This is a genomic window from Zoogloea sp. JDB1 (assembly GCF_056724025.1).
On sequence record NZ_CM161496.1, the window covers coordinates 2,613,447 to 2,728,108 of the forward strand.

Consider the following 114,662-nt stretch of genomic DNA (forward strand, 5'->3'; position numbering starts at 1 on the left):
ATGGCAACGCGCTTTCCGCAAAACTGCGCGGAGAACTCGCCGCGAAGGCGGCTGAACTGACCGCCCAGGGCACCCAGCCCTGTCTCGCGGTGATCCTGGTGGGCGGCGATCCCGCTTCCGCCGTGTACGTCCGCAACAAGGTGGCCGGCTGCGAGAAGGCCGGCATCAAGTCCCTCAAGTTCGAATACCCGCAGGATGCCGCTCCGGCTGATGTGCTCGGCAAGATCGCCGAGCTCAACGCCGATCCGTCGGTGCATGGCATCCTGGTGCAGCTGCCGCTGCCCAAGCATTTCGACGAGAAGGCCGTTCTAGAGGCCATTTCCGTCGAGAAGGACGTGGATGGTTTTCACGCCGAGAACGTCGGCCGCCTGTCCCAGGGCCAGGAGGCCTTTGTGCCGTGTACGCCGAATGGCGTGATGGAAATGCTGAAGAGCATCGATGTGCCGCTGCGCGGTGCCGAGGCCGTGGTGATCGGCCGCTCCAACATCGTTGGCAAGCCGATGGCGATGCTTCTCACCGCTGTCGGCGCCACTGTCACGGTGTGCCACTCGGGCACCCGCGACCTCAACTTCCACACCCGCCGCGCCGACATCCTGGTGGCCGCCATCGGCAAGCCGAAGTTCGTCACCGGCGACATGGTCAAGCCCGGTGCGGTCGTCATCGACGTGGGCATCAACCGTTTGCCGGACGGCAAGCTGTGTGGCGACGTGGATTTCGAATCCGCCAAGGACGTGGCCGGCGCGATCACCCCGGTGCCCGGTGGCGTCGGCCCCATGACCATCACCATGCTGCTCGCCAATACCGTCGAGTCGGCGACCCGTGCAGCCCGGAAGGCCTGAACAATGAGCGAGCAACAACCCGTCATCGGCATCGTCATGGGCTCCAATTCCGATTGGCCCACCATGCAGGCCGCCGCCAAGGTTCTGAAGGATTTCGGCGTGCCCTTCGAGGCCCGCGTGGTCTCGGCCCACCGCACCCCCGACCTGATGTTCGAATACGCGGAGCAGGCCCGCGAGCGCGGCCTGCGGGCGATCATCGCCGGCGCCGGTGGCGCCGCCCACCTGCCGGGCATGATCGCCGCCAAGACGACGTTGCCAGTGCTGGGCGTGCCGGTGCAGTCGAAGGCGCTGTCGGGCAAGGACTCGCTGCTGTCCATCGTGCAGATGCCGAAGGGCATTCCGGTCGCCACCTTCGCCATCGGCGAGGCGGGGGCCGCCAACGCGGGCCTGTTCGCGGTGGCGCTGCTGGCCGGTACCGACGCGGTGCTGGCCGACAAGCTCGAAGCCTTCCGCGCCGAACAGACCGCCAGCGTGCTGGCGATGACCCTCGACCCGGTCTGATTTCGCAGGATTGAAACGATGATTCTTCCGCCCGCCACCCTCGGCATGCTCGGCGGCGGCCAGCTCGGCCGCTTCTTTGTCGCTGCGGCCCACGAGATGGGCTACAAGGTGTGGGTCCTCGACCCCGATCCCCACAGCCCGGCCGGCCTGATCGCCGACCGCCACCTGCAGGCCGGTTACGACGATTTCGCTGCCCTCGACCAGCTCGCCGAGGCCTGTGCCGCGGTGACCACCGAGTTCGAGAACGTGCCAGCGGCGACCCTCGACTACCTGGCCAAGTTCGTGCCGGTTCGTCCCGGCGCGGCGGCGGTGGCGGTGTGCCAGAACCGCATCGCGGAAAAATCCTTCCTGCGCGACAACGGACTGCCCCATGGCCCATTCGCGGTGATCCAGGCGGAAGCCGATATCGCTGTGGCGGACGCCGGCCTCTATCCGGCGATCCTCAAGGTCGCGCGCTTCGGCTACGACGGCAAGGGCCAGGCCCGCGTCGCCAATGCCGCCGAGGCGCTGGCCGCGTTCCGTCAGTTCAAGGGTGAGCCCTGCGTGCTGGAACGCATGCTGAGCCTCGACTATGAAGTGTCGGTGGTGCTGGCCCGCGACGAGGACGGCAAGGTCAAATGCTTCCCGACCGTCGAGAACCAGCACAGCCGCGGCATTCTCGACGTGTCCATCGCGCCGGCACGGACTTCTGCCTGCCAGCGGGATTCGGCCCAGGAATACGCCGAGCGCATCGCCGAGCGGCTGGGCTTCATCGGCACGTTGGCGGTGGAGTTCTTCGTGTCCCGCGGCGAGCTTTACGTAAACGAAATGGCGCCGCGCCCGCACAACAGCGGCCACCACACCATCGACGCCTGCGTCACCAGCCAGTACGAGCAGCAGGTCCGTGCCCTTTGCGGTCTGCCCCTCGGCGAGGCGCGCCAGCACAGCGCATCGGTGATGGTGAACCTGCTCGGCGAGCTGTGGTACGAAGGCGGTTCGCCGCAAGGCCGCTACCGGGAGCCGGACTGGTCCCTGCTGCACGCCGTGCCCGGCCTGCGTCTGCATCTGTATGCCAAACACCAGGCCCGCCACGGCCGCAAGATGGGCCACTTCACGGTGGTCGGCGACGACCCCGTCGAGGTGCTGGCCAAGGCCATGGCAGCCCGTGCGGCCATCGGCATCCGCGACGAGTAAGCAGCGATGGCGATGGGCGATGATATCCGGCGCGCAGTCGAACTGCTGCGCCAGGGCGAACTGGTCGCACTGCCGACCGAGACGGTCTATGGCCTCGGTGCCGACGCGCTGAACCCCGATGCGGCCGCGCGGATCTTCGCTGCCAAGGGACGTCCGGCCGACCATCCGCTGATCGTCCATCTACCCGACGCGGAACAGCTCACGATCTGGGCGCGCGACATCCCGAAAGAAGCGATCGCGCTGGCACGCGCCTTCTGGCCGGGGCCGTTGACCCTGATCCTGAAGAAGGAAGAGGGCGTGCCCGACGTGGTCACCGGCGGACAGGACACCGTCGGCCTGCGGGTGCCCAACCATCCGGTGGCGCTGGAGTTGCTGCGGGCCTTCGGCTCCGGCATCGCCGCGCCGTCGGCCAACCGTTTCGGACGGATCAGTCCGACCACCGCCGAACATGTGCGTCAGGAACTGGGCGATCGCGTCGCCATGATCCTCGACGGCGGTGCCTGCGAGGTGGGTCTGGAATCTACCATCCTCGACCTGTCGCGGGACGTGCCGGTGATCCTGCGTCCGGGTGCCATCGGCGTGGACGACATTGCCCGCGTCATCGGGCGCCGCCCGCGCCTGCGCGGCGAGGAAGCGCAGCCCGACGCGGCGCCGCGCGTGTCCGGTGCCCTCGCAGCCCACTATGCGCCGCGGACGCCGCTGGAACTGGTGCCGGCGGAGAGCATTTCCGCCCGCCTGCAGGCCGGCGACGCAGTGCTGGCACGCAGGCCTGCACCGGCCGATCTACCGGTCGGCGTGATCTGGATCGCAGCGCCCGCCGACTCGGCTGGCTACGGCCACGATCTGTATGCAGCGCTGCGCAGCCTCGACGAATCCCCGGCCGTCCGCATCCTTGTCGAAGCCTTGCCGGACGAGGCGGCGTGGGGGGCGGTGATCGATCGCCTCGGGCGTGCCGCGGTGGGCTCCGGCGAAGACGACGAGACCTGAACGCACGCGAAGCATTTGCATCTGCGCTCAAGTTCGCTATAATGCGCGCTTCGCGTGGGCCGATAGCTCAGCTGGGAGAGCGCCGCGTTCGCAATGCGGAGGTCGTGAGTTCGATCCTCATTCGGTCCACCAAAGTTTCAAGAATGCCAACAGCACACGGATTGCTGGCGTTTTTATAAGCAGCTCCCCGTGGAGGGGTTCCCGAGCGGTCAAAGGGATCAGACTGTAAATCTGACGGCACTGCCTTCGAAGGTTCGAATCCTTCCCCCTCCACCACAAGAATTCGTGAAAAGGCCCGAGTGAAAGCTTGGGCCTTTTTTACATTTTGCGTGCGCAGCTGACCGGTAGTGAAATGCAGGGTGCCCATTGAGTTCGCTCGGGGTGTCGGTGCCTTCCGGTTTTCACTTCTTTTTTGTAAAGGTCACCCATGTATCCAGTCCAAGATGTCGATGCACTCCTGCTCTTGTCCATGCTGCTTGCCACCAAACGGAGGCCGGCCGACATGGTCGAGATCGTCGCGGCTGCGGATCTGCTCGATGGTGGTGTTGGTTCCGAGGCGCGCTGGGCCGAGGCCTTCCGCCGCTTCGCGACTCACGACCTGATCGTCGAGGTGGATGGCCGTTACACGCTGACGGAGGCGGGTCTGCAGCTCGTGCATCGTCTGCCGAAGAAGGCCGACACCGCCGAGCGGATCTTCCTGCTGCGGGAAAAGCTCTCCGAATACGAGCCGGCGGAGAAGACCCCGTCCATCGTCATGCAGGAGGAGCAGGTCGCCGAGGCCGTGCGCGCCCACCAGGCGTCCAAGTCGGTCGGCGGCAAGAACCTGCTGATGCCGAAGGCCAAGCCCGCCGAAGAGGACGCGGCGCCCCGCCGCCGGCCGGGCGGCTGGCGCCGGGGCTGACCCGGTGCAGCTTGCCAACGGACGCTGGCGCGGGCTGGCCTTCGTCGATATCGAGACCAATGGTGGTGCGGCTACCGAAGAGGGGATCACCGAGGTCGGGATCGTCGAGGTGGATGAGGACGGCGTGCGGGAGTGGTCGCAGCTGATCCGCCCGTCCAGCCGCATCCCGGAGTTCATCACCCGCCTGACCGGCATCAGCAACGAGATGGTGGCGGATGCGCCGCGCTTTGCCGAGGTGGCCGCGGAAATCCATGCGCGTCTCGACGGGCGCCTGTTCATTGCCCACAACGCGCGCTTCGATCACGGTTATCTGCGCAACGCCTTCGAGCGGGCCGGGCTGGCGCTGCGGCCGCCGGTGCTGTGCACCGTCAAGCTGTCGCGGGCTTTGTATCCGGAGCACAAGCGCCACGGCCTCGACAGCCTGATCGAGCGGCACGGCCTGCGGGTCGGCGAGCGCCATCGGGCGCTGGCCGATGCCCAGCTGATCTGGCAGTTCTGGCAGCACATCCACGGGCATTTCGACGAAGGGCGGATCGACGCCGAGATCGCGCGGCTGACCGGCCGGCCGTCGGTGCCGCCGCAGCTGGACGAGTCCGTCCTTGACGAGCTGCCTGAGCGGCCCGGTGTGTATCTCTTTTTCGGCGAGAACGACCTGCCGCTGTATGTGGGCAAGAGCAAGGACATCCGCACGCGGGTGCTGTCCCACTTCAGCGCCGACCGTCGCAACGCCAAGGAGATGGCCCTGTCCCAGCAGTTGCGGCGCATCGAGTGGATAGAGACGGCGGGCGAGATCGAGGCGCTGCTGCTTGAGGCTTCGCTGGTGAAGAGTCGCCAGCCTCTCCATAACCGCCGCCTTCGCCGCCAGTCCGACCTGTGCGCATGGCGGCTGGTGGGTGATGGCGAGGGCGGTCGGCGCCCCGAACTGGTGTACGCGCGTGATCTGGCGGAGAACTGGGGTGATGACCTGTTCGGTTTTTTCGGCAGCCGCGCAACGGCGCTGCGCACGCTGCGCGGCCTGGCCGAAGAACACAAGCTGTGCCAGGTCTGCCTCGGCCTCGAGAAGCAGCCGCCCGGTCAGCCCTGTTTCGGCTACCAGCTGAAGCGCTGCCGCGGCGTCTGCGTTGGGGGCGAAAGCCAGGCGATGCACACCGCCCGCCTGATGATGGCCTTGCAGAAACTGAAGGTAGAGGCCTGGCCGCATCCCGGCCCGGTGGGTATCCGCGAGGGCACGGCGGTGCACGTGGTGGACAACTGGTGCTATCTGGGCACGGCGAAGGACGAGGCGGCGGTGTTCGCGCTGCTGGAAACCGCCCGGCCGGCTTTCGACGGCGACGTGTTCAAGATCCTGCAGAAGGCGCTCAAGCGCGCCCGCATCGTGCAGTTACCGTCGGCCTGACGGCACGGGTGCCGGCACAGCGGCCGGCACGGCCTCGGCGATCGGTTCTCAGCGCGGTCGGAGGCTGGCCGGAATGGGCTTGGGTGCGAGTTTCTCGGCGGCGACTTCGAGGGCGTACAGCGTGCCGCCGGTGGCCAGCCAGGCATTGACCCAGTCGGGCTTGGGGCCATCGCCGGACCAGGTGAGGGCGCGGTTGGAGGGATGCATGAAGCGCACCTGCGGCACTGCTACTTCAGGTTGAGCCGGCGGGGTGGCCTCCACAAAAGAGATTTCCGCCTGTGCAGCCTCTTTCGCTTTTTGCGCTTCGGCCTGTGCCTTGGCTTCCGCGGCTTCGCGGCGGGCTTTTTCGGCGGCCTGCTTGCGCTCCCTGGCGGCGACCGCGGCGCGGGCCTTTTCTTCCGCTTCGGCCGCGGCCTTTGCGGCGGCTTCCGCTGCCAGGCGGGCGACTTCTTCCTCGGCGGCCCGTGCAGCGCGTTCAGCCTCTTCGGCTTGGCGCCGGGCGGCTTCCTGTTCTTCCTGTTCCCGCTTGAGGATTGCGGCTTTGATCTGCTCCGCGAGTTCTTCGAGCTCGGGCAGCGAATACGACTTCAGTTCTGTCATGGAGGACGACGCGGCTTCTGCGGGGGCGGATCGGGTGCGGGTGGTCATGATTCGGCAAAAACGGGGCAGGCCACAGTGATCCTGCCAAGTTCAGCATTATGAAACATTTATCTGATCCATTAACGCGGATTTGCGGTTGTTGACGCCCTGTTCTCAGTCCAGCGTCTTGCGGAAAGTCTTCAGGCCGATGGTGAGCACCCCCGCCATGAAGGCGAGAATAGGCCAGATCTGCGCCCACAGCATGTTGATGTCGTTGCCTTTGAGAAGAATGCCACGCACCAGTATCAGGAAATGGGTCAGCGGCAGGACGTTGCCGATGGTCTGGGCCCATTCCGGCATGCCGCGGAAGGGGAACATGAAGCCGGACAGCAGCATCGACGGCAGAAAGAAGAAGAAGGTCATCTGCATCGCCTGCAACTGGTTGCGCGCAATGGAGCTGAAGGTGATGCCGAGGGTCAGATTGGCGCAGATGAAGACCAGCACCACGCCGTAGAGCAGCAGCAGGTTGCCGTACATCGGCACGTCGAAGATCCAGCGTGCGGCGAGCAGGATCAGCGTGACCTGGATCAGCCCGATCAGGATGTAGGGCACGATCTTGCCGGTCATCACCTCCAGCGGCGTAGCCGGAGTGGCGAGCAGGTTTTCGAAGGTGCCCCGTTCCCGTTCGCGGGTCATCGCCAGGCCGGTCATCAGCACCATGGTCATCGTCAGGATCACGCCCATCAGGCCGGGCACGATGTTGTAGGCGGTGACGCCTTCCGGGTTGTAGCGGCGGTGGATGCGCAGGTCCACGAGCTGACTGGCAGGTGGCTGCAGGCCGGGCAGGTCGGCGGCGAAGACTTCGGCGCCGAGCTTGTTGAGCACCGAGATGGCGCCGCCGGTGGCCATCGGGTCGGTAGCGTCGGCCTCGACGAGCAGCGTGGGCGGCTTGCCACGCACCAGGTCGCGGTTGAAGCCGGGCGGGAAGGTGACGACGAACTGTACTTCGCTGCGATCCAGCAGGGCGGTGGCCTGGCGTTCGTCTACGCTGCCGACGATGGCGAAGTAGTCGCTGTTGCGCATGGCGGCCACCCAGGCGCGGGAGAAGGGGCCGGGATCGGCCATCACCACCGCGGTGGGCAGGTGCTTGGGGTCGGAGTTGATCGCGAAGCCGAACAGCATCAACTGGATGATCGGGATGCCGACGATCATGCCGAAGGTCAGGCGGTCGCGGCGGAGCTGGATGAATTCCTTGATCAGGATGCCAAGCCAGCGGGAGAAGGAGAAGCGGGCCACGGTGTCAGTTCCCCAACGGGTCGGCGGTGTGTTGCATCAGGTGGATGAAGGCGTCTTCGAGGGACGGGGCGACCGGTGTGACGGCCAGGCCCGTTTCCTTCTGCATGGCCTCCAGGCTGGCGGCGAGCCGTGCTGCATCCGTGCCGCTAACGTGCAGGGCCGTGCCGAAGCTGGCCACCAGGTCCACGCCGGGTAGTTGGCGCAGGCGTTCGGCAAGCCCGTGGATGCCGTCGCCGGCGATCTCCCAGGTGTTGAGCTGGCAATTGGCGACGACCTCGTCGGCGGTACCGGAGGCCAGCAGGTTGCCGTAGGCGATATAGGCCAGGCGGTGGCAGCGCTCGGCCTCGTCCATGTAGTGGGTGGATACCAGGATGGTGATGCCGGCGGCGGACAGGCGGTGGATCTCTTCCCAGAAGTCGCGGCGGGCCTTCGGGTCGACGCCGGCGGTGGGTTCGTCGAGGAGCAGCAGGCGCGGCCGGTGGAGCAGGCAACTGGCCAGGGCCAGGCGCTGCTTCCAGCCGCCGGAGAGGGTGCCGGCGAGCTGCTTGCGGCGCCCACCGAGGCCCAGTTCGTCGATGGCCCGATCTACAGCCTCACGTCGGTCCGGCATGCCGAACATGCGGGCGACGAAGTCCAGGTTCTCGACGATGCTGAGGTCGTCCCACAGGGAGAACTTCTGGGTCATGTAGCCGACCTGGCGCTTGATGGCGGCGCTGTCCGTCAGCACGTCCAGGCCCAGGCAGGTGCCGCTGCCGCTGTCCGGCGTTAGCAGGCCGCACAGCATGCGGATCGAGGTGGTCTTGCCGCTGCCGTTGGGGCCGAGGAAACCGTAGATTTCGCCTTTGCGGACCTGCAGGCCGAGGTCGCGCACCACGTGCTTGTCGCCGAAATGCTTGTTGAGTCCGGCAACGTCGATGACCAGTTCGTCCATGTCAGTGTCCGGCCAGGCTGACGTCCACCGGTAGCCCAGGGCGCAGGCTGGCGGCCTGTTCGGCGGCGGGCGCGGCCTCGACGCGGAAGACCAGCTTTTCGCGGCTGCCGCGGCTGTAGATGACCGGCGGCGTGTATTCCGCCTGCGGCGCGATGAAGTCGATGGTGGCGCGAATCGGAGTCGGGCAGGCATCGCAGCGGGCTTCTACGGCCTGGCCGGGCTTCAGTGTGGCGACCGCGGTTTCCGGCACGAAGAAGCGCAGCCGGCGCCGGGTGTCCGGCAACAGGCTGGCCACCGGCGCGCCGGCCGGCACCCATTCTCCGGGGCGATAGTAGGTCTCGGCGATCTCGCCGACGGCCGGTGCGGTAACCGTCTTGCGCTCGACGGCCCAGCGCCGTTGGGCGGCCTGGGCGGCAGCGGCCTGCACATCTGCTTCGGCGCCGCGCAGTTCGGCCTGGCGCCCAAGGGCCAGGCGATAGGTTTCCAGCTGCTGGCGGGCCGTCTCGACGGCGGCGACGGCACGGTCCCGATTGGCGCGGGCCTCGTCCACGCGGGCCTGAGCGACGAAGCGCTGACGGAACAGGGCGTCCTGCTGGGCGAGCTGGGTGTCGGCCAGGCGCCGGGCGGCGACGGCGGAAGCCAGCTGGGCTTCGAGGGCGGCGATCTCCGGCGCCCGGCGCGGTGCCTTGAGGTTTTCCAGCTTTTCCTTCGCTGAGCCGCTGCGGGCCTCTGCCTCGGCGAGAGCCTGGTTGTCGGGATCGGCTGCGACGGCGAACAGCTGCTGCCCGGCATTCACGCGGCTGCCCCGCGGGCTGTCGAGGGATTTGAGGTAGCCGGCCTGGGGGGCGGCCAGGTACAGGTATTCGCCTTCCACGTAGCCCTGGAAGCCGGCGTCGGGGGCTTTGCCGCAGGCGGACAGGAGGATTGCGAGGAGCAGGGGGCTGCGGGTGAGCTTCATGGGGTGTCTCCTTCGTCCGGCCTGGGCAGGAGGGCCAGCAGTTGAGTGAGGCCGATGTCGATCTCCTGCTCCGACTCGGCGCTCTGGCGACCCAGGTTCATCATTGCCAGCCCGATCACTGCGGCATGGAAGACCAGCACCTGGGGGGCGTCCGGGCGGTAGCCCAGGCGGATCAGAACCTGGCCGAGGGCATTGCGCATGAAGGCGACGAGGCGAGCGAACTCGGGGCGGATGTCCGGGTCCCGGTCGCCCGAAGCCAGTAGGCCGAGCATCATCCTGACCCGCGGCAGGAAGCGCATGGCCGTCGCCAGCGCCAGCTTGGGGTCGGTGCCCGCAGCGCCGCCGAGCTGGCCGAGTTCCTGTTCGACGGAGTGCTCGGCGATTGCCAGCATCAGCCGGTCACGGGTCGGAAAGTAATAGGTTAGATGACTCTGGCTGACGCCGGCCGCTTTGGCGATGCGCGGCTGCGTCAGCGCGAACAGGCCTTCCCCACGCAGCAGGGCAAGGCCTGCGTCGAGGATGCGGCGGCGGATGCCGGTTGATGAGGGGTTGGAATCCTGCATTTGGTAAGGTTACCAAGTTCTTGGTAGGACTACCAAGCAAGCGCAAGCGCAAGCGCGGCATCGGTCTTTCGGGGGCTCTCCGCGTGCTGCCGTACGGGCAGGAATGTCTGGACACCCTGATTGACACCGGCGTGCTTAGAGACGAAGACGCTCGTGACCTACGGCGTCCCGAAGGCTGCTGTGGGGGCCTCAGTCATTACTGCATCGACGAAGCCGGTGCAGTACGCATAGTCCAATCCCGAAATGGATATGCTTGTTGACTAATAAAGTTCATTTGCATGAATATGTATGCATATGAAATCGCTTGAAGACGAACACCATGGCGAGTCAAGCATCGGTAGTTTCAATGGAGCCGCTTTCGGCTCGGATTCCCGGCGATCTGTATGTCTGGCTTGCTCAGCTGCAGATCGACGGGGCAACGACCAACAGCGACAAGTTGCGGGTCCTGCTCGGCCAGCTCAAACGTCAGCATGACGGCGCGCTCGACTACATGGCTGCGCATACCTGGGCGCGTGATCTGACGACGCGTCTGCGCGAGGGGCTGGTACGTCTCGAAAGCGAGATGGAAGCGCGCTCCGAAGTTGTGAGCCTGCTCCTGGAACACCTCACCGCCTTGCTGGCGCTTGTCATGAGCCAGTCCCCGGCTACAGAAGCGGATGCCAGAAAGTTCGAAGACGCACTTGTGCGCCGGGTCTTCGGGCTGGGCGAAACGCTGCTCCGGCAAGGGGTTACGCCTGAGGCCGCCGCCTATGACCCTGCGGTCGTCCGGCGCCACCTGGGCAAGACAGTCGAGTTAGTCACCAACCTCCAGCTTCTGAAAGGATTCACCGATGTCTGATTCCCTCAAAACCCGGGTCGGCCGGGTGATTGCCGGCGGCGCGCACGCGATTCTCGACAGGATCGAAGACAAGGCGCCCGAAGCGATGATGGAGCAGTCGATCCGCGATGCCGATGCGGTGATCGACGACGTGCGCCACGAACTCGGGGTGGTGTCCGCCAACCGTCATCTCTCCCAGCAGCGACATACCGGCCTCAACGCCCAGCACACGGCACTCACGGCGCAAAGTCACGAGGCGCTGGCCAGCGGGCGGGAAGACCTGGCGAAGGCCGCGGTGGCCCGCTTGCTGGATATCGAAGCCCAGTTGCCCGTACTTGAAGCCACCCTCGGCGACTATCTGCTGCAGGAGGGCGAACTGCAGGGCTACGTAGCCGCCTTGCTGGCCAAGAAGCGCGAGATGCAGGAAGCCCTATCCCAGTTCCGCAAGAGCCGGGCCGCGGGAAGCCCGGCGGTGCCCGTTGCCGCCGGTGCCGGGACTTCCGCCGCGAGGCGCATCGATGCCGTCACTGAAGCCTTCGACCGGGTCTTTGAACGCCAGACCGGTCTTGACGGGCTCACCCGCAGCGATGGTCTGGAGCAGGCCGTTCAGCTCCAGGCTCTGGATGAATTGGTGCGGGAAAACCGCATCGCCGAGCGGATCGCCCAACTGAAGGCGGGCAAGGCATGAGCCTGCTCAGTGCGCCCGAGACCCTGCCCTTCGGCGTCGGATTCGCGCTGATCGTCGGTATCGCGCTGCTCGAAGGCTTGGGCATGCTGCTGTCGATGAGCCCCAGCGATTGGTTGAACGACCTGCAGCCCGATATCGACGGCGACACCGGGTTGGATCGCGTGCTCGGCTGGCTGCACATCGGCAAGGTGCCGGCGCTCGTGGTGCTGCTGCTCTTCCTGGCCGGTTACGCGCTCTTCGGCTACAGCCTGCAGATGCTGGCCCATGGACTGCTCGGCGGTTATGTGCCGGCACTCCCGGCCGCCCTGCTGGCCATACCGGCAGGGCTGGCGACGGTGCGTGCCCTCGGCACCCTCATTGCCCACATCGTCCCGCGGGACGAAACGAGCGCCGTCAGCGAACAAAGTCTGCTCGGACGCACCGGCGTGGTGATCGGCGGCTCCGCACGGAAGGGCCTTGCCGCGCAGGCCCGGGTGCGGGACGCCCACGGCCGCAGCCACTACCTGATGGTGGAGCCAGACCTGGACGCTGACGTTTTTGCCGAAGGAGCTCAGGTACTTATCGTCAGCAAGACCGGCGCCTTCTACCGCTGCATCGCGAACCCCCATCCCGACCTGATCTAGGCGCCCACGGCGGCGCTCCCGAAGCAAATACAAGGAAAACCCATTCATGAGCAACCTGTTCGAACTGCTGATCCTCGCAGCCATCCTGCTTATCTCGTTACTCGCGGTCGGCATTGTCTTTGCCCGGCTGTACAAGCGCTCTACGAAGGAGACCGCCTTTGTCCGCACCGGCCTCGGCGGCCAGCGCGTCATCATGGACGGCGGGGCGATCGTGCTGCCGGTCTTCCATGAGCGGGTCCTGGTCAACATGAACACCCTCAAGCTCGAGGTCGTGCGGCGAGAGCGTGAAAGCCTGATCACCCGCGACCGGATGCGGGTGGACGTCACCGCGGCTTTCTTCGTGCGGGTCAAGCAGACGGAGGAGGCCGTCAGCATTGCGGCCCAGACCCTCGGCGCGCGGACCATGAGCCCGGACGAATTGAAGGCCTTGGTCGAGGATAAGTTCGTGGATTCCCTGCGTGCGACCGCGGCAACCATGACCATCCAGGAACTGCAGGACAAGCGGCGCGATTTCGTTCAGGCCGTCCAGAACGCGGTCGCCGAAGACCTGGAAAAGAACGGGCTGGAGCTTGAGTCGGTTTCGCTGACCAGTCTGGACCAGACAGACAAACAGTTCTTCAATCCGAACAACGCCTTCGATGCCGAAGGCCTCACCCGTCTGACCGAGCAGACGGAAGCTCGGCGCAAGCAGCGCAACGACGTCGAGCAGGACACCGAGGTGCAGGTTCGCACCAAGAACCTGGACGCGACCCGCCAGAAGCTCACCATCGAGAAGGACCAGGAATTCGCCACGCTCGCCCAGCAGCGCGAGATCGAGGTGAGCCGTGCCGAGCAGGTGGCGCTGATCGCCTCCCAGCAAGCCGAACGCAGCCGCGAGGCCGAAGCGGCCAAGATCGAGGCGGAGCGCCAGGTCAGCCAGAAGCGCATCGAAGCCGAACGCGAGATCAAGGCGGCGGAGATCGAGAAGAACCTCGTGATCCAGACCCGCGAGATCGAACTCGAGCGCCAGACCGAGATGCAGCGCGCCGAACAACGCAAACAGGTCGAGATCGCCCGCCAGGATACGCAGATTGCGATCGCCAACAAGTCCCGCGAGCAATCCGACGCCGACGCGGCGGCCAACTGCGCGCGGGCAGAGGCCGTCAAGGCCGAGGAAGCAGTGACCACCGCCCGTCAGGTCGCCGTTGCTGAACGGGACAAGGACATCCAACTGATCGAGGCGTCGAAGGAAGCGGAACAGAGCGCTATTGCGGTGAAGGTATCGGCATCGGCCGAGAAGGAGGCCGCCATGGACCGGGCTGAGGCGATCACGATCGAGGCCCGCGCCCGGCAAGCCGCCTCGCTGGCAGAAGCGGAAGGCAAGCGGGCGATCAACGAGGCGCTCAACACGCTGTCGGCGGCGCAGGTAGACCTGCAGGTTCGTACCCTGCTGTTGCAGCAGCTCCCGCAGATACTCGAACAGGCTGTGCGCCCGATGGAGAAGATCGACTCGATCCGCATCTTCCAGGTTGCTGGCATGCCCGGCGCGACGGGCACAGGTGCCAACGGCGCCGCATCAGCCCCGGGTGGCGCAACCTTCCCCGAGCAAGTGATGAATTCGGCGCTCCAGTATCAGATCGCCAAACCCATTGTCGACGCGGTGATGAAGGACGCGGGTCTCTCTAACGAAGGCATCACCGGCGTGGCCACCGCCTTGTCGTCCCTACTGAAGGCACCTGAAGTACAGGCCTGAGCCTTCGGCGTGATGCGTCCGCACTTTCATGCCAATGCGGTGCGCCGGGGAGTGGACGGAAAAATGCCCGGTTCGAGTGACCGGGCATTGCAATGGAGCCGGGAGGCCGCGAGGGCTTATTCCGGACGCATCTGCGGGAACAGGATCACGTCGCGGATTGCCGGGCTGTCGGTCAGCAGCATGATCAGGCGGTCGATGCCGATGCCGCAGCCGCCGGTCGGGGGCAGGCCGTACTCCAGTGCGCGGATGTAGTCGGCGTCGTAGTACATGGCTTCCTCGTCGCCGGCGTCCTTGGCCTTGGCCTGGGCCTGGAAGCGGGCGGCCTGGTCTTCGGGGTCGTTAAGCTCGGAGAAGCCATTGGCGATCTCGCGGCCGACGATGAACAGCTCGAAGCGCTCGGTGATGTCCGGGTTGCTGTCTGAGGCGCGGGCCAGGGGGCTGACTTCGACCGGGTAGTCGATGATGAAGGTCGGCTCCCAGGTCTCGGCTTCGGCGCAGGCTTCGAAGAGTTGCAGTTGCAGGCTGCCGAGGCCGCCCGGCTTGACCTTCTCGCCGAAGTCCTTGATTTTCTGCTTGAGCCACTCGGCGTCGCCCAGTTGGGCGTCGGTGAAGCCGGGGTGGTGCTTGCGGATCGCCTCGACGATGGTCAGGCGATGGAAGGGCTTGGACAGGTCCAGCTCGCGGCCCTGATAGGTGAACACCTCGGTGCCCAGGGCCTCGCGGGCGGCGTGGCGCAGAAGGCCTTCGGTGAAGTCCATGAGGCTGCGGTAGTCCGCGTAGGCCTCGTAGAACTCCATCATCGTGAATTCGGGGTTGTGGCGCGGCGACAGGCCTTCGTTGCGGAAGTTGCGGTTGACCTCGAAGACCTTCTCGAAGCCACCGACCACCAGGCGCTTGAGGTAGAGCTCCGGCGCGATGCGCAGGAACTGCTGCATGTCGAGGGCGTTGTGGTGGGTGACGAAGGGCTTGGCCGCGGCGCCGCCGGGGATGGGGTGCATCATCGGCGTCTCGACTTCGAGGAAGCCGTGGCCGGTCATGTAGTTGCGGATCGACTGGATCAGGCGGCTGCGGGCTACGAAGGTGTGGCGGGATTCCTCATTCATGATGAGGTCCACGTAGCGCTGGCGGTACTTGGTTTCCACGTCGGCCAGGCCGTGGAACTTGTCGGGCAGCGGGCGCAGGCTCTTGGTCAGCAGGCGCAGCTCGGACGACTTGATGGACAGCTCGCCGGTCTTGGTGCGGAAGAGCACGCCGACGGTGCCGACGATGTCGCCGATATCCCAGTGCTTGAACTCGGTGTATTCCTCTGCGCCGATGCCGTCGCGGGTGACGTAGAGCTGGATGCGCCCGGACAGGTCCTGAATGGTGATGAAGCTGGCCTTGCCCATCACGCGCTTGAGCATGATGCGGCCGGCGACCTTGACCTCGACCGGGATGGCTTCGAGTTCTTCGGCGGATTTCTCGCCATAGACCTCGTCGAGCTTGCCGGCGGTGTTTTCCCGGGAGAAGTCGTTCGGATACGCCTTGCCGGTGGCACGCCATTCGGCGAGTTTTTGCCGGCGCTCGGCGATCAGGTGGTTTTCATCCTGGGCGGGCGAGGAGGTCTGGTCGGACATGATGGGCTCTTCAAATCAACGAAATGGGCGCGGCGAGATGCGCGGAATGCCGCAAAGCCCTGAATTTTGACATATTCTGGCCCGCCCGTCGCGGCTGGGCTCAAGATGGGGGGGATTACAGGAAGATCTCGTCGATGTCGGACTGGATCTCGGCCTGACCGGCCGGGATGGTGAGGCGCAGTTTGCCGCTCATCACCAGCTCGTCGTAGCCATTGACCTGGTTGCGGCCGTGTTCTTTTGAGTAGTAAAGGGCTTCGTCGGCGCGGCCGAGGAGTTCGGCCGGCGACAGGCGTGGATCGATGCGCGCGAAGCCCACTGAGCAGGCCACGCGCCCGACACGCGGGAACTCGTGCTGGGCGACGGCTTCGCGAAAGCGGTCGAAGATGCCCTGCACGTTGTCTTCGGTGACATTGCGCAGCATCACCACGAACTCCTCGCCGCCGAAGCGGAACAGCTTGTCGTGGTTGCGGAAGCTCTGGCGCATCAGGTCTGCAATGCGCAGCAGCACTTCGTCGCCGAACAGGTGGCCGTAGTTGTCGTTGATGCTCTTGAAGTGGTCGATGTCGGCCACGGCGAGCCAGCATGGCTGGCTGACGGTGAGGCCGTACTCGCGGCGATCACTGGCATCGAGGCGGGCTTGTTCAGCCTGCTCGGCGGCGGCGATAAGGCGTTCGAAATCGTCGTCGAAGGTACGCCGGTTGAGGAGTCGCGTGAGGGTGTCGAGGTTGGCGTATTCCCAGCCGTGGTGCTGGTTGTCGAAGCAGCGCAGGAACAGGCCGAGGGCGGCGCAGTCGGCCTCGGTGGGTTCCTTGGGGCTATGGATCTCCAGCACCCAGCGGGCCTGGCCGAGGGCGCCGACGGCAAAGGCCAGGCGCCAGGTGTCGCCTTCGCGAACCGCAGCGTGGCCGAAATCGGCATGCAGGCAGCTGGACAGCAGCGGATCTACCGGCAGCCAGGACTGGCCGTCGCAGACGTCGTCCCAGTAGGTGGCGGTGCTGTCGGCGACGCAGTAGCCGAGCAGCCCTACGGTGAGCTCCGGCGGCGTGAAGCGCACGGCGAAGAGCAGGCCGTAGCTGCCTTCGAGAAAGCGCATGGCTGTCTCGGCAGTGTGGCGGTAGATCTCGCGCAGGTCCCGGATGCGCGAAAGGGCTTCGGCGCCGGCAAGCAGCGCGAGAGTGCGGGAGGGATCGGGCAGAGCCGCCGGGGGCTGGCGCATGAATGGGTCGGGTCTGGGTCTTGAGGGCCGATTAACGTCCGTCGCGGTGAATTCTGAAGCCCAAAACAGGCGGTGAGCGGGTGGTGCAGTGCTTATCGCACGTTTTTTTTCTTTGTAGCATGTTTTTGTCATTATGAGGCGGCGGATTGCTCCGCCGCCCCGCTCAGACGTTTCGTTGGATCAAGCCGATCGGCGGTGCCCAGTCGTCGCCAGGCTTCTTCTTGCGGGTGACCAGCGTGAGCTGGGCCGGCGCAAAAACGTTGGCGTTGTGGGTGACCGGTGTGGTGATCAGGTATTGGGCGCGGGTGGCGCGCAGGAAGGTACCGACGCGGTCGATGTTGGCGATGTCCAGGTGGGCGAAGGGTTCGTCGATGAACACGAAGCCGCCGGGGCGGGCTTCGTCCATCAACAGGGCGATCAACAGGATCAGTGATTTCATGACCTGCTGGCCGCCGGAGGCCTCGCCGTCGTTGAGGCCGACGGCGCCCTTGCGGTCGAAGTCGAAACGCACCTCGAGGCCGGCGGAGGCCAGCGCCCGGTCGTCGTTCTCGAGCATCGGTACCGGGCAGTCCACGTCCACGTTGGCGAGGTCGCCGAGGGCGCGCAGGTTCTTGCCGTACTGGCGGACCGTAATGCGCAGCTTGGCGATGTAGGCGGCGCGGGCATCGGAGGTGAGGCGGCGGGTCGTCGCGAAATAGGCTTCCCGCTCGGCGTAGTCCCGTTCGCGCTGCTGCAGATCGGTCTTCAGGCGGCCGGCCAGGGTCAACACCGTGTCGTCGGTGATCCAGTCGCCGTCGTTGAGGCGCTGGCGCAGGCGTTCGAGGTCGGCGCGTGCGCCGCGGGCATCGCCGTACTTGTCTACCAGCAGCGCGGTTTGCTGCGGCTCGCGCCAGTCGGCCGGCATGCCACGGCGCAGCTGGCGCAGGCGCTGGATGCGGCGGGCCTGTTCGCGGCGGCGGGGGGCTGCAGTCTCGGCGAGCTCCTGGGCCTTGCGGGCAAGGGCGGAGATCTCGCGCTTGCGGCGGTCGAGCTCGATGTCGATGCCGCGCAGGCGCTGGTCGATCTTGTCCACGTCGCCCTTGGCTTCGGCGCGGGCGGCGATGGCTGCGGTGAGGCGTGCCCTGGCACCGGGCAGTGCAGCTTCGGCCCGCTCAAAGGCTTCTGCGCGGGCGGCCAGCAGCTGGGCGGCTTCGATGCCGTGCAGGCGGGCGCGCAGGGCGTCGGCTTCTTCCTTGGCGGCATCCAGTTCGGGGCGCAGCTCTCGCAGGCGGGCGTCGATGCTGTGCATGTCGGCGTCGAGCTGCTTTAGGCGGGCGCTGCGGGCCAGCTCACCGAAATGGAATTCGGTCGGTTTGCCCAGGTGGCGGGCGCCGCGGCGTTCCCGGTGGTAGCCGTCGCGGGTGATCCACTCGGTCTCCTTGGGCAGGTGGCGGGCGGAGTCGGCGTCCTCGACGCGCTGGATGCGGTTGAGCAGGTCGGCCAGCCAGCGCGGCACGTCGTCGGCGAAGCGGATCACTTCGGCCAGCGAGCCATCGACGGCCGGCGGCGCGGTCTCCAGCTCCGGCACGATGAAGTGGCGGAAGCGTTCCTGCTCGCCCAGCGCCCAGGCGGCGTGGCGGTCCTGTTCCCGTTCGAGCAGGATCACGTTGCGGTAAGGGCGCAGTACGGCTTCGACGGCGCCCTGCCAGTCCGGGTCGGTGACCTCGATGATTTCGGACAGGGCCCGGTGGGCGATGCCGGCGTCGCCGAGGCGCTTGCGGAAGCGGCTGACCTCGCCGTCGGGCGGCGGGCCGCGATGCTCGCGGGTGGCACGCAGCTGGGTGGTCTTTTCCTCGAAGGCGGCGATGGCGGCCCGCTCCTGGCGCTGCAACGTGAGCAGGCGGGCATCGGCCTTGGCGTAGGCGGCCTCCAGGTCCACCGCGCCGTCGCCGGCTTCGCGGGCCAGGCGGGCGCGCAGGGCCGAGCGCTCGGCGAGCAGCTTGTCGAAGTCGCGGACTTCGTCGTGGGCGGTGAGGTGGGCCTTCTCGGCTTCCAGCTCGCGGCTGCGGGCGGCCTTGCGTTCCGTTTCGGCGGCGGCCTTCTCGGCTTCCACCTCGGCGGTGCGGGCCTTGTGGCCGGCCAGCTCCTCGTCGCCTTTCTGGAAGTCGAGGCGGCCGCGGGCGATGTCGGCGCGGGCCTGCTCGATGTCGCGCATCAGCTCGGCGGCTTCCAGGCGTGGCACGATCTCAGTGGAGAGGGCGCCGGCTTCGTCGTTGAGCTGCTTCCATTCAAGGAAGCGGTCGGCTTCCAGGCGCTTGGCTTCTGCCTGGGCGCGCAGGCGGTCGAGGTCGAGGCCGAGGGCTTCGAGCTCCTTCTCGGCGTTGCTCTGCTCCTCGCGGGCGGCGGCGTAGTTGTCGAGGACCTCCTTGTCGCCGAACACGTCGAAGACCAGTTCGAGCAGCGCCTTCGGCGAGTATTCGCACAGCTTGTCGGTGTCGCCCTGCTCCAGCGCCAGCACCTTGGCGATGGCCGGCGTCAGGCCGCCCCAGGCCAGGCGGCTCTGGTAGTCCCGGTAGCCGACCCATTCGATGGCCTTGTTCTCGTTGGCTTCCAGTGCCTCGATGGGCACGTCGCCGTCGGCGATGGCATAGTCGCGGGTCCAGTCGCCGCCGGCGCGGCGGATACGGCAGGCCAGGGTGACCTCGTCCTTCAGGCATGGGAAGAAGGGGCGCTTGCCGGTGCTGCCGGGCTTGTTGGCGACCACCGCGCGGATCCACGCGAAGCTGCGGTTGGCGCGGCGCACGTAGCGGCGGAAGTCGCGCTTGCCGGAGCAGCGCAGGCCGAACAGGGTGCGCAGGGCGTCGAGCAGGGTGGTCTTGCCGGAGCCGTTGGGGCCGACGATGGTGATGATCTGGGCGTCCAGCGGCAGGCTGAAGCGGCGCCAGTAGTCCCAGTGGACCAGTTCGAGTTGCTTGATGTGGAACATTAGTAGTCGTCCTCCGCGTCGGTTTCTTCGACATGGGCGACGTCATCGTCCGCAAAGGCCTCGAGGCTGGGCAGCGGGTGCCCGGCCTGGGCGAGCACCTCGCCGAGGGTGCCGTGCACGATGCGGTCGGCGAGGGTGCGGTAGTCGAGCAGCACGTCGAGTAGCGGACCTTCGTGGATCATGCCGGCCTTGCGTTCGATGAAGCCGAGCTGGGCCAGGCGGGACAGCAGCTTGCCCTGCACGTAGGTCTTGTGGCCCAGGGTGTTGGCAAAGTCGGCCAGCAGGGAGGCTTCGACGATGGGGCTGGAGACGGCGTCGCCACGCTCCACCGGCGCATCCTTGCTGAACATGTCGCCCTGGCCGTCGTCGCCGAGCTTCTGGCGATTCACCTGGCGTTCGCGTTTTGGCAGGATGATCAGCGCCCAGATGACCACCAGCAGCGCCAGCTGGTCGCGGGTCAGACCGATGTTGCTGGCGGCGTACTCGCGGGTGGCGCCGAACACCGGCTCGTGCATGTCCTCGGTGAGGGCGGTGGCGACGTGCTCGGCGTAGGGGTTATCGATGAGCTGCAGGCCGACGGCGGCGAGACGGGCGTCGAGTTCCACGCGGAAGGTCTCGTCCACCAGCGCGCGGCGCACCAGCGGATCGGTGCGCGGGAGGCTGCGGCTGGCCAGCAGGCGGGCGGTGAGGGTCCGGATCTGTTGTTCCATCAGGCTTGGTCGGAAAGGGATTCGGAGGATTCGGGGGGGGCAGCGTCGAGGACGGGCACCACTTCGGGGGCCGGCAGGCTGCCGTGGGCGCCGACCAGGCCGGCGGACATGGCGGCGATCTCGTCTTCGCCAACCTTTACGGTGGTGGCATCGAAGCGCACTTCGAGGGGCAGGCGCATGAACTCGCCGATCGGGCCGTCGGCCGGCGTTGCGCCGCCTTCGCCGCCGCCGTCGGCGAGCAGGGCCAGCAGGGACAAGCGGTAGGAGGCGGCCGGGAAACCGCCGCCAGTGACCACCTTGGCCAGGCTGGCTGGCGCCTGGTCGGGCTCGGCGAGACGCGCCAGGCGCTGGCTGAAGTGCTGCAGCAGGCGCAGGTCTTCCTGTTCCGGCTGGTTGCGGCTCGGTGCCTCCTCGGCCGTCGGCAGTGCGATGTCGGCTTCCATCTGGCGGGCCTCTTCCGACAGCGCCAGCTCGGCGCGGTCGAGCAGTTCGTGGCCGCCAGCCAGCAAGGTCAGTTCGGGTGCCGGGGCGAGGCAGCCGCCGGCTAGGCCGGCCAGTTTGCGGGCGTCCAGGCTGCGCAGCCAGGCGGCCACGTCGCTGGACGAGATGCCGGAGCCGCCGAGGGTCACGCGCTGGGCCTCGATCTTGTTCACCGCCCGCTGGAAGGCCGCATCCACGCGGGCCAGGCGCGACTGGGCGAGGCCGATGCGCTGGGCGATGCGGGCCAGATCGAAGGACACCTCGGGGTCGGCCAGCAGTTCGTGCAGGACTTCGGTGCCCTTCTCGATCCAGCGGGTGTTGGCGGACAGGCGGCGGCGGGCATCGGCGATGCGGAACTCGGAGCCGGATGCGATGGCCTCCTCGAAATGCCAGGCTAGGTCGTTGAGTTTGCCGAGCAGGTGGCCGAGGGCTTCCGGCGTGACGCTGCCCACGGCCTGCAGGCCGGCCAGCTGGGCAGTGAGGAAGCCCAGCTCCAGATCGTCTTCGGCACTGAAGCTGACCAGCATGCCGATCGCCGCCACGGCGTTGCGGCCGAGGTCGGACAGGGCATACAGGCTGTCGTCGCCGATCTCCAGGAGGCCGTTGCCGCGAAGGCGGCGCAATACCGTTTCGAGCTTGACGTGGTCGAGGAAGGAGAAGCGCTGGCGGAGTTGTTCCGGCTCCCAGCGCGGGGCGTCGGTTTCCTTGCCGATCTCGCGCAGCACCAGCAGGCGCATCAGCACTTCGGCCTCGCTACCGTGGAACAGCGTGCTGAAGGCGGACAGCAGCGGGCGGGCTTGGATTAGCGGGGCGAGTTCGGGGACGTCGTCGGCGGCGACGCCGGGGGCCAGCAGTTCTTCCAGGCGGACTTCGTTCATGCGGGGCTTAGTGGAACAGGGCGAGGGCGGCGACGCGGCGTTCGACTTCGTCGGCCATCCGTTTATAGGCCGGCGCATCGACGCCGCCGAAGCGGCGCTGGAACTCGTCCGCCATCATGGATTCGGGCAGGCCGTCGATCGGTGGCAGCAGGGACGCATCGCGCAGGCCGGCGGAGACCGCCGCGGCGAGACGCTCGGGGTCGCGAGCAGCGAGTTCGCCGAGGCGCGTGCCGGCCCGGTCGGCGGCCAGGTCGACGAAGGAGAAGCCGCTGCCGCCGCGGGAGTCGCTGACTTCCTTGTCGAGCCCGATGGCGTTGGCCAGCGGTTCGCCAGCCCACGCGGCGAGCGCGGCGGAGACGGTGAAATGCTGGGCGAGGTCCTCACGGCCGCGCAGCGTCAGCGTCACCGGGCGGGGGCGCGGCCACTGGCGGGCCTCGGGAATCAGCAGGGCGATGTCGTGGCCGGACAACTGGGCGGCGGTGACCAGCAGGATGTCCCGGTAAGCACTGCTGCGCTCGCCGGAGCGGGTGCGTTCGCCGGCTTCCTGCAGCAGTGGGCCGAGCACCGCGGCCAGCGGCGCGCTCGGCCGCGTGCCGAGGCTGTCGATGCGTGCCACCAGGCGCCGCTGGGCGTCGGCCAGGCCGTCGCGTCGGGCAGGATCGATGGCCAGCGCGCGGGCTGAGTCGAGCAGTTCGGGCTGCCAGGTGTAGGCGACGCGAACGCCATCCGGTGTGACGGAGACCCGGTCGATGCTGCGCGCCAGCAAGCTGAGATCGGACGCGTACTGGGTGCGTTTGAGGTAGTGCTCGAGCGCAGCCTGGAACAGGGCCGGGGGCACGGGCACGCGGCCGACGCGCACCTGTTCGAACTTGAGACCGTCGGTGCCGGCGCCGAGCTGGGTGCTGACGTTGAGGTAACGGCCGAGCGGGTTGCGTGGCAACTGGGCGGAGTAGCTGATCTCGGCGCCCCCCTGGTGCAACTCGACGCGGGTGTCGGCCTGGAGGCCGCGGCGGGCGGCGAGGGCGACCAGCGCTTCCAGGTCCGGCGCGGCAATTTTGATCTCGCGCCGCTCGTCGCGGGTCAGTCGGCGTGGATCGTTCTTGCGGAGGATCGCCTTGGCACGCATCAGTGCTGCGGGTGCGGGGGCGCTGCCGGTGGTGACCAGCGGCTTGTCTTCCACCACCTGGAATGCAAGAACGACAGCAGCCACCGCCAGCAGCACGATGGTGCCGCTCAGCCAGACAAGGATTCGCAGCATGGTAGCGGTTCGATCAGGAGAGGAATAAGAGCGCGGGGGCCGGTCAGCAGGCCCCCGCGGCGCGTTACACGCCTTGCTTCAGGCTGGCCTGGATGAAGCCGTCCAGGTCGCCGTCCAGCACGGCCTGGGTGTTGCCGACTTCATAGTTGGTGCGCAGATCCTTGATGCGGCTCTGATCGAGCACGTAGGAGCGGATCTGGTGGCCCCAGCCGATGTCGCTCTTGGCGTCCTCGAGCTTCTGCTGCTCGCTCTGGCGCTTGCGCAGCTCGGCCTCGTAGAGGCGCGCACGTAGCATCGACCAGGCTTCGTCCTTGTTGCGGTGCTGGGAACGGTCGTTCTGACACTGCACGACGATGCCCGTCGGGATGTGGGTCAGACGCACCGCGGAGTCGGTCTTGTTGATGTGCTGACCGCCGGCGCCGGAGGCGCGGTAGGTGTCGGTGCGCACGTCAGCCGGATTGATGTCGATCTCGATGGAGTCGTCCACCTCGGGGAAAACGAACACCGACGTGAAGCTGGTGTGGCGGCGCGCGTTGGAGTCGAAGGGGCTCTTGCGGACCAGGCGGTGGATGCCGGTTTCCGTGCGCAGGAAGCCGTAGGCGTATTCGCCGCCGACCTTGATCGTGCAGCTCTTGATGCCGGCCACTTCGCCTTCGGATTCTTCCAGCAGTTCGACCTGGAAGCCCTTGCGCTCGGCGTAGCGCAGGTACATGCGTTCGAGCATGCCTGCCCAGTCCTGGGCCTCGGTGCCACCGGCGCCGGCCTGGATTTCGATGAAGCAGGCGTTGCCGTCCATCGGATTGCTGAACATGCGGCGGAATTCGAGTTCGCCGACCCGGGCTTCGACGCTGGCTACGTCGGCCTCGACGGCCTGCATGGTGTCCTCGTCCTCTTCCATCGAGGCGAGCTCGAACAGGTCTTTGCCGTCGGCGATGCCTTGCTCGATTTCCTGCAGCGTCAGAACGACGCCTTCGAGAGTCTTCTTTTCCTTGCCGAGTTCCTGGGCGTGCTTGGCGTCGTTCCAGATGTCCGGATCTTCGAGTTGCTTGCTGACCTCGATCAGCTTCTCAGCCTTGGAGTCGTAGTCAAAGATACCTCCGAAGTTCGAGCTCCCGGGCCTTCAGGTCGGCGAGCTTGTTGGAGATGGCGTTGAGACGTTCTGCTTCCATGATCGGGGCCCTGGCTGGTGCGGGAAAACCGGGCATTATACCTTCACGCAGGGGGCGCTGCAGCTTGGCTGCCTGTGTGGGGTGCTCAACGCGATGGTGCGGGGAGCATGCCGGCGTCGGGCGAGGTGATGTTGCCGAAGCTGCGTGGAGAGGGCGTCGCCGAGAACTTTGCCTTGCAGGCCTGATACTTGTGGCGGCAGCGGTTGGAGCACAGGAACTCGGTGTTGTAATCGCCCTGCGGGCAGGCGAGCAGGCAGCGGGTGTTGGCCTTGATGCAGTCGGTGACGCTGCCGGCTGGTGGCGTAAAGGGGGAGCGGGCGTTCTTGTCCTCGTCGCTGTCTCTGACGTCCTTGCGCATCAGGCGAAAGGTGCCTTTGGATCTGTTGTTGTCTTTGGCGGAGGAAATCGTGTAACGCCCCTCGAACATGCTCGCTTGACAGCCGCCGGACATCCGTAGCGTGACGGAAGGGGGCAGGATGAGTCGCAGGGTGCATTGCCCATACCGGTTTTCGCCGGCCACGATGGGGGCTGATGTATTGAAGGGGGAGCCAGCGGAGACTGTGCCCGTGAGCCGCCCGCCCTGTTCCTTCAGCTGAATCGTGATCGGTATGGAGGCCTCGAAGCTCTCGGGGGTCAGCAGCCCCCCATATGTCTCGTCGAGTTCCGCCCACGCTGGGCTACAGGCCAGGCCAGCCAGAAGCAGGAAAGCTACGCGGTACAGCAAGGACAGAAGCATCGTCGGTCACGTCGCGGGTGGGGGCTGCGCGGTATGCGGCACCCACCACCCGCGGTGGGTGGTGGAGCCTCCTTGTGGGGCAGCCGTGGCGGATGATTCTAACCCGGCTCCGGAGCCCCGCAGGCACGGTATGTCATGCGCGTGCCTGCGGTGGCCTCAGAACAGCTCGTCCTGCCCGAGGTAGCGCCAGTGGCCAGGTGGCAGGTTGCCGAGCATCACGCGGCCGATGCGTACGCGCTTGAGGCCGACGACCTTCAGGCCGACCAACTCGCACATGCGGCGGATCTGGCGTTTTTTGCCTTCGCGCAGTACGAAGCGCAACTGGTCTTCGTTGAGCCAGTTGACCTTGGCCGGGCGCAGCGCTTCGCCGTCGAGGGACAGGCCGTGGTTGAGCAGCTTGAGGCCGTCTTCGGCGAGCTTGCCCTCGACGCGCACGTGGTATTCCTTCTCGATCGACGAGTCGTCGCCGATCAGTGCGCGGGCGATGCGCCCGTCCTGGGTGAACACCAGCAGGCCGATGGAGTCGATGTCGAGCCGCCCGGCAGGCGCGAGGCCGCGGTGGTGGGTGCGCAGGTAGCGGTTTTCGGACGGATCTTCGGCCCAGCGGTTCTCGGCGGTGATCAGTACGCTGGCCGGCTCGTAGCCGTCCTCGGCCTGGCCGGACACATAGCCGACAGGCTTGTTGAGGAGGATGGTGACGCGGCTGTCCTGGGCGGTCTGGCCACGGCGGTCGAGTTCGACCTTCTGGCCGGGCTTGACGCGGGAGCCGAGCTCGCTGACCACGCGGCCGTCTACGCGAACCCAGCCCTTCTCGATGTATTCGTCGGCTTCCCGGCGGGAGCACAGGCCCAGTTCGGTCATCCGCTTGGACAGGCGGATCGAGCCGTCGTCGCGCAACGGGGAAGGGGTGGGCGCCGGGCGCGGCTCGCCGCTCCACTGCTTGCGCTCGTGGCGCGGCGGACGAGCCTCCGCGGCCTTGCCGAACTCGCCACGCGGGCGACTGGCCGGTTGCGGTGCGCTGCCGTCGTTGCTGCTGTCGTCGCGACGCCGCGGCGGGCGGTCGCCAAAGGGCCGGGCCGGGCGCTCTTCGCCCCACCGCGGACGTTCACCGGTCGTACGTTCGGCGGACGAGCGTGCCGGCTTGTCGCCGAAGGGACGGGCAGGCCGGTCGCCGGCCGGGCGGGGGGAGCGATCGTCGCGGGGACGATCGCTACGCGGGCGTTCGTCGCGGAAGCGCTCGCCGCCCTGGCGCGGCGCATCCCCGTCGCGGGGCACGCGCGGGCTGCGGCGTTCGGGTTCCGCGTTGGCCTGTTCGGGGAAGGAGGCCTTGGCGCGGTTGCGGCCGGTGCTGCCGGCGACCGGCTTGCGCCAGTCCTTGTTGGGCTTGGGGCTGTCGGATGCCTGCGGGGCGGCTTCGGCGGCGCCGGCCGTGCGCGGCTTCAGTTTAAGTGTGCCATCGCGGGTGGGCAGCGGGGCGCGGCGGCGGAGCGTGTCGGTCATGATCAGGCCTTTCTGGCGGCGGAATGCAGTTGCTGGAGGTCGGCCTCTTCAAGATAGACCCACTGGCCTTCGGTCAGGCCGCTCAGCGGCCCCGCTCCGAGGTGGAGGCCACCGAAGCCGCTGCGATGGAGTTGTTCTACATGGTTGCCGGCAGCGGCGATCATGCGTTTGACGACGTGGTACTTGCCCAGATCGATGCTCATTTCCAGCGTCTTCTCGGCCAGCAGGTGCGCATGCAGGGCCGGCACCGGCTGGGGCTCGTCGATCAGATCGACGCCGTCGAGCAGGCGCTGCACGAGGGCATCCGTGCCGGCTTCGGCCAGTTCGGCCCGATAGACCTTTGGCACGTGCTTCTTCGGCGACGATAGATTGTGGATGAAGGCGCCGTCGTCGGAGAACAGCAGCAGCCCGGTGGTGTCCTGGTCTAGGCGCCCGACGCTCTGCACGTTGCGGGCCACCAGTTGCTGCGGCAGCAGGGAGTACACGCTGCGGTGGTGCTTGGGTTCGTGGGAGCACTCGTAGCCGGCCGGTTTGTACAGGGCGACGTAGGTCTTGTCGCGGAAAGTCCAGCTTTGGCCTTCGACTTCGAAGACGAGGCCAGCGGTGTCGATCTCGGCGCCGGGGTCGTCTACGACCTCGCCGTTGATACGGACTTCGCCGAGTTCCACCCACTGGCGGCACTGGCGGCGGCTGCCAAAGCCCTGGTTCTGGAGAATGCGTTCGAGTTTCACGGGAGTTGCGATAGGGCGAAATAACTTTTCATTGTCGTGCCAGGCGGCGGCGATGGCAACTGCACCATTGTGAGGGGGTGAATATTGATGTCATAATATGACGTATGAGAACCGTCGCCATCGTGTGGGAGTTAGGAAGTGATTTCGGGCATGTGGCCCGCGCCCTGGTCATGGCGGAGGGCTTGCGCGCGCGCGGCTTGCGGCCTGTTTTGGTTCTGCGCGATACATCCCGTGTCCTCGACATGTTCGGGCCTTTCGGCCTCGGCGGTGGGGGGGCAAGTTGCGCAGGGGACAGTGCGGCAATCGAATTCACTCAGGCACCCATGTGGCTGGCTCCGCGGAAGGGGCTACCCGATGCCCTCAATTTTACCGAGACCCTTTTCCTGTTTGGGTTCCTGAGTCCCGCAGGGTTGCTCTCCGTCGTTCAGGCCTGGCGCAATCTGTTCCGCCTGATCGCGCCCGACCTGCTGGTTTTCGACAGTGCCCCGACCGCAATGCTGGCAGCAAGAGGGCTTGGCATCCCGAGCCTCGTGACGGGCAACAGCTTTGCGGTTCCGCCGCAGGTCAGTCCGCTGCCACCCTATGAGCAAAGCAGCGGCGTCGCGGTGCCGGGGCCACGGGAACTTGAAACGGAGGCGCGCTGCGTGCGTAACGCGAACGAGGTGCTCATGGCGCTCGGCGCACCGCCGATCGAACATGTCTGTGAACTGTTTGCCGCAGAGGAGACGCTGATCGCCGGAACCCCGGAACTCGATGTATACGGCCGGGGAATGCCCGAACGGTTCATTGGGCCGATCGGAATTCTGGACAAGGGCTGCGCCCCGGTTTGGCCATCTGTGGGGCGCAGTCGGATCTTCGCCTACCTCAAAGCGCATTCGCCGAACCTAGATGACATGTTGGCAGCACTTGCCCGGCTTGATGCTGCGACGCTCGTCGTCGCTCCCGGCCTGTCTTCGCGCCAGATCCAGTCATTTACGCGTCCGAATCTCAGGTTTGCGCAGCACGCGTTGCGCATGGACTGCGTACGGGAAGAGTGCGATCTGGCAGTCGGGCACGGCGGAGCCGGCATGGTCGATCTGATACTTGGGGCGGGAAAACCCTTGGTACTCCTGCCGCTCCAGATGGAACAGGTCATGACCTCCCGACGCGTGGCCGAGGCAGGTTGCGGGGCATGGGTGACCGCTACGCAGTCTTCCGCGGCGTTCGACAGGGTCTTGTCCCATGTACTCGAAGGACCTGAATTTGCGCGGCAGGCGCGTGCCTATGCCGCACGCAATGCAACGTATTCCGAACGTGACGCGCTGGAACGATTTGTGACCGCCTGCGAGCGGTTGATCGTGCCGTCCTGAACTGATCTTGACTGATGATGGAGATGAAGTTGATGCAGAAGAATCGAGTTTTGAGCCCGTGGCTGACGATGCTTGCGGGGGTTGGTGTCTTCTGGGCCACGCCTTCCTACGGAGAGCTTGTGACAACGGGCCAAGCGACCTATTCGCTGGATAATGGGTGGCAGCAGCAGGGTGACACGATCCAGTCGTCCGACGGCAGATTTGCACTGTACCGTTCTGTGGACGAAGCGCTGGTACGGCTCCAGGCCGATGATTCGGGGTTTGTGGCCGGCGCAAGCACACGTGGCTACAATCCGGTAAGCGGTAGCGCCACGGTCGACTGGAATATGGTGCTGACGAATACTTCGGCGACTGCTCAGCATTACACCTATTCCTTTGTGATCAACGGCTCTTTCCTATCCGTCGTGATGGGGGGAAATGTGCAGGGGAATGGACAAGCCTCGTTTGGTGTGACGGTAAGCGGTGCGGGTATGGGGACGTTGTACTCGACCTATGCGAGTCTCGATGAGAGTGGGGCGCTTACTCATACTGGTGCCACCCTTGCCGGCGCGAATGCGAGTCCGATCACTACTTTCGAGGGAGTGGGCTTTTCGTACTCCTGGGATGCAACCACGGTCGTCCTTGATCTGGGCGTGCTGGCTCCCGCGCAGACGCTGGAACTCGACTACGAGTTGAGTTATGCGGCAAGTTCCGATTTCACCTCTAACGGCAATTATCTGGCTGACACTTTCAGCCTCTATGGCGGGGCGGCCCGTAGCGGCCTGATGGACCCGGGCGTCTTTAGCGGGACGCCTGGGACGATCGACGTCGTGGCGGCGACGGTAACGGCGGTGCCCGAGCCAACAAGTCTGGCACTGCTGGCGGCCGGGCTTCCGCTCTTGTGGGCGCGTCGTCGCCGCGTGATGCCCTTCTGACGGCTAACGGCCGAGCCAATGGGCTCGGCCGCTCCAGTCTTTTCAACATCGCAGGGGCATATAAAGCCGTTAGGGAGATGAACAAATCCCTTTTCTGCCTCTTTCAGGTATAAAGCTCGATTTTCGAGGGCATGCATTCCGGGATTTTCTCCCTCAGGACGCACCTCGGCCATGCATCGCCGGCATGCGCCTGTTGGCGAGCAGCAGATTGGCGAAGCCAAATAGCGAGAAGAGTTGCGCCTCGTTCTTTGCCAGCCCGCGATAGCGGGTCTTGTGATGCCGGAAGAGGTTCTTGATCACATGGAAGGGATGCTCCACCTTCGCTGGGATGCTCGCCTTGAGCTTCTCGAAGCGCTCCTGCAACCGACCACGCATCGGCGGGCAGGGCCTTGCGCACGCTGCACTTCATCGCCACCAGCTATTCAACGGTCTTGCCCTGGTTCTCGGGGCGTTTCTCCACGCCTTGATAACCCGCATCGCCGAACACGGTGTGCTCCTTGCCGCGCAGCAGGGCATGGGCCTGACTGATGATGATCTGGGCAGAAGAGGAGTTCGGCGGGGCAGAACTGGGGACAAGCGCCTTGTGCTGCTGGCCGATCGGCTCGGGGAACAGCCTTTGGCGAGTATCCCGGAGGCGCGTTGGGGTTTGGCGAAAATGTATGTGGAATATCGCTTCCTGGGCCGTGAGACGCTCGGCTGGCGTGAATTCATGCAGTCGCATCTGGTGGTGCAGCGCCTTCAGGACACAACGGAACTTGATTTCGAGGGCAAGACAACCCAGGGGCTGGGGCCCTTGAGTTATGAGGCCCAGTGCGGGATGTGCGTGCATCCGATCTACGCGGTGACGCTCGCCCGGGAACCCTTTGGGGTAATCGATGCGTGGATGTGGGCGCGCAGAGCCCGACGAAATCCGCGTGGCTTACGCGCTGCACGGCAAACGCCCGCCGCCCAGACCCAAGGTCAATCAGGTCCTGCGCGTGATCGCGATGCCCGGCGGCTTCATTGGGCGCAAGGGCGACGGCGGGCCCGGCGTAAAGAGTATCGGGATCGGCTGCAGAAGGTCCGCACGGTGATTCAAGCGCCACCCCTCATTGAGGCCGGGAAGGCAGGGAAAGATGTGTGGAACGCAATGTATTAATGCCTCTCCTGCTCGTTTCACATTAATCCCATTGTCTTCTTGTCGTCACATTCGTTAAAGATTGCTTCGCCATCCCCGTAATTGCAGTGCACAATCGCCGCAATTTCTTCGAAGACATCCCGTGATTTCGCCTCGATTTCCTACCTGCCCATCCGCCGGCGCCGTTCTTTTTCGTCCCGGTCTTGCCGGCCTGTCGGGGGGCAAGTGATGGGGATGGTCGTTCATGCTGCGCCGGCCGGTTTCCGCCAGTTTCGCGCCGATTTTCGCTTTACGGTTTCCCTGTTGGCCATCCTGCGTGCGGTTCAGCGCCATCGTGCTCTGTGCGCCGGTGGTGCCCGTCTTGAAGCGGAGGTGCCCGCTGTGCAGGTCGCCGTTTCCCTTGCCATCGAGAGGGCGCTGAAAGCCTGTCCGCCGGAAGGGAGTGCCTCCGAAGCAAGTGGTGACCAAGCGTTTGTCGAGACGCTGGCAGAGGTTTGGCAGCAGATGCTCGCCAGCCGGAACATGGGCTCCGACGAAATGCTGTTTCTGCGCCATTGCCGTCTGCTGGAGCGCGTGCTCGAACGTACCGGGCGCCTGGCGGACGAGTGGGCGGGACTGGATAGGGAGCGGGGTCGGCTGGTGAGTGCGTATTCCCGTCAGCTGCCGGCGCTGACCGAGGCGCTGGGGCGGATCCGCAGCTTGTGCTGCGGGATTGCGGCGATCGGGCATTGTTCGCCCTTCAAGCGCACGCGCCTGTTCTTCCAGTGCTCGTCGGCCGAGGCCTTGCTGGTGGCGGCCAATCAGCGCTATCGGGAAACGGCTCCGCCGATCGAGGCGTTGGTGGCACGGACGGCCGCCGAGCGGCTGGTGCATGTGGTGCGGGCCGAATTCTTGCGCGAGCGGGTCGACTACCCGGTGGATGACTTTTACAGATTGGCGACAGAGGCGATCGATACGGTGTTCGTGTGGATCGACCGGGTTGGTGACGAATTGATGGGCAACGCATGAACGGATGGGCGACAGCCAGGGCAGGCAAGGTGACGACGCGAATGGCATTGGTCCCAGCGACAGGGGGCGTGGATGGATCCCTGGCGGAGCGGGTGCTGGCGGCGCTTGAGGGCATGGTGATCCAGGCGCGGCTGAGCAGCCTGGAGGGCGAGCGCAGCCTGACCTTCGTCAGTGAAGGCGCAGAGGCTCTGTGCGGTTGGCCGGCGGAGGCGCTGATGCGGGATGGCGGGCTGTTCGAGCGACTCATCGTTGCCGAGGACAAGACACCGCTGATGGCCCATGTGCTGGAGGCGGCCCAGGCCGAGGGGCGTTATCGGGTGGACTACCGGATTACCCATCGCAACGGCAGCGTGCGCTGGGTCAGCGAGCAGGGCGCCGGGCGCTGCGGCGACGACGGGGTGCTGTACACCGAGGCGCAGATCAAGGACATCACCGACGAGGTCGCTGCCCAGCAGCAGCTTGCGGATGCCGAGCTGCGCTACCGCAGCATCTTCGATTCGGGCAGCGAAGGGCTGTTCCAGACCTCCAAGGACGGCGTGTACCTGGCGGCCAACCCGGCACTGGCGGCGATATACGGTTACGACTCGCCGGCCCAGCTGATCGCCGAGCTGCGCAGCGTAGGGCGGCAGCTCTACGTGGACCCGGAGCGGAGGGCCGCCTTCATTGCCCAGATGCAGGCCGACGGCGACGTGCGGGACTTCGTTTCCGCGGTGCGCCGGCGCGACGGCAGCATCGTGTGGATTTCCGAGAGCGCCCACAGCGTGCGCGATGTGGATGGCAACTTCCTGTACTACGAAGGTTCTGTGCGCGACATCACCGCCCAGCGGGAAGCCGAGAATCGCCTGCGCTACCAGGCCACCCGCGACCAGCTGACCGGGCTGCTGAACCGTCTGAGCTTTGCCGAGCGCTTCGAGGAAGCTGCACGGCGGGCCGACCGGCGTGGCGACAACCTGCTGGTGGCCTTCATCGACCTGGACAACTTCAAGGTCATCAACGATTCGCTGGGCCACCTGTTCGGCGACAAGCTGCTGCTGACGGTGGCTTACCGCTTGTCCCAGTGCTTGCGTTCGACCGACGTGCTGGCCCGCTACGGTGGCGACGAGTTCGTGCTGATGCTCGAGGACGACGCCCAGAGCGGCAACGTGGAGGCCGTGCTCGCGCGGGTGCAGGAGGCGATCTCCCGGCCGGTGATGCTTGGCGAGAAGGAGGTCACCGTGACCTCCAGCATCGGCGTGGCTCATTACCCGGAGGACGCCCGCAACTTGCCGCAGCTGCTGCAGCAGGCGGACGCCGCGATGTATGCGGCCAAGGCCGCCGGACGGGCGCGGGTGCACCGTTTCACGCCGGAGATCGGTGCCAATGCTACCGAGCGCCTGGCGCTGGAGATGGCACTGCGCAGCGCCATCGAGCGCAGCGAACTGTCCCTGGTCTATCAGCCGCGTCTCGGGCGTGATGGCGAGCTGCGCGCGATGGAGGCCCTGCTGCGCTGGAACAGCGCGGAATTCGGCCCCGTGTCGCCAGCGCGCTTCATCCGGATTGCCGAGGAGACCGGCCTGATCGTGCCGATCACCGACTTCGTGATCCGCAGCGTCGCCGCCCATCTGGACGGCTGGCAGCGCGCGGGGCTGGCCTGCCCGCGGGTGGCCATCAATTGCTCGGTGCAGTTGTTCCGCGACAGCGGCTTTGCGGCGCGCCTGTTCAGCGTCCTCGAACGTCATGCCCTGCCGCCCCAGTGCATCGAACTGGAGATCACCGAAACCCAGTTGATGGCCGACCCCCAGCGCATGATCAACACCCTTTCCGAGCTGAAGGCGCGCGGGCTGACAGTGGCGGTGGATGACTTCGGAACCGGCTATTCCAGCTTGGCCTACCTGAAGAGCCTGCCGATCGACGTGATCAAGATCGACAAATCCTTCGTCGATGGCCTGCAGCCGGAGTCGGAAGACCTGCAGTTCTCCCGCGCGATCATCAGCCTCGGTCACAGCCTGGGCCTGACCGTCGTTGCCGAGGGAGTCGAGACGGGCCTGCAGCACCAGCTTCTGCGCGATCTGGGGTGCGACGAGTTCCAGGGCTACCGCTTCGACCGGCCGCTGCCGGTGCCGTCGGTGCTCGGCAAGCTGCAGCGCATGAATGGCGGCTCCCTGTGGCCGTGGGCTGGCGAGGCCACACGCAGGGCCTGAGCCGATCTGCCGGCAGCGGGCCGGGGGCGCTCAGCGCCCGCGCAGGAACAGCTTGTCCAGCTCGGCCATGCTCAAGGCCGTCCAGGTCGGGCGGCCGTGGTTGCACTGGTCTGCGCGTTCGGTGGCTTCCATCTCGCGCAGCAGCGCGTTCATTTCCGGGATCGTCAGGCTGCGGTTGGCCCTCACGGCGCCGTGGCAGGCCATCGTCGCCAGTAGCTCGTTGCGGCGGGCGGTGACGACCTCGCTGGCCGGATAGTCGCGAAGCTCTGCCAGTAGCGCGCGGACCAACTCGCTGACCGGCGCCCGGGCGAGTAGCGCGGGTACGCTGCGCACGGCCAGTTCCTGCGGGCCGGCCGGGCCGATCTCGAAGCCCATGCGGGTCAGCAATTCGGCATGTTCCTCGGCACTCGCCATGTCCTTCGGGCCGACCCCGAACACCGCCGGGATCAGCAAACGCTGCACGCCGGGCGTGCCGTCGAGCAGGGTCTTCAGGCGTTCGTAGAGGATGCGCTCATGGGCGGCGTGCATGTCCACCAGGATCAGGCCGCTTTCGTTCTGGGCCAGGATGTACACTCCATGCAGTTGGGCCAGCGCGTAGCCGAGGGGCGGTGCAAGGTCGCCGGCCGGCAGCGGCGTACTGTCCCGTTCGATGGTCGCGCTTGGCTGGAAGGCGGCGGGCGACGGGCGGGATTCGTCCGGCCGGGGGCTCAGCGGGATGTCCGGGCGGGCCGAGGCGGCGAAATCATAATAAGCCCGTGACGCAGGCTCCATCGCCAGGCGGCTCTGGTAGGGCTGGGCCTGGATGCCGGGAGAGGGATAGCGGACGCCGCTCTGGACTGGCGAATCCGGCTGCTGGGGGGCGCCGTCCCCCGTGGCGGCCGCGCCGCCAGCGCCGGAGGCAGCCAAGGTCCGCGTCAGCGCGTGATAGACGAACTGGTGCACGGCCCGGGAGTCTCGGAAGCGCACCTCGATCTTGGCCGGGTGCACATTCACATCGACGCCGTAGGGGTCCAGTTCCAGGAACAGCACGTAGGCCGGATGGCGGCTGCCGTGGAGGATGTCGGCGTAGGCTTCGCGGATCGCGTGGGTGACCAGCTTGTCGCGTACGAAACGGCCATTCACGTAGAAGAACTGGGCGTCCCGGTTGCTGCGCGAATAGGCCGGCAGCGAGGCGTAGCCGCTGAGGCGCAGCAGGCCCGATTCGGCTTCGACGAGGCGTGCGGCGGCGAGAAAGTCGTCACCGAGCAGGGACCGTACGCGGGCCTCCTTGGTGCCGGACGGCAGCCGGTGGCTGACGCGGCCGTTGTGGGACAGCTGGAGCGCCACGTCCGGGCGGGCCAGCGCGACGCGCCGGAAGACGTCGTCGCAATGGGCGAACTCGGTGCCTTCGCTCTTCAGGAACTTGCGGCGCGCGGGGGTATTGAAATACAGGTCGGCCACGTCCACCACGCTGCCGTGGTTGAGGGCGGCGGGGGCCAGCTCACGGGGATCGGCGTCGATGCGCCAGGCGTGGGGGGCTCCGTCGGCGCGGCTGGTGATGCTCATCCGCGACACCGCGGCGATGGCCGCCAGCGCCTCACCGCGGAAGCCCATCGTGCCCACGTGTTCCAGGTCGTCGAGGCTACCGATCTTGCTGGTGGCGTGACGTTCGAGGGCCAGCGGCAGCTCGTCCTTGGGAATGCCGCAGCCGTCGTCGGCCACGCGGATGCGCCGCACGCCACCTTGTTCCAACTGCACCTCGACCACTGTGGAGCCCGCGTCCATGGCGTTTTCCAGTACCTCCTTGAGCACAGAGGCCGGCCGTTCGACGACTTCGCCGGCGGCGATCTGATTGATGAGATGGTCGGGGAGAAGCTGGATGGCCATGCTGCGGGTCGTGCTGCGACAAGAGGGGATGCATTGTAATGCGCGGCATTGACGACCACGAGGGGATCGATCGCCGTGAAAGCGAAGACACCCGCTGCCGGCGACACCGCCATCGTGCGCGGTGTGGCGGATGGGGGCTGTAACGAAGGTGAGCGGCGGCAGGCTGAAGAGCAGGCGGGGACGCATCGAGGGTTTCTCCTGTTTGCGTGTCGCTCTGTGAGTCGGGTGGCGGTGCAGTTTGCGACGGGAAAAGGCGCTCTATCTAATTGCTGAACTTGCACCCTGGTGGCGAGGGGGGGATGGCTTTGCGATTTGTCAACAAAGTGCGATAAATCAATGTGTAAATAGAAAAATGCTATTCATGCTTATGTCAGATGGTCGTAATTAAGGAGTACATATAAGAGACTGGTGAAATTCGATATCAGAACAAGAAAACATGGGAGAAAAAAATGAGCATTGCGAGCTCCTTGCGCGTCTCGACGCGTATCCAGGCCCTGGTCGGTCTGGCCTTGATCGGTCTGCTGGTGCTGTGTGCAACCGCTCTTTATGAACTCAAGTCGAGCATGCTTGAGGAGCGGCAGGACAAGCTGAAGAGCCAGGTCGACAGTGCATTGAGCGTGGTCAAGTATTTCCACGCCCAGGCACGAGACGGGAAAATATCCGACGAGCAGGCCCGCCAGAGTGCGAAGGAAGTGTTGCGTGGTGTCCGTTACAGCGGCAATGAATATATCTTCGTATACCAGAACGATGGCCTGACTTTCCTTCACCCGATAAAACCGGAGTTCGAAGGACAGAGCAAATGGGACATGCAGGATAGCCACGGCAAGTTTCTGATCCGGGAATTGATCGGAGCCGCAGGACACGGTGGTGATTTCGTCGAATACACATGGGAACGGGTCAAGGGGCAATCGCCCGAGCCACGACTGGCGTATGCCGCGGCGTTCGAGCCGTGGAAGCTGACGGTCGGGACGGGCGTGTACATCGACGATCTGGACAAGTCGTATGCAGCGGTCGCTCGCGTCTTCGGGGGTATCGCGGTCGTGCTGCTGTTGATCTTGAGCGCCCTTGGCTGGCAATTGGGGGCGAGCATCCTGCGTCAACTCGGTGGTGAGCCCGCCGAGGTCGCTGCCGTTATGCAGCGGGTGGCGTCGGGGGACCTCAGCGCCGAAGTACGAACCGCGCCAGCGGGCAGCCTGCTGCATGCGACAGGGACGATGGTCGCGGCCTTGCGAAGTCTGGTTGCGGAGATCAACCGGGAGGCCGATAGTCTGGTCGATAACGCCGGCCGTATTGCCATGGCGTCGGACCAGATTGCCGGCGCCGCCGACCAGCAATCCGATGCCACGTCGGCAATGGCGGCCGCCATCGAGGAGCTGACCGTCAGCTCCAGTCATATTTCAGACAGTGCTACCGATAGCTCGCGTTACTCGACGGAGGCTGTCGAACTGGCCGGGGAGGGTTCGACGCGGGTCGGTCTGGCAGCATCGGCGATCCGCAAGATTTCGGATACCGTCACCGATGCTTCGGGCCGCATCCGGGCTCTTGAAGAACGGGCACGCCAAGTGTCGTCGATCGCAAATGTGATCAAGGATATCGCCGGCCAGACCAACCTCCTGGCGCTCAATGCGGCCATCGAGGCGGCACGGGCCGGCGAGCAGGGGCGCGGTTTTGCGGTGGTGGCAGACGAAGTGCGCAAGCTCGCCGAGCGGACCTCCGCCGCGACGACCGAGATCGAGCAGATGATCGTCGGTATTCAGGGCGATACAGGTGGGGCCGTCGATGCGATGAATGCGGCGTTGCCGGAAGTGCAGGAAGGTGTTGAACTGGCTTCGTCTGCTGCCGAGTTGTTGAAGTCCATCGAGGCGGGGGCCCGGGCCACGCTGCAGCGGGTCGGTGACGTGGCGGATGCGACCCGCGAACAGAGCGCGGCGAGCACGGCCATCGCCCAGCGGGTCGAGCAGATCGCCGGCATGGTGGAGGACACCACCGGCACCATCCGCGACACCACGGCTATCGCCCACCAGCTGGAGGGGATCGCCACCAACCTGAAGCAGCAGATCGGCCGTTTCCGCGTCTCCTGACACGGGGATGGCGAGTGCGGACTGACCGCCGCACGGCGGGCAGTCCGTATAATCGCGGCCTCTCAATCGACGCGGAGCCCGCCATGCACCTTGGAACCCCCCTTTCTCCCTCCGCCCTGCGCGTGATGCTGCTGGGCTCCGGCGAACTCGGTAAGGAGGTGCTGATCGCCCTGCAGCGCCTTGGAGTGGAGACGATCGCAGTTGACCGTTATCCGAATGCGCCGGGTCATCAGGTGGCGCACCGTGCCCATGTGATTCCGATGACCGATGGCGCCGCGCTGCGCGCACTGGTCGAAAAGGAGAAGCCGCACCTGATTGTGCCGGAGATCGAGGCGATCGCCACCGACACGCTCGTCGAGATCGAAGCCGAAGGGCTGGCCGAGGTGATTCCCACCGCTCGTGCCGCGCGCCTGACGATGAACCGCGAAGGCATCCGTCGCCTGGCCGCCGAGGAACTGGGGCTGGCCACGTCACCCTATCGCTTCGCCGACTCCCTGGCCGAGCTGCAGGCCGCCATCGACGGCACCGGCGGCCAGCCGGCAATCGGCTATCCGTGCATCGTCAAGCCGGTGATGTCGTCCTCCGGCAAGGGCCAATCGCTGCTGAAGGGGCCGGACGACGTGCAGAAGGCCTGGGACTACGCTGCTGCCGGCGGGCGGGTGAATCAGGGGCGGGTCATCGTCGAGGGTTTTATCGATTTCGATTACGAGATCACTCAGCTCACCGTGCGCGCCTGTGATGCCAGCGGCACCGTGCAGACCTATTTCTGCGATCCCATCGGCCATGTGCAGGTCTCCGGTGACTACGTCGAATCCTGGCAGCCCCAGGCGATGAGCCCGGTGGCTCTCGAGCGCTCGCGGGAGATCGCCGGCGCGGTTACCGCCAACCTGGGCGGGCGTGGCCTGTTCGGTGTCGAACTGTTCGTGAAGGGCGACATGGTGTGGTTCTCGGAAGTGAGCCCGCGCCCCCATGACACCGGTCTGGTCACTTTGTGTTCCCAGCGCTTCTCCGAGTTCGAACTGCATGCGCGGGCGATTCTCGGGCTACCGGTGGACGTGAGCCTGCGCGAGCCGGGGGCGTCCGCGGTGATCTATGGTGGGATAGAGGCCGACGGCATCGTCTTCGAAGGCGTGGCCGATGCGCTGGCCGTGCCGCGCGCCGACCTGCGCCTGTTCGGCAAGCCGGAGGCCTTTGCGCGGCGCCGCATGGGCGTCGCGGTGGCCAATGGTGCCGATGTGGAAGAGGCGCGGGCGCGGGCGGGGCTTGCCGCCAGCAAGGTCAGGCCGGTGCGAAGCGCAGGCTGATCAGCCGTCCGGGCGCGGTGCGGCCGGACGGCGTGTCGTGACTGCCCGCCTCATCCACGTCCTTGACCAGGGTTTCGATCTGGCCGATCGCGATGCCGTGTTCGGCAAAGAAGACCTGCAGGGCTCGCAGGCGCTGGCCGAAGAGGACGGGGTTGTACTGGGTGGCCGGGCTGTTGCCGAAGCCGGTCATGATCAGGCGGATCTCCGGCCGGGCCTGCACCAGCAGCGCGATCTCGCCGAGCAGCGAGGTGTAGGCGGGGCTCAGCTGTGCCTGGCGGTTCTCGAAGGCCTGGGTCGTGTCGACGGTCAGGTTGATTGACCGTACGTCGTCCTGCCAGGCGGCCTTTAGGCCGACGGCGCGGGCCAGGCGGGCGATTTCTCCGGCCAGACTGCGCCAGCCGGTGGGCTGTACGGTGAGGGTGCTCGATGCGATGGCGCTGCCCGGATCCGGGGCGCCGGCCAGACCGTTGTTTGTCAGCAGAAGTCCGCCCGTGGCCAGCAGGCCGCAGGCAAAGGGGAAGAGAGCGTCGCGAAGGCGGCGCAGCGAGCCGGCGGCGCGGTCGGGCAGGCCGGGGGCGATTGCAGGCATGGGTGCTTCCTGAGAGTTCTGGATGGGTGTGACAGCCTCCGGGATCTGGCGATGGCGGCCGGGAACGTGGAACTGTCTTGAGTAAACTGAATTTGTATAAATATAATTTCCGTAAATGAATTTAGCAAACTCCAACTCCAAGGCGCTCGCCACCAACTCCGCAGAGGAATCGTTGGCCTTTGCGGTCCTCAAACAGTTCCGTCTCATCTATGGTTCAGTGAAGCAGCATTTCCGCGAGGTCGAGCAGACCTGCGGCGTATCGGGCTCCCAGCTGTGGCTGCTGCATGAGATCGCCCGTGCGCCGGGTATTGGCGTATCGGAACTGGCGGGCCGTTTGTCGATCCATCAGTCCACATGTAGTCAGTTGGTGGACAAGCTGGAGACCCGCGGCTTGGTGACGAAGCGCCGCAAGCCGGAAGACCAGCGTCGGGTTGGCCTGCAGGTCAGCGACAGTGCGGCGGACGTGCTGCAGACGGCACCCGGCCCGGCCGAGGGCGTCTTGCCGGAGGCCCTGCAAGGCTTGTCCGAGGAAGAATTGTTGCGGCTCCAGGCCGGGCTGGCCAGCGTCATCGGCCAGTTGAAGACGCGTGACGAGCGGAGCGTCGACAAGCCGCTGGCCGATCTGTAGACGTTGCGGGGCGCCGGCCCCGGAAGGAGAGCGAGCGTGGCAAGGAACAAGACGATCCGCATCGGGCTGTCGGCCCGCCTGTTCCATCCGAAGGCCGGCGCGACAGGGCTCGAGTCGAAGACCCTGCAGGTGCTCGAACAGTCGATCGCCCAGTGGCTCATGTCGCGGGACGTGCTGGTGCTGATGGTGCCGTCCATCCTGAAGGACGGGCCGATCCACCGCAGCAGCATCCGCCTGCGCGATTACGCCGAATATCTCGACGGCCTGGTGCTGCAGGGGGGCGCGGACGTGAGTCCGGAAGCTTACGGCGAGCAGCCGCTGAAGGAGGAATGGACCGGCGACCGGGTTCGCGATGCTTACGAGATGGAACTGCTGCACGAGTTCGTCGAGCTCGGCAAGCCGGTGCTCGGCATCTGCCGCGGCATGCAGCTGATCAACGTGGCCTTCGGCGGTTCGCTCTACCAGGACATTCCGACCCAGTTCGGCGGTTCGGCGATGCATCAGGCCGAGGCCTACGATCTGCACCACCATTCGGTGCGCTTCGAGGAGAAGGGTCAGTTCGAGCGCTGGTTCGGAAGCGCCGAGGGCGGCCGCGTGGTGTCCATCCACCATCAGGGCGTGAAGACGGTGGGCCGTGATCTGGTCGTCGAGGCAGTGTCGTCCGAGGATGGTATGGTGGAGGCGATCCGCCACTCCGGCCGCAGTTTCCTGGTCGGCGTGCAGTGGCATCCCGAATTCCACACGCCGGGAAGGTCCGATCTGCTCGACTGCCTGCCGCTGCTCGATGCCTTCTCCGCGGCGGCACGGGGGCGCTGAGCCGTTCGTCGTCCGTTCCGGAACCAATTCTGAGTGAGAAGGCTCCACCCGATATCCAATCATGAGACGGCCAGCCGGTTCGCCTCCAATACAGGAACCATTCAATGGCCGGTTTTGAGAACTATCTTCAGGACACTCAGGACATCGAGCGCGAGATCGAGCGCCGAGGGGTGGCCCTCGGTATCGACTGGAGCAATGCGGAGCAGGTGCGGGCGCTGGCGCGGGAGGCGATCGAACACGTGTCGTCGGACGTCCAGCGGGCGATGGCGACGCCCATCGACTACCAGCTGCTCGCCAAGGTCGAGCTGTTCGGCCTGGCGGCGTTAATGCTCCGCACGATGCAGGAGAGCGCCAGCGTTGGCTTCGAGAGCCACGGTGGGGTGATTTGGAAAACCTTCGCGCGAGCCCTGTGGGCCGAGGCTCAAGCCCACGGCACACTGGCCAGTGGAAGGTTGCACAGTGGCGCGTGATATCGCTTGCTAAGGCGTTGGTGGCCGCTGCTGTTGCACGGGGCCATGCAGCGGGCTGGGCAGGAAACCGAGCGCCAGTTGCTGATAGAGTTCAGGGCTGATGCGTGAAGCAATCGCCTTTGCGATCAGCGTGACAGCCATCAGGCTGATGACCATTCCATGTCCGTCGATCATCTCCATGACGATGATCGCGGAGGTGATTGGTGCCTGGGTTACGGCTGCAAGGAAACCCGCCATGCACAGTGCGATGAAGGCCGGGATGCCTTCGCCGATACCAAGCAGGGACGTCAGGGGAGACCCGATGGCCGCCCCGATTGCCAGCGAGGGGGCGAAGATGCCTCCGGGAATCCCCGAATAGTAGCTGGCCAGTGTGGCTAGGAAGCGGGAAGGCGCCGCATACCAGGGGAGTTCCATTTGGCCGGCGACGACATGGGCGGTAATCGTATAGCCGCTGCCGTAGGACACCCCGCCGCTGATGAAACCGGCGAGTGCCACGAAAACGCTGCAACCGCCTGCAAACAGGATCGGATGCGTCTCGCGCCATCGCCACAGCACGTGTTCCCGAAAGCTCATCGGCAACAGCATCAGCCGGCTGAACAGGCCGCCGGACACGCCGCAGGCTACGCCAGCGGTTACGACGGGAAGCAGCAAGGACTGATCGATCCGACCATCCTTCACATGTCCGAAGTAGTTGTAGTTGCCAAGCAAGGCAATGGCGACCAGTCCCGACAGGATGATGGTGCTGACCAACACGCCGCTGGTCCGGGTTTCCAGGCGCCGTCCGAGCTCTTCTACGGCGAAGACGATGCCCGCGAGTGGGGTGTTGAAGGCCGCGGCGACGCCTGCCGCTCCGCCAGCCAGGATGAGATCCGAAGCACGTAAGGCACGGGTATTGGGAAGCAGCTTGTGCGCAGCGTGGAGGATTGAGGCGGCCACCTGGACCGAAGGGCCTTCACGACCGGAGGAAAAGCCGCCGATCAGAGCGAACGCGCCCAGGCTCACTTTGCCGAACGCGATGCGCAGCGAGACCAGTTGCCGGACTGCCTTTCCCTGTGCGGCCAGGCGCGTTGCCGCTATTACCTGAGGGATGCCGCTGCCCTGGGCTCCGGGGAAGTAGCGCCGGGTGAGCCAGACAGTGCTCATGCCGATCAATGGGGTCAGCAGAAAGGGGAGCCAGGGCCTGCCTGAAGAAAGCCCGCCGAAGAGGGTGAGCGCCAGTTCCGCCAGCTTGGCGAATCCCGCCACGATCACCCCGGCCGCCAGCGCGGCCAGCCAGAGGGTGATGCGGGTCCGCCAGCGGAGCGTGCTGAGCAGGCCGCTGCGTCGAGGGTTGATCTTCGTACGCTTCACGACCTGTTTCCCCACGGGAGCCGACGAACGGCTTACTTGTCCTTGTGCTGGAAGTCCACGCGGCGGTTCTCGGCCCAGCAGCGTTCCTCGGCACAGCTTGCGCGCGGCTTTTCGGAGCCGAAGCTCACCGCTTCGATACGGCCATCGGGCACGCCCTGCAGCACCAGCGCCTTGCGCACGGACTCGGCGCGCTTCTGGCCGAGGGCCAGGTTGTATTCGCGGCTGCCGCGTTCGTCGGCGTTGCCTTCCACGGTGACGGCGTCCTTGGCATGGCCGTTCAGGAAGTCGGCCTGCTGCTTCACCACGTCACGGTACTTGGTCTCGACGGCGAACTTGTCGAAGGCGAAATAGACGCTCTTCTTGGCCAGTTCTTCACGCTGGGCCTTCAGCTTCTGGGCTTCCAGTTCGGCGGCAGACATGCCGGGGGCTGCGACCGGTGCCGGTGCGGCCTGGGCGGCGGAAACCGGTTGCTCGGTCGAGGCGGTGGGCTTTTGCGCGGTGGTCGAGCAGGCGGCCAGCACGAGGCTGCAGGCAAGGGTGGACAACAAGGACTTGTTCACGGAGTAACTCCAGGAGTGGTGGGAGGGAAACGGTCGAGATGATGTCCTGACGTGGCCTTCGCGTCTGCGGGGCAGGCTGGCCGTCCGGGCAGGCGCAAGGGCCTGGTCGGTGGGGAGGCGATCGGGGGCGGTCGGTGCTTCGTGGATGCGGGCGCATCCGTCACAACAGGGAGCCGGCGAAGGGCACACGGAAGTCAGTTCTGAGCTTACAGCTATCGATTGACATCAATTGTATTTGTGTAAATGTTTTTGTGAAAGGGTGGCATTGGGCTTTCAGGTGGGCCGGATTCATGCCCGATCCCAGGTGAAAGCGATGGGCGTCGCGCACCGACTGGGTTCGCCAGATCGGAATGGTGCACTGCAATAGTGCGTGCTTGACTCATTCCGAGCCTGAAAACGGGCTGATTTCCGATGGCATGAAACTCGCTAATAGAAAATTGACCATATGGTCAGGTTTTCAGGAGCGAAGCATGGCGTCCCATATCGTTCTGACTTCCCATCCCCGTGCCAGCCGTGGGCGGTCGGTATCCACCATCCGCTGGGGCGCCGCCACCGCCGCCGAGCGGGGGCCGTTGGTGGCGGGCCTGGCTGAGCCAGCGCTGCGTAACGTGATCGGCACCCACTCCGGTTCCTATTCGGTGTATCGGGCGCTGGCGGTGGCGGCCGGCAACCTGCAGGCCAACCACCGGCCGGACCTCACCAACACCGTGCCGGCCACCGGCATCGGACCCCATCCCCAGTGGGCCGACGCGGGGCGCATAGTGTCCCTCGACCCATGGGGGCACCGGGTGGCCCAGGAGTTCGCCGCCGAGATCGCAGCGGGCATGGACATCCGCCCGACCATTGCGGTGACTACCGCCCACATCAACATGCCGGAGCTCCGCGATGCCATCGAGGCCGGCCGCCTGGTGCCGGACGGCGACATCCTCGAAGCCAACGGCGATGTGCGCGTGACCAAAGCCGCCATCGACCCGGTGTGGTACCTGCCCGGCGTGGCAGAGCGCTTCGGCATCACCGAGAGCGCGCTGCGACGGGCGCTGTTCGAGCAGACCGGCGGGATGTTCCCGGAGCTCGTCACGCGGCCCGACCTGAAGGTCTTCCTGCCGCCGATCGGCGGCATGACGCTCTATTTCTTCGGTGACGTGAGCCTGCTCGGCCGTCCGGAAACGCAGGTCGCCTGTCGCGTTCACGACGAATGCAACGGCTCCGACGTGTTCGGATCGGACATCTGCACCTGCCGGCCTTATCTCGCTCACGGCATCGAGGTATGCGTGGAGATGGCCCAGCGGGGTGGTGTCGGCCTGGTGGTGTACAACCGCAAGGAGGGGCGGGCACTGGGCGAGGTGACCAAGTTCCTGGTCTATAACGCCCGCAAGCGCCAGTTCGGCGGCGACCGCGCCGAAACCTACTTCGAGCGCACCGAATGTGTCGCCGGCGTGCAGGACATGCGTTTCCAGGAGCTGATGCCGGACGTCTTCCACTGGCTCGGCATCACACGCATCGACCGCTGGGCGTCGATGAGCAACATGAAGCACGGCGCGCTGACCGCCGCCGGCATCCAGGTCGTCGAACAGGTGGCGATTCCCGACGCGCTGATTCCCGCCGATGCGCGGGTGGAGATGGACGCCAAGACGGCGGCCGGCTATTTCACGCCGGTGGCGCCGCCGAGCGCGGCCGAACTGGCGGTCGCCAAAGGCAGGGGGCTGCACGCATGAATCATGGATCGGGATGGCACACGCCGGTCTCCGCCGGTCATCCGGCGGCGGCCCTGCTGAGCTCGGCGGCGGTGCGCGAGCGTTGCCGCGTGGTGACGGCGCGGGTGGAGGCTGGCCTGTCGCCGTTCTTCACCTGGGACCCGGAGCAACTGTCCGCGTGCGCGGACTACGTCGCGCAGACCATCCGCCTCAACTACCCGGATCTCGACGTGCCCTACCACAGCCGCTGGCGCCACTTCGAGGCGGGCGGCAGGAATCGCTGGGGCGCACTGGTCGGCACCCATGGCCTCGACGGGGACCGGCTGGAGCAGGCTCGCGTGGCGGTCGATCTGGTCATCCCCAGCGTGCTGCTGGATGCCGGCGCGGGCGCTGAGTGGCGTTACCGGGACGTGGCCGGCGTCATGGAACTGGGCCGCTCCGAAGGGCTTGGCGTGGCCAGTCTGGCCTTGTTCGCCAGTGGCGCGCTGTCTGCCGAACCGGCCAGCCCGCTGCGCTGCGATGCGGCGGCGCTGCAGCGCCTGACACCGGAAGTGCTGGCCGAAGCCTTCCAGGTCGGGCCGGCCAATCCGCTGGTCGGGCTGGACGGGCGAAGCGCGCTACTGCAACGCCTGGGTGCGGTGATGGAAGCAACGCCGGCGGTGTTCGGCACGCCGGCCCGCGCCGGCACTCTGGTGGATTACCTGCTGGCCCACGCCATCGACGGCAAGCTCGCCGCGTCCTTCGTGCTCGGCACGCTGCTGCGCGCCCTCGGGCCGGTGTGGCCGGGCCGCGTGGTGCTGCAGGGCGTCCCGCTCGGCGACTGCTGGGCCCATCCGGCGCTGGAGGATGGCCTGCTGCCTTTCCACAAGCTGACCCAGTGGCTCACCTATTCCCTGCTCGAACCGCTGGAAACAGCGGGGCTGACGATCACCGGGCTGGACGAACTGACCGGCCTGCCGGAGTATCGCAACGGTGGCTTATTGCTCGACTTCGGGTTGATCCGTCCGCGGGAGGAGCGCTTCTGGCGCCATGCCTGGACGGTGGATGCGCCGCCCATCGTCGAATGGCGGGCGCTGACCGTCATCGGCCTCGACCGGCTCGCGCTCGCCGTCCGCGAACTGCTTGGGCTGACGCCGGAGGCTTTTCCGCTGGCCCGCGTGCTGGAAGGCGGCACCTGGTCGGCCGGCCGCCGCATTGCCGCCCAACGCCGCACCGGTGGCGCGCCGCCGGTGAAACTGATCAGCGACGGTACTGTATTCTGAAACCACTGCAAGCACTGGAGGACTGTATGAGCGCACCCGTTACCGTCATCGACCACCCCCTGCTTCAGCACAAGCTGTCCATGGCGCGCAGCGCCGAGACCACCACCGACAACTTCCGCCGCCTGGTGCGGGAGATCGCCTCCATGCTGGCCTATGAGGTGACCCGCGACCTGCCCACCGAGCTGATCGACGTGACCACGCCGGTGGCGGCCTGCAAGGTGCCGGTGATCAGCGGCAAGAAGCTGTGCCTGGTGTCCATCCTGCGGGCCGGCAACGGCATGCTCGACGGCATGATCGACCTGCTGCCCGGCGCGCGGGTCGGGCACATCGGCCTGTACCGGGATCCGGAAACGCTGGAGGCCATCGAGTACTACTTCAAGCTGCCGGATGATGTGGAAGACCGCCTGGTGATCGTCGTCGACCCGATGCTGGCCACCGGCAATTCGGCCAGTGCGGCCCTGTCGCGCCTGAAGGAGGCCGGCGTGACCAGTCTCAAGTTCGTGTGCCTGCTGGCTGCGCCGGAAGGCCTGGCCGCGCTGCGGGAGGCCCACCCGGACGTGCCGGTGACGACCGCAGCGGTGGACAGCCACCTCAACGAGCACGGCTATATCGTGCCCGGCCTGGGCGACGCCGGCGACCGCATCTTCGGTACCAAATGACGGTAGCGCCGCCGCTCGGGGACGTGGAAACGCCCGCGCGCGGCGGGCGCATCCGGCGCCAGCACGAGGCCGCCATCCTTGCGGCCGCCGAGCAAGTCTTCGCGCGGGCCGGCTTCCAGGGCGCCACGATGGCGGAGATAGCCGTCGTGGCCGGCCTGCCCAAGTCCAATCTGCATTACTACTTCGGCACCAAGGCCGAGGTTTACCGGGCCGTGCTGGCGCACATCCTGCGCCTTTGGCTGGCGGAGACCGACCGCATCAATGCCGACGCCGACCCGCGCGAGGCGCTGGCCCACTACATCGAAGCCAAGATGCGTCTCACCGCCGAGCACCCGGACGCGTCGCGGGTCTTCGCCAACGAGTTGCTGCATGGTGCGCCGGAGATCGGCGACTATCTGCGTAATGAATTGCGCCTGCTGGTGGCCGACAAGGCGGCGGTGATCGAGGGCTGGATTGCCGCCGGCAAGTTGGCGCCGGTGGATCCGGTACATCTGTTCATCAGCCTGTGGGCACTGACCCAGACCTACGCCGACTTCGAAACCCAGGTCTGCGCAGTGCTTAACCGCCGCAGCCTGGGGCCGGCCGATTACCGGCGGGCCACGGCCCATGTGCTGAACCTGGTGTTGCGCGGCTGCGGTCTCGCGCCCCCTATTTTGGAAGGAAGTTTCCCGTGTTCGACCTGATCCTGCGCAACTGCAACCTGCCCGATGGGCGTCGTGGCATGGACATCGGCATCCGCGACGGGCGTATTTCCGCTGTTGAAACGGCGCTGGCCGGCGAAGCGGGAGAAGTCATCGACGCGGCCGGCCAACTCGTCACTCCGCCGTTCGTCGACGCCCACTTCCACATGGACGCGACCCTGTCCTACGGCCTGCCGCGGGTGAACCAGTCCGGAACGCTGCTGGAAGGCATCGCCCTGTGGGGGGAGTTGAAGCCGCTGCTGACCCAGGAGGCGCTGGTGGAGCGGGCGCTGGCCTATTGCGACTGGGCGGTGGCCAAGGGCCTGCTGGCGATCCGCTCCCACGTGGATGTGTGCGACCCGCGCCTGCTGGCGGTGGAAGCCCTGCTGCACGTGAAGGCAAAGGTGCGTCCTTATCTGGATCTGCAGCTGGTGGCCTTTCCGCAGGATGGCGTGTTGCGCAGCCCTGGTGCGCTGGACAATCTGAAGCGGGCACTGGACATGGGCGTCGACGTGGTCGGCGGCATTCCCCATTTCGAGCGCACGATGGCCGACGGCGCGGAGTCGGTGCGCATCCTGTGCGAACTGGCCGCCGAACGAGGCCTGCCGGTGGACATGCACTGCGACGAGTCCGACGACCCGCTGTCGCGCCACATCGAGACCCTGGCCTTTCACGCCCAGCGCCTGGGTTTGCAGGGGAGGGTTACCGGCTCCCACCTGACCTCCATGCATTCGATGGACAACTATTACGTGTCCAAGCTGTTGCCGCTGATGGCCGAGGCGGGTGTGGCAGCGGTCGCCAATCCGCTCATCAACATCACGCTGCAGGGGCGCCACGACACCTACCCTAAGCGCCGCGGCATGACCCGCGTGCCGGAACTGCTGGCGGCCGGCATTCCGGTCGCCTTCGGCCACGATTGCGTGATGGACCCGTGGTACAGCCTGGGCAGCGGCGACATGCTGGAGGTGGCTGCGATGGGCCTCCACGTCGCGCAGATGACCAGCCAGGACGGTATGCGCGCCTGCTTCGCGGCGGTGACGGCGACGCCGGCACGCATCCTCGGCTTGGACGGCTACGGCCTCGAACCGGGCTGCCGCGCCGATCTGGTGCTGCTGCAAGCTACCGATCCCATTGAGGCTCTGCGCCTGCGGGCGACGCGCCTGCTGGTTCTGCGTGGCGGGCGGATCGTCGCCCGTAGCCCGGCGGCGGTGGCCACGCTGGACCTGCTGGGACGGCCGTCCCGTGTGGATTTCTCTCCGCGGACCTGAGCTTTATCCCCGTCCGCCGTGGTCAACCCTGTGGGTAAGTTGTGAAACGCAGGCTTAGATTACTGATTGAGCAGCGCTTTTAGTGTTTGCCTCAATTTTGTGCAATGCACCTTTTGGGCTGGAAACGAGAGCCCTGTGGATTCTTGCTGAGACTGTGGGTTATCCCCGCTGGTCGTGGTCAACCCTGTGGATAAGGTGTGAGGGGTGTAAACAGATCATTGAAAATTAAGTGCTTTTTACTTCTGCCACAAAATTGGGCAGCTTTTTCAATGATTCGAAACGGGGTTTGCAAACCTTTTTCAGCGGCAGCTTGTTGTGGACATCCGGGTTCGCGAGCCTGTCGCAGGCTGTGTGTTATCCCCGTCCAGCGTGGTCAACCCTGTGGGTAAGTTGTGAAAGGTGGCTCTAGATGACTGATCTAGCAGCATTTTTATCGTTTGCTTCAATTTTGTGCAACGCACATGACGCGCGCCCCAGAATAGGGCTGTGGATTTGTGAGGATTTGCCCCATCTTTTCCCCACCACACGTGGTCAACCCTGTGGATAAGGTGTGGGAGGGGATAGCATGTCACTGTTTAGTCAGTATTTTTTAGCATTGCTGCAAAATTAGGCAAGGGCTGCTCAGGCTCCATGGTGGGCAAAATCCGTGAGATCGGGCCCTCCCAGCGCCTGTGGGCAAGATCGAATTTGCCTAGTGTGGTCAGTGGTCCGCCAATGTCGGATGCCGCGTAGCACATCAGGCTGAGGCTCGTGACCGTGCAGATGACGGCCTCTTCACTGCCGGCGGCAAGGCGCTCCAGCAGTGGGGCCGTCGGCCATTCCCCGCCGTAAAGGCCAACGGTGACGTGGGGTGTATATGGGCCGCCGGGTTCGGTCCGTGGACCGCACAGGGCGTAGCGCAACTGGCCGATACCGCCATCCACATCGCGTACGGGAAGGAAAGGCGCCGACGTGAAACTCGCCAGGCCGCCGATCTCTACCTGGAAAGGGCCACCAGCCAGCTGCCCGAGGGTGTCGAGTTGCCGCTCCAGTTCGGTCGGGCCGAAATCATCCGGATGCGTTGGCTGGAGGCTTGGAAAACCACACAGAGCCAGCGTGATGTGCGGCTGGCGGCGGTAGTCGTCGAGCAGCACGCCATTCAGGCGCTGGGCCGCGTCGTAAGACAGCTGCCGTACTGCCGGCAAGTCTACGTCGATGGCCCACAGGGCGTAGTGCGGGCGCCCGAGATGCCATTCGTGGAAATCCCGGCGTACGTTGCGCAGCGTCCGTCCGGCGGCGGCGAAGCTATCGCGGGCTAGATCGAAGACGCTGTCGGGAATGGCGAGGTAGAAAGCAGACTCGTCGCGGATCGGCATGGGGCGGGATTGGAAGTCGTCAGCGCGCCAGCATAACCGCTGGGGCGCCGACGATCATCCCGTCCCGCACGGTGACGGGATCCTTGATGACTGGACTGCCTATTTTGCAGGTGCCGTTGCTGGTGCGGTGGGCGTGCCGAAGCGCATGCAAGCGTTGCTGCGCGGCGCCGGCAGGGTGATGCCCTTGGCCTTGGCCCGCTCGGCCATCTGCGCATGGTGCTCCGCCATGTAAGTCTGGCATTCCTCGGCCGTCTTCAGCGAGCGCATCTTGTCCCGGTGGGCGCGGCGTTCTTCGGGCGTCATCAGGCCCATGCCCGGTGTGTTGCGGCGGTTCATGCGCCAGCCGCAGTTGGGGCCCATGTCCGCTTTCGCCGTCGCATCGGCCTTCATGCATGGCCGTTCGCCCTGCATCATGCCGGGGCCCATGCCTCCGCCCATTCCGCCTCCGCCCATTCCGCCGCCGCCCATTCCGCCGCCGCCCATTCCGCCGCCGCCCATGCCCGGGCCCGGCTGGGCCACCGCAACGCCGGCCATCAGCAGGCTCGCCATGCCGGCCAGGGCGCATTGTCTGAACATCTTCATCGTGATCTCCCATGCATGCGGGCCGTCATTCATCTCCGGGGCCGCCCGCCGGCCATTCGTCCGGGGCTGAAACCGTGTTACGCCATCAATATTAGGCGTTGCTGATCGATGGGCAAGGGCCGGACGGACATTTCCAGCCCAGGCTTGTCCCAGGTCAAGAACGCGGATGCGAGATGCGGCGGAGGCTGGCTCTTGCTGCGACATAGTGTCGCAACAGCCCGTTTCCTGGCCCGTATCAAGAAACTTCTCGGGACTGCCTTGTTACAGTCCGGGCCCAGTTCCCGACCGACGAGGCTTTCGATGATTTCCGCAAGACTGACCCCCATCGCCGTTGCCGTTTCCATGCTGGCGACGCTTCCGGCCCATGCGGCGGATACCGCCGACAGTGTGGCGCTGACCCTCGGCGAGGTGGTCGTCAGCGGCAGCGCCGACGGCCCGCTGCAGGCCCGGCGGGTGCTGAGCTCGGTGGACATCCTGCCGGAGGCGCGCATCGCCAATCAGGTGGTGGCCAACAACTGGCAGCTGTTCGGCCAGTTGCCCGGCGTGATGTTGACCCAGTTCGGCCAGGGCACCACGTCCGGCAAGTTCTCCATGCGCGGCTTTAACGGGGAAGGGGAGATCAACGCGGTCAAGCTGCTGATCGACGGCGTGCCGTCCAACAGCAACGACGGCAACATGCCCTACATCGACCTGGCGCCGCGGCTGGACATCGAATCCATCGAGGTGGTGCGCGGCACCAACGATCCGCGCTACGGCCTGCACAACATTGCCGGCAACGCCAACATCATCACCAAGAGCGGTGGCAACTACGTGCAGGGGCGGGCCACCCTCGGCAGCTTCCAGACCCGTGAGCTGCAGGCAGCGGCGGGCATCGAGCAGGGCGCGCTGGCGCAGAACTACGCGCTGGCGGTGAATTCTACCGACGGCTACCGGGCCCATTCCGGTGCCGAGAACGGCGCCTTCAGCGCCAAGTGGTTCATCACGCCGGAGGGCGGCGACAGCCGCTTCGGCCTGATCCTGCGCCATTCCACCGCCCGCGCCGACGAGGCGGGCTACCTGACCGACACCCAGCGCCGCGCCGATCCCGACCAGTCGCCGGCCCACAACGCGACCGACGCGGACCGTCGTCTGGCGACGCAGGTGGCGCTGCAGGCAGAAACCGCGCTGGGCAGTCAGCTGTTCTGGACCGGCCAGATTTACTTGAACAATCTGGACGATCGTCGCTTCGTGACCTTCTCGGCAAACGTCTCCCAGCAGGAGCGCGTCGTCGCGGAAACCCACAGCGGCGCATCCACGACGCTCACCTGGAGGGCCGGCAAGACCGTCCTCGGCGATCTGTCGGTGATGGGCGGCCTCGACGTGGAGCGCCAGGACAACCGCAGCACCCGCTACAACACCGTCAGCCAGGTGCGCCAGAGCCAGACCCGCGACCAGGCCTTCGAGTTCGACACCGCCGGCGCCTTCGTGCAGGCCGTGCTCAAGCCGCTGCCCGGCCTGAGTCTGACGCCGGCCTTCCGCGCCGACCGCGTGGACGGGACCTACACCAACCGCCTCAACGGCAAAACCTACGACGTCAACGACTATGGCACGATCAAGCAGCCGAAGATGAGTGCCGTGTATGCGCTGTCCGACGCGTACTCGGTGTACGGCAACTGGGGGCGCAGCTTCCAGGTCGGCGTTGGCACGGCTTCCTATAAGGTGAACCAGATGGCCGACCTCTCGCCGTCGATCAACGAAGGTTGGGAGGCCGGCGTCAAGTTCCGTCCGCTGGCCTGGCTGGAGGGCCGCCTGGCGGCCTGGCGCCAGACGGCGTCCAACGAGGCGCGGCGCAAGCTCAACGATCCGGCAAATGACGCCGAGAACATCGGCCAGACCCGCCGCCAGGGCGTGGACCTGCAGCTCAACGCGCAGCCCACGCGTCAGCTCGGCCTGTGGGTCGGCGCCGCGCTGCAGCGCTCGAAGATCCTGCAGGCCGATGTGGCGTCCGCCGGCACTGTCGGCAAGGAGATCGACCATGTGCCGCATCTGCTCTACAACCTCGGCGCCGATTACCAGGCCAGCGAGGCCTGGCGCCTGTCGGCATGGGTGAACGGGCAGAGCGGCTATTATCTGGAGCGGACCAACAGCACAGGCAAGTTCGGCGGCTATACGCTGGCCAACGTGGCGGCGGCCTATCGCCTGAGCCCAAGCATCAATCTCGAGGTGCAGGTGCGCAACCTGTTCGACCGTTACAGCGAGTACGTGTGGTGGGACGGCGCCCAGTCCCTGCACGCGCCGGGTGCGCCGCGCAGCGTGTACGGCAGCGTCGCGGTCAAGTTCTGATCTTCGCAAGCCCGGATGAAACGCGAACTGCGCCGTCTGTGGGTCAAGCTGCACCTCTACGTCGGCCTGCTGGCCGGCGGCCTGTTCGTGCTGCTCGGGCTCACCGGTAGCGCGCTGATCTTCTACCTGGAGGTGGACGGCCTCCTCAATCCGCAGATCCGCGTCAGCGCACCGGCGCCCGCGCCGTCGCCGGAGGCGGTGTTCCAGGCGTTGCGTGCCCGCTACCCACAGCGGGACGGCCCGTGGCGTATCGAGATGCCACTGGCGGCGGACGCGCCGGCGCTGGCCCGCTATTACAACCCGCCGGAAACGGCCGGGCACGGCTTCGCACCGCTGATGCTGAGCCTCGATCCGCACACGCTGGAAGTCACCAGCGCGCGCTTCTGGGGCGACTACGCGACGACCTGGCTGTTCGATCTGCATTACACGCTGCTGGCGGGTGAGGGGGGCAAGACGGCAGTCGGCATCCTCGGCCTGCTGCTGGCATTTTCATTGCTCAGCGGGCTCTACCTGTGGTGGCCCAGCCGTGCCCGTCTGGGCGCGGCGTTGAAGCCGGTGCTGCGCAGCGGCGTGGTCCGCTGCACCTACGATCTGCACGTGCTCGGCGGCGTCTATGGCCTGCCGGTGTTGCTGGTGCTAGCGCTGACCGGCAGCGCGCTGGCCCTGCCGGACTTCACCCGCGATCTGGTTGCCAGCGCGTCACCATTGCGCGAAACCTACCGACCGCCGGCCGGGCTGTTGGACGATGGCGTGGCGCCGATCTCCCTCGATGCCGCGGTGCGCATTGCCCGCGGCCGTTTCCCCGACGCGGAACTGCGTTGGGTCGAGACCTCCGGCAGCGCGGGGCGGCCGATTTCGGTGCGCTTCCACCAGCCCGGCGAGCCCGGCCGGCGCTTCCCTCGCTCCCAGGTATGGGTGGGCCCGCATGACGGACAGGTGCTGGCGGTGCGCGATCCGCTGCGCGAGTCCGCCGGCGACGGCTTCCTGGCCTGGATGCATCCGCTGCACAACGGCGAGGCCTTCGGGCAGCCCGGCCGCATCGTCGCCTGCGTGGCCGGGCTGCTGCCGGCGCTGCTGTTCGTCACCGGCTGGCTGCGCTGGCGGCACAAGGTCCGCGCCCGTTCGGTGAGCGGACTGCGGCGACTTTCGAGCGCGCTTCCGGAGCAGGCCCAGTCCGCTTCCGCGCGCTTGCAGATGTCCGACGTCGAGTGATCCGGCATGCGCTCGGGGAGATGCTTGTGATGTATTTCCGCCCCTCTCCAGTGAATTTGCGCGAACAGTTTTTTCCTTACGGGGTCTTTACGCAGTCTTACGAATGCATCGTGTAGGATTGCGACCGCCTCTCGGTGGCTTCGACCTGCCGGCCTGTAGCGGGCCGGCGCCTTCCGGAAAAACGCTCCATGTCCAGCCCTGCCTCTGCTCCGTCCGACCCTGTTTCCCGTCCCCGTCGTCGTATTCTTCCCTGGCTCATCGTGTTGGCCCTGGCGGCTGGCGGCGGCTGGTATTACACCCACCGCAGTCCGGCTGACGCAGACGGAGGAGGTGGTGGCAAGTCGGCCAATGGACCGCGCGGCGGCCGTGACGGGCGCGGCGAGCGGCCGATCCCGGTAAGCCTCGCCACCATCGCGACCGGCGACATCCGGGTGATGGTGCCGGCCCTCGGCAGCGTGGTGCCGCGCAACCAGGTGACCGTGCGCTCCCGGGTCGATGGCCCGCTGCTGGCGCTGAAGTTTACCGAGGGGCAGACGGTCAATAGCGGCGACGTGCTCGCGCTGATCGACCCCGATCCCTTCCGTGCCGCGCTGGAGCAGGCCCGTGGCCAGCTGGCGCGGGACGCGGCGCTGCTGAAGAACGCACAGATCGACCTCGACCGCTACAAGGTCCTGCTGCGCCAGGATTCCATCGCCGAGCAGCAGGTGGCGACCCAGGAGGCGCTGGTGCGCCAGTACCTGGGCACCGTGCAGGCCGACCAAGCGGCGGTGAAGAGTGCCGAGCTGCAGTTGTCCTACACCACGATCAAGGCGCCGATCACCGGCCGGGCTGGCCTGCGGGCGGTGGACCCGGGCAACATCATCAAGGCGTCGGACACCACCGGGCTGGTGACCATTGCCCAGGTGAGTCCGATCACCGCGGTCTTCCCAGTGCCAGAAGACCGCCTGCCGGCGGTCATGAAGCGCGTGCGCGACGGCAAGGGGCTGGTCGCCGAGGCCTGGGACCGTGAGATGAAGAACCACCTCGCCGACGGCAAGCTGCTGGCGGTGGATAGCCAGATCGACAGCACCACCGGCACCGTCAAGCTGAAGGCCGATTTTGCCAACAAGGACGGCAGCCTGTTCCCGAACCAGTTCGTCAATGTGCGCCTGATCCTCGATACGTTGTCCGGCGTCGTCACTGTGCCGACCGCGGCCGTCCAGCAGGGCGCCAAGGGCAGCTATGTCTACAAGGTCGGCGAAGGTAACAAGGTGGCGTCTGTGCCGGTCAAGCTGGGGCCGGTGGATGGCGACAAGGCCGTCGTAGAGGACGGCCTCGCTGCCGGTGACCGGATCGTCGTGGACGGCCTCGACAAGCTGAAGGACGGGGCCCAGATCGAGGCCATCGACCCGAAGGCTGTCGATGCGCCGGGCCGGGAGAGAAAGCGCGGCAACGGTAACGGTAACGGCGGCGGTCGCCCGGGGCATTAACGCATGAACCCGTCCCGTCCGTTCATCCTGCGGCCGGTGGCGACCTCCCTGCTGATGGTCGCCATCCTGCTGGTGGGCCTCGTCGCCTATCGCCTGCTGCCCATCTCGGCGCTGCCCGAGGTGGATTACCCGACCATCCAGGTCAAGACTCTCTATCCCGGCGCCAGCCCGGATGTGATGACCTCGGCCATCACCGCGCCGCTGGAGCGCCAGTTCGGCCAGATGCCAGGGCTGGACGAGATGTCGTCCACCAGTTCCGGCGGGGCCTCGGTGATCACGCTGCGCTTCAGCCTGACCCTGAGCCTGGATGTGGCCGAGCAGCAGGTACAGGCGGCCATCAACGCGGCCTCCAACCTGCTGCCCACCGATCTGCCGGCGCCGCCCACCTACAGCAAGGTGAACCCCGCCGACGCGCCGATCCTTAGCCTGGCGGTGAGCTCGAAGAGCCTGCCGATCACGCGCATCCACGATCTGGTGGAAAGCCGCCTGGCGATGAAGATCTCCCAGGTGCCGGGGGTCGGCCTTGTCAGCATCGCCGGCGGGCGCCGTCCGGCAGTGCGGGTGCAGGTCAACCCGACCGCGGCGGCAGCCTATGGGCTGGGGCTGGAGGACATCCGCACAGCCATCGCCAACGCCAACGTGACCCAGGCCAAGGGGAGCTTCGACGGCCCGCAGCGGGCGTCCACCATCGACGCCAACGATCAGCTGCGGTCTGCTGACGAGTACCGTGGCCTGATTGTCGCCTACAAGAACGGCAACCCGGTGCGCCTGTCCGACGTGGCCAACCTGGCCGACGACGCCGAGAACCTGCGCCTTGCCGCCTGGGCCGATGAGCAGGCGGCGGTGATCATCAACGTGCAGCGCCAGCCGGGCGCCAATGTGATCGAGGTGGCCGACCGGGTCACCGCGCTGCTGCCGCAGATGACTGCCAGCCTGCCGGCGTCGATGGACGTGCGCGTGCTGTCCGACCGCACCACCACCATCCGCGCCTCGGTGCACGACGTGCAGATCGAGCTGATGATGGCCGTGGCCCTGGTGGTGATGGTCATTTTCATGTTCCTGCGCAGCGTGCCGGCGACCATCATCCCCAGCGTGGCGGTGCCCCTGTCCCTGGTCGGCACCTTTGGGGTGATGTACCTGGCCGGCTTCAGCCTCAACAACCTCACGTTGATGGCGCTGACCATCTCCACCGGCTTCGTGGTGGACGACGCCATCGTGATGATCGAGAACATCGCCCGCTACGTGGAGGAGGGCGAATCGCCGATGCAGGCGGCGCTGAAGGGCGCCAAGCAGATCGGCTTCACGATCATCTCGCTGACCTTCTCGCTGATCGCCGTGCTGATTCCGTTGCTGTTCATGGGCGATGTGGTGGGGCGGCTCTTCCGCGAGTTTGCGATCACGCTGGCGATCGCCATCCTGATCTCCGCCTTCGTATCCCTGACCCTCACGCCGATGATGTGCGCGCGCCTCCTCAAGCACGTGCCGGAAGCCGAGCAGGGGCGCTTCTACAAGGTGATGGGGGACTTCTTCGACCGTGTCATCGCCCGCTACGGCGTGATGCTGCAGTGGGTGCTCGACCGCCAGGGCCTGACCCTGGTGGTGGCCGTCGGCACGCTGGCGCTGACCGCGCTGCTGTACGTCTTCGTTCCCAAGGGCTTCTTCCCGGTGCAGGACACCGGCGCGATCCAGGGCATCACCGAGGCGGCCCAGTCGATCTCCTTCGACGCCATGTCTGCGCGCCAGCAGGCGCTGGCCGAGGTTGTGCTGAAAGACCCGGCGGTGGCCAGCCTATCGTCCTTCATCGGCGTAGATGGTTCCAACGCGACCCTCAACAGCGGGCGCATGATGATCAACCTCAAACCACTGGATGAACGGGACGCCAGCGCCGGCGAGGTGATCCGCCGCCTGACGCCCGAGGTGCGCAAGGTGGCTGGCATCACGCTGTACATGCAGCCGGTGCAGGACCTGTCCATCGAGGACAAGGTCAGCCGCACCCAGTACCAGTTCTCGTTGCAGTCGCCGGATTCGGCGGCGCTGACCGAATGGGTGCCGCGCCTCGTCGAGCGCCTGAAAGGCCTGCCGCAGCTCGCCGACGTGGCCAGCGACCTGCAGGACAAGGGCCTGCAGGCCTGGGTCGAGATCGACCGGGCCAGCGCCAGCCGTCTCGGTGTCAGCACCGCGGCCATCGACAACGCCTTGTACAACGCCTACGGCCAGCGCCTGGTATCCACCATCTTCACGCAGGCGACCCAGTACCGCGTGGTGCTGGAAGTGAAGCCGGAGTTCCGCAGCAGCCCGGCGGCCATTGCCAACCTCTACGTGCCGGGCACTGGCGGCGCCCAGGTGCCGATGTCGGCAGTGGCGCGGGTCGTCGAGCGGCCGGCGATGCTGGCGGTGAACCACATCGGCCAGTTCCCGGCGGTGACCCTGTCCTTCAATCTGGCGCCGGGCGCGTCCCTCGGCGAAGCGGTGGAGGCGATCCGCAGCGCCGAGGCTGACCTGGGCCTGCCGGCCAGCATCGAGACCAGCTTCCAGGGCGCGGCGCTGGCCTTCCAGGCTTCGCTGAGCAACACCCTGCTGCTGATCCTCGCCGCGGTGGTGACCATGTACATCGTGCTCGGCGTGCTCTACGAGAGCTACATCCACCCGGTCACCATCCTGTCCACGCTGCCGTCCGCCGGTGTCGGCGCGCTGCTGGCGCTGCTGCTGGCACGCAGCGAACTGGGCATCGTCGGCATCATCGGCATCGTGCTCCTGATCGGCATCGTCAAGAAGAACGCCATCATGATGATCGACTTCGCCCTCGACGCCGAACGGCGCGAGGGCCTCGCCCCGCGAGAGGCGATCTACCAGGCCTGCCTGCTCCGTTTCCGGCCGATCCTGATGACCACCTTGGCGGCGCTGCTCGGCGCGCTGCCGCTGATGCTGGGCTCCGGTGTCGGCTCCGAACTGCGCCACCCGCTCGGCGTGACGATGGTCGGCGGCCTGCTGGTCAGCCAAGTGCTGACGCTGTTCACCACGCCGGTGATCTACTTGGCGTTCGACCGCCTGGCGCGGCGGGGGAGGGCGGCATGATGGCCGGAGTGGGGGCGGATCGATTCGCCCTTCAGCTGTTCCGCTGGGTTCCCGCATCCGGTGACGCACTCCGGACAGGCGGTTCACGATGAACCTGTCCCGCCTGTTCATCTTCCGTCCGGTCGCCACCACGTTGCTGACGCTCGCCGTGGCGCTGGCCGGGGCAATCGCCTTCCGCCTGCTGCCGGTGTCGCCGCTGCCTCAGGTGGATTACCCGACCATCTCGGTGTCGGCCAACCTGCCCGGCGCCAGCCCGGAGACCATGGCGGCCACCGTCGCCGGGCCGCTGGAGCGCATCCTCGGGCAGATCGCCGGGGTCACCGAGCTGACTTCCTACAGCACCCTCGGCTCGACCCGCGTGACACTGCAGTTTGAGCTGTCCCGGGATATCGACGGCGCCGCCCGTGATGTGCAGGCGGCCATCAATGCGTCCCGGGGCCAACTACCAACCAGCCTGCCGAACAATCCGACCTATCGCAAGGTGAATCCGGCCGAGACGCCGATCATCATTCTGGCGCTGACGTCGGACACGCTGACCAAGGGCCAGCTCTACGACGCCGCGTCCACGGTGCTGGCCCAGCGCCTGTCCCAGGTGGACGGGGTCGGCCAGGTGTCCATCGGCGGCAGTTCGCTGCCGGCGGTGCGCGTCGAGCTGGACCCGGACCGCCTGGCTGCCAACGGCCTCAACATGGACGACGTGCGCACGGCCATCGTCGGTACCAACGCCAACCGCCCGAAGGGCGTGGTGGAGGACGGCGAGCGGGCCTGGCAGGTTGGCGCCAACGATCAGGCGCGCACCGCCGATGAGTACAAGCCGCTCATCGTGTCGTGGAAGAACGGCGCCGCGGTGCGCCTGTCTGACGTGGCCAAGGTGCGCAACGGCATCGAGAACGACCGCAACTACGGCTATTCCAACGGTCGCCCGGCGGTGCTGCTGATGGTGAACCGCCAGCCCGGCGCCAACATCATCGAAACCGTGGACCGGGTCACCGCGCTGCTGCCGCATCTGCGTGCCAGCATCTCGCCGGCCATCGACCTGGACGTGGTGATGGACCGCACGCCGACCATCCGCGGCTCGCTGCGCGAGGTGGAGCACACGCTGATGATCTCGGTGGCGCTGGTGGTGATGGTGGTCTTTCTGTTCCTGCGCAACCTGCGGGCGACGGTGATTCCCAGCGTGGTGGTGCCGGTGTCGCTGATCGGCACCTTCGCGGTGATGTACCTGGCCGGTTTCAGCCTCGACAACCTGTCGCTGATGGCGCTGACCATCGCCACCGGCTTCGTGGTGGACGACGCCATCGTCGTGCTGGAGAACATCTCGCGCCACATCGACGAAGGCCTCGCGCCGCGCCAGGCGGCCCTGCGCGGGGCGCGGGAGATCGGCTTCACGGTGGTGTCGATGAGCCTGTCGCTGATTGCCGTGTTCATTCCGATCCTGGCCATGGGCGGCATCGTCGGGCGCCTGTTCCGGGAGTTTGCGATTACCCTGTCGGCGGCGATCCTGGTGTCGATGGTGGTGTCCCTCACCGCCACGCCGATGATGTGCGCACGCCTGCTGCAGAAGCGCCCGCCAGAAGGCGAGCGCGGCCGCTTCGACCGCCTCGCCGGTGGCGTGCTGGACCGCCTGGTGGACGGCTACCGCCGCAGCCTGGGCTGGGCCCTGGCGCACCCGTGGCTGGTGCTGGGCATCCTGCTCGCGACCATCGCGGCCAACGTGCATCTCTACAACACCATCCCGAAGGGCTTCTTCCCGCAGCAGGACACCGGGCGCATCCGTGGCTTCGTCGAGGCCGATCAGGCAATCTCCTTCCAGGCCATGAAGGGCAAGATGGATGTTTTCCTGGCCCTCGTCGGGGCCGACCCGGCAGTTGCCAACGTGGTCGGTTTTACCGGCGGCGGGCAGATCAACTCCGGCATGATGTTCATCACCCTCAAGCCGATCGGTGAGCGCAAGGAGTCCGCCGACGCCATTGTCACCCGCCTGCGCAAGAAGCTCGCCCACGTGCCGGGTGCCAGCCTGTACCTCAATCCGGTGCAGGACATCCGCATCGGTGGGCGCTCCAGCAACTCCAGCCAGCAGTTCACGCTGCAGTCCGACAACCTGGACGAGCTGCGCCTGTGGGAGCCGCGCATCCGCAATGCGCTGAGCCGCCTCGACGAGATCACCGACGTGAGCTCCGACCAGCAGGACCGCGGTCCGCAGACCACGCTGGTGATCGACCGCGACGCGGTGGCCCGCTACGGCCTGACCATGCGCGCGGTGACAACGGCGCTCAACAATGCCTACGGGCAGCGCCAGGTGTCCACCATCTACAACCCGCTCAACCAGTACCGGGTGGTGATGGAGGCGGCGTCCGACTACCTGCAGGGGCCGGAGTCCCTGGCGCGGTTGACCCTGGTGTCGTCCTCCGGCGCCCAGGTGCCGTTGTCGGCGGTGGCCCGCGTGGTGTCCACGCTGGCGCCGCTGTCGGTCAGCCACCAGGGGGGCGCGGCGGCGTCGACGATCAGCTTCGCGCTGCCCGAAGGACGCTCCATCGGCGAGGCCACCGACGCCATCCGTGCGGCGGTGGCGCGTATCGGCGTGCCGGTGAGCATCCGTACCAGCTTCGAGGGCAGCACCGGTGCCTTCCAGAAGTCCATGAGCACCCAGCCGCTGCTGATCCTGGCCGCAGTGGTGACCATCTACATCGTGCTCGGCATGCTCTACGAGAGCCTGATCCACCCGATCACCATCCTGTCCACGCTGCCCTCGGCGGGTGTCGGCGCGCTGCTGGCGTTGATGGGCATGGATACCGAGTTCAGCCTGATCGCGATGATCGGCGTGATCCTGCTGATCGGCATCGTCAAGAAGAACGCCATCATGATGATCGACGTGGCGATCGCGCTGCAGCGGCAGGGCGCCAGCGCCCGCGATGCGATCCACCACGCCTGCCTGCTGCGTTTCCGACCGATCCTGATGACCACGCTGGCGGCCCTGTTCGGTGCTGTCCCGCTGGCCATCGGCACCGGCGATGGCGCCGAGCTGCGCCAGCCGCTGGGCATCGCCATCGTCGGTGGCCTGATCCTCAGCCAGATCCTGACCCTCTACACCACGCCGGTCGTCTTCGTTATGCTCGACCGGTTGCGCCGCCAGCCCAGGCCCACGGCGGCATTGAAGGCGGAGAGCGCCCTTTGAAGATGAAGAAGATGAATTCGATGGACATGCCGGCCCCGGTGGCGGCCGATCCTGTTGGAGCGAGTTCATTCGCCCAGCGCCGCTTGATCAAGCTCTGCGGGCGGGTGAGTTCGCCCCTGCGGGTGGTGTTGCCCTGTCTCCTGCTGGCCGCCTGCACGGTCGGTCCCGACTACGTGCGGCCGTCGGTGGAGACACCCGCCGCCTTCAAGGAAGCGGCCGGCGGCTGGCGTCCCGCAAGCCCGCAGGATCCGGTGTCTAGCGACACCTGGTGGACGGTGTTCGGCGATCCGGTGCTCGACGGCCTGCAGGCCAAGGTGGACATCTCCAATCAGAACCTGCGCTCCGCCGAGGCCCAGTACCGCCAGGCCAAGGCCCTGTCCGATTCGGCCCGCGCGTCGTGGTTCCCGACCATCAACGGTACTTTCGGCGCGACGCGCTCGGCCAGCGCGGCGTCCACTGCCAGCGCCGGCAACGCGCCGCCGACCAACAGCTTCAGCCTCGGCGCCACCGCCAGCTGGGAGGCCGACGTGTGGGGGCGCATTGCCCGCAACGTGGAGGCCGCCGACGAGCGGGTGCAGGCCAGCGAGGCGGATCTCGCCGCCGCCCGCCTGTCGGCCCACGCCACCCTGGCCCAGAGCTATTTCCAGCTACGCGCGGCAGACCGCCAGAAGGCGCTGCTCGACGCGGCGGTGGCGGCCTACGAGCGCTCCCTTGAACTGACCCGCAACCGCTATGCCGCCGGCGTCGCCACCAAGGCCGACGTGGCCCAGGCGGAAAGCCAGCTACGCAGCACCCGCGCGTCGGCGCTGGACGCCGGCCTGTCGCGCAGCCAGTACGAGCACGCCATCGCCGTGCTGGTCGGCCAGGCGCCCTCCAGCTTCGAGTTGCCGGCCGTGACGGGCCCGCTCGCCGCTGCGCCGGTCACGCTGACGCTGCCGTCCACGCTGCTCGAACGGCGCCCCGACGTCGCCGCCGCCGAGCGCCGCGTCGCCGCCGCCAATGCGGCTATCGGCGCGGCCCAGGCGGCGCGCTTCCCGGTGCTCGGCCTGTCCGCCTCCACCGGCTTCCGCCGCTCGCAGATCGAGGATCTGCTGACCGTGCCCAGCCGTTACTGGTCTCTTGGCCCGACGCTGGCGGCGACGCTGTTCGACGCCGGCGCCAAGAAGGCCGCGGTGGGCCAGGCTGTCGGTGTCTGGGAGCAGGCCGTCGCGACCTACCGGCAGACCGTGCTGGCCGCCTTCCAGGAAGTGGAGGACAACCTCGCCGCGGTGCGCGTGCTGGAGGAGGCCGGCATCGAGCAGGCCGCCGCGGTGGCTGCCGCTGCCGAGGCCGAGACCATCGCCCTCAACCAGTACCGGGCCGGCACCGTCAGCTATCTCAACGTGGTCACCGCCCAGGCCACTCATCTCAGCGCCCAGCGCAGCGCCAGCGACCTGGCGGCGCGCCGGCTGGTGGCGGCAGTGCTGCTGGCGAAGAACGCCGGCGGCGGGCTGGGCGGCAAGCTGCCGCCAGAAGCAAAGTGAAGCCGCTGCACCAGGGGCTGACGTAAAAGCCGCGGCGGGAAGCGCTTGTTGGGGCGAATTCATTCGCCTGCACAATGAGTCCTGCCCCCACGGGAAGTCTCCGTGTTTCCTGCCCCTCTGCACGAGGCCGCCACCCCGAACCCGCACGAACTTTCGTCATCGACGGACGTCCATCATGTATGCTGCGGCGCAGCAATCCGGGCCGCAGCACCTGAATGGAGGTATTCCGTCCATGTTGAAGAAGCTATGGAAAATCCGGGACGTCGCCGCGTCCCCGCATCTGAGCCTCGCGCTGCAGGGGGGAGGGGCGCACGGCGCCTACACCTGGGGCGTGCTCGACCGCCTCCTCGAAGACGACTGGCAGATCGACGGCATCAGCGGTACCAGCGCCGGCGCGATGAACGCCGTGGCGCTGGCCCAGGGCTGGACGACCGGCGGCGCCGAAGGCGCGCGGGAGAGCCTGGCGGCGTTCTGGGAGGCGGTGTCCGATACCACACCGTTCGAGCTGGACCTGCTGCACAGCTTCAACCCGGCCGGCGACGGTTCGCTGCCGGCCCCGGTGGGGATGATGCTGGGGCTGACCAAAATGTTTTCGCCCTACCAGCTCAATCCCTTTGAGCTGAACCCCTTGCGCGACGTGGTGCGCGCCCAGTTCGATTTCGAGCGCATCCGCCGGGACTGTCCGCTCAAGCTGTTCATCGCGGCAACCCGCGTGCGCACCGGTAAGGTCCGCCTGTTCCATACCCGCGAACTGAGCGAGGATGCACTGCTAGCCTCGGCCTGTTTGCCGACCCTGCACCACGCGGTGCAGATCGACGGGGAGGACTACTGGGACGGTGGCTTCACCGCCAACCCGGCGATCTATCCGCTGATGTACGAGTGCGCCACGCCGGATATCCTGCTGGTGCTGCTCAACCCGCTGGTGCGCCCGGAGGCGCCTCGCACTGCGGAGGAAATCGCGGCGCGTAGCGTCGAGCTGGGTTTCTCGACGACCTTCCTGCGCGAGATGCGCATGATCGCCCATGCCCGCAGCTACATCGAGGAGGGCCGCAACTGGCTGCCCCAGGGGCGGCTGGAGCGCAAGCTGACCCGCCTGCGCTTCCACATGGTGGAGGCCGAGGAACTGGTGGATGCCGGTACCGCCAGCAAGCTCAACGCCACACGGGCCTTCCTGACCGAGCTGCGCGACCTCGGGCGGGCGCGGGCGGCACGCTGGATCCGCACCCACCGCCAGGATGTCGGCGTGCGTCCGTCGATCGACTTGGCAGCTCTGTTCGCCTGACTCCCAGGCCAGGGGTATGTAAAAAGGCCGTTTGCGTTTGTTGCGGCCTCAAGACAGCCCGTTTTGAGCCGATGTAAACAGGCTTTCCCATACTGTACGGTATGTACGCCGTATGGCTTTGGGAGAACCGATAAACGCCAACAAAAGAACAAAGAGACATGCTCAAGCACAAGCCCCTGGTCCGGCAGGTTGTCCTGTTGTGCACCCTTGGTATCGCCCTGATGGTGGCCGTCCTGGTTGCCACCGTTGCCGCCCTGTCGCGCCAGAGTGCGTTGAAGAAGGCCGAAGAGTCCCTGGCCCAGCAGGCTGACATGACCGTCGCGATGCTGGCCTACGCGCAGGACGCGCTGAAGGCGCGGGCCGCAGACGCCGTCGTGCAGTTCGCGTCCGCCGTGCCCGGCACGCCGCGGCTGACCGGCCGCGAGATCCAGATGGGAAGCGAAACCCTGCCTGAGCTGGCCATCGGCGGTACCGTCGTCAGCTCTAATGTGGCGGTACTCCAGGATTATTCCAAGCGTTACGAGGATCGCGAGCCGTCCTTCTTGGTACGCAAGGGAGACAGCTTCTACCGTGCCGTGACGATGCTGAAGGACAAGCAGGGCAACTACCGGCACGGAGAGAAGGTTGGTTCGGCCGGTGACTATCCGGCCATCCTGTTGACCGGTAAGCCCTATCTGGGCGCCATCGAGCGTAACGGCAAGATGTTCGTGCTGGCCGCCAATCCGCTGAAGGACGAGGCTGGCAACGTGATCGGCGCGGTAACCATGCGCGTCGACGCGGAGAGCAACGTCAAGCTGATCAAGGAAAAGCTGGCGCAGATCCGCGTTGGCAAGACCGGCTACCCATACATCGTGTCGGTCCCTTCCGGCGACGCGAAGGACGTGCGCTTCATCTATCACCCGAAGTTCGAGGGCAAGTCCCTGACCGACCTGGATCCACGTACCCGGGACATCATCAAGAGCCTGGTGGAGAAGCGCAACGGTACGCTGGTCTACAAGTGGGGCGATCCGGAGGCCGACAAGATGGTGGTCATCCGCGAACTACCGGACCTGCACTGGATGGTGGCGAGCGGCTCGTGGGTGGATGAGTTCGTCGAGGACGCCAACGGGCTGCGTAACGACATCGCGCTGCTCGCGGTTGCCTGCGGGACATTGCTGATCCTGGCGCTGGGCTACTTCCTGCGTTTGCGCCTCAAGCCCCTGACGCACCTGGCCGAACTGGTGTCGCGCTTTGGTAGTGGCGACCTGACCGTGCGCGCCGATGTCGACGCCCGTAGCCGCAGCGAGATCGACCTGATTGGCAGCAGCATCAACACGGCTGCCGAGTCCATGCGCACGCTGAGCGGCAGTATCCGCCAGACCAGCGATCATCTGCAGCGCACCGCGCAGAACATGTCGGTAGCTTCCGAAACGCTTGGCGAGGAGACCCGTCGGCAGAGCGATTCCGCCAGCGCGATGGCCAGCACCACCGAGCAGCTGACGGTCAGCGTGGAGCAGGTGGCCAGCAATGCGTCTCATGCGCTGGAGCTGACGCAGGAGACCTCGCGTGCGGTTCAGGAGGGCGTCGGCTCGGTGCAGGGCAGTATCGAGCAACTCAATGAAACGGCGCGCACCGTGCAGGATGCGGCAACCCAGGTCGAGCAGCTCGGCCAGCAGTCGGCGGAGATCCACAGGGTCCTCAATGCGATCCGCGACATTTCCGAGCAGACCAATCTGCTGGCTCTCAATGCGGCCATCGAAGCCGCACGGGCCGGTGAGCAGGGGCGCGGTTTCGCGGTTGTCGCCGATGAGGTGCGCAAACTTGCCGAGCAGTCAGGTAAGTCCGCGTCGTTGATCGACACCATCCTCAACAGCATCCAGGACGGCGTTTCCTCCGTGGCCAATTCGGCCCGCAAGGCGGTGGAGCAGGTGGATCGCAACGTGGTGGCATCCCGTCAGGTTGGTGAGGCCCTGCAGGCCATCCACGAGCGGGCCGAGCGCACCTCTCAGGCGGTGGCCGACATTGCCCGCGCGACGCGGGAGCAGACCCAGGCCAGCCAGACGATTGCCGGGGGCATCGATTCGGTGGCCCGTTCGGTCGCCGGAACCAGCCAGTCGGCGGCGTCCAACCGCAGCGAAGCGTCCGAGCTTCTGCGGGTCGCGCGTGATCTGGAGAACGAGGTCGGGCGCCTGCGCGTCTGATCCGGGGCTCAGCCCATCACCAACGGGCTGACCAGCATCCATAGGGCGCTGACCAGCAGCAGGGTGGAGAAGGCGCGGTGCATGGTCTTTTCCGGCAGGCGATGGGCGAAGGCCACGCCGGCCGACACGGTGAACAGACCGCTGGCGGCCATTGGCAGGCCCATCGCCCAGTTCACCCGGTGGGCGCCGGCATAGACCAGCAGCGCGATCAGCGAACTGGGTGTGACCAATGCCAATGCGAAGGCTTGGGCGACGGTCTGGCGCAGGCCGAACAGACCGGTTAACAGCGGCGTGGCGACCAGCCCGCCGCCGATGCCCAGCAGGCCCATGCTGCTGCCGCCAAGCAGGCCGACCAGCGGTACATGGCGTTCGGCCACTCGCAGAGTCGGGGCCGCGTTGCCGGAGCGGCCGGGGACGATGCGCTTGAGCGCCATCGCCAGCAGGAATAGCGAGAACAGTATCTTCAGCGTGGCCGGATCCAGTCCATTGGCAAAGTGCGCCGTGCCCCAGGTGGTGAGCATGGCGATCATGCCGATGGCCAGCGCCCGCTGGAAGGGCACCGGGTGGCGCTGGCTGTAGCGCCACCAGCCGACCATCAGGTTGGGCACCATCATGACCAGCGCCGTGCCTTGGGCCAGCGGCTGTTCCATGCCATAGCCGATCACAAACAGCGGGATCGCGATGATGCCGCCGCCGATGCCGAACATACCGCCGAAGAAGCCAAGGGCGGCGCCGAGGATCAACGCCGGGAGAAATGCGAGGAGGTCGGGGATGGGCATGATGGTCACGCAAGTGAAAATCTGGAGCCCATCATAAGCAGCGGTGGCAGAGATACAATGCCTTGAGGTTAATTTGATCCGTACCTAAAACGCACGAATGCAGGATTCATCCGATCTGGCCTTCTTCTCCGTCGTTGCCCGCCAGGACAGCCTCGCCGCCGCGGCTGCCGAACTAGGCGTGACGCCGCCGGCGGTGAGCCGCCGTCTCGCTGCGCTGGAGGTGCGCCTTGGCGTGCGCCTTCTGAACCGCACGACGCGGCGCCAGAGCCTGACGCCGGAAGGGGAGCGTTATCTCGACGAGGGGGCGCGCATCCTGCGCGACATCGAAACCCTGGAGCGTGGTTTGTCGGCCAGCCGCGAGCAGCCTCGCGGTCTGTTGCGCGTCAATGCGACGCTGGGCTTCGGGCGCTGCCACCTGGCGCCGGCCATCGCCGATTTCGCGCTGCGCTATCCGGAAGTGGAGGTGATCCTGCAACTCACCGACCGGCCGCTGGATCTGACGGCGACGGCTACCGACGTCGGCGTCCGTTTTGGCCCGCCACCGGATACCCGCGTTCTGGCCCGGCGGATCGCCGCCAACCGGCGCCTGCTGTGCGCGTCGCCAGCCTATCTGGCGGCGAATGGCGAGCTGGCCGATCCGCAGGCGCTGGTCCGCCACCGCTGCATCGTGATCCGCGAGAACACCCGCGCCTACAACAGCTGGGAGTTGACCGACGGCGAGCGGCAGACCACCGTGAAGGTGCGTGGCGGTCTCAGTTGCAACCATGGGGAAGTGGCCGTGAGTTGGGCGCTGGCCGGCCATGGCATCGTGCTGCGCTCGGAATGGGATGTGGCGCCGCATCTGCGCAGCGGCGGGCTGCGGCGCGTGCTGGCACCATGGGCCGGGGCGGTGGCGAACATCCATGCCGTCTATCCCCAGCGTCATCTGCTCAGCGCCAAGGTGAAGGTCTTTGTGGATTTCCTGGCCGAGCGTTTTGCCGCCTATCGGCCGGAGGCTGATGAGACCGCGTCCTGGTAGGTGGCGCTCTCAACGCTCTCAAGTAAACATCGGGCCGCCCCAAGTTTCCTTGTCCTCCGCGGGGGACTGGCCGGGCACGGCCCGGGCCTTGGGGGCACTTACGCCACCAGTAGCGTGGGGGGTATGTCCTGCAGCGTGCGGCAGCCGCACAGGGCCATGGCGATCTCCAACTCGTCGCGCAGCAGGCGGATCACGTGGGCGACGCCGAGGGCGCCAGCATTGGCCAGTCCGAAGATGTAGGGCCGACCGACCAGCACCGCGCTGGCGCCGAGGGCCATCGCCTTGAGCACGTCGGTGCCGCGGCGGATGCCGCCGTCTACCAGCACCGGCAGGCTGTCGCCAATCGCATGCACGATGGACGGTAGAGCAGTGGCGGTGGGCAGGCTGGTGTCGAGGGTGCGCCCGCCGTGGTTGGAGACGATCAGGCCGCCGACCTGCAGGCGCGCCGCCTCGCGGGCGTCTTCCGGGGCGAGGATGCCCTTCAGGATGACCGGCAGGCGGGTGTTGGCCTGCAGCCAGGCCACGTCGTCCCAGCCCGGCGCGTCGAGCAGCAGGTCGTCGAAGAGGCCGCTGGTGCCGGGGGCGAGAGGGCGGGCGAGGCGGGACGGCAGGCTGTCCAGATTCACCGCGCGGACGCCCGGCGGCAGGCGGAAGCCGGCGCGGCGTTCCCGGTCGCGGGCGCCGTTGCAGGGGGCGTCCACCGTGAGCACCAGGGCTTCGTAGCCGGCGGCTTCGGCGCGGCGCACCAGTTCGAGGTTGAAGCCCTTGTCGTGCTGCAGGTAGAGCTGGAACCACAGGGGGCCGCGGTCGGGGTCGTCGCGTACCGCGTCGGCAATGTGCTCCAGCGGCAGGCTGGCCTGAGTGCTGAGGACCAGTCCGGCCTGCTGGGCGGCGGCGGCGCATGCCGTGGCGAGTTCGCCGTCCGGGTGGGCCATGCGCTGGTAGGCTACTGGCGCGAGGAGGATCGGATGGGCCTGTTCGCGGCCGAGCAGCGACACGCGCGTATGGCCGCCGGCCAGCGCCCGCAGCACGCGGGGCCGTAGCTGAATGGTGTTCCAGGCATGGTGGTTGGCGGCCATGCTCAGTTCGTCGGCGGCACCGCCGGCAAAGTAGGCCCATGCGTTGGCGTCGAGCACGCCGCGGGCATGGGCTTCGTGGTCGCCGAGGCTGACCACGCCGGGGGGCAGGGTGTCGATGCGGGGCGAACTCACGTGTCGGTCCACATGCGTAGCAGGTTGTGATAGGTACCGGTGATGGCTACCGCCTCGTCGCATTCGCCGTGCTTTTCACGCAGGCGCATCAGTGCCATGTCCAGGTCGAACAACAGGCGGCGCTGTTCGTCGCTGCGTACCATGCTCTCTATCCAGAAGAAGCAGGCGATGCGGTGCCCGCGGGTGACCGGCGTGACCTGGTGGATGCTGGTGCCAGGATAAAGCACCGCGTGGCCGGCCGGCAGTTTGACGCCGCGGCTGCCGTAGGTGTCCTGCACCTGCAGTTCGCCGCCATCGTACTCGTCCGGGTCGGACAGGAACACCGTGCACGAGACGTCGGTACGCACCCGCTGGCCTTCGGCGGTGAAGCGGACGGCATTGTCCACGTGGGCGCCGTAGAAGGGCGTGTCGCCGCCGTAACGGTTGATCCGCGGGGTGAAGATCTTCTTCGGCAGCGCGGCGGTCAGGAACAGCGGATGGCGCTCGACGCGGCTCTGGATCAGGCTGCGGATCGCCTGGGCGGCGGCGCAGTCGTGGGGCAGTTGCTGGTTGTTCTTGACCTGGGCGGCCTGGGGGCCGGCGCTGTCGCGGCCGTCGGTCCACGGCGCGTCGGCGAGCAGCTGGCGGGCCTGGCGGACTTCGTCGCGGCTGAGGACGTCCGGTATCTGCAGGAGCATGGCGGGTTCCTGTAAGTGAAGACGGGCGGACCCGAAGTCCGCCCGCGGGTTCGACCTAGAACTTGAAGGTCGAGGTCAGCATGTAGAGCCGGCCCGTTCCGGGCACGTAGAAGGACGTGTAGAGGGAGTCGGCGTACAGCTTGTTGGTGACGTTGGTGACGTTGGCCTTGACGATGAACTTGTCCGGGATCACCGCATATTCCGCCATCAGGTCGGCCGTCGCGTAACCTTCCGCGTACCAGCCCGGGTTGCGGTTCGGCGTCATCTTGCTACGGAAGTTGACACCGCCACCGGCGCGGAACTTATCGGTGAACTGGTAGGTGGACCACAAGGAACCGGAGTGCTTCGGCACCAGCGACGGGCGCGCGCCCTGGGCTTCGCCGTCCACTGCGCCCTTGTCGATCTCGGCATCCCAGATCCACATGTAAGAGCCCCACATTTCCCAGCGTGGCGTGATGCGGCCGGTGAAGTCGAACTCGGCGCCGGTGGAGTGGCGTTTGCCGGACAGCACCGACAGGTTGATCAGCGGATCGGTGTTGCGCTCGTTGAGCTTGACTGTGCGGAACAAGGCATAGCGCGTGCTGAAGCGGCGGTCGGCGGAGTCGATCTTGGCGCCGAGTTCCAGGTTCATGCTCTTCTCGGGCGGCGTATTGACGTTCTGCGTGCTGTACGAGTAGGTGTCGCCGGAGGTGTTGAACGAGGTGGCGTAGGACAGGTGGAAGGACTGCAGGGGGCTCGGCTGGTACAGCGCGCCGACCCGCTGGCTCCACTTGTAGATGGATTGCTGGAAGTTGGTGATTGCCTTGGTGGTCAGGTTGAACTGATCGTAACTGCCGGACATGGCGTCGTAGCGGATGCCGCCGAGCAGCTTCCAGTGATCGGCCAGCTGGACTAGGTCCTGGGCGTAGACGCCGCCGGACAGGCTCTCGAATTCGCTGCTCTTGGCAATGCTGCGGATGCTCTCGTCCACCGTGGCGCCGTCGAAAGGGGTACCGATGGTGGTATTGGCCTTGACCGGCACCACGCCGCCCTGGGCCGCGTTGAGGGCACCGTAGACCCGCTTGCGCTCCCACGCGAAATCGACGCCGGTGAGCGCCTCGTGCTTGAAGCCGAAGGCGTCGAACTTGGAGGACAGGTCGCTCTGGGCGAAGAAGTTCTCCATGCTCTGCATCTTGAGGTTGGTGCCGCGGGTCACCACGGTGCCGTCGCTCAAGGTGGCCAGGCTGGCCGCCAGTCCGCCGGGCTGCAATGCCGCGGCGGCGAAGCGCAGGGCGCTGGCCCGCTGGTCGCGCTGGAAGTCACCCTTGCGGAACTTGGTGACCAGCTCGGTATCGGCGGAGAAGCGGTGGGTGTGGATCAGCGTGGCGTAGTTGGCGGTGCCCTTGTTGTAATCACTGGCCATCCCGTAATAGGTCTTGGGGTCGAGCGGCAGCATGCCTGTTGACGATACCGGCGACGTGGCGGTCGGGCGGACCCACGGCAGGCCGTAGTTGATGCCGTTCTTGTTGTCGAGGTAGTAGTAGCCGACCTCGATTTCGTCGGTGGTACCAATGCCCCAGCGGTAGTCGGCGGCGAAGCCCTGCTTGTCGATGCTGGCGCCGGCGCCGTTGTTGTCGGCGATGGTGCGCATCGCGTTGAAGCGGAAGGCTTCGTTGTCGCCGGTGCGCACGTTGAGGTCGGCGACGGCGCGGCGGTAATTGTGGCTGCCGAGGGTCACGTCCACCTGGTTCTCGCCATACAGCTGGGCCTGCTTGTTTACCTGGTTGACCGCGCCGCCGGTGGAGCCGCGACCGAACAGCATGGAGGCGGAGCCGCGCAGCACTTCGAGGCGGTCAAGGTTGAAGGTGTCGCGGTCGTAGAAGGCCGGGTCGCGCATGCCGTCGATGAACAGGTCGCCGGTGGTGTTGATCGGGAAGCCGCGCAGGCGGATGTCTTCCTCGCCGCCCTCGGCGGCCAGGAAGGTGATGCCGGCGGTGGCCTTGAGGGCTTCCTTCACGGTGTCGATCTTGCGGTCGTCGATGAGCTTCTCGGTGACGACGGTGATCGACTGGGGAATGTCGCGCAGCTGTTGCTGGCCCTTGCCGATGCGGGTGGTGGTGGTGCGCAGGCTGTCCTTGCCCTGCTCGGCCTCGGCGGCGGCCTTCACGACCACCGGCTTGAGGGTCTTGACGTCATCCTCGGCGGCGGGCGTCTGGGCCCAGCCGTTCATTGAGGCGGCGAACATCATCGCGCCGAGGGGCAGGATGGCGCGTTCTGCCGCGCTGTTTGCGGGCTGCTGCGGGGCAGCCTTGCGGTGGGGGGGGTGAAAGCTCTGGTGACGGGTTTTTGTGCGTGCCAATTTGGCCTCCTGGGATGAATGTCGCCCGGTGGGGCGGTGGAATTCAGGACCTGAGGCTGGCTGGCTTGGCTAGCGCATGGCTGGCTTGCCCGAAGGATCTGCTTACAACTTTAACGTAAATGAGAGTTGTTCGCAATTGTGCGCAAGCCCGGCAACCGCTTGCTAACGGATTTCCGTCAGGCGGACTTAGCTGGACGCGCTGGAAAGTGGTGTCAGGTGGTGGCGGGCCCGGGCCTTGGCGCACTGCTCATCACCGGCCTGGACTTCCCGGCAGGGCTCGGGGCGCTGCTCGTAGACGGTACAGCCCACCTTCTGCCCGACTTGCCCGGACAGGGCGATGCAGTGGGGATGGGCATCATTGGTGCCGGCCATGCAGCTGAACCAGGGATTGACCTGTTCGGTCAGCTCCGCCGGCAGGCCGCGGGCTTCGGCCTCGGACCAGTAGAAGGACACGCGGAAGCTGGCGCAACAGGCGCCGCAGTCGAGGCAGGGATTGGCGTCGGTGCTGCTCATCGGATGGCGTCGGTGACCGGCGGAAACAAGACGTGATCAGGCTTTTGTGAGGCGCGATTCTGGCATGTCCGGCAGGCCTTGTGGACCGCCGCTGGTGCAGTCGGCAGATGGCTGCGCCGACTCCTGCTGGACGGACAGCAGATAGCGCGCCAGCATGCCTTCGCCGTGAAAATGGCTGTCGAGGGCTGCGACGCTGCGGATGCGGTCGAGGCGGAAGCTGCGGAACTCTCGGCGCAGCTCGCACCAGGCCCCGAGGGTCCAGGTTTCGCCCCAGAAGACCAGGCCAAGTGGCTGGATGATCCGTTCGCTGTCGGCGCCGTCGGCCCGCGTGTAGGCGACGCGGACTTTGCGCTGACTGGCGATGGCCTCGCGCAATTCGGCCATCGGCGCGCGCATCGCGTCGGGGACGTGGAAGCCAGGCACGAGCAGCGCGTCGCGGGCCGGATCTTCCCGTAGCTTCTTCGGTAGCACAGCCTCGATGCGCAGCAGCGCGCGCTCCGCCGCGCGGCCGAGTTCCGGGTCGGCCCAGCTGCGCACCATGCGGCTGCCGAGGGCCAGGGCGGCGAGTTCGTCGGCATCGAACATCAGCGGCGGCAGGCGGTAGCCCGCACGCATCAGGTAGCCGACGCCGGCTTCGCCGCTGATCGGAACGCCGGATCGGGACAGATCGGCGATGTCCCGGTAGACGGTGCGTTCGGACACCTGCAAGGCTTCGGCCAGCTCGCGGGCGGTGACTGCGCGTCCGCGGTCGAGGAGGAGGACGATCTGGAACAGGCGGTCGGCGCGACGCATGGGGGGCTCCGGAAGGGAAACGGCCCCGTTCCATATCACGCGCAGTTCTCGCGGCGCGCTGGCTCGTGGTCGGGGGCTACTGACATAAGGCTGGCAGGATAACGCGCCAGTCGGCCGATTGCGCCGGCGCTACTGACGGAAGGCTGTCAGGAGCAGGCGGCCAGAATGGCGGCTCCAATCAATCCGCATGAAGGAGCACAACATGGCCAAGACCCTGATCAACTGGTTTGAAATCCCCGTCGCCGATCTGGAACGGGCGGTCCGTTTCTACGAGGCGACTTTCGCGGTAAGCCTGCGCCGTGAAGAGATGCACGGCATGCAGATGGCCGTCTTCCCGTATGTCGAGCCGGCGACCGGTGGGGCCTTGCTGGCCGCGCCGCAGGCCCGGCCCGGCGAGCAGGGTGTCCTGATCTATCTGGACGGGGGCGACGACCTCGCGGAGCCCCTGGCCCGCGCCGTGGAGGCCGGCGGGCAGGTACTGCTGCCGAAGACCGAGATCAGCCCCGAGATCGGCTATATCGCGATGTTCGCCGATAGCGAGGGCAACCGCATCGGGCTGCACTCGCCGGGCTCCGCCGCTCAGGGGTGATCGTGCTCGCCGTGCTCGTCGTCGTCCATGTCGAGCGCCCACAGCTGGTGGGCGTCGAGGAGCAGGCGGTAGCGGGTTTCGCTGGCGTCGAGGCGGGCCAGGCTGGAGGCCAGGCGCGCCTCGTGGGCCAGGCGGCGGGCGTTGAGGGTGTCGGACAGGCTGCCCTCGCCGAGTTGCCAGGCCCGTTCGCTGAGGTCGGCGCTGCGCGCCAGAGCTTCGGCGGCGGCCTGCTGACTCAGCCAGCCGGCCCGGGCCGCCGTCGCGCGGCGGTACAGGGCGGCGGCCTCGGCCTCGATGCGGCGCTGGATGCCGGCTTCCCGGTGGGCGCCGGCCTGGGCCGTGGCGACGGCGGCATCTGCATCGGCGCGGCGGCCTTCGCCGGGCAGCGGCAGGCTGAGGGTCAGGCCGACCAGGCGCTCCTCGCCATCCCGCTCGCGGGCCATGCGTACGCCGACGCTGGGGTCCGGGCGCCGTTCGGCTTCGGCCCGGCTCGCGCTGATGCGGGCGCGCAGGCTTTCCGAGCGGGCGACGCCCAGCTCGTGGTTGTGTTCGAGTATCGCGTTGACCCACTTGGCAGCATCCTGGCCGACGGCCTCTGGCGCCACTTCTGGCACGCTGTCGGGCAGGTTCAGCGCGGGGTAGAGGCGGCGTAGGCTTTCGGCGGCGACCTGGGCGCGGCCTTCGGCCTGGGCGAGCTGGGCCTCTGCCTGGGCCAGCGCCGCATCGGCCTGCAGTCTTTCCAGGCGAGGGGCGTCGCCCAGTTCGACGCGGCGTTTCACTACGCCGGCCTGGCGGGCCAGCACGTCGCGCTGCTTGCGCCATTGTTCGGCGCCGGCTTGCTCGCGCAGCCAGTCGAACCACGCGGCCAGCAACGCCCGGCTCGCTTCGTGCAGCGCGTCGCCGCGACCGATCTTGGCGCTGGCAATGCCCGCGGCGCCGAGCTGGCGGTCCAGCTCGCCCTTGCCGGGCAGGCGCAGCGCGCGTTCGAGGCCGACGTCCCATTCGTTGAAGCGCTCGGTCGGCGTGGTGCGCACTCGGCGCTGTTGGTCGGTGAGGCGCAGTGTCCATTCGTGGGGGCCGGCGGCCAAGCGCCGGCTACGCGCTTCTTCGGCCTCCAGCATGGCGCCGGCGGCGCTGACCATCGGGCTGCTGCGTAGCACGCTGCTCACCTGGGCTTGGGGCGGTAGATCCGGCGCATCGGCGGCTGGGCTGGCGAGGGCGGTGACGGGGAGCAGCGCCAGCAGCAAGACGCGCAGAGATGAATGAATGCGCCCTCTGACGTTGATCGAACTGCGGCAGGTAAATGAACTCGACCCAACAGGATATGGCTGGCGGTTCATGCGAGCCTCCCGCTGGCCATTACCGGCACCATCCAGAAGAACACCCGATTGGTGGCGAAGCGCTCGCGCAGGATGTCGAGCAGGGCCTGGGCATCGCCGAGTGGGGCGACCAGTTCGACCCGACAGCAGGCGGCGCGGCCGCGCACATGCTCGGCGGTGCCGGTGAAGGTGACCCGCTGGCCCTGGCCCTCGACGCGCTGGGACGTGAAGCCCGGCGCCAACGTCGGGTGTTCGAGCAGGGTTTCCAGTACGGCGTCCTCCACCTCGATGGGTAGCACCAGGGTCAGGACGACATGGGACGGGGGATCGACGATCATTGACTTGCAACCTCTGGGGCGACGGGGGCGATGCCGAAACGGCGGTACAGGACGGGGAGCAGCAGCAGGGTCAGGGCGGTGGCGCTGACCAGCCCGCCGATCACCACGACGGCCAGCGGACGCTGCACCTCGGAGCCCGGCCCGGTAGCGAACAGCAGCGGCACCAAGCCGAGGGCGGCGATGTTGGCGGTCATCAGTACCGGGCGCAGGCGGCGTTTGGCGCCTTCCACGACGACCTCAACGATGGGCATGCCGCGGGCGTGGAGCTGGTTGAAGTAGCTGACCATTACGACGCCGTTGAGCACCGCGATGCCGAGCAGCGCGATGAAGCCCACCGAGGCCGGCACCGACATGTATTCGCCGGAGACTGCCAGCGCGAGCACGCCGCCGACCATCGCGAAGGGCACCATCGACAGCACCAGCAGGGCCTGGCGTACGGAGCCGAAGGTCGAGAACAGCAGCACAAAGATCAGCCCGAGGGCGATCGGCACTACCACGATCAGGCGGGCGGCGGCGCGCTGCTGGTTCTCGAACTGGCCGCCCCAGGCGAGGCGGTAGCCGTTGGGCAGTGGCACCTTGGCGGCTACCGCGGCGCGGGCTTCCTCGACGAAGCCAACCAGGTCGCGGCCACGCACGTTGGACTGGATCACCGCATAGCGCTGGGCGTTTTCCCGGTCCACCTTGACCGGGCCATCGACCCGTTCGACCTTGGCGATGCTGGACAGCGGCAGGCTGTGACCGTCCGGCGCGGTGATGCGCAGCGCGGCGAAGGCGTCCGGATCGTTCTGCAGGTTGGCGGGACCGCGGATCAGCAGCGGTACGCGGCGGGTGGATTCGATCACGGTGCCGGCGATGCGCCCTTCGAGCAGGCTGCGCAGGGTGTTCTGCACGTCTTCCACGTTGAGGCCGAAGCGGCCGGCGGCCAGGCGATCCACCTGGATCTTCAGGTATTGCACGCCCTCGTTGCGGATCGTGACAGTGTCCTCGGCGCCGGGCACTGCCTTGACGACGCTTTCGATCTGCGCAGCGAGGTGGTTTAGGGTGTTGAGATCCGGGCCGTAGAGCTTGATCGCCAGGTCGCCACGCACGCCGGTCAGCATTTCGGACACCCGCATGTCGATCGGCTGGGTGAAGGTCAGCGCGATGCCGGGGAAGTTCCCCATCACAGCCCGCAGCTGGTCGGTCAGCCAGTCCTTGTCCGGCTTGCGCCATTCATCGCGGGGCTTGAGGACGAGGAAGGTGTCGGTCTGGTTGAGGCCCATGGGGTCGAGGCCCAGTTCGTCGGAGCCCGAGCGGGCGACGATGGCCTTAACTTCCGGTACCGCCTTCAGCACCGCCTGCTGCACGCGCAGGTCGGTGGCTATGGTCTGGGCCAGGCTGATGGACGGCAGCTTTTCGAGCTGCATGATGATGTCGCCTTCGTCCATCGTCGGCATGAAGGTTTTGCCGAGGGTGACGAAGGCGCCGGCAGCCACCAGCAGCGAGACGCCGGCTATTGCAGCGACCAGCTTGCCGCGGGCCAGCGCGAATTGCAGCAGCGGTGCGTAGGCCGCCTGCAGTTTGCGGATCAGCCAGGGTTCGTGGGCCTCGCCGCGCTTCAGCAGGTAGGAGGCCAGCACCGGCACGACGGTCAGGGACAGCAGCAACGAGGCCGACAGCGCGAAGACGATGGTCATGGCGACCGGGCTGAACAGCTTGCCTTCCAGGCCTTCCAGCGTCAGCAGCGGCAGGAACACGATGACGATGATCAGGATGCCCGAGGCAACCGGTGCGGCGACTTCCCGCGTGGCGCGGAAGACCAGATGCAGCAGGGGCTGGCGGTTGGCGGCGCTTTCTCCAAAATGGGTTTCGATATTCTCGACCACCACCACAGCTGCATCCACCAGCATGCCGATGGCGATAGCCAGGCCGCCAAGGCTCATCAGGTTGGCCGACAGGCCGACTTGGCGCATGGCGATGAAGGTAGCCAGTGCCGCCAGCGGCAGCATCAGCGCCACCACCAGAGCGGCACGCAGGTTGCCGAGGAAGGCCAGCAGCAGCACCAGCACCAACACGATGGCTTCCATCAGCGCTTTCGACACCGTATGCACGGCGCGGCCGACCAGTTCGCTACGATCGTAGAAGGGCACGACCTTCACATCCGGCGGCAGTTGCGGGGCGAGTTCGGCCAGGCGCGCCTTGACGCCATCCACCACCTGGCCGGCGTTGGCGCCGCGCAAACCGAGAACCAGGCCTTCGACGGCTTCGCCCTGGCCGCTGCGGGTGACCGCGCCGTAGCGGGTCAGCGCGCCGATACGTACCGCGGCTACGTCGCCGACGCGGACCACGTTGCCGGCATCGCTCTTCAGCACGATGGCACGCACGTCGTCCAGGTTGCGGATCGCGCCTTCGGCACGGACCAGCAGGGTCTCCTCGCCTTCGCTGAGACGGCCGGCGCCGTCGTTGCGGTTGTTGGCTTCCAGGGCTGTCTGCAACTGGGCCAGCGTCAGGCCGCGGGCGGCGAGGGCGGCCGGGTCGGGGGCGATCTCGAAACTGCGCGCCTCGCCGCCGAGGCTGTTCACGTCGGCCACGCCGGGCACCGTGCGCAGGGCCGGGCGGATCGTCCAGTCGAGCAGGGTGCGCTTCTCTTCGAGGGAGATCGGCCCTTCGATGGTGAACATGAACATCTCGCCGAGGGGCGTGGTGATCGGTGCGAGGCCGCCGCCGGCGCCCGGCGGCAGGTTGCCCATTACGCCGGCCAGGCGTTCGCCGACCTGCTGGCGTGCCCAGTAGATGTCGGTGCCGTCCTCGAAGTCGAGAGTCACGTCGGCCAGCGCGTACTTGGACGTGGAACGCAGGATGCGCTGGTGCGGGATGCCCAGCATCTCCTGCTCGATGGGCACGGTGATGCGCGTCTCGACCTCCTCCGGCGTCATGCCGGGGGCCTTGATGATCAGCTTGACCTGGGTTGTCGAGACGTCGGGGAAGGCGTCGATGGGCAGGCCGTTCCAGGCCTGCACGCCGGCGCCGATCAGCAGCAGCGTGGCGACCAGCACCAGCAGGCGCTGCGTCAGGGAGAACTCGATGAGGCGGGACAGCATGGGCTTATTCTTTCCCGATGCCGAGCCAGTTGGCCTTCAGCGCGGCGACGCCGGCGGTGACCACCGTGGCATCGGCCGGCAGGCCGCTGACCAGCGCCGTATCGCCGACCCTGCCGCTGATGCTGACCGGCACGGCGCGGTAGCCGGTGGCCTTGCCGTCGCTGGCGACGACGAAGACCCATTGTTTGTCCTGGTGGCGCAGTACCGCCGCGGCGGGGACCTGCGCGCCGGTGCTGCCACTGTCCGCCGGCAGCTCGAGGTCCACGGTGGTGGCCTGGCCAGGGCGCAGGTTCTGTGCGCCGTGGGTGATCAGGCCGCGCAGCAGCACGCTCTGGCTGCTCGCATCAACGGCGCGGCCGACTGCTACCAGCTCGCCGCTGGCGCCGGCGCCGGGGATGCGCAGCGGCGTGCCAACACGGGCCCGGCCGGCCACCGCGAGGGGCGCCTGGATGTCCACCGACAGGGGATCGAGGCGGGCGATGCGGTACAGCGGCGCGGATTGTTCGACACGCTGGCCGACGCTGACCTGTTGCTCCAGCACGCTGCCGGCAATCGGCGCGACGAGGCTGAGGGTCTGCCCACCGCTGTGCTGGGCGAGGCTCAGTTCCTGGCGGCGTTCGGCAGCCTGGGCGGCGGTCTGGGTGGCATTGGCACGGCTGGCCTGCAGACGGGATTCGGCGATCAGGCCTTCGCGGAACAGTTGTTCGTCCCGGTTGAGGCTCTGGCGGGCGAGGCTGGCCTGGGCATCGGCCTGGATGCGGTCACGCTGCAGTTCGAGGGCCTGTGGGCTGGCGATGCGGGCCAGCACCTGGCCCTTCTTCACTGTCAGACCGGGCGCGGTCTCCAGGCTTTCGACGACGCCAGCCAGCGGTGCAGCGATGACCCGGACCTGGTTGTTGGGGATGCTGACGGTGGCCGGTAGCCCACTTGCGGCCGGATTGCCGTTGCTACCCGCCTTGCGGGTGCCGATGCCAAGGGCCTGGCTCTGGGCGGCAGTCAGCGCGACGAAGTTGGTGTCGGCCGCCTGGGCGCGGCCTTGTGGCAGGGAGAGCAGCAGGACTGCGATCAGGCTCACCGCGGTCGACTGTGGCAGGGGGCGAACGGTAGAAAGGGAGGACGACATGGGGACTCCGGCACGAGGCATGGTCCCGATTATCGCCCAGCCGTCTTAAGCGCGTCTTAAGCCTGCCCAAGCCGGGCAGGCCTCGCGACAGGGCCTACAGAAGCAGGAAGTCCTGGGCCTGCAGCGGCTCCGGCAGTTTCTCCAGGCCACGGTACTCGCCCAAGTCGATTTCGATGATGCGAGTGATCGCATCGAGGGGCAGGTCGTTCTGGGCCGTGCCGAAAGGCTCCTCCAGTTCGTCGCCGAGGGCATCGAGCCCAAAGAACGTATAGGCCACCAGGGCAGTCATCAGCGGGGTTGCCCAGCCCAGGGAGTGCACCATGCCGATGGGCAGCAACACGCAATAAAGGTGGGCGGTGCGATGCAGCAGCAGGGTGTAGGCGAAGGGCAGCGCTGTGTAGCGGATGCGTTCGCAGGCACCCTGGATGGCGGTGAGCTGATTCACGTGTTCGGCCAGGGCCGTGTAGGTGATTGAGTCCAGGCGGCCGTGCAGGTGAGCGTCGAGTAACTGCCCGGTGATGAGGCGCAGGATGCCGTCGGGCACATTGCGGCCAGCGCTGACCGTGGCGAGCTCGGCGGGGCTCAACTCGGCCTGGGCGGCAGCTGCCACCGGCCGGTCGCGCAGGCGGGCGGTGAGGGCCTTGGTGAAGGCGGTGCACAGGCGCAGCACGTCCTGGCGCTGGACCCGGCTTGCGGTATCCCGGTCGAGGAGCAGGCTGTCGCGGGCCAGGCTGCGCATCACCACCAGCAGGTTGCCGTAGTGCTTGCGGGCCTCCCACCAACGGTCGTAGCAGGCGTTGTTGCGGAAGCCGAGGAACAGCGACAGGGACAGGCCGAGGAAGGTGAACGGGCCGGTGGCGAAATCGGGAAAGCGTGGCCCGGTGAGCGCGGCGATCAGCGTGACGATGGCCGCGACGACGGTGACGAAGATCACCTGCGGGAGGATCAGCGGGATGATGGAACCCTTCCAGATAAAGAAGAGTTCCCGCAGGCGCGGGCGGGGGCGAACGATCATGGCAGGAGCAGCAGGGCGGAGAGCGTCTGTTTCGTTGGAGGGGGGCCTAACTTAATGTATGGGTGCTGCGCTGCACAAGTCGTATCTGTGGCGGCCTGGTGACGTCGCTCGGTTTGCAGCCCTACATCCATTTCCAAGATTCGACTGGGATTGAGTGTGATATTTGTCACGGATATAACAATGGCATCCGTGAAATAAGAGCTTGCACTAGGCATGATGCGTTGACGTTGTCCTAATGCAAATGTTCTCGATCCACTCAGGAGGTTACCTCACAATGATGCGCCGAATTGCCCCCAAGATCCTCGTTCCCCTCGCCATCAGCATGGTCGCCGGAACGGCGGGCGCCGCCTGCAACCAGGTGGCAGGCACGGTCCGGCTGTTGCCCGACGCCACCTGCCAGATTGCGGCCAAGGTTCCCGGGCATACCTATATTGGTAGCTGTTTCAGTGTTCAGTTGTCGCTGATCGGTCTGCCGGGAGCCAGTGGTTACGCGGGGGTGACGGCGGAGCCGCTGGTTGGTGCGAATGGCGTCGGCACCGTGGCTCCGGCGGTGGTCCCGTCCGACTTCAGCCCGGTCGTTCCGCGGCAGATCGTGCAGACAGCACGCAGCGCGATCACGATTGGCAAGGGGAGCAACCAGACCACCTTCTACACTACCGATGTCATGGTGGTGCAACCGACCTTCGACGCGACGACCGGGCAGATGGGGAACCCGGCGGCGCTGAGCGAGCAGATCCTCATCACGGGCAGCGACAACAAGGGGGCCTATGCCAAGGTGACCGGCAATCTCACGATCATCGGCAACAGCATCGGCCAGTCGGTGCCGGTGCTGGGCAAGCTCTGCCTTCCCTGAACCCCGAGTTTCAGCCGTGTTCAACGCCCCTCGACGAGGGGCGTTTTCGTTTGCGCCGGACTTTCAGGCGCTTGCCGTCACGCGCGGAGTGGATGCCGGTGATTTGTCCGACTTTTCCTTGAGACCGCGGGCCCGACGCTTGCGCGCCCAGATAACCACGCCGGTGACGCTCAGTACGGCGACGGCCAGCCCGCACAGGGAGACCAGGATGCGCCCGGGCAGCCCGGCGATACGTCCCGAATGGAGCGGGAACATGGCCTGCAGGAAGATATCCCCGGCGCTGCCCTCGCCAGGAATGCTGCTGCCGACCAGCGTGCCGTCGCGGGCGTCGAAGTACAGCCAGGGGTTACCGAGCCCACCGTCGCCGTGGCCGTTGCCCGCATCGAAGAAGCCCACGCCATAGACGCCGAAGGGCGACGACAGCATGACGCCGCCGGCCGGCGTTTGCCAGCCGCGTCTGGCGGCTTCGGCGTTGGCGAGCCGGATGGCGTCCTCTAAGCTCAGCAGGGGTTCGAGCGGCCGGTTCGGCGGCGTCGGCTTGCGGTCGGCGAAGGGCGACGGCGACAGGGATGAGAGCCGGGCCACCAGCGGGCGCATGACCTCCTCGCGCAGGTTCATGGCCACCGAGGTGACGGCGAGGACCAGCAGCAGCGGAAAGAGCCACACGCCGCCGGAGCGGTGCAGGTCGAAGTTGAGCCGGTAGCCGCCGGCCTTCCAGCGGAAGGCGAAGGACCGGCGCCAGGCGGTCCGCGACGGGAAGGACAGCACCAGCGCGATCATGCAGTCGAGCACCCAGGCCAGCGCCAGGATGCCCATCAGCAGCACTCCGAGCTGGAGCCCGAAGCCATCCGCGATGTGCATGCTGTAGTGCAGCTTGTAGAGAAAGGGCAGCACGTTCTCCCGCTGCAGCGACAGCGCCCCCCATTCCCGCTGGCCGAGCACGGCGCCGCTGACGGGATCGAGGGCGACCTGATTGAAGCCGAGCGTGAAGGGCTTGCCGCTGGCGGGATCGATGCGCGGTTCGACGAACACGCCGAGGCTGTGCCCCGGCTCGACAGACAGGGGCAGGTAGCGTACGCGCAGGCTCGGCTCGGCGGCCTCCAGGCGGGCTGCCAGCTCCGTGGAGGGTAGCGGCTGGCCCGGTGTCGCGGTGAGGAAAAGATGGGGATTCAGCCATTCGTCGAGCTCGTGGTCCCAGGAGATCACCGCGCCGGTTAGGCCGGCGATGAACAGGAATACGGCGGCGGTCAGGCCGAACCAGCGGTGCAGGCGAACCAGCAGGGGGCGCATGGGTTGATCCTCAGTAGGTCCAGGCCAGCGCAATGCTGCCGTTGCGTGGGGCGCCGTAATAGCCCTGGCCGTAGCTGCCCCAGTAGAGGCTGCTCAGGTACTTCTCGTCGGTCAGGTTGCGCAGCGTGGCGCTGACGCTCAGCTGCTTGCTGATGTCGTAGCGGGCGGTCAGGCCGATCAGCGTGTAGGCCTTCTGGCGCAGCTCGTCGCTGCCGGCCATGGCGTAGACGTCGCCTTGGTGGCTGAGGTTGGCGCCGATCTTCAGCTTCTCGATGAAGGGTACCCGGTAGGTGGCGGCCAGGCGTAGCAGGCGGCGCGGCGTGTAGGTACGCACGTCCTCGCCGTCGTCGCCGTGCAGCGACAGTTGGGTGTAGCCGAGGTTGGCTTCAAGGCGTGGCGTGAGCTGCCCGGCCATGTCGAACTGGAAGCCCCGTGAGCGGGCGTTGATGCCTCCGTAGTAGGCCTTGGTGCCGTTGTAGCCGGCGACTTCGGCGAGGTTGTCCTGCACGGTGCGGAAGAAGGCCAGCGAGGCGTTGAGGCGGCGCTGGAAGAACTCGCCCTTCAGGCCGACCTCGCTGCTACGGCCTTCCACCGGCTTCAGCACGTTGCCGCTGGCGTCCAGCTGATACTGGGGCGTGAAGATGTCGGCATGGCTGGCGTAGACGGACAGGTTGGGGGTGAGGTCGTACACCACGCCGAAATAGGGCGTCACGTCGCTGGCCTTGCTGTTGCGGGCCACGCCGTAGGAGATGCCGTCGCTGTCGGCGCGGGTGGCGCGGGCGCCGCCGATCAGCTTGAGGCCGTCGGTGGGGTTGATGCGGGCGGCGGCGAACGCGCTGCGCTGGCGGTAGGTGAAGGCGCTGCCGTCCACCGACGCGTCGAAAAGCGGTATCGGGTAGCTGCCGTCCCAGTTGTCGAGGGCCGGCAGGGCGGTGCCGATGCCGCGCCCATAGTGGGTTGCGTCGTTGAGTTCGGATTTGGACCAGTTGGCGCCGAACGTCAGTTCGTGTTCCTGCCCCCACAGGCGGAACGGACCGCTGAGCTGCAGGTCGGCCTGGGTCTGCTGGTTGCTGGCGTCGTAGCGCGCCGGGTAGGCGAGCACGCCGAGGCCGGTGGCCTTGTCGGGGCGGTTGTAGACGTAGAGCAGGGCGCTGTCGTTGCTGTTGTCGTTGCGGGTCAGCACGGCTCGGGCCTGCCAGCGGTTGTCGAATTCGTGGGTGAGTTCGGCGAAGCTGGTCTTGTAGGTGGTGTCCCAGTAGGCCCAGTCGGCGGCGGGGCTGGTGGAGCGGCTGTAGTTGGTCCGTGTGCCGTCGGTGTAGAACATCGGCAGCGCGCCCCAGATCGGGCTGCGGGCCTTGTTGGCTTGTTCGTTGTGACCGATGGTCAGTTGCGTGGCCGGGCCGAGGTCGGCCTCGACGATGCCGTAGAAGACCGTCTTGGCAAGGCCGTAGCGGTCCAGGTAGGAGTCGCCGTCTTCCCGGGCGACCACCAGGCGTCCGCGGATTGCGCCGGATTCCACCAGCGCGCGGGATACGTCGGCGTCCAGCCGGTAGGTGTTCCACGAGCCGAGCGTGCCCTTCACGCTGGCCTGCAGGCCCACCGTCGGGCGCTTGCGCACGAAGTTGATGGTGGCAGCCGGGTAGCCGGTGGCGCTCATCAGGCCGTTGGCGCCGTAAACCGCCTCGACGCGGTCGTAGATGGCCGCGTCCATGTCCCCGTAAATGTTGCCGTAGATGAAGGGCATGCCGACGCCGTCGGCCTGGAAGCTGGTGATGTCGAAGCCACGGGCGGTGTAGTAGGTGCGACTGGTCTCGATCTTCTCGACCATTACGCCGGAGGACGCGGACAGGGCGTCGTTAACGCTGTTGAGCTGGAAGTCGTCCATCTGCGCGCGGGTGATCACCGACACGGTCTGCGGCGTCTCGCGCAGGGACAGATTCAGGCCGGTGGCCGAGCGGCTGCGGCGCACCGTGTAGGCGCCGCTGCGTTCGGACGGCGGCTCCTGGTCGGTCTGGGCGGCGACCTTCACGGGCGCCAGGGTGACGTCTTCAGCGGCGCTGGCCGGCAGGGCGAACAGCGCGAGAAGGGCGCAGGCGAGGGGATGACGGACGAAGGCCGCGGTCGCGGCGGAATGGCGATGCATGGAGGCTCCTGGGCACGGGTCGCTTGCTGGCTGCCTAGGAACATGCCTCGGTGGCTGGCTATTTGATAATAGTTCTCATTATTTTAATGGGCTGACGGCTCGGGATCAACGGTTCTCGAGCCGGCTGTAGTCGAGGATTGCCGCTTCGCGCGGCGCAACCTGGCGCCAGTGGGCATGGATCGCATCGCTGACGGCCCAGAAACGCGAATCGGTGCGGCGGACTGCGAAGCGCTGGGTTAGGTGCTGTACGTCACCGTCGCTGGCGAGGGTCTGCACCGCGCGCACGAAGCGCGGCAACTCGTCGGCGTCGAGCTGGAAGATCGTGTTGGGATAGGCGCCGACGATGCCGTCGAGGACGCTCAAGGTGTCCTCGTCGGGCAGGCGGCGGGCGTCTTCGCGGAACAGTTCGGCGACGTTGCTGTGAGCGCTGTTGCGCAGCACCGACACCACGTGGATGGTGCTATCTGTGTTGGTCAGCACCAGCAGGCTGTGCTCGGGCAGCCGGGACGCGGGCTGGCCGGCCACCTTGCCGAGGGCGCGCAGCTGGGTGACCTGCTCGGCGGTGAAGCCGTTCACCGCCAGGTCGAGCTGTTTCTCCCGTACTGGGTGCAGGTACTGGGCGACGTTGCGATACAGCTCGCCGAGGGTGTCCGCACTGCGGTAGCGCATGCTGGTCTCGCCCGGGTAGTAGGTGGAGGCATCGGCGAAATCCCGGATGTGCTCGGGCTTGCCGCGATACCAGTGGTCCAGCACCTTCTGGCGGTCCTTCAGTGGAAGCAGGGTGAGGAAGTTCTCTTCCCCTTCCATGCGCAGGAAGTCCATGTAGAGGCGGGTGGCCAGCTGGTGGCCAGTGTTGCCATAGACATCGAAGCCGGCGACCAGCAGGTAATGCATCCGCTCGAGCAGCGGGTAGCCGAGCAGCATGGCGGTCTGCGGCCGCTCGCCGACGAGGCCGCGGACCACCGAGGCGCTGTCGAACTGGCGGAACACCGTCAGGCCGGCGGTCGGGTTGCGGCCCTCGCCGTCCCACAGTTCGCTGGTCTGCGGCGGCTGAATGCGCGCGCGGCGCTCCATGAAGTCAGCTTTGGTGCGCAGGTAGGCCTTTTCGGCCTGGGCGTAGCGGCGCCAGGCCAGGATGCCGGTGCTGCTGTCGTCCTCGGCGGGTAGGCGCAGGTTGGGCTGGGTGGCGTCAAGGAGACCCTGGACCTGGTGGTTCGCCTCGCTCTCCGGCGAATAGAAGAGCACCCAGAAGTGGTCGGTGATGACATTGAGGGCGACTTGGCCGCGGCACACTGGGCCCTTCATGAAGCCCATCAGCGTGAACTGGGCGTCATCGAGCATGAAGCGGTAGCGGGCGTCCACCGGCAGCGCCCGGAAAGCGACGAAGGGATTGGTGGCCGTCTTCGGCGAATAGTCGGGCAGTTTGGCCACCGCGATCGGCGCATCGAAGAACCATTTCCGCAGGCGGGCCAGACGAGCGGGGTCGAGGGCCAGTGGCATGTGGGTCTTGGCCACCAGCGTCTCCTCCAGCGGGCGCAGGCGGTAATACACGCGCTCGACGCCCGGGGCGTCATAGGGCCGGCGGGTGGCGATCACATCGATGGGCTGGCCGGGGGCGCTGCGGCTGCGAACCAGCTCGAAGCGGTAGTCCGGTTGCTCGTCGAAATACAGCTGGCCCACATACCAGTGTTCATAGATGTAGCGGGCAGCGAGTTGGTCGCGCAGCGCGTTGCCGTTGAGCAGGCCTTCCCATTCAGCCACGTGGGCCTGTACCGCCGGCCGCGGCACCGGGCGCGGCGTGTAGGGCGCGCCGGCCTCGATCCAGCGGGTGAGGATGTCGTGGTCCTTCTGGCTGAGGGCCGGCAGGCCGTAAGGCATGCCCCATTCGGGATGCTCGGCGACGAAGCCATCCATGCTCTCGACCTTGGCGCAGCTCTGGCTGCGGTCGAGGGAGAAGTCGAAGCGCTCGTCCGGCAGTGGGCCCGAACTCGGGCCTGGGTTCTGTTGCTTGAGGGCCAGGATGCGGTACAGCACGCTGGCTTCGCGGTTGGCGGCCGGCGTGGCCGCACGTTCGTTGAGGATCGGGTGGAAGCCCTTGTCGCGCCATTCCACGGTGCTGCGGGCGTCGAAGCCGAGGCGGGTCGGGCTGGCGGCCCGCAGGCGGGCATTGGCATAGACCGGGTCCGGGTTGGCGCCGCGGGTGATGCCGTCGTAGCGGGTCAGCTTGAGCTGGCAGGGCGAGTCGTAGCAGGCATGGCAGGTCACGCAGCGGCGGTCCAGGATAGGACGGACCTGCTGCCAGTAGTCGGGGGCCGGTGCAACGGGCACCGCGGGAGCGTCGTAGCGGGCCGGGTCGGGACGGCCCAGTTCGTGGTCGAGCTGGACCTTGGCGACAACGGTGGTACAGCCCGCGAGGACAAGCAGGGCAAGGCCGAAGAAGACACGCATGGGCTTCGGGGGAGATCTAGTATGGGGGCTGGATGCCGCCGGGCTGCAGCAGGCGCATGTAACGGGCGTCGGGGCCATAGCCGGCCAGGTGTTCGGCCAGCGCCGGCGTGGCCGTCACCGCTTCGAAACCGTGACGCGCCCACCAGCCGGCCGAGCCCTGGATGGCGATCAGGCTGGCGCGCCCGAGGCGGCTGGCGACGAGGGCCGTCATGAAGGCGTTGACGAGGGCGTCGGCTGCTCCGCTACCGCGGGCTTCGGGGATCACGGCGAGATCGTGCAGGTGGAGCGTGTCGGCATCGGCTGGCGGCTGGCAGGTCTGGGCGTCCAGATGCGGCGGGGTGTCGAAGCGCCAGGGCAGCGCCAGCAGGTAGGCGACCGGCGCGCCGTCGGCCCGGCTGGCGACGAAACAGCTGCCGGGCGCGGCGGCCAGCTTGGCGCCCATCGAGCACGGCGATTCGGGAACGATGGCGGTGTAGCAGCGGGCCTGGATCCGCAGGATGGCGTTCAGGTCGTCATGCCGGGCATGACGGATGATAGGACGGGTCAAGGCTATGGCAAACGGATCGGGAAGGCCGACGATTATCGCCGATCCCCTTTGTCCGTGTAGTGGCGGGGGTTACTAGCTGCAACTGGCACATGCCTTGCTGTTTCCTACCCCAAAGGGAATATAAGGAGACGCAAATGGATTTGCGCTGGAGACTTTTCGGATACGTGCTGGGCTTTGCGCTGGCCTTGTCGGTCGCGGCTGTGGCGTGGGTCGGGCTGGCCCTGCAGCAGGACGTGGCCGAGGAAATGGAAGCCTCGACCCGCCTGGCGGACGTGATCCTGGCAGTCGGGACCGCGCCGGGGCACCGGGCGAGTGAGTTGCGTGAGTTGCTGGCGGGTGGTCAGTTGCGGCACGTTGCGGTGTCTGTGGAGCGCTCCAATTTGGAGCAGGGGGTTGCCGCGCCTGCTCCAGCGGGCCTGCTGGCGACCCTTGCCGATTATCTGCTCGACGGGCGCGTTGCCCGTGAGCGCCGTATTTCGCTTGGCGACGAAGTGTTGGTGATCCGCGCCGATCCCCGCGCCGAAATCCACGAAGTGCTGCGCGACGGCGTACGTAATCTGGCGACGCTGGTGGTGTTCTGCCTGGGTATGGCGGTCGTAGCATGGGTGGCGGCCCATCGGGCGCTGAAACCGGTCCGCCTGCTTGAACAGGGACTGGCCCGTCTCGGACGCGGGGAAGAGCAGGTACGCCTGCCGCCCTTTCAGTTGAAGGAGTTCGCCAGTATCGCCCAGGCCATCGAAACCCTGTCCGGCGAACTGGCGGAGTCGCGGGCGGCACGTCAGCTGCTCGCCCGCCAACTGTTGGAACTGCAGGAGAGCGAGCGCAGGGAACTGGCTCGGGAACTCCATGACGAACTGGGGCAGGCGCTGACTGCGGTGAATGTCTCGGCGGCCTACATCGAGCGTCAGGCCGGCCGTGCAGAGCCGGCACAACTCGCAATGATTGCCGGCGACATCCGCAGCCAGACCAACGGGATGCTGGCCCAGGTGCGCAACCTGCTGTCTCAGCTACGTCCCCATGGCCTCGAAGGGCTGCAGATGGTCGACGCCCTCAATGATCTCGTCCGCGGCTGGCGTGGCCGGGTGCCGGAGATCGGCATCGAGGCTGAGTTCCCGCCGTCCCTGCCGCCGCTGGAGCCCCATGCCGGCCTTGCGCTTTACCGTACGCTACAGGAAGCCCTGACCAATGTGCTGCGCCACAGCGTAGCGAGCCGCGTGCGCCTGTCCTTGCGGACCAAGGGGCAGGTGCTGGAATTGACCGTCGCCGACAACGGTGTCGGCAAGGCTGAAGAGGTGGTGCCGCGTTCCCGCGGCGGTTTGCTCGGCATGCGCGAGCGCGCCGAGATGGCCGGCGGAAAGTGCTGGCTCACCGATGCGCCGGGCGGCGGTCTGCAGATTCGCCTCAGTTTGCCTCTGCCGTTGGCTCAGGCTTGAGGCCCGTGTTTCCCGAAATCATTCCGGGATCCCGCCTGCGTTCTGCCAAAGGGCGGACGCAGGCAACGTTTTCAGGCTGCCGAACGGGTGGCGTGGAGACTTTTTTTAGCCAAGGAGAAACAAGATGAACGCCTTACGCAAGACGGCGCTGCTGGCGGGCCTGGCCCTGGTCGCCACGGCTGCCAACGCCGCGGTGGATGAGGACATGAAGGCGCTGGCCAGCAAGAGCGGCTGCCTGACCTGTCACGCCATCGAGTCCGGCACGCCCGGGCCGAACGGCATGGCCCCGATCGGCCCGGCCTGGCAGGACGTGGCCAAGGCCTACAAGGGCAAGCCGGGTGCCGACACTTTCCTGACCCGTGTGGTGCTGGAGGGCTCCAACCCCTACGGCAGCCACTGGAAGGACAAGGTCAGTGGTCTGGCCATGCCCCCCAACAAGGTTGCAATCAAGGAAGCCGATGCCAAGAAACTGGTGAAGTGGATCCTGACGCTGGCACCCAAGTAAGCGGGCAACACGCACGGCTGCTGCCGTGAAGGATGAAGTACCGAGAACCCCGGACGTCCCCCCCGTTCGGGGTTCGCTTTTGTGGGGGCTAGAGCAGGCTGTCGATCTGTTCGAAGTGTCCGTCTACGAGCCGGCCATCAGCGCCGAAAACCAGTTGCAGGATCACGTCGCTCTTGCCGCCATACCAGCTACGGGACAGGGGAATCTTGCCAAACAGGCAGGGGCCACCCTCGGGCGGAAGTTGTGAAACATTCGGACTGCGCTCGACGAGGGCACGGCACTCGGCTGCGCTCTTCTCCGAGAAGGTAGTGCCGTGCGCGCTGAGCCGCTTGCGTGCATCGTCAAGGGGCATGCCGGGCTGGAATTCGGCCGAGAGCTGGTCCGGCAGTGGGCTGGGAGTCGGCGAGCAGGCAGTCAGCCCGGCGGTCAGGCACAGGCCGGCCGCCAGGCGCGAGAGGATGGAAGTGATGGAGGGCACGGTGGTGGGCGGAGAGCGCAAAGCCCGAGTATCCCACGCCGGGCCTGCCGGGATCACGAGGCCGATAGCTGGCGCAACTTGCGGTAGAGGGTCGTGCGGGTGATGCCCAGTTCCCGCGCGGCGGCCGAGATGTTGCCGTTATGGCGAGCCACGGTGCTTTCGACGAGGCGTCCTTCCGCGGCGCGCAGGCTCTGCGCTGCAGGACGCTGGGCTGGTGTGTCCGGGTCGTCCACCAGGTCGTGGGGCAGGTGTTCGGGGCCCAGGGTGTCGTCGTCCGGCCCCAGCATCGCCACGGCCAGGCGCAAGGCGTTTTTCAACTGGCGGATGTTGCCGGGCCACGCGTGGTGGCGGATCAGGTCGAGGGCGGCGGTCGACAGGCGCACCGGCCGCCGGGGCGATTCGTCCTGCAGGATGCGCTGGGCCAGCGCCTCGATGTCACTGCGGTCCCGCAGGGGCGGGAGGGACAGGCTCATCGCCGACAGGCGGAAATACAGATCGGGGCGGAAGTCGCCGCTTTCGCATAGGGTTTTCAGCGAACGGTGGCTGGCGCAGACCAGGGACAGGTCGATTTCTTCCTCCGGGCCGCCGCCCAGCGGCGTGACGCGGCGGGTCTCAAGAACCCGCAGCAGGACGGCCTGCAGCTTGAGGGGCATGTCGCCGATTTCGTCGAGAAACAGCGTGCCCTGGTGGGCTTCGCGCAGCTTGCCGCGGGCGCCTTCTCCGCGGGCGCCGGTGTAGGCGCCGGCCGTATAGCCGAATAGCTCGGCCTCGATCAGGTTGGCCGGGATGGCGGCGCAGTTGATCGCTACGAAGGGGCCGTTGCGGCGTGGCCCGCTGGTGTGGAAGGCCTGGGCGAAGACTTCCTTGCCGGAGCCGGTTTCGCCCTGGATCAGCAGCGGGATGTCCAGTCCGAGGATGCGTCGGGCGCGCCGGATGGCGTGGCTGACGGTCTTGTCGCCGAGGTCCAGTTCGTCGAGGGTCGGGCCGCTCGGAGCGGTCGGGGAGAAGGTCGCCTGCACGTCCCGAGAATTCATCGGCCGCATGCGCTGCATATTGGTCAGCAGGACGCGGGCGACCAGCTCCTGGCCCTGGCGGCTGCGCAGGCGGACCGGATGCGCGCTGCTTTGCAGCGCGTGGTCGAGCACGGCGTTCCAGCGGGTCTCGAAAATGTCCCAGAACGGCGGCTTCTCGTTGCGCAGGGTATCGGGCAGCCCGAGCAGACGCTCGGCGCGGCGATTGCACGCGAGCAGCGCGCCGGCTTCGTCGAAGACGGCGAGCCCTTCAAGCGGCGAGGCCAGAGCTTCCGCCTGGTAATGAAAACGGACCAGTACCGCTGCGTCGTTGACGGTTTCGATCAGCCGGTTTTCGATTATCTCGGCGGTGGTCTGCAGCAGCGCCTGGGCGTGGGTTTGGGTGATCTGCAGGTTGCTCGATACGTCCAGGATGCCGAGCACGCCACCGGTCGGGGCGTGGATCGGCGTGGCGACGCAGGCGAGGAACCTGTTGCGTTCGAGGTAGTGCTGATCCCCCATCACAGCCACCGGGCGTTGTTCGGCCAGTGCCGTGCCGATGGCGTTGGTGCCCATCACCGATTCGGCCCAGGAGTGTCCTGGCTTCAGGGACACGCGGGCGGCCTTCTCCAGGAAGTCCGAATCGCCGACTGAACGCAGGATGACGCCGGAGTCGTCGGCAAGCAGGATCGTGGATGAGGAGTGGGCGATCTGCTGGTGCAGATGTTCCATGATCGGCTGGGCGTAGGCGACCAGCCGGGCATTGGCTTCCAGGCGGTCGGCCAGATTGCCCTGCTGGCTTGTTGCGGGCAGGCGCTCGGTGGGGCGCAGGCCGTCGGCCGCACAGCGTTCCCAAGAGCGCAGGATGGCCTTGAGCGGAGAGGAGGAAGGGGGATCCTGATTATTCACAATTGCTGAATAGCACGAAACATACCTGCCCCGAAAGCGCTTATCGTGCCCGTGAACTGAGCTGCGTTTCTCCATAAAAATCAGCGATTAAGTGCTATGCCCATGTTTATGAACGGGTTTTTCTTGATGTGCCGTGGGTATGAAATGGTGCAGATGTTCAAGGGGACGTAACGGGATGGAGCAGGTGTTCCGCTGCGGAACATGTGCGTGCCTCGATATGTGCCTTACCCATTTGGCAAGTCATTGTCAGTAAAGGATTTTTGAAATGGAGGCCGATGAACATCGGTCTGCACGCTTTTTGCTGCCTATGGCGGGTGATGCGGTTCGGTGCGCAGTCGTGCCGTATCGCGACCCTGACCGCTGTCTTGATAACCAGTCAGTCAAGAATGACTAGAAGGAGGAGCTCATGAAAATCGCCAACCTGCTGTGCATCGTTGCCCTGGGAGCCGCCGCTGCAACTCCGGCCGTGGCATCCGAGGAGATCATCAAGAAGGCCCGTTGCGTTGCATGTCATGCCGTCGACCAGAAACGCGTCGGCCCCGCTTACAAGGATGTGGCTGCCAAGTACAAGGGGCATCCCGAGGCCGAAGCCATGCTGATCGCCAAGGTGCGCAGCGGCGGTACGGGTACCTGGGGACAGATCCCGATGCCCCCCCATGGTCCGGACAAGATCAGCGATGCGGATCTGAAGGCTGCAGTGGAGTGGATTCTGAAGCTCTGAGCCCGGAGTGCGGGAGATCTTCCCGCTACAGATGTGCGAAACACCTGCTCCAGGCTGGAGCAGGTGTTTCTTTTTGATGCGCTACAAAAGGGTGTCTTGCGGCCGCCGGACGGCGGCGCAGATGCGGATCAGCGGACGACGACGCCCCAGGGAAGCTCCCCGACGGGGATTTCCTTGATGGTTTCCAGCCGTTCGGTGTCGATCACCGACACGCTGTTGGAGCGACCGTTGGCGACGTAGAGCTTGCGGCCGTCGGGGGTGATGGCCATGTTCCACGGGCGCTTGCCGACCGGCAGGGTGGCTTCGATCTGGTTGTCACTGGTGCGGATCACGCTGACCGTGCCGTCCTTGCCATTCGAGATATAGGCGCGGCTACCATCCGGCGCCATGGCGACGCCATTGGAAAAGTTGCCGGCCTTGATTTCGGCGATGACCTTGCGTTTGCCCATGTCGATGGCGTAGACGGTGCTGACCATCTCGCAAGCCACGTAGGCACGCTTGCCATCGGGTGTGAAGCCGATGCCGCGCGGGCGCTTGCCGACCTCGATGCTGGCGACCTGCTTGCGGGCCTTCACGTCGATCAGGTCCACCTGCTGGGCTTCTTCGGCGCTGACCAGCAGCCAGCGGCCGTCTGGGCTGAATTCCGCGTGTTCCGGGTTCTTGCCCTTCACCTTGATCTCGGCAATCTTGCGCTGCTTGGCGGTGTCCAGTAGCACGACGCTATTGGATTCCTCTACGGCGGCGGCCACCAGCTTGTCGTCGGCGGAAACGCTGACACCCTCCGGCGACTCTCCGAGCGGAATGCTGCCGACCTGCTTGCCTTCGGCGATGTTGACCACTACCAGACCGTTGCTCGGTGCCTCGCTGATGAACAGGTTCTTGCCGTCCGTAGCAATGCCCCGCGGCCGCTGTCCGCCGGGCAGGGTCGCGACCACTTCGTCGGTGGCGGTGTCGATCACCGATACCGACGCGGATTTTTCGTTGGGAACGTAGGCGAAAGGGGCGGCGAGGGCTGCACCCGGAAGAAGGAAGCAGCTCGCCAGGAGCTGCCGCAAGGTGAAGGGCTGGGTCATGGTCTCAGAGGGTCGGCTTGACGTAGGTGACGCCGTAACGGGCGAAGATCGCTGCGACCGTGCCGTTCCTTTCGAGTTCCTTGAGCGCCTTGTCGATGGCGTCGGCGAGGCCGGTTTCGTCGGCCTTTACGGCCATGCCCAGTGGCCAGCTGTTGATCTTGAGCTCCGGCATCTGGACCACTTCGACGACGAAGCGGTTGTCCTTGCCGAGGGCGGTTTCGATCTCCGAGCGCGGACCCATCACTGCGGCCAGTTCGCCGGCCTTGAGCTTCTCGACGGCGGCTTCCACGCTGCCGAAATGGACCACGTTTTCACGCAGGCGGCCGTTTAGAACGCCGAGCAGAAAAGCGTCCGCCAGGCTGCGGCCTTCGACGCCGATCTTCTCTCGGGTGAATACTTCCAGCGCCGTGGCGGCAGAGCCGCGGATCGAGCCGAGGCGCTGCACGCGGGCGACGGCTACCGTTTCGAGGTGGTAGGGGCCGAAGATCCTGACCTTGTCGTTCTTGCCCTGCAGGTAGGAGTCCACCGGCACGTGCATCATCACATCGGACGGCTGGGTGCCCAGGTAGTGGCCTTTCCAGACCAGGTTGCGCAGGTCGTCGTCCATGTCCTCGTCAGCGTTGTAGCCGACGACCTGGGGATTCAGGCCGAGTTGCTTGCTCAGGGCTTCAGCGAGTTCCACGTCGATGCCCTTGCCCTGGTTGGAGTAGGGGGCGAAGTTGTTATACACGGCAATCCTGAGGCTGCCGCGTTTCTTGATCTCTTCCAGCGCGTCGGCGCGCGCCGGCAGGCTGGAGGCCAGCGCTGCCGCGCCGGCGGCCAGCAGGAAGCGACGACGATCAGTCTTCACGAACGGTCTCCAGCCAGGAACGGATGGTCCACATGGCTTCCTGGCTCAGGATGCCTTCGAACGGGGGCATGTACACGCGGCCGTCGCGGGTGGCGCCGTGGCGAATGCGGTTCAGGAAGATCTCGTCGCCTTCCTGGCCGGTCGGCAGGTAGCGCAGGTCGGGGGCGATGCCGCCGGAAATCGCGCCGAGGCCGTGGCAGCGAGCGCAGTTCTGGTTGAACGCGGAGGAGCCGATGCGGATCGCCTCCTTGTTACCCAGGAAGGGGTTCTTCGGCAGCCAGTCCTTGCCAACGGAGGGCAGCGTCGAGGTATCGACGGCCTGGGGGGTCACGTCGCCGTGGGCGAAGGCGGCAGTTACCGCCAGGGTCAGCGCTGCGGCGGAGAGGGCACGGAGGAGGGCGGAATTACGGACAGTCACCTGGGTCACCTTTGGTCATGTGTTTGGAGTTCGTCGAGCGAAGCGCCAGTGGGCGGGTCGCCGTGTGTGCAGACCTTTCAGCAAGGGGTGTGCCACTTTCCTATAGGGCTGTGCGGCGACTCGCAGATGGGCTGCGTCGTGAAATGGGACACCTTTGCCGTAGCAGGTTTTTTCCAGTTTCCTTTATAGCTCTATAAACTGGCCTGGGTTTTGCTGATTGAGCGGGAGGGTGGAGCAGTCACATTGCTGAAATGTGGTCCAGCTGCTACATTTTGGCGCAGACTAAAATGCCGGCTTGAGCTGGCAGACAATCCGTCAAAACGGAGGAGGAGAGAGATGATGCAGGTTCCTTTCAGCGCTGAGGCTCGGGCTCTGAGTCTTCTGGAGGCGCGGTCGTTGTACTTCGGCCGAGGCGAACTCCCGGAGGCCTTGCTCGACCAAAGCGTGTTGCGCTCCTGGGAGCGTTGCCGGCAGGCGGGTCTCGACCCCACCCGTCTCGAGTGCGGCGAGCCCAACGTGCGGGCAGTATCGGAGGCACGAGAGCGCAACCGCACGCTGATCTCCCACGCCGAGCCGGTTCTCGAGCATCTCTTCGAGCAGATCCGCAACTCTCACAGCATGGTCATCCTTGCCGACGCCCGCGGCATGGTGCTACAGACCTATGGCGATCCCGATTTCCTGAGTCAGGCCGAGCAGGTGTCCCTGCATCCGGGAGCCAGCTGGCACGAGTTCGACCGCGGCACCAATGCCATCGGCACTGCCCTCGCTGAGCGCGGTGCGCTCAACGTCTTCGGTTCCGAGCATTTCTACGAGGGCAACGCGTCCCTGACCTGCAGCGCATCCCCGATCCAGGATGCCCAGGGCCGTCTGATGGGGGTGCTCGACATCTCCAGCGACTATCGCGCGTTCCAGCGTCACTCCCTCGGCTTGGTGAAAATGTCGTCCCGCATCATCGAAAAGCGTCTGTTCGAATCCGAATTCGCCCACCAGGGCCTGCTCAGTTTCCATGCACGCCCGGACCATGTGGGCAGCATGTGCGAGGCGCTGCTGGCGATCTCGCCGGATGGCGACATCGTCGGTGCCGATCAGGCGGCGCTCGAACTGCTCGGCCTGCGCCGCGAGGACCTGCCGCGCCGCCACTACAGCATGCTGTTCGATGTGCCGCTGGGTACGTTGATTGATCGCGCTCGGCGCGACCCTTCGTCGCTCATCGCAATCGCAGGCCGCAACGGCGAGCGTTTCTACGCGCGTCTGCGCGGCAATTTTGCGTCGATGCCGGTGTCGAGCCCGGTCGGTGTTGAGGCCCGCGAGCGGCCCGCCCGCCCGGCCCGTGTCGAGACGGAGCCGGCCTCCCAGGTCCGCCTGACGCTGCACACCCTGGCCACCGGCGACGAGCGCCTGCAGGCCGCTATCGACAAGGGTGTGCGGGTGCTCGGCCGCGACATCCCGATCCTCATCCAGGGCGAATCCGGTGCTGGGAAGGAAATGTTCGCCAAGGCCTTCCACAACAGCGGGCCGCGGGCTCAAGGGCCGTTCGTCGCCCTCAACTGTGCGGCGATCCCGGAAACCCTGATCGAATCCGAACTGTTCGGCTATTCGGGTGGCGCCTTCACCGGTGCCCGCAAGGAAGGTGCGGTCGGTAAGATCCAGCAGGCCCACGGCGGCACCCTGTTCCTCGACGAAATTGGTGACATGCCCCTGTCCCTGCAAGCTCGCCTGCTGCGTGTGTTGCAGGAGCGCTGCGTGACGCCGCTGGGGACCAACAAGAGTATTCCGGTAGACATCACGCTGGTCTGTGCCACCCACCGGCGCCTGAAGGAAGAGGTGGCGCGCGGTGGCTTCCGCGAAGACTTGTACTACCGCCTCAACGGGCTGTGCATCAATCTGCCGTCCCTGCGCGAGCGCAGCGACATCGATCGCCTGATCGACAAGCTGATGCGCGAGGAGGCCGGTCCCGATCGCCACGTGGAGGTGTCCCACAAGGTCATGCAGGCATTCCTGAGCTATCGCTGGCCTGGCAACATCCGCCAGCTGAACAACGTCATCAAAGTGGCGATCGCGCTACTCGACGACGACGAGGATGTCATCGAGACCTGGCATCTGCCGGACGATATCTTTGAAGAGATCGGTGAGGTCGTGCCGGCGATGGCATCCGTTGCTCCGGTACGCAGCATGTCGTCGGGTCTGGCAGAAGGGGCTGCAGCCGCGGCGGCTTCCAGCGGAGCGGCAAGTTTCGGGCGCCTGGAGGAGATCGAGCGCGACATGATCCAGCGTACGCTCGAGGCTGAAAACGGGAATATCTCGGCTGCCGCCCGCCGGCTCGGAATCAGTCGCAATACGCTGTATCGCAAGCTCGGACGTTTTTGATCGTTGGGTGACGGCAGGGGGGCACCGACGAGCCTGACATTCCGCCAGTTCGTTTTCTGTAAGGGCGCACGGCCCTGCCCGCCATCGTTGGCCCCGCTGAATCGCGTCTGAGCCCTCCTTGGGGGAATGATGAGATGGTCCCCGATCCCTGCCCGGCGCAACGCTGAGTAGGGATTTTTTTCGTCTGGTTTCTGGTGTGCTTTATCTCCCGATGTGTTGACGCAAAATTAAACGCATGTATGATTAAAACGAACGTTTAAATTAATTTGTGGCTTGTTCATCGCTATCCATGAACGACAAAGCCGTCTTGTCCAGACGATCTCCGTGTCGTTGCCGTGGGGCGCCAAGCAAGCCTGCAAAGATGTTGGTATAAAAATGACGGCGCGCTGGCAAGACGGCGCCGAGCGAAAGGAGACAGTCGATGTCCTATTTATCCCTGCTTGCCCTGCCTCTCCTGGTGGGGGCACTTTTCCTGTTACCGGGGGTGCGCCGACGCCTTATCAGTGCGCCGATCTTCAAGGCCTTCCGCAAGGCATTGCCGGCGATGTCGCAGACCGAGAAGGATGCGCTGGAGGCCGGTACGGTGTGGTGGGAGGGCGAGTTGTTCGCTGGCCGGCCAGACTGGCAAAAGCTGCTGGCGTACCCGGTGCCGAAGCTCACTGCCGAAGAACAGCGCTTCCTCGACGAAGACACCGCCGAGTTGTGCCGCCTGACCCGCGACTGGGAGATGACTCAGCACCAGGACATGCCGGCCGAAGTGTGGAAGTACATCAAGGAGCGCGGCTTCCTCGGGATGATCATCCCCAAAGAATACGGTGGCAAGGGTTTCTCGGCCTACGCCCACTCCCAGGTGGTGACCAAGCTGTCTACCCGCTCGTCAGCGCCGGCGGTGACAGTGATGGTGCCCAATTCCCTCGGGCCGGCCGAACTGTTGCTGCACTACGGCACGCCCGAGCAGAAGCAGCACTATCTACCGCGGCTGGCTACCGGCCTGGAGATTCCGGCTTTCGCACTGACCAGCCCATGGGCGGGGTCCGATGCGGCATCGATTCCGGATTCGGGCGTCGTATGCCGCGGCCAGTTCCAGGGGCGCGAGGTGCTGGGCATGCGCGTCAGTTTCGACAAGCGCTACATCACGTTGGCGCCGGTGTGCACGGTGTTTGGCCTCGCTTTTCGTCTCTACGATCCGGACCGCCTGCTCGGCGATGTGGAGGACTTGGGCATCACCTGCGCGCTGGTGCCTCACGATCATCCGGGCGTGGATATCGGCCGGCGCCACTTCCCCCTCAATGCGGTATGGATGAACGGGCCGATCCGTGGGCGCGACGTGTTCATGCCCCTCGACTTCATCATCGGCGGCCCGCAGATGGCGGGGCAGGGCTGGCGGATGTTGATGGAATGCCTGGCAGCCGGGCGCTCGATCTCGTTGCCCGGTTCCAACACCGGCATGCTGAAGATGACGGCCCGCACCGTCGGTGCCTATGCCCGTGTGCGCTACCAGTTCAAGACCGCCATCGGGCGCTTTGAAGGGGTAGAGGAGGCGCTGACGCGCATCGGCGCCAATGCCTACCTGTGCGACGCGGCGCGGGTGATGACCGCCGGCGCGATCGACCTCGGCGAGAAGCCGGCGGTGGTGTCGGCCATCGTCAAGTATCACGTCACCGAAAGGGCCCGTCAGGCGGTCAATGACGGCATGGACGTGATCGGCGGCAAGGGCATCTGCCTGGGGCCGCAAAACTTCCTTGGCCGGGCCTACCAGCAGGTTCCGGTAGGCATCACCGTCGAGGGTGCCAACATCCTGACCCGCAGCCTGATCCTCTTCGGTCAGGGGGCGATCCGTTGCCATCCCTATGTATTGAAGGAGATGGACGCTGCGCGTGCCGGCGACCTGGCGGGCTTCGACAAGGCCTTCTGGGGCCATATCGGCTACACGGCAAGCAATGCTGCGCGAGCACTGGTGATGGGCCTGACCGGCTCCCATTTCGTGGCCGTGCCAGCCGACGTGGCGCCGGAAACCCGCCGCTACTATCAGCAGCTCACACGCTTCTCGGCGGCCTTCGCGCTGCTGTCCGACGTGTCGATGGGCACTCTCGGCGGCGCGCTGAAGCGCAAGGAGAAGCTGTCGGCCCGCCTCGGCGACATCCTGTCGCTGATGTACCTGGCTTCCGCCACCCTCAAGCGTTACGAGGATGAAGGGCGCCAGGCCGCCGATGCGCCGTTGATGCACTGGGCGATCTGGGACTGCATGTTCAAGGCACAGAACGCCTTCGAGGGCGTCATCGCCAATTTCCCCAACCGGCTGTTTGCGATGCTGCTGCGACGCCTCGTGGTCTTCCCGCTCGGACGTCCCTACGTGGTGCCGTCGGACGTGCTCGGGCATCAGGTGGCGGGTCTGATGATCGAGCCGTCGGCGACCCGTGACCGGCTGACTTCCGATGTCTATTTGCCGAAGGAGGTGGAAGAGCCAGTCGGTGCGCTGGAGGCCGCGCTGCATGCCACGACTGCGGCGGAGCCAGTCGAGGCCAAGGTGCGCCGCGCGATCCGGGAAGGCCATTTCACGCCGGGTCTGCTGGTTGGTGGGGGGGTGGATGCGCTGTACGATGCGGCGGTGGCGGGTGGCATTATCTCGGGCGACGAATATGCGCTGATCAAGCGTCGCGGCGAGCTGCGCGACAAGGTAATCCGCGTGGACGATTTTTCCTATGATTTCGGCCTGCGCGATGCACTGGCGGAGATAACCGAACCCCAGCACAAGGCCGCCTGAGTGGAGCGGGGCGCGCCTGAGGAAAGGGACCCGTGCGAACCATGAACGAGCCGATCTACGTTATCGACGGGGCGCGAACCCCCTTCTTGAAGGCACGCAGTGGCCCAGGGCCGTTCGCCGCCGCCGACCTCGCGACGGCGGCTGGCCGCGCGTTGCTGTTGCGCCAGCCTTTCGCGCCGGAGCAGCTCGATGAGGTGATCCTCGGTTGCGCGAGCCCGTCGCCGGACGAAGTGAATATCGGTCGTGTGGTGGCCCTGCGCATGGGCTGCGGCCTCCAGGTGCCGGGCTGGACGGTGATGCGCAACTGCGCGTCGGGCATGCAGGCCCTTGATTCGGCGATCGCCAACATTCGCTGCGGCCGTTCGCAACTGGTGCTGGCCGGCGGTGTCGATGCCCTGTCCCGGGCGCCGCTGCTGTTCTCGGATGAAATGGTGCGCGTCTTCACCGGCTGGATGGCGGCGCGCGGCTGGGGCGAGCGGCTGACGGCGCTGAAGGGCTTCCGCCTGAAGCATCTGGCGCCGGTGGTCGGCATCATGAAGGGCCTCACCGATCCCATCGTTGGTCAGCTGATGGGGCAGACTGCCGAGAACCTGGCCTGGAAATTCGGCATCACGCGGCACGACATGGACGTCTATGCAGTCGAGAGCCACCGGCGCGTTGCAGCAGCCCAGGATGGTGGCCATTTTGCCGCCGAATTGGTGCCGCTGATCGGCGCCGATGGAACGGTTCATGGTGTCGACGACGGCCTGCGCCGGGATGCGTCGATGGTTGGCATGGGCAAGCCGAAGCCCTTCTTCGACAGGAAATACGGCCGCGTCACCGCCGCCAACAGTTCCCAGATCACCGACGGTGCCACCTGGCTGGTGCTTGCTTCCCGAGCGGCGATGGAGCGCTTCGGCCTGCAGCCGATCGGGTGCATCGTCGACAGCCAGTGGGCCGGCCTGGAGCCGGACCAGATGGGGCTCGGCCCCGTTCATGCGGCAACGCCGATCCTGCAGCGCCATGGGCTCGGTCTCGACGACGTGGACCTGTGGGAGATCAACGAAGCCTTCGCCGCGCAGGTGATCGCCTGCCTGCGGGCTTGGCAGGACGACGCCTACTGCCGTGAGCGGCTGGGTCTGTCCGGCGCGCTGGGCGCCATCGACCCGGCCCGCCTCAATGTGGATGGCGGCGCGGTGGCCCTGGGCCATCCGGTCGGGGCGAGTGGCGCGCGCATCGTGCTGCATCTGCTGCACGCCCTGCGCCGCAGCGGCGGTCGGCGCGGCATCGCCAGCATCTGCATCGGCGGTGGTCAGGGCGGAGCGATGCTGGTGGAGGCCCTGTGATGGAACTGCTCAACTGGAAGCTGGAACGGGACTCGGATGGCATCGCCTGGGCGACCCTCGACGTGCCGGGCGCCACGGCCAATACGCTGGGCAGTCGGGTGATGGCCGAACTGGAGGCCATCCTCGATCAGCTCACCGTGCGTCCGCCGAGCGGATTGGTGATCCGCTCCGGCAAGGCGGCCGGTTTCGTCGCCGGGGCCGACATCGAGGAGTTCACCCGCATCGACTCCGTCGACGGCGCGCGCAAGCTGGTGGCGCGGGGCTGGAGCCTGTTCGAACGCCTCGCCGCGGCGCGCTTTCCAACTCTCGCTCTGGTCCGCGGCCATTGCATGGGCGGCGGGCTGGAGCTGGCGCTGGCCTGCCGTTACCGGCTGGTGGTGGACGAGTCCGGCACGCGCCTGGCCTTGCCCGAGGTGATGCTGGGCATCATGCCAGCCTGGGGCGGCATGCTGCGCCTGCCGCGGCTGATCGGCCCGGTGGCAGCCCTCGACATGATGCTGGCCGGCAAGGGCGTCGATGGGCCGAAGGCGAAGCGCCTGGGCCTCGCCGACGACTGCGTGCCGCCGCGGGTGATGGAGGACGCGGCGCGGATCCTCGTGATGTCAGGCAGGCCGCCACGCAAGCCGTCGATCGTGCAGGCGCTGATGAACGGCCCGCTGCGCGGCATCGTCGCGGCCCAGGTGCGCAGGAGGGCAGCGGCCAAGGTGCGCCGCGAGCATTATCCGGCACCCTTTGCGATCATCGATACTTGGGCCAATCACGGCGGCAACGCGCTGGCGGTGCCTGCGTCCTCGCCATCGTCGCTGGGCGCGATCTTCCGTTCACCGACCGCGCGTAACCTGATCCGTGTGTTCTTCCTGCAGGAGCGCCTGAAGGGCTTCGGCAAGGATGGTGATTTCCGGCCGCGCCACGTGCATGTAGTCGGCGCCGGCGTGATGGGGGGTGATATCGCGGCCGAATGTGCGCTGCGTGGCATGACGGTGACGCTGCAGGACCAGTCGGTCGAGCGCATCGCACCGGCAATCGTCCGCGCCGTGCAGCGTTTCGGGCGCAAGTTCCGCAGCAAGCCGAGGGAGGCCCGCTTCGCGCTGGACCGCCTGATCCCCGACCCGGCCGGCCATGGCGTGGCAAAGGCCGATGTGGTGATCGAAGCGATTTTCGAAGACCTGGAGGCCAAGCGGGCATTGTTCGCCGATATCGAAAGACGCGCGCGCCCGGACGCACTGCTGGCGTCCAACACGTCCAGCCTGCGCATCGCCGATATCGCGACGGCGCTGACGCAGCCCGAACGGCTGGTTGGCATCCATTTCTTCAACCCGGTGGCGGTGCTGCCGCTGGTGGAGGTGGTGCGTACCGCGCAGTCCGGCGACGAGGCTTTCCGCCGCGCGGCGGCTTTCGTGCGCCAGCTCGACAAGCTGCCGCTGCCGGTGAAGGACGAGCCGGGCTTCCTCGTCAATGCGCTGCTCGGCCCGTACATGTACGAGGCCTTGCGCTGCGTGGAGGAGGGCCTCGCGCCGGAGACCATAGACGCGGCGCTGGTGGCCTTCGGCATGCCGCTGGGGCCGATCGAACTGGTGGACACCGTCGGCCTGGACATCGCCGTGGCCGCAGGCAAAGCCCTGGCTGGCGCTGGGGCGGTGATGCCGCGAGCGTTGGCCGAGCGGGTCGAGCGCGGCCAGTTAGGCAAGAAGAGCGGGCAGGGCTTTTACGCGTGGAAGGACGGCAAGGCCCGCAAGGGCAGGTCGGGGGCGGTACCGGCCGGCCTGGCGGAGCGGATCATGGCACCCCTGCGGGCCGCCGCCGAGGCGTGCGTGGCGAGGGGCGTGGTGGAAGATGCCGATCTGGCGGACGCCGGGGTTATATTCGGGGCCGGCTTTCCGCCCTTCACCGGCGGACCCTTCCACCAATCCCGCGCGGCTGCGCCATCCGGCGGCCGGCGCTGACAGGAGTTCCGATGAGCAACACCCCCACCCAACTGCCCGCTGGCAAGATTCCCGTGCTGCGGGTCATGCCGATGCCCCGTGACCTGAACCCGGCGGGCGATGTCTTCGGTGGCTGGATCATGTCCCAGGTGGACATCGCCGGTGCGGTGCCGGCCCACAAGCTTTCCCGCGGCCGGGTGGCGACCATCGCCGTCAATTCCTTCCTCTTCAAGCAGCCCATATCGGTAGGCGACATGGTCAGCTTCTATGCCGAGATCGTACGTGTTGGCAAGAGTTCGATCACTGTCGATGTGGAAGTCTATGCGGAACGCAACCCGGAGAGCCCGGTGGTCGTGAAGGTCACCGAGGCGACGCTGACTTACGTTGCGGTGGATGCCAACGGCGTTAAGCGCGAGGTTCCGCCGGCGGCTGTTGCATGAATCCAACAGAGCCCCGATTTGCTGCGTAGCCGCAGCCCGTCAGGGCTCTAGAATCGCCGTGGGTTTGCGCGCCCCGTGGCTCGTACTACACAAGTAAAGCGCCCTCGTGAGGAGACACAGGTATGAAGATGACGACCATCGCCCGATTGATGCCCTTGCTCGCCCTTGGTCTCGCCAGCGGGCAGGCCGCCGCTGCGGGTTTTCAGCTACTCGAGCAGAATGCCAGCGGTATCGGCAATGCATATGCAGGCTCCGCCGCAGTGGCGGAGAACGCCAGCACAATCTTCTTCAACCCGGCCGGTATGACCCAGCTGAAGGATCGGGAAGTCTCGGTCGGCCTGACTGCCGTGCGTCCGACCTTCAAGTTCTCCGACCGGGGTTCCAGCACCGGTGTGCTGGGCGGCGCGGGTAACGGCGGCGACGCGGGGAGCTGGGCCTTCCTGCCCAATGCCTATTTGTCCTGGGCGCTCAGCAAGGATCTGTATGCGGGCGTCGGCCTTGGCGCGCCCTTCGGCTTGATCACCAAGTACGACGACCCATGGCTCGGCGGTGCGCAGGCGATCAAATTCGACATCAAGACCTACAACATCAACCCGAGCCTGGCCTATCGGCTCAACGACAAGGTGTCCATCGGCGGCGGGTTGAGCATTCAGCGCATCGAGGTGGACTACCGCCGCCAGGCGACGGTGACCTCGGCGGCCCTGGCGGCCACCCATGCCACCTTCTCGGCCGATGACGTGTCCCTCGGCTGGAACCTGGGTGCCTTGTTTACACTGAGCCCGACGACCAAGGTCGGGGTGTCCTATCGCTCCGAAGTCCGCCACAAGCTCGAAGGCGACCTGAAGCTCGACGGCCCTGCCGCGGGTGCTACCGCAGCCCTGACGACGGGCTCCGCCAAGGCCAACGTGGATCTGCCGGCAACCTTCATCCTCAGCGTCACGCAAAAGCTCGACGAGCGCTGGGAAATGCTGGGCGATCTGTCGTGGACCGGCTGGAGCAGCATCCCGAAGGTAGATATCGTGCGCACCGCTGGATTGCTCAACGGCGTTACTGTGCAAACCCTCGACACGGATTTCCGCGATACCTGGCGCTATGCGCTGGGCGCCAACTACCGCTACAGCGACACGCTGAAACTCAAGTTCGGCGTGGCCTACGATCAGAGCCCGGTGCGTGACCCGCAGCACCGCTTGGTATCCCTGCCGGACAACAACCGGACCTGGTTCACCACCGGCGCCCAGCTCAAGGTAAACAAGGATTCGGTGGTCGACGTCGGCGTGGCCTACCTGTATGTGCCGGAATCTCACATCGACAACAGTCAGACGGCCCTGGGCCGCGGCCAGGTCACCGGCGTCTATGATGCGCGGGTGTGGATCCTCGGTGCCCAGTATTCGATGGCGTTTTGAGTGCCCACCTGTTTTTTCCTTTTCAACCATCCCCCGGTGAGCCGGGGGCTTTGCTGCTGATTCCCGATGGGCCGTTCCAACTCCTCCCTGCCTGATGTCAAGACCCGCATCCTCGATGCCGCCGAACGCCTGTTCATGGAGAACGGTTACGCCGCGACCTCCGTGCGCATGATCACCGGCGCCGCCGGGGCGCCGCTGGCGCTGGTCAATTACCACTTTGGCTCCAAGCAGGGGCTGATGGAGGCGGTGTATGAACGGGCCCTGGGGAACCGCGGCGGCAGCCGGGTGAGCTACCTGGACAAGCTGGAGGCCGACGCTGCTGGCGCGCCGATCCCGGTGGATGTGCTGGTGGATGCCTTCCTGTCGTCGGCGCTGCGCCTGACCCGCAAGGACAGCATTCCCGGCGAGGTCTTCAAGCAGCTCATCGGGCGGGCCTTCTACGAGCCCGGGCCGGGCACCGAGGCTTTTTTTCCGGTCGAATACCGGGAGGCGGTGGACCGCTACCGCCAGGCCTTCATGCGCACGCTGCCGCATTTGTCCCAGGACGACGTGGTGTGGCGCATGTACTTCTTCGTTGGCATCGTGGCCTATGCGATGGCGGGCAAGGACGTGATGCGGATGACCGAGACCTACGCGCTGGCCGATGCGGGCGAGCCGGAAGCCATTATGGCGCGGCTGCGGCCCTTCATCGTCGCGGGTTTCCAGGCGCCTGCCGGGGTGCCGTCGATTGGGCTGGCAAGCACCTGATTTTTAAACCATGTTGTACCTGAAGGAATCATTGCGCTAAGATTTGAACAGTTGTTCAAATTTGACAGCGGACGCTGTCGTCCACGGTTCATGACAAAGGTCCGGGTCACGGGCCGAGCCAAAAGGAGACGCATGTGAGCAGACTGATCATTCGCAAGGTGGCCGTGCTGGGCGCTGGCGTGATGGGGGCGCAGATCGCCGCCCATTGCGCCAACGCCGGTGTGCCGGTTGTCCTTTTCGACCTGCCCGCGAAGGAGGGCAACCCCAACGGCATCGCCAGGAAAGCCGTCGAAGGCCTCAAGAAACTGGAGCCGGCACCGCTGGCCACCAAGGACCGCGCCCAGTTCATCGACGTCGCCAACTACGGCAGCGACCTCGACACGTTGCGCGACTGCGACCTGATCATCGAGGCCATCGCCGAGAAGATGGAATGGAAGCTGGACCTGTACGCCAAGGTCGCGCCTTACATCCGCGCCGATGCGATCTTCGCGTCCAATACCTCCGGCCTGTCCATCGAGACCTTGTCCGAAGGCATGCCGGCGGCGCTGCGCAGCCGCTTCTGCGGCATCCATTTCTTCAATCCGCCGCGCTACATGGCACTGGTGGAACTGATTGCCACCGGCACCACCGATCCGGCGACCCTCGACGCGCTGGAAGCCTGGCTGACGACCCGCCTCGGCAAGAGCATCGTACGCGCCAAGGACACGCCCAACTTCGTCGCCAACCGGGTCGGCGTGTTCTCCATCCTGGCGGTGATGCACCACACCGCACGCCTGGGCCTCGGTTTCGACGAAGTGGATGCGCTGACCGGCCCGCTGATCGGCCGCCCGAAGAGCGCCACTTACCGCACCGCTGACGTGGTCGGCCTGGATACCTTGGCCCACGTGATCGGCACCATGCAGGCCACGCTGCCGGACGACCCGTGGCACGCCTTCTACAAGAGCCCCGATTGGCTGTCGGCGTTGATCGCCAAGGGCGCCCTTGGCCAGAAGACCAAGGGTGGCATCTTCCGCAAGGATGGCAAGGCCATCGTTGTGCTCGACCTGGCGAAGCAGGATTACCGTCCCAGCGCCGGCGAAGTGGCTCCAGAAGTCGCGGCCATCCAGAAGAACCGCAACCCGGTGGAGAAGTTTGCCCAGCTGCGCGCCAGCAGCCATCCGCAGGCGCAATTCCTGTGGGCGATCTTCCGCGACGTGTTCCATTACTGCGCCTTCCATCTGGCCGACATCGCCGACAACGCCCGCGACGTGGACTTCGCGATGCGCTGGGGCTTCGGTTGGGCGCAGGGGCCGTTCGAGACCTGGCAGGCCGCTGGCTGGCAGGCCGTTGCCGATGCGGTGAAGGCCGACATCAAAGCGGGTGTAGCGATGAGCGCTGCGCCGCTGCCGGCGTGGGTCTTCGATGGCCGCGAGGGTGTACATGAGGCTGCGGGCTCGTGGAGTGCGACGGACGCGGCCCTCAAGCCCCGTTCCGCGCTGCCGGTGTATGGCCGCCAGATCTTCCCGGAGCAGGTGCTCGGCGAAGCCGCTTCGGACGCCGGTCAGACTCTGTGGGAGAACGAAGGTGTCCGCCTGTGGAACCTGCCGGGCAAGGACGCGCGTATCGGCATCCTGTCCTTCAAATCGAAGATGCACAGCATCGGCGACGAGGTGCTGGACGGTGTACTCGAAGCGGTCGCCCGCGCCGAGCGCGATCTGGACGGGCTGGTGATCTGGCACGAGGCGCCGTTCGCCGTCGGCGCCAACCTGCAGCAGGTGGTGGAAGCCTGCAAGGCCGGCCAGTTCGACATGCTCGAGAAGACCGTCGCCAAGTTCCAGCGCGCCTCCATGTCCCTCAAGCATGCGGTGGTGCCGACCGTCGCGGCGGTGCAGGGCATGGCTCTCGGTGGCGGCTGTGAGTTCACGATGCACGCGACCCACCGGGTGCTGGCGCTGGAGAGCTACGTCGGCCTGGTGGAGGCCGGTGTCGGTCTGATCCCGGCCGGCGGCGGCTGCAAGGAGTTCGCACTGCAGGCCGCGAGCCTGGCCAGCCGGACGGCGGGCGGAGACGTGTTTCCCTTCATCCAGAACATGTTCCAGACCATCGCGATGGCGACGGTGTCGAAGAGCGCGCTGCAGGCTGTCGAGCTGAGTTTTGCCAAGGCGTCGGACGACATCGTCTTCAACGCCCGCGAGCTGCTGCACGTGGCGCTGCATCGGGCTCGCGCGCTGGCTGAGTCGGGTTACCAGCCGCCGCTGGTCCAGCGGGCGATCCCGGTGGCCGGCCGCAATGGCATCGCCACCTGCGAAATGATGCTGATCAACATGCAGGAAGGCGGCTTCATCTCTGCCTGGGACTACCGCGTCGCCAAGGCGGCGGCCACCGCCCTGTGTGGCGGCGAGGTGGATACCAACGCCAGGGTGTCCGAACAGTGGATCCTCGATGTGGAGCGGGCCCAGTTCGTGGACCTGCTGAAGACCGAAAAGACCCAGCAGCGCATTGCGCACATGCTGGAAACCGGCAAGCCGCTGCGCAACTGAAGGACGGAGACGAAACCATGAGCAAACAGATTCAGGACGCCTATATCGTCGCTGCGACCCGTACGCCGGTGGCCAAGCGTAACGGCATGTTCCGCAACGTGCGGCCCGATGACATGCTGGCCCACGTGCTACGCGCGGTGGTGGACCAGGTGCCGGGGCTGGACGCCCACGAGATCGGCGACGTGATCGTCGGCTGCGCGATGCCGGAGGCGGAGCAGGGCATGAACGTGGCGCGCATCGGCGTGCTGCTGGCCGGCCTGCCCAATACCGTGCCGGGCATCACCATCAACCGTTTCTGCTCGTCCGGCCTGCAGGCGGTGGCGGATGCCGCAGCGCGGATCCGCCTCGGCGAGGCCGATGTGATGATCGCCGCGGGTACCGAGAGCATGACCGTGATGCCGCAGATCATGGGCAACAAGATTTCCCTTAATCCGGCCATCTTCGCCAAGGACGAGAACCTGGGCATTGCCTTCGGCATGGGCCTCACCGCCGAGAAGGTCGCCCAGCAGTGGCAGATCGGCCGTGAGGAGCAGGACGCCTTCGCGATGCAGTCCAACCAGCGGGCAGCCGCTGCGATTGCCGCCGGTGCGTTCCGGGACGAGATCACGCCCTATACGGTGCGCGCCCACGTGCCCGGCGAGGGCGGCACGGTGCGCATCGTCGAGCGGATCTGCGACACCGACGAGGGGCCGCGGGCCGATGCGTCGCTGCAGAGCCTCGGCAAGTTGCGCCCTGTGTTCGCTGCCAGGGGTTCGGTGACCGCAGGCAACAGCTCCCAGATGTCCGACGGCGCCGGCGCCGTGCTGCTGATGTCCGAGGCGGCGGTGAAGCGCTACGGCGTCACACCGATCGCCCGCTTCTGCAGCTATTCGGTGGCCGGCGTGCCGCCGGAGATCATGGGCATCGGCCCGGTCGAGGCAATTCCCCGCGCCCTCAAGGCGGCGGGCATCGGCAAGGGCGACCTCGACTGGATCGAGCTCAACGAAGCTTTCGCAGCGCAGGCGCTGGCGGTGATGAAACAGCTCGATCTCGACCCGGCCAAGGTCAACCCGCAGGGCGGCGCCATCGCCCTCGGCCACCCGCTGGGCGCCACCGGGGCGATCCGCGCGGCGACGCTGATGAGTGCCTTCCGGCGCACCCCGGCACGCTATGGGATGATTTCCATGTGCATCGGCACCGGCATGGGCGCGGCGGGCGTGTTCGAAAAGCTATAGGCGAGCCTGGTTGGGACGACGGGAGCACTTCCCGTCGTCCTTTTTTTGCGGACAATGTCCCCATCCAGATCCCAATTGAACTCCACTGCGAGAACGAGATCATGACCGCGCCCATCCTGCTCGACATCGATGCCGGTGTCGCGACCCTCACCCTCAACCGTCCGGCGTCCCTCAACGCACTGTCCTTCGACATGATGGCGGCCCTGTCCGAGACGACCAGCCAGCTGGCCCGCCGCAAGGACTTGCGGGTTGTGGTGGTTGCCGGGGCCGGTGAGCATTTCATGGCCGGCGGTGACCTGAAGGATTTCGCCGGCCAACTGCATCTGTCTCCCGAGAGCCGGCTGGCCAGCTTCCGGGCCACCATCGAACAGCACATCAACCCGGTCATCGAGGCGCTGGTCAGCCTGCCGGTGCCCGTAGTCGCCCGAGTGCAGGGCGCCTGCGCCGGCTTCGGCCTGTCCCTCGCGCTGGCCTGCGACCTGGTGCTGGCAGCCGACAACGCCTATTTCACAACCGCCTACGCGAGCATTGCGCTGAGTGGCGACGGCGGCGTGTCCTGGCTGTTGCCGCGCATCGTCGGACGGCACAAGGCGTATGAGTTGCTGCTGCTGGCTGACCGTTTCGATGCGGTGGAGGCGCAGCGGCTCGGTGTTGTAAACAAGGTTGTTCCGCTGGATGGTCTGGATGAGGCGGTCGGCAGTCTGGTGCGCCGTATCGTCAATGGTCCGCGGGAAACCTACGCCGAGATGAAGCGCTTGCTCGGCCACTCCGCTTGCCACTCCCTCGATGCGCAGCTGCAACTGGAAGCCGAGGCTTTCGCCCGTTGCGCGGCGCGGCCCGATTTCGATGAGGGCATCAACGCTTTTCTTGGCAGGCGCAGGCCCAGCTTCAACGGCTGAACCGATAGGTCAGCAGGCCAAGCCACTCATGCACGGCGTACCAGCCGGCGTAGGCTGTGTTCATGCTGGGCATCTCGATCGACATGTCGTCGCTGCTGGCCAAGCCGGTGAGATAGGCCGTTGGTGCTGGCATGACCTCGAAGCCGGCATGTTCGAAGGCCTCCACCGAGCGCGGCATGTGGGCCGCATGGGTGACCAGCACTATACGGCGGATGCCCGCGGGTAGCAGTACCGCGGCGCAGAAATCAGCATTCTCACGGGTGTCCCGCGAACGGCTTTCCGTCCATTTGACGGGAATCCGGAAGTCGTCCTCCAGCGCGGCTTTCATCAGCTCTGCCTCCGGTTTTTTCTGCGAAGACTGGGGCGAGCCACCGCTTACCATGACCGGCAGGCCGGAATGCCGGGCCAGCCGGGCGCCGTAGCGCAGCCGTTCGAGCGTCAGCCTGTTGATCGTCATCCCATCGAATTCCGGGGCATAACTGCGTACGCCGCCACCGAGGATGATGATCGCTTCGGCTTGGCGCAGCGTCACCTCGTCGAGTGGTGCATAGCGCCCTTCGAGGCCGCGTACCAGCGGTGCAACCGAGAGCGGTGTGACCAGCAGGAGGGCCGACAGCAGGCCGACCCAGGACAGCGTTTTGCCGGTACGGGGATGGCGGCGCAGTAGCAGGAGGCCTGCTGCGATGAGCAAAAGCGGGCCGAGGGGGGGCAGGATCAAGGCGGAAACGAGCTTTTTCAGGTAGAACATGCGGAAAAGGCGGGGGCCGGGCGGCTCTCGCATTGTCGGTGAAGGACGTCGCGGCTATTATCGCAGCGTCAATCGTCAGCCGTGCAGGCTGGCCGCCATCAGGGGAACGATCATTATCTGCATCGGGTTTGAATCAGACGGGTACGACAGAGCTGCCGGGGAGCACGCTCGATGACTAGTATCGGTGTGCGCGAGGCGGTCCTGGCGCTGGTCGCCGCGTTGAGTCTTTACCTGGTAGTGGTGCTGTTCCGCCTGGCCCGCCATCGGCGTGGCACCCAGCAGCCGGTGGCGCCGGAGCCCGCGGTGACGGCGGAGACACCGGTCGGTCGGGCAGCCGTGGTGGTGCCGGAGCCGGCGCCGGAGGAGGCTGAGGTATCCCGCGATCTCCTCAACGAACTGGAGATCCAGCAACTGCGCCAGGACATGACGCGTCTGCGCGCCGACTGTGACTTTCTACGCCGTGAGCTGGCGGTGATGCGCCACGATGTGGACCAGCTCGGCGAACAGGCGCGCAGCGAACAGCAGGCCGCTCAGGCCGCACGGGAGCGGACCCAATACACCCGTCCGGTTTCTCCGCAACATTCCGAGGCCATGTTGCTGGCGGGAAGAGGCATGAGTGCGGCCCAAGTCGCCGAACACTGCGGCATTTCGGTTGCCGAGGCTGAACTGGTTTGTGCGTTGGCGAAGGCGGAGAGCGGATCATGACGGAACGCAATACCGACGCAACGGAAGCCGTTGAGGGTGAAGAGGATCCGCGCAAGCAGTTGTTGATCCGCGCCGGTGTAGCCGGGGGGCTGATCACTGCACTGCTCGCCGGCCTCGCTGTTTTCGATTACGTATCCCGACCGCCTGCGCCGACGGAAGTGCCCCTGCCGACTCGCCCAATTGCTCCCGCCCAGGTGACGCCTGAGGTGGGCAGAGATGCCCCGCCGGATGTGTTGCGGGCCGGGAACGAGGCAGTCGCGCCCGAATCGGCTCCTTCCCAGGAGGAGTCCGCGCCGCCGATGCTGCCTGGCGGTGGCGTGGCGTCGGATATGGAGGCGCCATCCCGCGCAATGCGCAGCGGTCGGATTGGTGAGGTAAGCCGGAGCGTGCCGCCGCATGCCGGGGTCGCGGCGCATACCCCTGCAATCCAGCAACCGGTTCCGACTGCGCCTGCTGCAGCACCGACAGCGGCGGCACCTGTGGCCGGCGTCGTTCCGCATCAGCCCGTGGCTCAGGAGGCTCCGCGTCCGGCTCCGACTACATCGCTGGCTTCGCGCCAAGCCGCGTCGGCGGCCCCGGCTGCGCCCGCGGCCCCGACGCCGCGCCAGGGGCCGCCGGTGGGGAATTCTGCCGCAGCAGCGCCTGCAGCGGCCACTTCGGCACCACCGTCGCGGCCTTATGTGCTGGAGTTTGGGGTGTTCACCAGTGTGGCAAGTGCCGAAGCGCTGCGGACGCGCTTGGCTCAGGCCGGTATACCGTCCCAATTGGAAACCCGTGTTGTGGTCGGACCCTTCGCGGACCGCAAGGATGCCCTCGCTGCGCAGGCGCGCCTGCGTGAGAAGGGTATCGACCAGGGAACCTTGCAGCCCCTCGGACGCTGAATCTGCGCGCCCGAGTGAGCCAGTCCTCTGACTTGGGGGGCTTTG

General features: G+C 66.4%; 93 protein-coding genes, 2 tRNA genes and 1 pseudogene (1 of these 96 only partly in view). 53 read left to right on the forward strand and 43 right to left on the reverse strand.

Features of this window, described 5'->3' with window-relative positions; all coding sequences use genetic code 11:
- The 8 genes from folD to AC1PPK_RS11710 form a co-directional block, all read left to right on the forward strand.
- On the forward strand, window positions 1-839 hold the 3' portion of the coding sequence (folD, locus tag AC1PPK_RS11675; RefSeq protein ID WP_481117979.1) for a bifunctional methylenetetrahydrofolate dehydrogenase/methenyltetrahydrofolate cyclohydrolase FolD. The gene continues 19 nt to the left of window position 1, outside the view; the window shows 839 of its 858 coding nt (coding positions 20-858); its start codon lies beyond the left edge, outside the window; it ends in the stop codon at window positions 837-839.
- A 3-nt stretch (window positions 840-842) separates the two neighbouring features.
- The gene (gene purE, locus AC1PPK_RS11680) at window positions 843-1,340 is read left to right on the forward strand and encodes a 5-(carboxyamino)imidazole ribonucleotide mutase (protein WP_481117980.1); all 498 of its coding nucleotides are present in this window, start codon (window positions 843-845) and stop codon (window positions 1,338-1,340) included.
- An 18-nt stretch (window positions 1,341-1,358) separates the two neighbouring features.
- On the forward strand, window positions 1,359-2,513 hold the full coding sequence (locus AC1PPK_RS11685; protein WP_481117981.1) for a 5-(carboxyamino)imidazole ribonucleotide synthase: 1,155 nt from the start codon (window positions 1,359-1,361) through the stop codon (window positions 2,511-2,513).
- A 6-nt stretch (window positions 2,514-2,519) separates the two neighbouring features.
- Window positions 2,520-3,500 carry an L-threonylcarbamoyladenylate synthase gene (locus AC1PPK_RS11690; RefSeq protein WP_481117982.1) on the forward strand — a complete coding sequence of 327 codons (981 nt, stop codon included), beginning with the start codon at window positions 2,520-2,522 and terminating at the stop codon, window positions 3,498-3,500.
- Window positions 3,501-3,556: 56 nt separating this feature from the next.
- Window positions 3,557-3,632, forward strand: a tRNA-Ala gene (locus AC1PPK_RS11695).
- Between the two features lie 59 nt (window positions 3,633-3,691).
- Window positions 3,692-3,776 (forward strand) — tRNA-Tyr (locus AC1PPK_RS11700).
- A gap of 151 nt (window positions 3,777-3,927) precedes the next feature.
- Window positions 3,928-4,401 carry a hypothetical protein gene (locus tag AC1PPK_RS11705; RefSeq protein ID WP_481117983.1) on the forward strand — a complete coding sequence of 158 codons (474 nt, stop codon included), beginning with the start codon at window positions 3,928-3,930 and terminating at the stop codon, window positions 4,399-4,401.
- A gap of 4 nt (window positions 4,402-4,405) precedes the next feature.
- Window positions 4,406-5,797 (forward strand): exonuclease domain-containing protein, encoded by a 1,392-nt coding sequence (locus tag AC1PPK_RS11710; RefSeq protein WP_481117984.1) that lies wholly within the window; start codon window positions 4,406-4,408, stop codon window positions 5,795-5,797.
- A gap of 48 nt (window positions 5,798-5,845) precedes the next feature.
- Here the strand turns inward: AC1PPK_RS11710 and AC1PPK_RS11715 are convergent, their stop codons facing one another.
- The 5 genes from AC1PPK_RS11715 to AC1PPK_RS11735 form a co-directional block, all read right to left on the reverse strand.
- Complete coding sequence (locus AC1PPK_RS11715) at window positions 5,846-6,397, reverse strand: H-NS family nucleoid-associated regulatory protein (RefSeq protein ID WP_481117985.1); 552 nt, start codon at window positions 6,395-6,397, stop codon at window positions 5,846-5,848.
- Between the two features lie 153 nt (window positions 6,398-6,550).
- Entirely contained in the window at window positions 6,551-7,672 is a 1,122-nt protein-coding gene (locus AC1PPK_RS11720; RefSeq protein WP_481117986.1) for an ABC transporter permease, read from the reverse strand.
- Between the two features lie 4 nt (window positions 7,673-7,676).
- A complete protein-coding gene (locus AC1PPK_RS11725) occupies window positions 7,677-8,603 on the reverse strand; it encodes an ABC transporter ATP-binding protein (RefSeq protein ID WP_481117987.1) in 927 nt (308 codons plus the stop codon).
- Between the two features lies 1 nt (window position 8,604).
- Window positions 8,605-9,561 carry an HlyD family secretion protein gene (locus AC1PPK_RS11730; protein WP_481117988.1) on the reverse strand — a complete coding sequence of 319 codons (957 nt, stop codon included), beginning with the start codon at window positions 9,559-9,561 and terminating at the stop codon, window positions 8,605-8,607.
- Complete coding sequence (locus AC1PPK_RS11735; RefSeq protein WP_481117989.1) at window positions 9,558-10,124, reverse strand: TetR/AcrR family transcriptional regulator; 567 nt, start codon at window positions 10,122-10,124, stop codon at window positions 9,558-9,560. The genes AC1PPK_RS11730 and AC1PPK_RS11735 overlap by 4 nt, the downstream gene beginning before the upstream one ends.
- Window positions 10,125-10,428: 304 nt before the next feature.
- On the opposite strand from AC1PPK_RS11735, the gene AC1PPK_RS11740 reads away from it, so the two are divergent.
- Genes AC1PPK_RS11740 through AC1PPK_RS11755 form a run of 4 tightly spaced genes read left to right on the forward strand, consistent with a single transcriptional unit; the run spans window position 10,429 to window position 13,984 of the window.
- A complete protein-coding gene (locus AC1PPK_RS11740; protein ID WP_481117990.1) occupies window positions 10,429-10,962 on the forward strand; it encodes a hypothetical protein in 534 nt (177 codons plus the stop codon).
- Window positions 10,955-11,629: a PspA/IM30 family protein gene (locus AC1PPK_RS11745; RefSeq protein ID WP_481117991.1), complete on the forward strand. Its 675-nt coding sequence runs from the start codon at window positions 10,955-10,957 to the stop codon at window positions 11,627-11,629. The genes AC1PPK_RS11740 and AC1PPK_RS11745 overlap by 8 nt, the downstream gene beginning before the upstream one ends.
- A complete protein-coding gene (locus AC1PPK_RS11750; protein WP_481117992.1) occupies window positions 11,626-12,252 on the forward strand; it encodes a YqiJ family protein in 627 nt (208 codons plus the stop codon). Before AC1PPK_RS11745 ends, AC1PPK_RS11750 begins: the two co-directional genes overlap by 4 nt.
- A gap of 46 nt (window positions 12,253-12,298) precedes the next feature.
- On the forward strand, window positions 12,299-13,984 hold the full coding sequence (locus AC1PPK_RS11755; protein WP_481117993.1) for a flotillin family protein: 1,686 nt from the start codon (window positions 12,299-12,301) through the stop codon (window positions 13,982-13,984).
- 116 nt (window positions 13,985-14,100) lie between these two features.
- Here AC1PPK_RS11755 and lysS read toward each other — a convergent pair whose 3' ends face one another.
- From lysS to AC1PPK_RS11805, 10 genes are all read right to left on the reverse strand, one after another.
- Window positions 14,101-15,600 carry a lysine--tRNA ligase gene (gene lysS / locus AC1PPK_RS11760; protein WP_481117994.1) on the reverse strand — a complete coding sequence of 500 codons (1,500 nt, stop codon included), beginning with the start codon at window positions 15,598-15,600 and terminating at the stop codon, window positions 14,101-14,103.
- Window positions 15,601-15,715: 115 nt separating this feature from the next.
- A complete protein-coding gene (locus AC1PPK_RS11765) occupies window positions 15,716-16,816 on the reverse strand; it encodes a GGDEF domain-containing protein (protein WP_481117995.1) in 1,101 nt (366 codons plus the stop codon).
- A 163-nt stretch (window positions 16,817-16,979) separates the two neighbouring features.
- The gene (locus AC1PPK_RS11770; RefSeq protein ID WP_481117996.1) at window positions 16,980-19,781 is read right to left on the reverse strand and encodes an AAA family ATPase; all 2,802 of its coding nucleotides are present in this window, start codon (window positions 19,779-19,781) and stop codon (window positions 16,980-16,982) included.
- Window positions 19,781-20,491, reverse strand: coding sequence for a hypothetical protein (locus AC1PPK_RS11775; protein WP_481117997.1), 711 nt, complete (start codon window positions 20,489-20,491; stop codon window positions 19,781-19,783). Before AC1PPK_RS11775 ends, AC1PPK_RS11770 begins: the two co-directional genes overlap by 1 nt.
- A complete protein-coding gene (locus tag AC1PPK_RS11780) occupies window positions 20,491-21,849 on the reverse strand; it encodes a hypothetical protein (RefSeq protein WP_481117998.1) in 1,359 nt (452 codons plus the stop codon). Before AC1PPK_RS11780 ends, AC1PPK_RS11775 begins: the two co-directional genes overlap by 1 nt.
- A gap of 7 nt (window positions 21,850-21,856) precedes the next feature.
- Window positions 21,857-23,107 (reverse strand): hypothetical protein, encoded by a 1,251-nt coding sequence (locus tag AC1PPK_RS11785; RefSeq protein ID WP_481117999.1) that lies wholly within the window; start codon window positions 23,105-23,107, stop codon window positions 21,857-21,859.
- A gap of 64 nt (window positions 23,108-23,171) precedes the next feature.
- Window positions 23,172-24,276, reverse strand: a protein-coding gene (gene prfB, locus AC1PPK_RS11790) for a peptide chain release factor 2 (protein ID WP_481118000.1) whose coding sequence is annotated in 2 segments (ribosomal slippage) — window positions 23,172-24,194 and window positions 24,196-24,276 — 1,104 coding nt in all. Because the reading frame shifts where the segments join, the coding sequence is not laid out codon by codon here.
- A gap of 85 nt (window positions 24,277-24,361) precedes the next feature.
- Window positions 24,362-25,012 carry a hypothetical protein gene (locus AC1PPK_RS11795; RefSeq protein ID WP_481118001.1) on the reverse strand — a complete coding sequence of 217 codons (651 nt, stop codon included), beginning with the start codon at window positions 25,010-25,012 and terminating at the stop codon, window positions 24,362-24,364.
- A 156-nt stretch (window positions 25,013-25,168) separates the two neighbouring features.
- A complete protein-coding gene (locus AC1PPK_RS11800; protein ID WP_481118002.1) occupies window positions 25,169-26,512 on the reverse strand; it encodes a pseudouridine synthase in 1,344 nt (447 codons plus the stop codon).
- A gap of 2 nt (window positions 26,513-26,514) precedes the next feature.
- The gene (locus AC1PPK_RS11805) at window positions 26,515-27,243 is read right to left on the reverse strand and encodes a pseudouridine synthase (RefSeq protein ID WP_481118003.1); all 729 of its coding nucleotides are present in this window, start codon (window positions 27,241-27,243) and stop codon (window positions 26,515-26,517) included.
- 104 nt (window positions 27,244-27,347) lie between these two features.
- Between AC1PPK_RS11805 and AC1PPK_RS11810 the strand changes: the two genes are divergently transcribed.
- Entirely contained in the window at window positions 27,348-28,592 is a 1,245-nt protein-coding gene (locus tag AC1PPK_RS11810; protein ID WP_481118004.1) for a nucleotide disphospho-sugar-binding domain-containing protein, read from the forward strand.
- Between the two features lie 14 nt (window positions 28,593-28,606).
- Window positions 28,607-29,506, forward strand: a complete 900-nt coding sequence (locus AC1PPK_RS11815) for a PEP-CTERM sorting domain-containing protein (RefSeq protein WP_481118005.1) — start codon at window positions 28,607-28,609, stop codon at window positions 29,504-29,506.
- 153 nt (window positions 29,507-29,659) lie between these two features.
- Here AC1PPK_RS11815 and AC1PPK_RS11820 read toward each other — a convergent pair.
- Window positions 29,660-30,035 (reverse strand): annotated as a pseudogene (locus AC1PPK_RS11820) (transposase); the annotation flags it as partial.
- A gap of 385 nt (window positions 30,036-30,420) precedes the next feature.
- Between AC1PPK_RS11820 and AC1PPK_RS11825 the strand changes: the two are divergent.
- The 3 genes from AC1PPK_RS11825 (at window position 30,421) to AC1PPK_RS11835 (ending at window position 33,811) form a co-directional block, all read left to right on the forward strand.
- Entirely contained in the window at window positions 30,421-30,579 is a 159-nt protein-coding gene (locus AC1PPK_RS11825; protein ID WP_481118006.1) for an IS4 family transposase, read from the forward strand.
- A gap of 278 nt (window positions 30,580-30,857) precedes the next feature.
- The gene (locus tag AC1PPK_RS11830; protein WP_481118007.1) at window positions 30,858-31,631 is read left to right on the forward strand and encodes a hypothetical protein; all 774 of its coding nucleotides are present in this window, start codon (window positions 30,858-30,860) and stop codon (window positions 31,629-31,631) included.
- Window positions 31,632-31,672: 41 nt separating this feature from the next.
- Complete coding sequence (locus AC1PPK_RS11835; protein WP_481118008.1) at window positions 31,673-33,811, forward strand: putative bifunctional diguanylate cyclase/phosphodiesterase; 2,139 nt, start codon at window positions 31,673-31,675, stop codon at window positions 33,809-33,811.
- A gap of 30 nt (window positions 33,812-33,841) precedes the next feature.
- Here AC1PPK_RS11835 and mutL read toward each other — a convergent pair whose 3' ends face one another.
- Window positions 33,842-35,677 carry a DNA mismatch repair endonuclease MutL gene (gene mutL, locus AC1PPK_RS11840; RefSeq protein WP_481118009.1) on the reverse strand — a complete coding sequence of 612 codons (1,836 nt, stop codon included), beginning with the start codon at window positions 35,675-35,677 and terminating at the stop codon, window positions 33,842-33,844.
- Between the two features lie 449 nt (window positions 35,678-36,126).
- Here mutL and AC1PPK_RS11845 point away from each other — a divergent pair, with 449 nt between their 5' ends.
- Both AC1PPK_RS11845 and purT read left to right on the forward strand, forming a co-directional pair.
- Window positions 36,127-37,758: a methyl-accepting chemotaxis protein gene (locus tag AC1PPK_RS11845; protein ID WP_481118010.1), complete on the forward strand. Its 1,632-nt coding sequence runs from the start codon at window positions 36,127-36,129 to the stop codon at window positions 37,756-37,758.
- 83 nt (window positions 37,759-37,841) lie between these two features.
- Window positions 37,842-39,062, forward strand: a complete 1,221-nt coding sequence (gene purT / locus AC1PPK_RS11850; protein WP_481118011.1) for a formate-dependent phosphoribosylglycinamide formyltransferase — start codon at window positions 37,842-37,844, stop codon at window positions 39,060-39,062.
- On the opposite strand, the gene AC1PPK_RS11855 is transcribed toward purT, so the two are convergent.
- On the reverse strand, window positions 39,037-39,651 hold the full coding sequence (locus AC1PPK_RS11855) for a hypothetical protein (RefSeq protein ID WP_481118012.1): 615 nt from the start codon (window positions 39,649-39,651) through the stop codon (window positions 39,037-39,039). The genes purT and AC1PPK_RS11855 overlap by 26 nt on opposite strands.
- 115 nt (window positions 39,652-39,766) lie before the next feature.
- Between AC1PPK_RS11855 and AC1PPK_RS11860 the strand changes: the two genes are divergently transcribed.
- The 3 genes from AC1PPK_RS11860 (at window position 39,767) to AC1PPK_RS11870 (ending at window position 41,565) form a co-directional block, all read left to right on the forward strand.
- A complete protein-coding gene (locus AC1PPK_RS11860) occupies window positions 39,767-40,279 on the forward strand; it encodes a MarR family winged helix-turn-helix transcriptional regulator (RefSeq protein WP_481118013.1) in 513 nt (170 codons plus the stop codon).
- Between the two features lie 36 nt (window positions 40,280-40,315).
- Window positions 40,316-41,095: a gamma-glutamyl-gamma-aminobutyrate hydrolase family protein gene (locus AC1PPK_RS11865; protein ID WP_481118014.1), complete on the forward strand. Its 780-nt coding sequence runs from the start codon at window positions 40,316-40,318 to the stop codon at window positions 41,093-41,095.
- A gap of 104 nt (window positions 41,096-41,199) precedes the next feature.
- On the forward strand, window positions 41,200-41,565 hold the full coding sequence (locus tag AC1PPK_RS11870; protein WP_481118015.1) for a hypothetical protein: 366 nt from the start codon (window positions 41,200-41,202) through the stop codon (window positions 41,563-41,565).
- Between the two features lie 9 nt (window positions 41,566-41,574).
- Here the strand turns inward: AC1PPK_RS11870 and AC1PPK_RS11875 are convergent, their stop codons facing one another.
- Together AC1PPK_RS11875 and pal are read right to left on the reverse strand one after the other, a co-directional pair.
- Entirely contained in the window at window positions 41,575-42,915 is a 1,341-nt protein-coding gene (locus tag AC1PPK_RS11875; RefSeq protein ID WP_481118016.1) for a chloride channel protein, read from the reverse strand.
- Between the two features lie 32 nt (window positions 42,916-42,947).
- A complete protein-coding gene (gene pal / locus AC1PPK_RS11880; protein WP_481118017.1) occupies window positions 42,948-43,475 on the reverse strand; it encodes a peptidoglycan-associated lipoprotein Pal in 528 nt (175 codons plus the stop codon).
- A gap of 470 nt (window positions 43,476-43,945) precedes the next feature.
- Between pal and AC1PPK_RS11885 the strand changes: the two genes are divergently transcribed.
- From AC1PPK_RS11885 to AC1PPK_RS11905, 5 genes are read left to right on the forward strand one after another with little or no spacing between them, the layout of a single operon-like run.
- Window positions 43,946-45,190 carry a GTP cyclohydrolase II gene (locus AC1PPK_RS11885; RefSeq protein WP_481118018.1) on the forward strand — a complete coding sequence of 415 codons (1,245 nt, stop codon included), beginning with the start codon at window positions 43,946-43,948 and terminating at the stop codon, window positions 45,188-45,190.
- Window positions 45,187-46,431: a URC4/urg3 family protein gene (locus AC1PPK_RS11890; RefSeq protein ID WP_481118019.1), complete on the forward strand. Its 1,245-nt coding sequence runs from the start codon at window positions 45,187-45,189 to the stop codon at window positions 46,429-46,431. The genes AC1PPK_RS11885 and AC1PPK_RS11890 overlap by 4 nt, the downstream gene beginning before the upstream one ends.
- A 26-nt stretch (window positions 46,432-46,457) precedes the next feature.
- On the forward strand, window positions 46,458-47,090 hold the full coding sequence (gene upp / locus AC1PPK_RS11895) for a uracil phosphoribosyltransferase (protein WP_481118020.1): 633 nt from the start codon (window positions 46,458-46,460) through the stop codon (window positions 47,088-47,090).
- Window positions 47,087-47,773 carry a TetR family transcriptional regulator C-terminal domain-containing protein gene (locus AC1PPK_RS11900; protein WP_481118021.1) on the forward strand — a complete coding sequence of 229 codons (687 nt, stop codon included), beginning with the start codon at window positions 47,087-47,089 and terminating at the stop codon, window positions 47,771-47,773. Before upp ends, AC1PPK_RS11900 begins: the two co-directional genes overlap by 4 nt.
- A complete protein-coding gene (locus AC1PPK_RS11905) occupies window positions 47,761-49,038 on the forward strand; it encodes an amidohydrolase family protein (protein WP_481118022.1) in 1,278 nt (425 codons plus the stop codon). The genes AC1PPK_RS11900 and AC1PPK_RS11905 overlap by 13 nt, the downstream gene beginning before the upstream one ends.
- Window positions 49,039-49,613: 575 nt before the next feature.
- Here the strand turns inward: AC1PPK_RS11905 and AC1PPK_RS11910 are convergent.
- Together AC1PPK_RS11910 and AC1PPK_RS11915 are read right to left on the reverse strand one after the other, a co-directional pair.
- On the reverse strand, window positions 49,614-50,393 hold the full coding sequence (locus tag AC1PPK_RS11910) for a 2'-5' RNA ligase family protein (protein ID WP_481118023.1): 780 nt from the start codon (window positions 50,391-50,393) through the stop codon (window positions 49,614-49,616).
- 99 nt (window positions 50,394-50,492) lie between these two features.
- The gene (locus AC1PPK_RS11915; protein ID WP_481118024.1) at window positions 50,493-50,975 is read right to left on the reverse strand and encodes a hypothetical protein; all 483 of its coding nucleotides are present in this window, start codon (window positions 50,973-50,975) and stop codon (window positions 50,493-50,495) included.
- Window positions 50,976-51,275: 300 nt separating this feature from the next.
- Between AC1PPK_RS11915 and AC1PPK_RS11920 the strand changes: the two genes are divergently transcribed.
- From AC1PPK_RS11920 to AC1PPK_RS11955, 8 genes are all read left to right on the forward strand, one after another.
- On the forward strand, window positions 51,276-53,297 hold the full coding sequence (locus tag AC1PPK_RS11920; RefSeq protein WP_481118025.1) for a TonB-dependent receptor: 2,022 nt from the start codon (window positions 51,276-51,278) through the stop codon (window positions 53,295-53,297).
- 15 nt (window positions 53,298-53,312) lie between these two features.
- Window positions 53,313-54,509 (forward strand): PepSY-associated TM helix domain-containing protein, encoded by a 1,197-nt coding sequence (locus tag AC1PPK_RS11925; protein WP_481118026.1) that lies wholly within the window; start codon window positions 53,313-53,315, stop codon window positions 54,507-54,509.
- A 188-nt stretch (window positions 54,510-54,697) separates the two neighbouring features.
- Window positions 54,698-55,978, forward strand: coding sequence for an MdtA/MuxA family multidrug efflux RND transporter periplasmic adaptor subunit (locus tag AC1PPK_RS11930; RefSeq protein WP_481118027.1), 1,281 nt, complete (start codon window positions 54,698-54,700; stop codon window positions 55,976-55,978).
- A gap of 3 nt (window positions 55,979-55,981) precedes the next feature.
- Window positions 55,982-59,053 (forward strand): MdtB/MuxB family multidrug efflux RND transporter permease subunit, encoded by a 3,072-nt coding sequence (locus AC1PPK_RS11935; protein ID WP_481118028.1) that lies wholly within the window; start codon window positions 55,982-55,984, stop codon window positions 59,051-59,053.
- A gap of 88 nt (window positions 59,054-59,141) precedes the next feature.
- Window positions 59,142-62,228, forward strand: a complete 3,087-nt coding sequence (locus tag AC1PPK_RS11940) for a multidrug efflux RND transporter permease subunit (protein WP_481118029.1) — start codon at window positions 59,142-59,144, stop codon at window positions 62,226-62,228.
- Window positions 62,229-62,230: 2 nt separating this feature from the next.
- Complete coding sequence (locus AC1PPK_RS11945; RefSeq protein WP_481118030.1) at window positions 62,231-63,751, forward strand: efflux transporter outer membrane subunit; 1,521 nt, start codon at window positions 62,231-62,233, stop codon at window positions 63,749-63,751.
- 232 nt (window positions 63,752-63,983) lie between these two features.
- On the forward strand, window positions 63,984-65,033 hold the full coding sequence (locus AC1PPK_RS11950) for a patatin-like phospholipase family protein (RefSeq protein ID WP_481118031.1): 1,050 nt from the start codon (window positions 63,984-63,986) through the stop codon (window positions 65,031-65,033).
- A 158-nt stretch (window positions 65,034-65,191) separates the two neighbouring features.
- Complete coding sequence (locus AC1PPK_RS11955; protein ID WP_481118032.1) at window positions 65,192-67,213, forward strand: methyl-accepting chemotaxis protein; 2,022 nt, start codon at window positions 65,192-65,194, stop codon at window positions 67,211-67,213.
- An 8-nt stretch (window positions 67,214-67,221) separates the two neighbouring features.
- Here the strand turns inward: AC1PPK_RS11955 and AC1PPK_RS11960 are convergent, their stop codons facing one another.
- Window positions 67,222-67,992, reverse strand: a complete 771-nt coding sequence (locus AC1PPK_RS11960) for a sulfite exporter TauE/SafE family protein (RefSeq protein ID WP_481118033.1) — start codon at window positions 67,990-67,992, stop codon at window positions 67,222-67,224.
- A gap of 97 nt (window positions 67,993-68,089) precedes the next feature.
- Between AC1PPK_RS11960 and AC1PPK_RS11965 the strand changes: the two genes are divergently transcribed.
- Window positions 68,090-69,010, forward strand: a complete 921-nt coding sequence (locus AC1PPK_RS11965; RefSeq protein WP_481118034.1) for a LysR family transcriptional regulator — start codon at window positions 68,090-68,092, stop codon at window positions 69,008-69,010.
- Window positions 69,011-69,108: 98 nt separating this feature from the next.
- On the opposite strand, the gene AC1PPK_RS11970 is transcribed toward AC1PPK_RS11965, so the two are convergent.
- From AC1PPK_RS11970 to AC1PPK_RS11990, 5 genes are all read right to left on the reverse strand, one after another.
- Complete coding sequence (locus AC1PPK_RS11970) at window positions 69,109-70,221, reverse strand: alpha-hydroxy acid oxidase (protein ID WP_481118035.1); 1,113 nt, start codon at window positions 70,219-70,221, stop codon at window positions 69,109-69,111.
- Window positions 70,218-70,898, reverse strand: coding sequence for a Fe2+-dependent dioxygenase (locus AC1PPK_RS11975; RefSeq protein WP_481118036.1), 681 nt, complete (start codon window positions 70,896-70,898; stop codon window positions 70,218-70,220). The genes AC1PPK_RS11970 and AC1PPK_RS11975 overlap by 4 nt, the downstream gene beginning before the upstream one ends.
- A 55-nt stretch (window positions 70,899-70,953) precedes the next feature.
- Window positions 70,954-73,236, reverse strand: a complete 2,283-nt coding sequence (locus AC1PPK_RS11980) for a TonB-dependent receptor (RefSeq protein ID WP_481118037.1) — start codon at window positions 73,234-73,236, stop codon at window positions 70,954-70,956.
- A gap of 186 nt (window positions 73,237-73,422) precedes the next feature.
- Window positions 73,423-73,749, reverse strand: coding sequence for a YkgJ family cysteine cluster protein (locus AC1PPK_RS11985; RefSeq protein WP_481118038.1), 327 nt, complete (start codon window positions 73,747-73,749; stop codon window positions 73,423-73,425).
- 36 nt (window positions 73,750-73,785) lie between these two features.
- Window positions 73,786-74,541: a helix-turn-helix transcriptional regulator gene (locus AC1PPK_RS11990; RefSeq protein WP_481118039.1), complete on the reverse strand. Its 756-nt coding sequence runs from the start codon at window positions 74,539-74,541 to the stop codon at window positions 73,786-73,788.
- Between the two features lie 202 nt (window positions 74,542-74,743).
- On the opposite strand from AC1PPK_RS11990, the gene AC1PPK_RS11995 reads away from it, so the two are divergent.
- Window positions 74,744-75,130 (forward strand): VOC family protein, encoded by a 387-nt coding sequence (locus AC1PPK_RS11995; RefSeq protein WP_481118040.1) that lies wholly within the window; start codon window positions 74,744-74,746, stop codon window positions 75,128-75,130.
- Here AC1PPK_RS11995 and AC1PPK_RS12000 read toward each other — a convergent pair.
- The 5 genes from AC1PPK_RS12000 to AC1PPK_RS12020 form a co-directional block, all read right to left on the reverse strand.
- The gene (locus AC1PPK_RS12000) at window positions 75,121-76,470 is read right to left on the reverse strand and encodes a TolC family protein (RefSeq protein WP_481118041.1); all 1,350 of its coding nucleotides are present in this window, start codon (window positions 76,468-76,470) and stop codon (window positions 75,121-75,123) included. The genes AC1PPK_RS11995 and AC1PPK_RS12000 overlap by 10 nt on opposite strands.
- Window positions 76,467-76,787 carry a DUF3240 family protein gene (locus AC1PPK_RS12005; RefSeq protein ID WP_481118042.1) on the reverse strand — a complete coding sequence of 107 codons (321 nt, stop codon included), beginning with the start codon at window positions 76,785-76,787 and terminating at the stop codon, window positions 76,467-76,469. The genes AC1PPK_RS12000 and AC1PPK_RS12005 overlap by 4 nt, the downstream gene beginning before the upstream one ends.
- A complete protein-coding gene (locus AC1PPK_RS12010) occupies window positions 76,784-79,867 on the reverse strand; it encodes an efflux RND transporter permease subunit (protein ID WP_481118043.1) in 3,084 nt (1,027 codons plus the stop codon). Before AC1PPK_RS12010 ends, AC1PPK_RS12005 begins: the two co-directional genes overlap by 4 nt.
- A gap of 4 nt (window positions 79,868-79,871) precedes the next feature.
- Window positions 79,872-80,990 (reverse strand): efflux RND transporter periplasmic adaptor subunit, encoded by a 1,119-nt coding sequence (locus AC1PPK_RS12015; RefSeq protein ID WP_481118044.1) that lies wholly within the window; start codon window positions 80,988-80,990, stop codon window positions 79,872-79,874.
- Between the two features lie 94 nt (window positions 80,991-81,084).
- The gene (locus AC1PPK_RS12020; protein ID WP_481118045.1) at window positions 81,085-82,005 is read right to left on the reverse strand and encodes a bestrophin family protein; all 921 of its coding nucleotides are present in this window, start codon (window positions 82,003-82,005) and stop codon (window positions 81,085-81,087) included.
- Between the two features lie 274 nt (window positions 82,006-82,279).
- On the opposite strand from AC1PPK_RS12020, the gene AC1PPK_RS12025 reads away from it, so the two are divergent.
- A complete protein-coding gene (locus AC1PPK_RS12025) occupies window positions 82,280-82,858 on the forward strand; it encodes a hypothetical protein (protein ID WP_481118046.1) in 579 nt (192 codons plus the stop codon).
- A gap of 63 nt (window positions 82,859-82,921) precedes the next feature.
- On the opposite strand, the gene AC1PPK_RS12030 is transcribed toward AC1PPK_RS12025, so the two are convergent.
- The 4 genes from AC1PPK_RS12030 to AC1PPK_RS12045 all read right to left on the reverse strand — a co-directional run bounded on the left by AC1PPK_RS12030 (window position 82,922) and on the right by AC1PPK_RS12045 (window position 89,286).
- Window positions 82,922-84,148, reverse strand: coding sequence for a PepSY-associated TM helix domain-containing protein (locus AC1PPK_RS12030; RefSeq protein WP_481118047.1), 1,227 nt, complete (start codon window positions 84,146-84,148; stop codon window positions 82,922-82,924).
- A gap of 10 nt (window positions 84,149-84,158) precedes the next feature.
- On the reverse strand, window positions 84,159-86,291 hold the full coding sequence (locus AC1PPK_RS12035) for a TonB-dependent siderophore receptor (protein ID WP_481118048.1): 2,133 nt from the start codon (window positions 86,289-86,291) through the stop codon (window positions 84,159-84,161).
- A 105-nt stretch (window positions 86,292-86,396) separates the two neighbouring features.
- Window positions 86,397-88,739 carry a fatty acid cis/trans isomerase gene (locus AC1PPK_RS12040; RefSeq protein WP_481118049.1) on the reverse strand — a complete coding sequence of 781 codons (2,343 nt, stop codon included), beginning with the start codon at window positions 88,737-88,739 and terminating at the stop codon, window positions 86,397-86,399.
- 16 nt (window positions 88,740-88,755) lie between these two features.
- Complete coding sequence (locus tag AC1PPK_RS12045; protein WP_481118050.1) at window positions 88,756-89,286, reverse strand: GNAT family N-acetyltransferase; 531 nt, start codon at window positions 89,284-89,286, stop codon at window positions 88,756-88,758.
- Window positions 89,287-89,420: 134 nt separating this feature from the next.
- Between AC1PPK_RS12045 and AC1PPK_RS12050 the strand changes: the two genes are divergently transcribed.
- Both AC1PPK_RS12050 and AC1PPK_RS12055 read left to right on the forward strand, forming a co-directional pair.
- Complete coding sequence (locus AC1PPK_RS12050) at window positions 89,421-90,719, forward strand: histidine kinase (protein ID WP_481118051.1); 1,299 nt, start codon at window positions 89,421-89,423, stop codon at window positions 90,717-90,719.
- A gap of 124 nt (window positions 90,720-90,843) precedes the next feature.
- The gene (locus AC1PPK_RS12055) at window positions 90,844-91,224 is read left to right on the forward strand and encodes a c-type cytochrome (RefSeq protein WP_079435902.1); all 381 of its coding nucleotides are present in this window, start codon (window positions 90,844-90,846) and stop codon (window positions 91,222-91,224) included.
- Between the two features lie 88 nt (window positions 91,225-91,312).
- On the opposite strand, the gene AC1PPK_RS12060 is transcribed toward AC1PPK_RS12055, so the two are convergent.
- Complete coding sequence (locus AC1PPK_RS12060; RefSeq protein WP_481118052.1) at window positions 91,313-91,723, reverse strand: hypothetical protein; 411 nt, start codon at window positions 91,721-91,723, stop codon at window positions 91,313-91,315.
- A 32-nt stretch (window positions 91,724-91,755) separates the two neighbouring features.
- Entirely contained in the window at window positions 91,756-93,621 is a 1,866-nt protein-coding gene (locus AC1PPK_RS12065; RefSeq protein ID WP_481118053.1) for a sigma-54-dependent Fis family transcriptional regulator, read from the reverse strand.
- 406 nt (window positions 93,622-94,027) lie between these two features.
- On the opposite strand from AC1PPK_RS12065, the gene AC1PPK_RS12070 reads away from it, so the two are divergent.
- Window positions 94,028-94,342, forward strand: a complete 315-nt coding sequence (locus tag AC1PPK_RS12070) for a c-type cytochrome (RefSeq protein ID WP_481118054.1) — start codon at window positions 94,028-94,030, stop codon at window positions 94,340-94,342.
- Window positions 94,343-94,470: 128 nt separating this feature from the next.
- On the opposite strand, the gene AC1PPK_RS12075 is transcribed toward AC1PPK_RS12070, so the two are convergent.
- Genes AC1PPK_RS12075 through pedF form a run of 3 tightly spaced genes read right to left on the reverse strand, consistent with a single transcriptional unit; the run spans window position 94,471 to window position 96,692 of the window.
- Window positions 94,471-95,415, reverse strand: a complete 945-nt coding sequence (locus AC1PPK_RS12075) for a beta-propeller fold lactonase family protein (protein ID WP_481118055.1) — start codon at window positions 95,413-95,415, stop codon at window positions 94,471-94,473.
- 4 nt (window positions 95,416-95,419) lie between these two features.
- Window positions 95,420-96,265, reverse strand: coding sequence for a substrate-binding periplasmic protein (locus AC1PPK_RS12080; protein ID WP_481118056.1), 846 nt, complete (start codon window positions 96,263-96,265; stop codon window positions 95,420-95,422).
- Window positions 96,255-96,692 (reverse strand): cytochrome c-550 PedF, encoded by a 438-nt coding sequence (pedF, locus tag AC1PPK_RS12085; protein WP_481118057.1) that lies wholly within the window; start codon window positions 96,690-96,692, stop codon window positions 96,255-96,257. The genes AC1PPK_RS12080 and pedF overlap by 11 nt, the downstream gene beginning before the upstream one ends.
- Window positions 96,693-97,079: 387 nt before the next feature.
- On the opposite strand from pedF, the gene AC1PPK_RS12090 reads away from it, so the two are divergent.
- The 10 genes from AC1PPK_RS12090 (at window position 97,080) to AC1PPK_RS12135 (ending at window position 112,283) form a co-directional block, all read left to right on the forward strand.
- On the forward strand, window positions 97,080-99,050 hold the full coding sequence (locus AC1PPK_RS12090) for a sigma-54-dependent Fis family transcriptional regulator (protein WP_481118058.1): 1,971 nt from the start codon (window positions 97,080-97,082) through the stop codon (window positions 99,048-99,050).
- A gap of 421 nt (window positions 99,051-99,471) precedes the next feature.
- On the forward strand, window positions 99,472-101,814 hold the full coding sequence (locus AC1PPK_RS12095; RefSeq protein ID WP_481118059.1) for an acyl-CoA dehydrogenase: 2,343 nt from the start codon (window positions 99,472-99,474) through the stop codon (window positions 101,812-101,814).
- A gap of 41 nt (window positions 101,815-101,855) precedes the next feature.
- The gene (locus tag AC1PPK_RS12100; protein ID WP_481118211.1) at window positions 101,856-103,139 is read left to right on the forward strand and encodes an acetyl-CoA C-acetyltransferase; all 1,284 of its coding nucleotides are present in this window, start codon (window positions 101,856-101,858) and stop codon (window positions 103,137-103,139) included.
- Window positions 103,139-105,082, forward strand: coding sequence for a 3-hydroxyacyl-CoA dehydrogenase NAD-binding domain-containing protein (locus AC1PPK_RS12105; protein WP_481118060.1), 1,944 nt, complete (start codon window positions 103,139-103,141; stop codon window positions 105,080-105,082). Before AC1PPK_RS12100 ends, AC1PPK_RS12105 begins: the two co-directional genes overlap by 1 nt.
- Window positions 105,083-105,093: 11 nt before the next feature.
- Window positions 105,094-105,501, forward strand: coding sequence for an acyl-CoA thioesterase (locus AC1PPK_RS12110; RefSeq protein ID WP_481118061.1), 408 nt, complete (start codon window positions 105,094-105,096; stop codon window positions 105,499-105,501).
- Window positions 105,502-105,623: 122 nt separating this feature from the next.
- Window positions 105,624-106,904 (forward strand): OmpP1/FadL family transporter, encoded by a 1,281-nt coding sequence (locus tag AC1PPK_RS12115; RefSeq protein WP_481118062.1) that lies wholly within the window; start codon window positions 105,624-105,626, stop codon window positions 106,902-106,904.
- 66 nt (window positions 106,905-106,970) lie between these two features.
- Complete coding sequence (locus AC1PPK_RS12120; protein ID WP_481118063.1) at window positions 106,971-107,651, forward strand: TetR family transcriptional regulator; 681 nt, start codon at window positions 106,971-106,973, stop codon at window positions 107,649-107,651.
- Between the two features lie 134 nt (window positions 107,652-107,785).
- Entirely contained in the window at window positions 107,786-110,170 is a 2,385-nt protein-coding gene (locus AC1PPK_RS12125) for a 3-hydroxyacyl-CoA dehydrogenase/enoyl-CoA hydratase family protein (protein WP_481118064.1), read from the forward strand.
- A gap of 17 nt (window positions 110,171-110,187) precedes the next feature.
- Entirely contained in the window at window positions 110,188-111,384 is a 1,197-nt protein-coding gene (locus AC1PPK_RS12130; protein ID WP_481118065.1) for an acetyl-CoA C-acyltransferase, read from the forward strand.
- Between the two features lie 101 nt (window positions 111,385-111,485).
- Window positions 111,486-112,283 carry an enoyl-CoA hydratase gene (locus AC1PPK_RS12135; protein WP_481118066.1) on the forward strand — a complete coding sequence of 266 codons (798 nt, stop codon included), beginning with the start codon at window positions 111,486-111,488 and terminating at the stop codon, window positions 112,281-112,283.
- Here AC1PPK_RS12135 and AC1PPK_RS12140 read toward each other — a convergent pair.
- Entirely contained in the window at window positions 112,273-113,031 is a 759-nt protein-coding gene (locus AC1PPK_RS12140; protein WP_481118067.1) for a YdcF family protein, read from the reverse strand. The genes AC1PPK_RS12135 and AC1PPK_RS12140 overlap by 11 nt on opposite strands.
- Window positions 113,032-113,202: 171 nt before the next feature.
- On the opposite strand from AC1PPK_RS12140, the gene AC1PPK_RS12145 reads away from it, so the two are divergent.
- Both AC1PPK_RS12145 and AC1PPK_RS12150 read left to right on the forward strand, forming a co-directional pair.
- Window positions 113,203-113,736, forward strand: coding sequence for a DUF2802 domain-containing protein (locus AC1PPK_RS12145; RefSeq protein WP_481118068.1), 534 nt, complete (start codon window positions 113,203-113,205; stop codon window positions 113,734-113,736).
- A complete protein-coding gene (locus tag AC1PPK_RS12150) occupies window positions 113,733-114,617 on the forward strand; it encodes an SPOR domain-containing protein (protein ID WP_481118069.1) in 885 nt (294 codons plus the stop codon). The genes AC1PPK_RS12145 and AC1PPK_RS12150 overlap by 4 nt, the downstream gene beginning before the upstream one ends.
- Window positions 114,618-114,662 lie beyond the last annotated feature (45 nt).

Coding starts and splice junctions, on each gene's coding strand:
- purE (WP_481117980.1), top strand. CDS start 843: ATGAGCGAGCAACAACCCGTCATCGGCATCGTCATGGGCTCCAATTCC.
- AC1PPK_RS11685 (WP_481117981.1), top strand. CDS start 1,359: ATGATTCTTCCGCCCGCCACCCTCGGCATGCTCGGCGGCGGCCAGCTC.
- AC1PPK_RS11690 (WP_481117982.1), top strand. CDS start 2,520: ATGGCGATGGGCGATGATATCCGGCGCGCAGTCGAACTGCTGCGCCAG.
- AC1PPK_RS11705 (WP_481117983.1), top strand. CDS start 3,928: ATGTATCCAGTCCAAGATGTCGATGCACTCCTGCTCTTGTCCATGCTG.
- AC1PPK_RS11715 (WP_481117985.1), bottom strand. CDS start 6,397: ATGACAGAACTGAAGTCGTATTCGCTGCCCGAGCTCGAAGAACTCGCG.
- AC1PPK_RS11725 (WP_481117987.1), bottom strand. CDS start 8,603: ATGGACGAACTGGTCATCGACGTTGCCGGACTCAACAAGCATTTCGGC.
- AC1PPK_RS11730 (WP_481117988.1), bottom strand. CDS start 9,561: ATGAAGCTCACCCGCAGCCCCCTGCTCCTCGCAATCCTCCTGTCCGCC.
- AC1PPK_RS11735 (WP_481117989.1), bottom strand. CDS start 10,124: ATGCAGGATTCCAACCCCTCATCAACCGGCATCCGCCGCCGCATCCTC.
- AC1PPK_RS11745 (WP_481117991.1), top strand. CDS start 10,955: ATGTCTGATTCCCTCAAAACCCGGGTCGGCCGGGTGATTGCCGGCGGC.
- AC1PPK_RS11750 (WP_481117992.1), top strand. CDS start 11,626: ATGAGCCTGCTCAGTGCGCCCGAGACCCTGCCCTTCGGCGTCGGATTC.
- AC1PPK_RS11755 (WP_481117993.1), top strand. CDS start 12,299: ATGAGCAACCTGTTCGAACTGCTGATCCTCGCAGCCATCCTGCTTATC.
- lysS (WP_481117994.1), bottom strand. CDS start 15,600: ATGTCCGACCAGACCTCCTCGCCCGCCCAGGATGAAAACCACCTGATC.
- AC1PPK_RS11765 (WP_481117995.1), bottom strand. CDS start 16,816: ATGCGCCAGCCCCCGGCGGCTCTGCCCGATCCCTCCCGCACTCTCGCG.
- AC1PPK_RS11770 (WP_481117996.1), bottom strand. CDS start 19,781: ATGTTCCACATCAAGCAACTCGAACTGGTCCACTGGGACTACTGGCGC.
- AC1PPK_RS11775 (WP_481117997.1), bottom strand. CDS start 20,491: ATGGAACAACAGATCCGGACCCTCACCGCCCGCCTGCTGGCCAGCCGC.
- AC1PPK_RS11780 (WP_481117998.1), bottom strand. CDS start 21,849: ATGAACGAAGTCCGCCTGGAAGAACTGCTGGCCCCCGGCGTCGCCGCC.
- AC1PPK_RS11785 (WP_481117999.1), bottom strand. CDS start 23,107: ATGCTGCGAATCCTTGTCTGGCTGAGCGGCACCATCGTGCTGCTGGCG.
- AC1PPK_RS11795 (WP_481118001.1), bottom strand. CDS start 25,012: ATGCTTCTGTCCTTGCTGTACCGCGTAGCTTTCCTGCTTCTGGCTGGC.
- AC1PPK_RS11800 (WP_481118002.1), bottom strand. CDS start 26,512: ATGACCGACACGCTCCGCCGCCGCGCCCCGCTGCCCACCCGCGATGGC.
- AC1PPK_RS11810 (WP_481118004.1), top strand. CDS start 27,348: ATGAGAACCGTCGCCATCGTGTGGGAGTTAGGAAGTGATTTCGGGCAT.
- AC1PPK_RS11815 (WP_481118005.1), top strand. CDS start 28,607: ATGATGGAGATGAAGTTGATGCAGAAGAATCGAGTTTTGAGCCCGTGG.
- AC1PPK_RS11830 (WP_481118007.1), top strand. CDS start 30,858: ATGGTCGTTCATGCTGCGCCGGCCGGTTTCCGCCAGTTTCGCGCCGAT.
- AC1PPK_RS11835 (WP_481118008.1), top strand. CDS start 31,673: ATGGCATTGGTCCCAGCGACAGGGGGCGTGGATGGATCCCTGGCGGAG.
- mutL (WP_481118009.1), bottom strand. CDS start 35,677: ATGGCCATCCAGCTTCTCCCCGACCATCTCATCAATCAGATCGCCGCC.
- AC1PPK_RS11845 (WP_481118010.1), top strand. CDS start 36,127: ATGAGCATTGCGAGCTCCTTGCGCGTCTCGACGCGTATCCAGGCCCTG.
- purT (WP_481118011.1), top strand. CDS start 37,842: ATGCACCTTGGAACCCCCCTTTCTCCCTCCGCCCTGCGCGTGATGCTG.
- AC1PPK_RS11855 (WP_481118012.1), bottom strand. CDS start 39,651: ATGCCTGCAATCGCCCCCGGCCTGCCCGACCGCGCCGCCGGCTCGCTG.
- AC1PPK_RS11860 (WP_481118013.1), top strand. CDS start 39,767: ATGAATTTAGCAAACTCCAACTCCAAGGCGCTCGCCACCAACTCCGCA.
- AC1PPK_RS11870 (WP_481118015.1), top strand. CDS start 41,200: ATGGCCGGTTTTGAGAACTATCTTCAGGACACTCAGGACATCGAGCGC.
- AC1PPK_RS11885 (WP_481118018.1), top strand. CDS start 43,946: ATGGCGTCCCATATCGTTCTGACTTCCCATCCCCGTGCCAGCCGTGGG.
- AC1PPK_RS11890 (WP_481118019.1), top strand. CDS start 45,187: ATGAATCATGGATCGGGATGGCACACGCCGGTCTCCGCCGGTCATCCG.
- upp (WP_481118020.1), top strand. CDS start 46,458: ATGAGCGCACCCGTTACCGTCATCGACCACCCCCTGCTTCAGCACAAG.
- AC1PPK_RS11900 (WP_481118021.1), top strand. CDS start 47,087: ATGACGGTAGCGCCGCCGCTCGGGGACGTGGAAACGCCCGCGCGCGGC.
- AC1PPK_RS11910 (WP_481118023.1), bottom strand. CDS start 50,393: ATGCCGATCCGCGACGAGTCTGCTTTCTACCTCGCCATTCCCGACAGC.
- AC1PPK_RS11915 (WP_481118024.1), bottom strand. CDS start 50,975: ATGAAGATGTTCAGACAATGCGCCCTGGCCGGCATGGCGAGCCTGCTG.
- AC1PPK_RS11920 (WP_481118025.1), top strand. CDS start 51,276: ATGATTTCCGCAAGACTGACCCCCATCGCCGTTGCCGTTTCCATGCTG.
- AC1PPK_RS11925 (WP_481118026.1), top strand. CDS start 53,313: ATGAAACGCGAACTGCGCCGTCTGTGGGTCAAGCTGCACCTCTACGTC.
- AC1PPK_RS11930 (WP_481118027.1), top strand. CDS start 54,698: ATGTCCAGCCCTGCCTCTGCTCCGTCCGACCCTGTTTCCCGTCCCCGT.
- AC1PPK_RS11935 (WP_481118028.1), top strand. CDS start 55,982: ATGAACCCGTCCCGTCCGTTCATCCTGCGGCCGGTGGCGACCTCCCTG.
- AC1PPK_RS11940 (WP_481118029.1), top strand. CDS start 59,142: ATGAACCTGTCCCGCCTGTTCATCTTCCGTCCGGTCGCCACCACGTTG.
- AC1PPK_RS11945 (WP_481118030.1), top strand. CDS start 62,231: ATGAAGAAGATGAATTCGATGGACATGCCGGCCCCGGTGGCGGCCGAT.
- AC1PPK_RS11950 (WP_481118031.1), top strand. CDS start 63,984: ATGTTGAAGAAGCTATGGAAAATCCGGGACGTCGCCGCGTCCCCGCAT.
- AC1PPK_RS11955 (WP_481118032.1), top strand. CDS start 65,192: ATGCTCAAGCACAAGCCCCTGGTCCGGCAGGTTGTCCTGTTGTGCACC.
- AC1PPK_RS11960 (WP_481118033.1), bottom strand. CDS start 67,992: ATGCCCATCCCCGACCTCCTCGCATTTCTCCCGGCGTTGATCCTCGGC.
- AC1PPK_RS11965 (WP_481118034.1), top strand. CDS start 68,090: ATGCAGGATTCATCCGATCTGGCCTTCTTCTCCGTCGTTGCCCGCCAG.
- AC1PPK_RS11975 (WP_481118036.1), bottom strand. CDS start 70,898: ATGCTCCTGCAGATACCGGACGTCCTCAGCCGCGACGAAGTCCGCCAG.
- AC1PPK_RS11985 (WP_481118038.1), bottom strand. CDS start 73,749: ATGAGCAGCACCGACGCCAATCCCTGCCTCGACTGCGGCGCCTGTTGC.
- AC1PPK_RS11990 (WP_481118039.1), bottom strand. CDS start 74,541: ATGCGTCGCGCCGACCGCCTGTTCCAGATCGTCCTCCTCCTCGACCGC.
- AC1PPK_RS11995 (WP_481118040.1), top strand. CDS start 74,744: ATGGCCAAGACCCTGATCAACTGGTTTGAAATCCCCGTCGCCGATCTG.
- AC1PPK_RS12000 (WP_481118041.1), bottom strand. CDS start 76,470: ATGAACCGCCAGCCATATCCTGTTGGGTCGAGTTCATTTACCTGCCGC.
- AC1PPK_RS12005 (WP_481118042.1), bottom strand. CDS start 76,787: ATGATCGTCGATCCCCCGTCCCATGTCGTCCTGACCCTGGTGCTACCC.
- AC1PPK_RS12010 (WP_481118043.1), bottom strand. CDS start 79,867: ATGCTGTCCCGCCTCATCGAGTTCTCCCTGACGCAGCGCCTGCTGGTG.
- AC1PPK_RS12015 (WP_481118044.1), bottom strand. CDS start 80,990: ATGTCGTCCTCCCTTTCTACCGTTCGCCCCCTGCCACAGTCGACCGCG.
- AC1PPK_RS12020 (WP_481118045.1), bottom strand. CDS start 82,005: ATGATCGTTCGCCCCCGCCCGCGCCTGCGGGAACTCTTCTTTATCTGG.
- AC1PPK_RS12025 (WP_481118046.1), top strand. CDS start 82,280: ATGATGCGCCGAATTGCCCCCAAGATCCTCGTTCCCCTCGCCATCAGC.
- AC1PPK_RS12030 (WP_481118047.1), bottom strand. CDS start 84,148: ATGCGCCCCCTGCTGGTTCGCCTGCACCGCTGGTTCGGCCTGACCGCC.
- AC1PPK_RS12035 (WP_481118048.1), bottom strand. CDS start 86,291: ATGCATCGCCATTCCGCCGCGACCGCGGCCTTCGTCCGTCATCCCCTC.
- AC1PPK_RS12040 (WP_481118049.1), bottom strand. CDS start 88,739: ATGCGTGTCTTCTTCGGCCTTGCCCTGCTTGTCCTCGCGGGCTGTACC.
- AC1PPK_RS12050 (WP_481118051.1), top strand. CDS start 89,421: ATGGATTTGCGCTGGAGACTTTTCGGATACGTGCTGGGCTTTGCGCTG.
- AC1PPK_RS12055 (WP_079435902.1), top strand. CDS start 90,844: ATGAACGCCTTACGCAAGACGGCGCTGCTGGCGGGCCTGGCCCTGGTC.
- AC1PPK_RS12070 (WP_481118054.1), top strand. CDS start 94,028: ATGAAAATCGCCAACCTGCTGTGCATCGTTGCCCTGGGAGCCGCCGCT.
- AC1PPK_RS12075 (WP_481118055.1), bottom strand. CDS start 95,415: ATGACCCAGCCCTTCACCTTGCGGCAGCTCCTGGCGAGCTGCTTCCTT.
- AC1PPK_RS12095 (WP_481118059.1), top strand. CDS start 99,472: ATGTCCTATTTATCCCTGCTTGCCCTGCCTCTCCTGGTGGGGGCACTT.
- AC1PPK_RS12100 (WP_481118211.1), top strand. CDS start 101,856: ATGAACGAGCCGATCTACGTTATCGACGGGGCGCGAACCCCCTTCTTG.
- AC1PPK_RS12105 (WP_481118060.1), top strand. CDS start 103,139: ATGGAACTGCTCAACTGGAAGCTGGAACGGGACTCGGATGGCATCGCC.
- AC1PPK_RS12110 (WP_481118061.1), top strand. CDS start 105,094: ATGAGCAACACCCCCACCCAACTGCCCGCTGGCAAGATTCCCGTGCTG.
- AC1PPK_RS12115 (WP_481118062.1), top strand. CDS start 105,624: ATGAAGATGACGACCATCGCCCGATTGATGCCCTTGCTCGCCCTTGGT.
- AC1PPK_RS12120 (WP_481118063.1), top strand. CDS start 106,971: ATGGGCCGTTCCAACTCCTCCCTGCCTGATGTCAAGACCCGCATCCTC.
- AC1PPK_RS12130 (WP_481118065.1), top strand. CDS start 110,188: ATGAGCAAACAGATTCAGGACGCCTATATCGTCGCTGCGACCCGTACG.
- AC1PPK_RS12135 (WP_481118066.1), top strand. CDS start 111,486: ATGACCGCGCCCATCCTGCTCGACATCGATGCCGGTGTCGCGACCCTC.
- AC1PPK_RS12140 (WP_481118067.1), bottom strand. CDS start 113,031: ATGTTCTACCTGAAAAAGCTCGTTTCCGCCTTGATCCTGCCCCCCCTC.
- AC1PPK_RS12145 (WP_481118068.1), top strand. CDS start 113,203: ATGACTAGTATCGGTGTGCGCGAGGCGGTCCTGGCGCTGGTCGCCGCG.
- AC1PPK_RS12150 (WP_481118069.1), top strand. CDS start 113,733: ATGACGGAACGCAATACCGACGCAACGGAAGCCGTTGAGGGTGAAGAG.